The sequence below is a fragment of the Neobacillus pocheonensis genome, assembly GCF_050477905.1.
Classification (GTDB): domain Bacteria; phylum Bacillota; class Bacilli; order Bacillales; family Cytobacillaceae; genus Neobacillus; species Neobacillus pocheonensis_A.
Map to the genome: position 1 here is coordinate 286994 of NZ_JBCNAD010000020.1, position 115343 is coordinate 402336.

General features: G+C 38.4%; 109 protein-coding genes and 1 riboswitch (2 of these 110 running past the window's edge). Of the genes, 90 read left to right on the top strand and 19 right to left on the bottom strand.

Annotation, left to right across the window (positions count from 1 at the left end):
- On the bottom strand, window positions 1-913 hold the 5' portion of the coding sequence (locus ABES02_RS11535; protein ID WP_430134462.1) for an NAD(P)/FAD-dependent oxidoreductase. The gene continues 86 nt to the left of window position 1, outside the view; 913 of the gene's 999 nt are visible here — the first part of the coding sequence; it begins with the start codon at window positions 911-913; its stop codon lies off the left edge, out of view.
- Between the two features lie 454 nt (window positions 914-1367).
- Between ABES02_RS11535 and ABES02_RS11540 the strand changes: the two genes are divergently transcribed.
- The 9 genes from ABES02_RS11540 (at window position 1368) to kapD (ending at window position 7865) form a co-directional block, all read left to right on the top strand.
- Complete coding sequence (locus ABES02_RS11540) at window positions 1368-2585, top strand: NAD(P)/FAD-dependent oxidoreductase (protein WP_430134465.1); 1218 nt, start codon at window positions 1368-1370, stop codon at window positions 2583-2585.
- 63 nt (window positions 2586-2648) lie between these two features.
- On the top strand, window positions 2649-3140 hold the full coding sequence (locus tag ABES02_RS11545) for an NUDIX domain-containing protein (RefSeq protein WP_430134467.1): 492 nt from the start codon (window positions 2649-2651) through the stop codon (window positions 3138-3140).
- A 158-nt stretch (window positions 3141-3298) separates the two neighbouring features.
- Window positions 3299-3427 (top strand): YuiA family protein, encoded by a 129-nt coding sequence (locus tag ABES02_RS11550; RefSeq protein ID WP_430134470.1) that lies wholly within the window; start codon window positions 3299-3301, stop codon window positions 3425-3427.
- Between the two features lie 135 nt (window positions 3428-3562).
- The gene (locus ABES02_RS11555; protein WP_430134472.1) at window positions 3563-3886 is read left to right on the top strand and encodes a YuiB family protein; all 324 of its coding nucleotides are present in this window, start codon (window positions 3563-3565) and stop codon (window positions 3884-3886) included.
- A gap of 109 nt (window positions 3887-3995) precedes the next feature.
- Window positions 3996-4604 (top strand): 3D domain-containing protein, encoded by a 609-nt coding sequence (locus ABES02_RS11560; protein WP_430134473.1) that lies wholly within the window; start codon window positions 3996-3998, stop codon window positions 4602-4604.
- A 73-nt stretch (window positions 4605-4677) separates the two neighbouring features.
- Window positions 4678-6186, top strand: a complete 1509-nt coding sequence (locus ABES02_RS11565) for a leucyl aminopeptidase (protein ID WP_430134476.1) — start codon at window positions 4678-4680, stop codon at window positions 6184-6186.
- A 119-nt stretch (window positions 6187-6305) separates the two neighbouring features.
- Window positions 6306-6572, top strand: a complete 267-nt coding sequence (locus ABES02_RS11570; protein WP_430134478.1) for a hypothetical protein — start codon at window positions 6306-6308, stop codon at window positions 6570-6572.
- Window positions 6573-6691: 119 nt separating this feature from the next.
- A complete protein-coding gene (locus ABES02_RS11575) occupies window positions 6692-7075 on the top strand; it encodes a hotdog fold thioesterase (RefSeq protein ID WP_430134480.1) in 384 nt (127 codons plus the stop codon).
- Between the two features lie 166 nt (window positions 7076-7241).
- On the top strand, window positions 7242-7865 hold the full coding sequence (gene kapD / locus ABES02_RS11580; RefSeq protein WP_430134482.1) for a 3'-5' exonuclease KapD: 624 nt from the start codon (window positions 7242-7244) through the stop codon (window positions 7863-7865).
- A 38-nt stretch (window positions 7866-7903) separates the two neighbouring features.
- Here kapD and ABES02_RS11585 read toward each other — a convergent pair whose 3' ends face one another.
- Entirely contained in the window at window positions 7904-8287 is a 384-nt protein-coding gene (locus ABES02_RS11585) for a kinase-associated lipoprotein B (protein WP_430134483.1), read from the bottom strand.
- A gap of 121 nt (window positions 8288-8408) precedes the next feature.
- Here ABES02_RS11585 and ABES02_RS11590 point away from each other — a divergent pair, with 121 nt between their 5' ends.
- From ABES02_RS11590 to ABES02_RS11620, 7 genes are all read left to right on the top strand, one after another.
- Complete coding sequence (locus ABES02_RS11590) at window positions 8409-9149, top strand: peptidylprolyl isomerase (RefSeq protein WP_430134486.1); 741 nt, start codon at window positions 8409-8411, stop codon at window positions 9147-9149.
- A 76-nt stretch (window positions 9150-9225) separates the two neighbouring features.
- Entirely contained in the window at window positions 9226-9435 is a 210-nt protein-coding gene (locus ABES02_RS11595) for a hypothetical protein (RefSeq protein WP_430134489.1), read from the top strand.
- Window positions 9436-9531: 96 nt separating this feature from the next.
- Complete coding sequence (locus ABES02_RS11600; protein ID WP_430134491.1) at window positions 9532-10086, top strand: superoxide dismutase family protein; 555 nt, start codon at window positions 9532-9534, stop codon at window positions 10084-10086.
- Between the two features lie 129 nt (window positions 10087-10215).
- Window positions 10216-10593, top strand: a complete 378-nt coding sequence (locus ABES02_RS11605) for a hypothetical protein (RefSeq protein ID WP_430134494.1) — start codon at window positions 10216-10218, stop codon at window positions 10591-10593.
- A 113-nt stretch (window positions 10594-10706) separates the two neighbouring features.
- On the top strand, window positions 10707-11888 hold the full coding sequence (locus ABES02_RS11610) for an alanyl-tRNA editing protein (protein ID WP_430134497.1): 1182 nt from the start codon (window positions 10707-10709) through the stop codon (window positions 11886-11888).
- A gap of 157 nt (window positions 11889-12045) precedes the next feature.
- Window positions 12046-13458, top strand: a complete 1413-nt coding sequence (gene gndA, locus ABES02_RS11615) for an NADP-dependent phosphogluconate dehydrogenase (protein WP_430134499.1) — start codon at window positions 12046-12048, stop codon at window positions 13456-13458.
- A gap of 238 nt (window positions 13459-13696) precedes the next feature.
- On the top strand, window positions 13697-14074 hold the full coding sequence (locus tag ABES02_RS11620; protein ID WP_430134501.1) for a PH domain-containing protein: 378 nt from the start codon (window positions 13697-13699) through the stop codon (window positions 14072-14074).
- Window positions 14075-14110: 36 nt separating this feature from the next.
- On the opposite strand, the gene ABES02_RS11625 is transcribed toward ABES02_RS11620, so the two are convergent.
- Window positions 14111-15274 carry a MalY/PatB family protein gene (locus ABES02_RS11625; protein WP_430134503.1) on the bottom strand — a complete coding sequence of 388 codons (1164 nt, stop codon included), beginning with the start codon at window positions 15272-15274 and terminating at the stop codon, window positions 14111-14113.
- A gap of 91 nt (window positions 15275-15365) precedes the next feature.
- Between ABES02_RS11625 and ABES02_RS11630 the strand changes: the two genes are divergently transcribed.
- Entirely contained in the window at window positions 15366-15629 is a 264-nt protein-coding gene (locus ABES02_RS11630) for a DUF1871 family protein (protein ID WP_430134505.1), read from the top strand.
- Between the two features lie 118 nt (window positions 15630-15747).
- Here the strand turns inward: ABES02_RS11630 and ABES02_RS11635 are convergent, their stop codons facing one another.
- Window positions 15748-15978 (bottom strand): helix-turn-helix domain-containing protein, encoded by a 231-nt coding sequence (locus ABES02_RS11635; protein WP_430134508.1) that lies wholly within the window; start codon window positions 15976-15978, stop codon window positions 15748-15750.
- Window positions 15979-16197: 219 nt separating this feature from the next.
- Between ABES02_RS11635 and yugI the strand changes: the two genes are divergently transcribed.
- The 6 genes from yugI to ABES02_RS11665 all read left to right on the top strand — a co-directional run bounded on the left by yugI (window position 16198) and on the right by ABES02_RS11665 (window position 22497).
- Window positions 16198-16599 (top strand): S1 domain-containing post-transcriptional regulator GSP13, encoded by a 402-nt coding sequence (gene yugI, locus ABES02_RS11640; protein ID WP_430134511.1) that lies wholly within the window; start codon window positions 16198-16200, stop codon window positions 16597-16599.
- A gap of 138 nt (window positions 16600-16737) precedes the next feature.
- Window positions 16738-17937, top strand: coding sequence for an ornithine--oxo-acid transaminase (locus tag ABES02_RS11645; RefSeq protein WP_430134514.1), 1200 nt, complete (start codon window positions 16738-16740; stop codon window positions 17935-17937).
- A 24-nt stretch (window positions 17938-17961) separates the two neighbouring features.
- Window positions 17962-19239 (top strand): Glu/Leu/Phe/Val family dehydrogenase, encoded by a 1278-nt coding sequence (locus ABES02_RS11650; protein WP_430134517.1) that lies wholly within the window; start codon window positions 17962-17964, stop codon window positions 19237-19239.
- Window positions 19240-19332: 93 nt separating this feature from the next.
- Window positions 19333-20496, top strand: a complete 1164-nt coding sequence (locus tag ABES02_RS11655) for an iron-containing alcohol dehydrogenase (RefSeq protein ID WP_430134519.1) — start codon at window positions 19333-19335, stop codon at window positions 20494-20496.
- Between the two features lie 157 nt (window positions 20497-20653).
- A complete protein-coding gene (locus tag ABES02_RS11660; protein ID WP_430134521.1) occupies window positions 20654-22003 on the top strand; it encodes a glucose-6-phosphate isomerase in 1350 nt (449 codons plus the stop codon).
- 92 nt (window positions 22004-22095) lie between these two features.
- Window positions 22096-22497 (top strand): YugN-like family protein, encoded by a 402-nt coding sequence (locus ABES02_RS11665; protein WP_430134524.1) that lies wholly within the window; start codon window positions 22096-22098, stop codon window positions 22495-22497.
- A gap of 2 nt (window positions 22498-22499) precedes the next feature.
- Here the strand turns inward: ABES02_RS11665 and ABES02_RS11670 are convergent, their stop codons facing one another.
- Complete coding sequence (locus ABES02_RS11670) at window positions 22500-23486, bottom strand: potassium channel family protein (RefSeq protein ID WP_430134526.1); 987 nt, start codon at window positions 23484-23486, stop codon at window positions 22500-22502.
- Between the two features lie 199 nt (window positions 23487-23685).
- On the opposite strand from ABES02_RS11670, the gene ABES02_RS11675 reads away from it, so the two are divergent.
- From ABES02_RS11675 to ABES02_RS11690, 4 genes are all read left to right on the top strand, one after another.
- On the top strand, window positions 23686-23850 hold the full coding sequence (locus ABES02_RS11675; RefSeq protein WP_430134529.1) for an aspartyl-phosphate phosphatase Spo0E family protein: 165 nt from the start codon (window positions 23686-23688) through the stop codon (window positions 23848-23850).
- A 108-nt stretch (window positions 23851-23958) separates the two neighbouring features.
- On the top strand, window positions 23959-25650 hold the full coding sequence (locus tag ABES02_RS11680) for a DUF6044 family protein (RefSeq protein WP_430134532.1): 1692 nt from the start codon (window positions 23959-23961) through the stop codon (window positions 25648-25650).
- A 21-nt stretch (window positions 25651-25671) separates the two neighbouring features.
- The gene (locus tag ABES02_RS11685; protein ID WP_430134534.1) at window positions 25672-26700 is read left to right on the top strand and encodes a glycosyltransferase family 2 protein; all 1029 of its coding nucleotides are present in this window, start codon (window positions 25672-25674) and stop codon (window positions 26698-26700) included.
- Between the two features lie 96 nt (window positions 26701-26796).
- Entirely contained in the window at window positions 26797-27423 is a 627-nt protein-coding gene (locus tag ABES02_RS11690) for a LysE family translocator (RefSeq protein ID WP_430134537.1), read from the top strand.
- Window positions 27424-27450: 27 nt separating this feature from the next.
- Here ABES02_RS11690 and ABES02_RS11695 read toward each other — a convergent pair whose 3' ends face one another.
- Together ABES02_RS11695 and ABES02_RS11700 are read right to left on the bottom strand one after the other, a co-directional pair.
- Complete coding sequence (locus tag ABES02_RS11695; RefSeq protein ID WP_430134540.1) at window positions 27451-28806, bottom strand: amino acid permease; 1356 nt, start codon at window positions 28804-28806, stop codon at window positions 27451-27453.
- 14 nt (window positions 28807-28820) lie between these two features.
- Entirely contained in the window at window positions 28821-28982 is a 162-nt protein-coding gene (locus ABES02_RS11700) for a hypothetical protein (protein WP_430134543.1), read from the bottom strand.
- A 189-nt stretch (window positions 28983-29171) separates the two neighbouring features.
- Between ABES02_RS11700 and ABES02_RS11705 the strand changes: the two genes are divergently transcribed.
- The gene (locus ABES02_RS11705; RefSeq protein ID WP_430134545.1) at window positions 29172-29927 is read left to right on the top strand and encodes a yteA family sporulation protein; all 756 of its coding nucleotides are present in this window, start codon (window positions 29172-29174) and stop codon (window positions 29925-29927) included.
- Window positions 29928-30160: 233 nt separating this feature from the next.
- Here the strand turns inward: ABES02_RS11705 and ABES02_RS11710 are convergent, their stop codons facing one another.
- Complete coding sequence (locus ABES02_RS11710) at window positions 30161-30334, bottom strand: YozQ family protein (RefSeq protein WP_430134548.1); 174 nt, start codon at window positions 30332-30334, stop codon at window positions 30161-30163.
- Window positions 30335-30424: 90 nt separating this feature from the next.
- On the opposite strand from ABES02_RS11710, the gene ABES02_RS11715 reads away from it, so the two are divergent.
- The 8 genes from ABES02_RS11715 (at window position 30425) to ABES02_RS11750 (ending at window position 36726) form a co-directional block, all read left to right on the top strand.
- Window positions 30425-30562: a hypothetical protein gene (locus ABES02_RS11715; RefSeq protein ID WP_430134551.1), complete on the top strand. Its 138-nt coding sequence runs from the start codon at window positions 30425-30427 to the stop codon at window positions 30560-30562.
- Window positions 30563-30673: 111 nt separating this feature from the next.
- Window positions 30674-31570, top strand: a complete 897-nt coding sequence (locus tag ABES02_RS11720) for a cation diffusion facilitator family transporter (protein ID WP_430134553.1) — start codon at window positions 30674-30676, stop codon at window positions 31568-31570.
- 226 nt (window positions 31571-31796) lie between these two features.
- Window positions 31797-32735, top strand: coding sequence for a magnesium transporter CorA family protein (locus ABES02_RS11725; RefSeq protein ID WP_430134556.1), 939 nt, complete (start codon window positions 31797-31799; stop codon window positions 32733-32735).
- 224 nt (window positions 32736-32959) lie between these two features.
- A complete protein-coding gene (locus ABES02_RS11730; RefSeq protein WP_430134559.1) occupies window positions 32960-34207 on the top strand; it encodes a S8 family peptidase in 1248 nt (415 codons plus the stop codon).
- Window positions 34208-34375: 168 nt separating this feature from the next.
- The gene (locus tag ABES02_RS11735; RefSeq protein ID WP_430134562.1) at window positions 34376-35596 is read left to right on the top strand and encodes a helix-turn-helix domain-containing protein; all 1221 of its coding nucleotides are present in this window, start codon (window positions 34376-34378) and stop codon (window positions 35594-35596) included.
- A gap of 9 nt (window positions 35597-35605) precedes the next feature.
- Window positions 35606-35749: a hypothetical protein gene (locus ABES02_RS11740; protein ID WP_430134564.1), complete on the top strand. Its 144-nt coding sequence runs from the start codon at window positions 35606-35608 to the stop codon at window positions 35747-35749.
- Window positions 35750-35861: 112 nt separating this feature from the next.
- Window positions 35862-36251, top strand: a complete 390-nt coding sequence (locus ABES02_RS11745; protein WP_430134567.1) for a DUF6944 family repetitive protein — start codon at window positions 35862-35864, stop codon at window positions 36249-36251.
- A 79-nt stretch (window positions 36252-36330) separates the two neighbouring features.
- Complete coding sequence (locus ABES02_RS11750; RefSeq protein ID WP_430134571.1) at window positions 36331-36726, top strand: cytosolic protein; 396 nt, start codon at window positions 36331-36333, stop codon at window positions 36724-36726.
- A 42-nt stretch (window positions 36727-36768) separates the two neighbouring features.
- On the opposite strand, the gene ABES02_RS11755 is transcribed toward ABES02_RS11750, so the two are convergent.
- Both ABES02_RS11755 and ABES02_RS11760 read right to left on the bottom strand, forming a co-directional pair.
- Window positions 36769-38289 carry an MDR family MFS transporter gene (locus ABES02_RS11755; RefSeq protein ID WP_430134573.1) on the bottom strand — a complete coding sequence of 507 codons (1521 nt, stop codon included), beginning with the start codon at window positions 38287-38289 and terminating at the stop codon, window positions 36769-36771.
- A 166-nt stretch (window positions 38290-38455) separates the two neighbouring features.
- Complete coding sequence (locus tag ABES02_RS11760) at window positions 38456-39016, bottom strand: NAD(P)/FAD-dependent oxidoreductase (protein ID WP_430134576.1); 561 nt, start codon at window positions 39014-39016, stop codon at window positions 38456-38458.
- Window positions 39017-39183: 167 nt separating this feature from the next.
- Between ABES02_RS11760 and pxpB the strand changes: the two genes are divergently transcribed.
- From pxpB to ABES02_RS11805, 9 genes are all read left to right on the top strand, one after another.
- Window positions 39184-39912 carry a 5-oxoprolinase subunit PxpB gene (pxpB, locus tag ABES02_RS11765; protein WP_430134579.1) on the top strand — a complete coding sequence of 243 codons (729 nt, stop codon included), beginning with the start codon at window positions 39184-39186 and terminating at the stop codon, window positions 39910-39912.
- A complete protein-coding gene (locus ABES02_RS11770; protein ID WP_430134581.1) occupies window positions 39899-40666 on the top strand; it encodes a LamB/YcsF family protein in 768 nt (255 codons plus the stop codon). The genes pxpB and ABES02_RS11770 overlap by 14 nt, the downstream gene beginning before the upstream one ends.
- Complete coding sequence (locus tag ABES02_RS11775) at window positions 40663-41607, top strand: biotin-dependent carboxyltransferase family protein (protein WP_430134584.1); 945 nt, start codon at window positions 40663-40665, stop codon at window positions 41605-41607. Before ABES02_RS11770 ends, ABES02_RS11775 begins: the two co-directional genes overlap by 4 nt.
- Before the next feature lie 188 nt (window positions 41608-41795).
- Entirely contained in the window at window positions 41796-43382 is a 1587-nt protein-coding gene (locus tag ABES02_RS11780; RefSeq protein WP_430134587.1) for an ABC transporter substrate-binding protein, read from the top strand.
- A gap of 152 nt (window positions 43383-43534) precedes the next feature.
- Window positions 43535-44491, top strand: coding sequence for an ABC transporter permease (locus tag ABES02_RS11785; protein ID WP_430134589.1), 957 nt, complete (start codon window positions 43535-43537; stop codon window positions 44489-44491).
- Window positions 44492-44494: 3 nt separating this feature from the next.
- Window positions 44495-45349: an ABC transporter permease gene (locus ABES02_RS11790; RefSeq protein ID WP_430134591.1), complete on the top strand. Its 855-nt coding sequence runs from the start codon at window positions 44495-44497 to the stop codon at window positions 45347-45349.
- A gap of 18 nt (window positions 45350-45367) precedes the next feature.
- On the top strand, window positions 45368-46372 hold the full coding sequence (locus tag ABES02_RS11795; RefSeq protein WP_430134594.1) for an ABC transporter ATP-binding protein: 1005 nt from the start codon (window positions 45368-45370) through the stop codon (window positions 46370-46372).
- A complete protein-coding gene (locus ABES02_RS11800) occupies window positions 46365-47345 on the top strand; it encodes an ABC transporter ATP-binding protein (RefSeq protein ID WP_430134597.1) in 981 nt (326 codons plus the stop codon). Before ABES02_RS11795 ends, ABES02_RS11800 begins: the two co-directional genes overlap by 8 nt.
- A 16-nt stretch (window positions 47346-47361) precedes the next feature.
- Window positions 47362-47826: a hypothetical protein gene (locus ABES02_RS11805; RefSeq protein WP_430134600.1), complete on the top strand. Its 465-nt coding sequence runs from the start codon at window positions 47362-47364 to the stop codon at window positions 47824-47826.
- On the opposite strand, the gene ABES02_RS11810 is transcribed toward ABES02_RS11805, so the two are convergent.
- Window positions 47813-48025 carry a hypothetical protein gene (locus tag ABES02_RS11810; RefSeq protein WP_430134603.1) on the bottom strand — a complete coding sequence of 71 codons (213 nt, stop codon included), beginning with the start codon at window positions 48023-48025 and terminating at the stop codon, window positions 47813-47815. The genes ABES02_RS11805 and ABES02_RS11810 overlap by 14 nt on opposite strands.
- Window positions 48026-48178: 153 nt before the next feature.
- Between ABES02_RS11810 and ABES02_RS11815 the strand changes: the two genes are divergently transcribed.
- The 4 genes from ABES02_RS11815 to ABES02_RS11830 all read left to right on the top strand — a co-directional run bounded on the left by ABES02_RS11815 (window position 48179) and on the right by ABES02_RS11830 (window position 52111).
- On the top strand, window positions 48179-49630 hold the full coding sequence (locus ABES02_RS11815) for a sensor histidine kinase (protein ID WP_430134606.1): 1452 nt from the start codon (window positions 48179-48181) through the stop codon (window positions 49628-49630).
- The gene (locus tag ABES02_RS11820; RefSeq protein WP_430134608.1) at window positions 49614-50309 is read left to right on the top strand and encodes a response regulator; all 696 of its coding nucleotides are present in this window, start codon (window positions 49614-49616) and stop codon (window positions 50307-50309) included. Before ABES02_RS11815 ends, ABES02_RS11820 begins: the two co-directional genes overlap by 17 nt.
- Before the next feature lie 99 nt (window positions 50310-50408).
- Window positions 50409-51413: a DUF3231 family protein gene (locus ABES02_RS11825; RefSeq protein ID WP_430134610.1), complete on the top strand. Its 1005-nt coding sequence runs from the start codon at window positions 50409-50411 to the stop codon at window positions 51411-51413.
- Between the two features lie 212 nt (window positions 51414-51625).
- Window positions 51626-52111 (top strand): hypothetical protein, encoded by a 486-nt coding sequence (locus tag ABES02_RS11830; RefSeq protein WP_430134613.1) that lies wholly within the window; start codon window positions 51626-51628, stop codon window positions 52109-52111.
- Between the two features lie 286 nt (window positions 52112-52397).
- Here ABES02_RS11830 and ABES02_RS11835 read toward each other — a convergent pair whose 3' ends face one another.
- The 7 genes from ABES02_RS11835 to ABES02_RS11865 form a co-directional block, all read right to left on the bottom strand.
- Complete coding sequence (locus tag ABES02_RS11835) at window positions 52398-53594, bottom strand: MFS transporter (RefSeq protein ID WP_430134616.1); 1197 nt, start codon at window positions 53592-53594, stop codon at window positions 52398-52400.
- 12 nt (window positions 53595-53606) lie between these two features.
- Window positions 53607-54020, bottom strand: coding sequence for a MarR family winged helix-turn-helix transcriptional regulator (locus tag ABES02_RS11840; RefSeq protein WP_430134619.1), 414 nt, complete (start codon window positions 54018-54020; stop codon window positions 53607-53609).
- A 161-nt stretch (window positions 54021-54181) separates the two neighbouring features.
- The gene (gene metH, locus ABES02_RS11845; RefSeq protein WP_430134622.1) at window positions 54182-57631 is read right to left on the bottom strand and encodes a methionine synthase; all 3450 of its coding nucleotides are present in this window, start codon (window positions 57629-57631) and stop codon (window positions 54182-54184) included.
- Window positions 57609-59474, bottom strand: a complete 1866-nt coding sequence (locus ABES02_RS11850) for a bifunctional homocysteine S-methyltransferase/methylenetetrahydrofolate reductase (protein WP_430134625.1) — start codon at window positions 59472-59474, stop codon at window positions 57609-57611. The genes metH and ABES02_RS11850 overlap by 23 nt, the downstream gene beginning before the upstream one ends.
- A 14-nt stretch (window positions 59475-59488) precedes the next feature.
- Window positions 59489-60664, bottom strand: a complete 1176-nt coding sequence (gene metC, locus ABES02_RS11855) for a cystathionine beta-lyase (RefSeq protein WP_430134628.1) — start codon at window positions 60662-60664, stop codon at window positions 59489-59491.
- The gene (locus tag ABES02_RS11860) at window positions 60664-61776 is read right to left on the bottom strand and encodes a methionine biosynthesis PLP-dependent protein (protein ID WP_430134631.1); all 1113 of its coding nucleotides are present in this window, start codon (window positions 61774-61776) and stop codon (window positions 60664-60666) included. Before ABES02_RS11860 ends, metC begins: the two co-directional genes overlap by 1 nt.
- An 81-nt stretch (window positions 61777-61857) precedes the next feature.
- A riboswitch (SAM riboswitch) is annotated at window positions 61858-61974 on the bottom strand.
- Between the two features lie 88 nt (window positions 61975-62062).
- The gene (locus ABES02_RS11865) at window positions 62063-62419 is read right to left on the bottom strand and encodes a helix-turn-helix domain-containing protein (protein WP_430134634.1); all 357 of its coding nucleotides are present in this window, start codon (window positions 62417-62419) and stop codon (window positions 62063-62065) included.
- Between the two features lie 384 nt (window positions 62420-62803).
- Between ABES02_RS11865 and ABES02_RS11870 the strand changes: the two genes are divergently transcribed.
- The 18 genes from ABES02_RS11870 to ABES02_RS11955 all read left to right on the top strand — a co-directional run bounded on the left by ABES02_RS11870 (window position 62804) and on the right by ABES02_RS11955 (window position 82337).
- Window positions 62804-63742 (top strand): NAD-dependent epimerase/dehydratase family protein, encoded by a 939-nt coding sequence (locus ABES02_RS11870; RefSeq protein WP_430134636.1) that lies wholly within the window; start codon window positions 62804-62806, stop codon window positions 63740-63742.
- 75 nt (window positions 63743-63817) lie between these two features.
- On the top strand, window positions 63818-64831 hold the full coding sequence (locus tag ABES02_RS11875; protein ID WP_430134639.1) for a glycosyl hydrolase family 28-related protein: 1014 nt from the start codon (window positions 63818-63820) through the stop codon (window positions 64829-64831).
- 94 nt (window positions 64832-64925) lie between these two features.
- Window positions 64926-65672 (top strand): YveK family protein, encoded by a 747-nt coding sequence (locus ABES02_RS11880; protein WP_430134641.1) that lies wholly within the window; start codon window positions 64926-64928, stop codon window positions 65670-65672.
- Window positions 65665-66291, top strand: a complete 627-nt coding sequence (locus tag ABES02_RS11885; protein WP_430134643.1) for a CpsD/CapB family tyrosine-protein kinase — start codon at window positions 65665-65667, stop codon at window positions 66289-66291. Before ABES02_RS11880 ends, ABES02_RS11885 begins: the two co-directional genes overlap by 8 nt.
- A gap of 49 nt (window positions 66292-66340) precedes the next feature.
- On the top strand, window positions 66341-67798 hold the full coding sequence (locus ABES02_RS11890) for an oligosaccharide flippase family protein (RefSeq protein ID WP_430134646.1): 1458 nt from the start codon (window positions 66341-66343) through the stop codon (window positions 67796-67798).
- 1 nt (window position 67799) lies between these two features.
- The gene (locus ABES02_RS11895; RefSeq protein WP_430134648.1) at window positions 67800-69116 is read left to right on the top strand and encodes an O-antigen ligase family protein; all 1317 of its coding nucleotides are present in this window, start codon (window positions 67800-67802) and stop codon (window positions 69114-69116) included.
- Window positions 69091-70143: a glycosyltransferase family 4 protein gene (locus ABES02_RS11900; RefSeq protein ID WP_430134927.1), complete on the top strand. Its 1053-nt coding sequence runs from the start codon at window positions 69091-69093 to the stop codon at window positions 70141-70143. The genes ABES02_RS11895 and ABES02_RS11900 overlap by 26 nt, the downstream gene beginning before the upstream one ends.
- Before the next feature lie 50 nt (window positions 70144-70193).
- A complete protein-coding gene (locus ABES02_RS11905) occupies window positions 70194-71594 on the top strand; it encodes a sugar transferase (protein WP_430134651.1) in 1401 nt (466 codons plus the stop codon).
- A gap of 82 nt (window positions 71595-71676) precedes the next feature.
- Window positions 71677-72447 (top strand): glycosyltransferase family 2 protein, encoded by a 771-nt coding sequence (locus tag ABES02_RS11910; RefSeq protein ID WP_430134654.1) that lies wholly within the window; start codon window positions 71677-71679, stop codon window positions 72445-72447.
- A gap of 170 nt (window positions 72448-72617) precedes the next feature.
- Complete coding sequence (locus ABES02_RS11915) at window positions 72618-73220, top strand: sugar transferase (RefSeq protein WP_430134656.1); 603 nt, start codon at window positions 72618-72620, stop codon at window positions 73218-73220.
- A 25-nt stretch (window positions 73221-73245) separates the two neighbouring features.
- The gene (locus tag ABES02_RS11920; protein ID WP_430134659.1) at window positions 73246-74010 is read left to right on the top strand and encodes a GNAT family N-acetyltransferase; all 765 of its coding nucleotides are present in this window, start codon (window positions 73246-73248) and stop codon (window positions 74008-74010) included.
- A 48-nt stretch (window positions 74011-74058) separates the two neighbouring features.
- On the top strand, window positions 74059-75150 hold the full coding sequence (locus tag ABES02_RS11925) for a GNAT family N-acetyltransferase (RefSeq protein WP_430134662.1): 1092 nt from the start codon (window positions 74059-74061) through the stop codon (window positions 75148-75150).
- A 54-nt stretch (window positions 75151-75204) separates the two neighbouring features.
- On the top strand, window positions 75205-76383 hold the full coding sequence (locus ABES02_RS11930; RefSeq protein ID WP_430134664.1) for a DegT/DnrJ/EryC1/StrS family aminotransferase: 1179 nt from the start codon (window positions 75205-75207) through the stop codon (window positions 76381-76383).
- A gap of 85 nt (window positions 76384-76468) precedes the next feature.
- On the top strand, window positions 76469-78292 hold the full coding sequence (locus tag ABES02_RS11935; RefSeq protein WP_430134666.1) for a polysaccharide biosynthesis protein: 1824 nt from the start codon (window positions 76469-76471) through the stop codon (window positions 78290-78292).
- A gap of 38 nt (window positions 78293-78330) precedes the next feature.
- A complete protein-coding gene (locus ABES02_RS11940; protein ID WP_430134670.1) occupies window positions 78331-79560 on the top strand; it encodes a glycosyltransferase family 4 protein in 1230 nt (409 codons plus the stop codon).
- A gap of 14 nt (window positions 79561-79574) precedes the next feature.
- The gene (locus tag ABES02_RS11945) at window positions 79575-80165 is read left to right on the top strand and encodes a YdcF family protein (protein ID WP_430134672.1); all 591 of its coding nucleotides are present in this window, start codon (window positions 79575-79577) and stop codon (window positions 80163-80165) included.
- Window positions 80166-80209: 44 nt separating this feature from the next.
- Window positions 80210-81322: an acyltransferase family protein gene (locus ABES02_RS11950; RefSeq protein WP_430134675.1), complete on the top strand. Its 1113-nt coding sequence runs from the start codon at window positions 80210-80212 to the stop codon at window positions 81320-81322.
- 178 nt (window positions 81323-81500) lie between these two features.
- Window positions 81501-82337, top strand: a complete 837-nt coding sequence (locus tag ABES02_RS11955) for a hypothetical protein (RefSeq protein WP_430134677.1) — start codon at window positions 81501-81503, stop codon at window positions 82335-82337.
- A 66-nt stretch (window positions 82338-82403) separates the two neighbouring features.
- Here ABES02_RS11955 and ABES02_RS11960 read toward each other — a convergent pair whose 3' ends face one another.
- The gene (locus ABES02_RS11960) at window positions 82404-83462 is read right to left on the bottom strand and encodes a lactonase family protein (RefSeq protein WP_430134680.1); all 1059 of its coding nucleotides are present in this window, start codon (window positions 83460-83462) and stop codon (window positions 82404-82406) included.
- 211 nt (window positions 83463-83673) lie between these two features.
- Between ABES02_RS11960 and ABES02_RS11965 the strand changes: the two genes are divergently transcribed.
- From ABES02_RS11965 to ABES02_RS12075, 23 genes are all read left to right on the top strand, one after another.
- On the top strand, window positions 83674-86124 hold the full coding sequence (locus ABES02_RS11965; protein WP_430134683.1) for an alpha-mannosidase: 2451 nt from the start codon (window positions 83674-83676) through the stop codon (window positions 86122-86124).
- A complete protein-coding gene (gene xylB, locus ABES02_RS11970) occupies window positions 86121-87635 on the top strand; it encodes a xylulokinase (protein WP_430134685.1) in 1515 nt (504 codons plus the stop codon). Before ABES02_RS11965 ends, xylB begins: the two co-directional genes overlap by 4 nt.
- Before the next feature lie 81 nt (window positions 87636-87716).
- Window positions 87717-89030, top strand: a complete 1314-nt coding sequence (locus ABES02_RS11975; RefSeq protein ID WP_430134688.1) for an amylo-alpha-1,6-glucosidase — start codon at window positions 87717-87719, stop codon at window positions 89028-89030.
- 31 nt (window positions 89031-89061) lie between these two features.
- Entirely contained in the window at window positions 89062-89685 is a 624-nt protein-coding gene (locus ABES02_RS11980) for a YesL family protein (protein WP_430134690.1), read from the top strand.
- A gap of 355 nt (window positions 89686-90040) precedes the next feature.
- Window positions 90041-91060, top strand: coding sequence for a LacI family DNA-binding transcriptional regulator (locus ABES02_RS11985; protein ID WP_430134693.1), 1020 nt, complete (start codon window positions 90041-90043; stop codon window positions 91058-91060).
- A 138-nt stretch (window positions 91061-91198) separates the two neighbouring features.
- Window positions 91199-92080, top strand: a complete 882-nt coding sequence (locus tag ABES02_RS11990; RefSeq protein WP_430134696.1) for a carbohydrate ABC transporter permease — start codon at window positions 91199-91201, stop codon at window positions 92078-92080.
- Between the two features lie 60 nt (window positions 92081-92140).
- The gene (locus ABES02_RS11995) at window positions 92141-93034 is read left to right on the top strand and encodes a carbohydrate ABC transporter permease (protein ID WP_430134699.1); all 894 of its coding nucleotides are present in this window, start codon (window positions 92141-92143) and stop codon (window positions 93032-93034) included.
- A gap of 214 nt (window positions 93035-93248) precedes the next feature.
- Window positions 93249-94532, top strand: coding sequence for an ABC transporter substrate-binding protein (locus ABES02_RS12000; RefSeq protein WP_430134702.1), 1284 nt, complete (start codon window positions 93249-93251; stop codon window positions 94530-94532).
- Between the two features lie 141 nt (window positions 94533-94673).
- On the top strand, window positions 94674-95930 hold the full coding sequence (locus tag ABES02_RS12005; protein ID WP_430134705.1) for an amidohydrolase family protein: 1257 nt from the start codon (window positions 94674-94676) through the stop codon (window positions 95928-95930).
- A 5-nt stretch (window positions 95931-95935) separates the two neighbouring features.
- A complete protein-coding gene (locus ABES02_RS12010) occupies window positions 95936-97972 on the top strand; it encodes a hypothetical protein (protein ID WP_430134707.1) in 2037 nt (678 codons plus the stop codon).
- A 107-nt stretch (window positions 97973-98079) separates the two neighbouring features.
- Window positions 98080-98739, top strand: a complete 660-nt coding sequence (locus tag ABES02_RS12015) for an aspartate/glutamate racemase family protein (RefSeq protein WP_430134710.1) — start codon at window positions 98080-98082, stop codon at window positions 98737-98739.
- 21 nt (window positions 98740-98760) lie between these two features.
- Window positions 98761-99675: a class II fructose-bisphosphate aldolase gene (locus ABES02_RS12020; protein WP_430134713.1), complete on the top strand. Its 915-nt coding sequence runs from the start codon at window positions 98761-98763 to the stop codon at window positions 99673-99675.
- 34 nt (window positions 99676-99709) lie between these two features.
- A complete protein-coding gene (locus ABES02_RS12025; RefSeq protein ID WP_430134716.1) occupies window positions 99710-102136 on the top strand; it encodes an alpha-mannosidase in 2427 nt (808 codons plus the stop codon).
- Entirely contained in the window at window positions 102137-102808 is a 672-nt protein-coding gene (locus ABES02_RS12030; protein ID WP_430134718.1) for a class II aldolase/adducin family protein, read from the top strand.
- Complete coding sequence (locus tag ABES02_RS12035) at window positions 102805-104079, top strand: four-carbon acid sugar kinase family protein (RefSeq protein ID WP_430134721.1); 1275 nt, start codon at window positions 102805-102807, stop codon at window positions 104077-104079. The genes ABES02_RS12030 and ABES02_RS12035 overlap by 4 nt, the downstream gene beginning before the upstream one ends.
- Before the next feature lie 27 nt (window positions 104080-104106).
- A complete protein-coding gene (locus ABES02_RS12040) occupies window positions 104107-104736 on the top strand; it encodes a D-sedoheptulose-7-phosphate isomerase (RefSeq protein WP_430134724.1) in 630 nt (209 codons plus the stop codon).
- Window positions 104733-105704: an ROK family protein gene (locus ABES02_RS12045; RefSeq protein ID WP_430134727.1), complete on the top strand. Its 972-nt coding sequence runs from the start codon at window positions 104733-104735 to the stop codon at window positions 105702-105704. Before ABES02_RS12040 ends, ABES02_RS12045 begins: the two co-directional genes overlap by 4 nt.
- 36 nt (window positions 105705-105740) lie before the next feature.
- A complete protein-coding gene (locus ABES02_RS12050) occupies window positions 105741-107894 on the top strand; it encodes a Sip1-related alpha-galactosidase (RefSeq protein WP_430134729.1) in 2154 nt (717 codons plus the stop codon).
- 18 nt (window positions 107895-107912) lie between these two features.
- A complete protein-coding gene (locus tag ABES02_RS12055; protein WP_430134732.1) occupies window positions 107913-108035 on the top strand; it encodes a hypothetical protein in 123 nt (40 codons plus the stop codon).
- A gap of 6 nt (window positions 108036-108041) precedes the next feature.
- Window positions 108042-111056, top strand: coding sequence for an FAD-dependent oxidoreductase (locus tag ABES02_RS12060; protein ID WP_430134735.1), 3015 nt, complete (start codon window positions 108042-108044; stop codon window positions 111054-111056).
- A gap of 95 nt (window positions 111057-111151) precedes the next feature.
- Window positions 111152-112495 carry a GH1 family beta-glucosidase gene (locus tag ABES02_RS12065; protein ID WP_430134738.1) on the top strand — a complete coding sequence of 448 codons (1344 nt, stop codon included), beginning with the start codon at window positions 111152-111154 and terminating at the stop codon, window positions 112493-112495.
- Between the two features lie 7 nt (window positions 112496-112502).
- Entirely contained in the window at window positions 112503-114386 is a 1884-nt protein-coding gene (locus ABES02_RS12070) for a beta-N-acetylhexosaminidase (RefSeq protein WP_430134741.1), read from the top strand.
- 13 nt (window positions 114387-114399) lie between these two features.
- Window positions 114400-115343, top strand: partial view of an FGGY-family carbohydrate kinase gene (locus ABES02_RS12075; RefSeq protein WP_430134744.1) — the 5' portion only. Its footprint extends 541 nt past the window's final position; the window shows 944 of its 1485 coding nt (coding positions 1-944); it begins with the start codon at window positions 114400-114402; its stop codon lies beyond the right edge, outside the window.

Below are 115343 nucleotides of genomic sequence, written 5' to 3' on the forward strand. Positions count from 1 at the left end.
GTGCTTCACCGAATCCACAAGCGATAAGTTTCACTTTGCCATCATATGTACAGATATCTCCTGCTGCATAAATTCCAGGAATATTCGTTTCCATTTTTGAATTTACGACTATAGAATTCTTTGAAATTTCTAAACCCCATTCCTTTATTGGCCCAAGTGAAGATACAAAACCGTAATTACAAATAACGGCATCCACATCTATAGTTTCTTTTCCTTCGCCGTTAGCTGATTCAAGGACAACCTGTTTAATTCCATCTTCTGCCCCAATTAATTCTGCTGGTACATAAGGAGTTTTCACATCTACTTTTGAATTATATAAATTTTCCACACTATGTTCATGTGCACGGAACTTATCACGACGGTGAACAATTGTTACTTTTTCGGCAATTGGTTCTAGCATTAAAGCCCAGTCAACGGCAGAATCTCCACCACCAAATACGACTACCTTTTGACCGGCAAATTGATTTAAGTCATCAATAAAGTAGTAAAGGTTTTTCTTTTCATATTGTACAGCGCTTGCAAGCTCTAAACGACGTGGTTGGAAAGCTCCATTCCCAGCTGTGATAATAACCGTTTTAGAAAAATAGACTTCTTTATTGGTTGTTAATTTAAATGTACCATCTTCCTGCTTTTCTAATTTTTCAACAGATTGCTCAAGGGCAACTGAAGGTTCGAACTTCGCCATTTGTTCTTTTAAGTTATTAATTAATTCTTGAGCACGGACCTTTGGAAAACCTGCAACATCATAAATATATTTTTCCGGATAAAGGGCCGATAATTGACCACCAAGCTGAGGTAAGCTTTCAATGATTTTTACTGAAGTTTGTCTCATTCCCCCGTAGAAGGCAGTAAATAAACCGACAGGACCTCCTCCGATGATAGTAATATCATATACCTTTTGATTTTCTTGCACGCCGTATCCCCCTAACTAGTAGTAACAACTTCTCTCCCTATATTATCACAAATTATAGAAATTCTCACATCTTTCTGTCAATTTACCGGCTGGTCTTATAAAGGATTTTTCAAAATCAATAGTTATAAAAAGAAAAATTTTTAATATCCTTATGGTAAATAAATTAATAAATCGCTTGAAAATCGGTTGGAAGTAGCATATGATGTAATGTGGATATATTGTTAAGATTTTGTGACAAATTAAGTACATTTTTTAGATCGATTTATTATTCCGATTATATTATCAGTTTAGTCATCGGGGTGTACTTAAGATTGACTATTTTTTCTTTATCCTTATTCGTGAATTATATCACATACATTTTTCTACTTAGAAAAATAAAATGGGTTAAAGCAGTGGAAGATAAGAAAAAGAGGATTTATTCAAAAAATTACTTAAAAAGGTGGAAGTGATTACTTTGAGAAAGCCTAAAATTGTTATTCTCGGAGCTGGATACGGCGGATTAATGACAACGGTTCGCTTGCAAAAGCAAATTGGTGTAAATGAAGCCGATATTGTATTAGTAAATAAAAATGATTACCATTATGAAACGACATGGCTGCATGAGGCTTCAGCTGGTACGATGCACCACGATAAAGTTCGTTACGATATTCGTGACGTAATTGACCGCAGTAAAGTAGACTTTGTTCAAGATTCGGTCGTGGAAATAAACAAAGAAGAAAAAAAAGTCATTTTAGAAAAAGGCGAAGTTAATTATGATTACCTGGTTATTGCTCTTGGCGGTGAGCCAGAAACGTTTGGAATTAAAGGGTTAAAAGAGCATGCCTTTGGTATTACGAATGTGAATTCTTCCCGTCAGCTTCGCGAGCATATCGAGTATCAGTTTGCTACCTACAATATGGAAGATGAAAAGAACGACAATCGTTTATCGATTGTTGTAGGTGGTGCAGGCTTTACAGGAATTGAATTTCTTGGAGAATTGACAAACCGAGTTCCTGAATTATGCCATGAATATGATGTTGATTATAATAAAGTAAAAATTATCTGTGTAGAAGCAGCGCCAACTGTATTACCAGGATTTGATCCAGAATTAGTAAATTACGCTGTATCGCAATTAGAGCGTAAAGGCGTAGAATTTTTAATAGGAACCGCTATTAAAGAAGCAACTCCAGACGGTATTTTTGTTGCAAAAGGTGAAGATGAGCCACGTGAGATTAAAGCTGGTACAGTAGTTTGGGCCGCTGGTGTTCGCGGAAACTCTATCATTGAAAAATCTGGTTTCGAAGCTATGAGAGGCCGTGTAAAGGTAACACCAGAATTACGCGTTCCGGGCTTTGATGATGTCTTCATTATTGGAGACAGCTCACTTGTCATCAATGAAGAAATTAACCGTCCATATCCTCCAACCGCACAAATTGCAATGCAGCAAGGTGAACTTGTAGCTCGCAACCTAGCAGCGCTTGTACGCAACAAAACAGAGCTTGAGACCTTTACATTTGATAATAAAGGTACGGTTTGTTCACTAGGTGAAGATGATGCAATAGGTGTCGTATTTGGTAAGAAAATAACTGGCGCAAAAGCATCCTTTATGAAAAAGGTAGTCGACAATCGTTCCCTTTACATGATCGGCGGCGCTGGCCTTGTGCTTAAAAAAGGAAAATTCAACGTATTTTAATAAGTTAAAAAGGACAGTGACCCTGTCCTTTTTTGTTATGATTTATTTAGGTGGTGTGCTAGTATGAGCAATCGTGAAAAACGCGGCAAGGTGTGGTTAGCCGTTTCTGGATTGGTAACATCAAGGGATGGAAAATGGCTGGTGGTGAAGAAGCGATACGGTGGCTTAAAAGGCCAGTGGTCCTTGCCAGCGGGCTTTGTTGAGATGGGGGAAACGGCCGATGAAGCGGTTGTGCGCGAGGTAAAGGAAGAAACCGGAATTGATTGCACGGTTAGGGGGCTCATTGGGCTTAGAACAGGTGTTATTAAAGAGGAAATTAGCGATAATATGATTCTTTTTTTACTTGAACCTCTCGGCGCCGAAGAGGTTATCCACCAGGAAAATGAACTTTTTGAGGCGAGGTTTATGGCACCTGAAGAGATAATACAGGAAAAAGATGCTTCCATTATTCTTCACCAGCTCATAAAGCAAAATAAGGCCATTGTTAAGCCTGGTATTGATGGTTTAAACCCGGGGGATCAATTTGGTTATACGGCTTATAAATTATTTTTTTAATTTTTCTGAAAATTTAAGTAACACTTAGAAAATAAAAGAAAACTCCGGATGTATCCGTTTTCTTTTCGGAATTTGCACGAATTCAGCCCTTTCCTTTTTAGCCAATCCTTGATATATTATCAGAAAATTAAGTTAATAATACAAGGGAGATGAAATGGATGACAATCAAGACGCTGGATTCGCAAAAATGTGATTATTGTGCAGGGAACGGATATTTTCAATTGGTTCTTGGAGGCTCAGAAACTTGTTCTTGCTGCGGAGGAACAGGCAAGAAACAAGAGAAATAATGTCTTATGTAGGTACCAATATTAGGAGGGCTGCTTCTTCGGATTTATTCGAGGGGCTATTTTTTTTGTGTCCATATTGACTCCCTTTTATCCGTTATGTACACTTATTGTTGATGCGTAAAGGGGGAATCTCGTGTGCAAATGAGTATTGTTGTTTTAATAATATCGATATTGCTATTTTTTGTGTTATTTTTTGGAATAGGGTTTATTCTAAATATGCTATTGAGAATGTCATGGGTTATGGCGATAATATATCCTATTGTGGCCATTTTAATCGTAGATAAAGTTAGATTTATTGAGTATTTTACAAATAGTAAGGCTGCCTTCCAAGAATTAGGGCACAAATTCAGTTCACTCGCAACCGCAGATATTCTTATTTTATTAAGCGGGTTAGTCGGGGCCTTTGCCGCTGGATTTACAATAAAGCTGTTGCGGAAAAACGGCTACCAAATGTTTTAGACCTTTTGCATTTTAGCAATCGGTCTTTTTTTATAAAATTTTTTCACTTCTTTTTTGAATAATTCCTTTCAGCTTGGGAATGAATATTTTTGGAGGAGTGAAAATTTTAATGGATATATTTAAAAATTGGATAAAGCGTTTTGCCATGATAAGTCTTTTCTTTTTGGCATTATTTGCGACCTTCCAATCCATTTCAGGTGTTAATGCCGACTCGCTTATTACGAAATTTGCTTCCGTAATTTCAGCGAGTGAAAATGTTTCAGGGACTGCTGCTCATTCATTAGAGGATCTTGATTGGTCAAAGTATCCCAAACAAACTGTTACAGCTACCGGCTACACAGCGGGGTTTGAATCGACTGGAAAAAAACAAGGACATCCTGAGTATGGGATTACTTATTCAGGTGTAAAAGTGAAACGAGATTTATTTTCTACTGTAGCAGCAGATTTAAACGTGTTCCCGATTGGCACAATTCTATTTATTCCAGGTTATGGATATGGGGTTGTTGCTGATAAGGGAGGAGCTATAAAAGGAAATGAATTAGATCTTTATTATGAAACCGTTGAGGATGTTTATAAAAAATGGGGTAAAAAGAGTTTAGAAGTCTATGTGGTTCAAAAAGGTAATGGCAAGCTGACAGAGCAGCAATTACAGGCATTAAACGAAGACAAATCACTGCAGGTATTTCGTCAGCAGTATATTAGCTCAGAAAAAAGGTAAAACAGGCTGCATGCCTGTTTTTTTATTTGAGGTTCGGTATAATATTGTTGAATAACACGGAGGTGAAATGGCAATGTTTCAAGTAAATACAAAATTTGAATTAACTTCTGAGCACGAAGGCTTGGTCATCGGTCTTTTTGAAAAACCAGACAAGTTTTCAGGTTCCTTAGCCAGCCTGGATGAAAGATTTGCTGGACAACTGTCTGATCTTGTCAAATCAGGAGATATTTCCGCAAAGTTTAAAAGCATAAATAAAGTACATACTTTTAGTCAAATCGGTGCCAAACGGATTTGGTTTGTCGGCCTTGGAAAGGAAAAGGAATTAACCTTTGATAAGATTCGGGAGGCATTTGGTAAGCTTTTTAAAGACGTAAATGCATGTAAACTAGGGGAAGTTGCGGTTTATTTGGATTCCTTCCTTACAGAGAAACTAGATGGATTAGACGCTGCCCATGCGTTAAGTGAAGCTTTTGTCTTAGCAACTTATCAATTTGAGGGTTATAAGCAGAAATCGAATGAACCAGAGAAAAAACTGAAGTCCCTAACCGTTTACTGTGAAGGCTTCGATGAAGAAGAGGTTCATGCCTCGTTATCGGTCGGCTTTGCTTTTGGGAATGGAACAAACTCGGCAAGAACCCTTGTTAATATCCCAGGGAATTTGCTAACCGCGACAGATATGGCGAACTATGCTGAAAAATTGGCTGATCAATATGATTTTGAATTAGAAATTTTGGATAAAGCAGAGATTGAAAAATTAGGAATGGGCGCTTTCCTTGCTGTTAACCAAGGGTCAACAGAACCGCCAAAGATGATAGTTCTGAAATACCAAGGGAAAGACGAATGGAAGGATGTAATTGGCTTAGTCGGGAAAGGAATTACCTTTGATACCGGCGGTTATTCCATTAAAACAAAAGCAGGTATTGTTGGAATGAAAACAGACATGGGTGGAGCGGCAGCTGTGCTTGGAGCAATGGAAATCATCGGCGAAATCAGGCCCGAGCAAAATGTTGTTGCCGTCATACCTTCAACCGATAATATGATCAGCGGCCATGCCTTTAAGCCGGATGATGTCATCACTTCAATGAGTGGGAAAACTATCGAGGTCTTAAATACGGATGCGGAAGGTAGACTTGTGCTGGCAGATGCCGTAACATATGCCAAACACCACGGGGCCGAATATTTAGTCGATGTGGCTACCTTAACAGGTGGAGTCATTACGGCTCTTGGGCTGCATACAACCGGTGCAATGACCAATCATGACTCACTATATGAACAGGTATTGGGTGCAGCAGTAGAAGCAGGCGAGCAGATGTGGCTGCTGCCTTTGTTTGAAACGGAAAAGGAACGGGTAAGAAACAGCAAAGTAGCTGACTTAAACAATTCCCCTGGCAGTGAGGGGCATGCGCTCGTTGCAGGTGCGTTTATTGGTGAGTTTACCGAAGGAACTCCATGGGTTCATTTGGATATTGCCGGAACTGCCACTACTTCTAAGGGCAATGATCTTGGACCGGCCGGTGCAACCGGAGTAATGACCCGTACTCTTGCCTTATTTGTAGAACGATTCGAACCAATAGAAAAATAAACCTTTAAAACCCCAGAAATCTTTTCTGGGGTTTTTTTATATGATTGCCCATTCCATCCCTTTCCTTTTCGCATATGAAATAGTGTAGGCAAGTATAGCGAAAAAGGAGGTATGGAATTATGTACCCTTATCGAAGTCCCTACCCGGTACAGGATCAAAGATTTATAGGATTTGGATTACCCTTGGCGATTGGAGGGCTTAGTTTTTTAGGCGGTTTAATCGGAGGCGGACTAGGTGCATCGTTTGGAGCCCGTCCATTTTACGGCGGATTTGGTTATCCAGGTTTAGGTTATCCAGGTTCAGGTTTTGGTTTTGCTCCAGGGCTTGGCTTTGGCGCTCCTGGCATTGGCTACCCTGGAATGGGAGTGCCCCCATATTATTATTAATCCGAGAAAAGACAGCTCTAGGGCTGTTTTTTCTTAAAAGAAAATTTATTAAAAGGAAAATGATAAAAAAGAGAGAATTAGATATATACATACTTAATTATGGGACAAGGAGATTGAGAATGATTAAAGACACACTAATTGAAGCCTTAGGAATAGAAATCACGCATATGGAAGAAGGAAAAATAATCGCGACCATGCCGGTTGATGAGCGGACACGCCAGCCTTTTGGTATCCTGCATGGCGGCGCATCTGTGGCATTGGCAGAAACTGTTGCAAGTGTAGGCGCTTACGAGTTAGTGAATAAAGAAGAGGAAGTAGTAGCCGGTCTTGAAATTAATGCCAACCATGTTCGTTCTAAACGTGATGGCGTGGTTACGGCGGTCGGGACAGTCCTGCACAAGGGCAAAACCACACAGGTTTGGGAAATTAAAATTACCGATGAACAAGATCAGCTTATTTGTGTTTCAAGATGTACCATGGCAGTTATAAAAATCAGAAAATAAAGAGAATGGGATTTTTACCCATTCCTTTTTTGTTGAAAAATTTAAAAAATTTAGGTGAAATCGTGTTATAATTGAAGAACAAAAATAGAACAATAGCACAGTTTTTTGTACAGGTTTCTTTATATAATGTAGTATAACTGATTTCTAAAATGGGGGTGAAAAAAATATGAAACATAAGCGGCAGTATTTATTTATTGATTTTGAATTCACAATGCCCGAACGTAATGGCCGCATGAAGGACTTTTTCGCGGAAATTATCGAGGTGGGAATCGTATCGGTGATTGATGACCAGATCGACGGTCAGTTCTCTTCCTTTGTTACTCCATTAAAGTTCCCAAAGTTATCTGAACGCTGTAAATCATTCTTACATATTTCACAGCAGCAGGTCAATACGGGGCTATCCTTTTATGATTTTATCCGAAAACTGGAGGAATTCAACAAAAGTAATTTGGAAACCACGATTGTTACTTGGGGAAATATGGATATGAAGGTGCTTCGTCATAATTGTTTAGAGGCCGGAGTCGCTTTTCCATTTCAAGCAAAAGAATTGGATTTATCAATGGAGTATAAACGCTTCTTCGGGGACCAAAATCAAACTGGTCTTTGGAAGGCTGTTCAGGAATATGGCAAAGAAGGGACAGGCAGGCACCACCGGGCGTTGGACGATGCTATGACTACCTACAATATATTCAAACTTGTTGAAAAGGATAAACGATATTTAGAAAAACCAAAACCAACTACCATTGGTGATCGGATAGATTTTTCAAAGCTATTAAATGAGTTCGCATAAAAGGCCAAATCACTCAAACTGATTTGGCCTTTTATGATTTATGCTTTAAAATAATCCTTTTCAAGAGAATCAACCATTTTTAAACTCATTTCAGACCATTTTGAAGGAGTATCCGTCAATTCAGTCTTCATTTTTTCAACTGCTACTTTTAATGACTCTCTGTAGTCAGGTATCTCATCCACAAAAGGTTTGACCATTTGCTTCGGAATATTGGCCTGCTCCCTGAAGGATAGTGCACGTCTTTCATGAAAAATTAGCACATCCGCTTCTTTTGGATTGTGGAGATCACCTTGCATTGGATGCTTAAGGACCCCTAGAACTCTCACTAAATAGTGCTGAGGACGAATATCCGTTATTTCCCCGATATACTTACCGGTTTTATAGATTGCTGTTACAGTAGAACCAATTTGCAATTCTGTCATAAAAAAAACCCCCTAACTGCCAAATCTTTATCTTGATTCTTCCCTTTCATTATGACTAAATTGAAATCAGAGTGCAAAAAAATTTATTTTCGGTTAAAGTGAAAAAATGGAGGGATGATAATTGAAGAAGTTACATATGATTTTTGCTCTATTCACGATTGTTTTGGTAATGGCAGCTTGTGGGACAAGCACGTCAAAGAAGGAAGAAGCAAAACCAAAAAGTTCTGCGCCAAAAACAGAACAGAAGGAAGGGGATCAACAAGTGTCAAAGGAAGTCTATCCTCAGCTTTCAACAGAGGTATCTGAAAACGAAAAGCTAGTAGAAATGGAAACAACATTGGGAACGATTAAAATAAAATTATTTCCTGAATATGCGCCAAAAGCTGTTGAAAACTTTGTGAAGCATAGTGAAGAAGGATATTACGACGGCTTAATTTTCCACAGGGTTATCAAAGATTTCATGATTCAAGGCGGCGACCCTAACGGCAATGGAACGGGCGGTGAAAGTATTTGGGGTAAACCGTTTGAAGATGAATTCTCTAAAAATCTTTACAATCTTCGCGGTGCCTTGTCGATGGCAAATTCCGGGTCTAATACGAACGGCAGCCAATTTTTTATTGTTCAAAAAACATCACTTGATCCGCAAATGAAGTCGGAAATGGAAAAGGCAGGCTACCCGAAGGAAATGATTGATGCCTATGACCATAACGGAGGGACTCCTTGGCTAGATCATCGTCATACTGTGTTTGGCCAAGTTATTGAGGGAATGGATGTTGTTGATAAAATTGCTGACACCCCGGTTGGTGCACAAGATAAGCCGGAAAAAGACGTGATTATTAAAAAGGTAAAAGTATTAAAATAGCATTAATGGTAGGAAACGTTTTTTCTTGCTATAATAGAACATTAGAGCAAGTCCTTTAAAGAAAGGAAGTAAGAAAATGTTTCAATCATTAGTAATGTCCTTGTTTTTATACTTTCCTGAAGATAAATCAGAATATATTCCTGCGGCGATTACGTTTTTTATTTTTTTCATAGGTGCTTTGGTGACGATGAGACTAATCATTGTTCACTCCAAGCGGGAGGCCCAAAAAACAAAAGATTTAGAGGATCGCATTAACAATCAGCATACGAATCAAAGGAACAGTTAACTGCAGCTGTTCCTTTTTCTATCCCGCAAATATTGAATAGGCAAAAGTCAGTTAGTCTATACTAAGTGCAAATTGTCTATTGTGGGGGGAATACATATGAAGAAAAGTTGGATCATTATACCGCTTCTCGTTCTAGCCGGGTGCACCGAAAAGAACGTCACAAAAATTGATGTAGAAATGTATAATGCAGCTGGAGATTCACTGGGAACTGTAAAATTGCAGGAGCAGGCGAGCGGTGTGAAAATGTCTGTGGATTTAAAGGGCCTGCCGCCAGGAAAACATGCGATACATTTTCATGAAAAAGGGACGTGTGAGGCCCCCGATTTCAAATCCGCGGGAAATCATTTTAATCCCGAGAAAAAAGAACATGGACTCCTCCATCCAAAGGGCGCTCATGCTGGTGACCTGCCTAATTTAATTGTCGAAGATGATGGGTCTGTGAAGGCGGATCTCATGGCACCAAATGTAACCTTAAAGGATGGGAAGAAATCTTTATTTACAAAAGAGGGGACATCGATTGTTGTTCATGAAGGTAAAGATGACGGCATGACGCAGCCAGCAGGGAATTCCGGAAACCGAATTGCTTGCGGCGAAATTTCAAAGGACAAAAATAAAGAGGGTCAAAAAAAGGCTCAGGATGAAAAACAATAAATCTTTAGCGGCTATCTCAATTTGAGGTGGCTATTTTTATATTAAAATTTCTTAATTCTGGGTAAGAATCTAAGCTTATCCAACAAGTGGACATACACTAGCAGGGAGACTGTTAGGAGGCGATAATTGATGGAAAAAAGACAATTTGGAGGTTTTCCCGGACAACAAGGTTATCCACAAATGGGAGGATACCAGCAAGGATATCCGCAAATGATGGGCGGATACCCGCAAATGATGGGAGGTTATCCTCATCATGGCTATCCACAAATGGGAGGTTATCATCACGGCTATCCACAAATGGGAGGATATCAGCATGGCTATCCACATATGATGGGTGGTTTTCAGCAGCCTGGCGGATTCCCGCAAATGATGGGCGGACAGCAAACAGGCTTTCCGCAGGGAATGCCAGGACAGCAAGCGGGGTTCCAACAAGGAATGGGCGGTTTTCAACAAGGCCAGCAACCAACAACCAAACCACCTACATTTGGCCAACGTAAAAACAAGTAGTGGCAATTAATTATGCAAACCTGCTCTAAGAAATTTTGAGGGCAGGTTTTTTCTTGCTTTCTACTCCTTTTTTCTAGACAATGAGTTTATAAAAAATATAGGAGTACATCACAATGGAAAATAAACTGTATTATCAAGATCCATACATACAATCATTTTCAGCTCAGGTTTTAAAACAAGAGAAGGATGAAGCGGGTCAATGGTACGTTGTCTTAAATCAAACGGCTTATTATCCAACTGGAGGCGGACAGCCGCATGACATCGGCATGATTGACCAAATCAAGGTCATAAATGTGGAAGAAATAGCGGGAGAGATACGCCACTATCTTGAGGAACCACTGCTCATTATTGATAAAGCGGTACTCGGTGTCATCGATTGGAAGCGGCGATTCGATCATATGCAGCAGCATTCAGGTCAGCATATTTTATCTGCCGCATTTGAACAATTATTTCATTATCAGACGGTTGGCTTTCATTTAGGAAATGATATAGTCACGATTGATTTAGAGACTGAAAATATAACTGAACAAGAGGTAAAGAAAGCGGAGGAGTTTGCAAACCAAATAATCCTAGAGAATCGGCCTATAGAAGTGAAATGGGTAACAGAAGAAGAGCTATCACAATATCCATTAAGAAAAGAGACCAAGGTGAAAGAGGATATCAGGCTCGTTATTATTCCAGACTTTGACTATAATGGCTGCGGCGGGACACATCCAAAATCTACCTCAGAGGTTAGTGCGATTAAGATATTAGATTGGGAACGTCAAAGAAAAAATATTCGCCTTCAATTCGTGTGTGGTCATCGAGTCCTTCAACAGCTTGACGAAAAACAAAGGGTGATTCTCCAATTAACCCAACTATTAAACGCTCCTGAAGTTGATATGGTGAAAGCCGTAAATCGTCTACTTGAAAGTGGGAAATCGCAAGAAAAACTTTTAGAACAAACCAAAGAAACTTTATTGCAATATGAAGCAAAGGAATTAATCCATAAAAATAACACAGACCAATTGGTGACGGAAATCTTCCATCAACGCAGCATACAAGAGCTTCAGAAAATAGCTCGCTTGATTACGGCTGAAAATGATAATGCACTGGTTATGTTTATATCTAAAAATGAAGATAAACTACAGTTAGTAGGTGCAAGAGGGGGAAAAAGAGATGAAAATATGAAAAACATCATCGGAAAAGCACTTCCTCACATTAATGGAAAGGGGGGAGGAAATGCTGCCTTTGCACAGGGGGGAGGGGAAGCACTAATTCCAGCGGATGAATTACTTCAGTTATTATTGGAATGAACCAAATATCCTATTGATGCACTTTTTTTAATAAAAAAGTGTATTTTTTTTAACACTATAGTTATAAAATTTGTTTTAAGGTGTTGTGCGAAAAAATATTTCTTTTATAATATAAATAAATGAAAATTTTTTTAAAACCTTGAAGGGATGATTCAGATTGGAAAAACAACAAGTAGGGGTTGTCGGAGTAGGGGTAATGGGAAGAAGTCTTGCACTTAATTTTGAGAGCAAAGGGTTCTCTGTTTCCGTATACGACCTCTCCACTGAGAAAGTGAACGAGATCTTAGAACATAATAAAGAGAAAAATATAATTGGGACAACGAATATTGAAAAATTTGTTCAATCATTGGAGCTTCCACGAAAAATCTTAATAATGGTGAATGCCGGTGAGATTACGGATAAAGCGATTGAATCATTAGTACCGTATTTAGATAAAGGTGATATCCTAATTGATGGCGGAAATAGTTTTTATAAAGATACAATCCGTCGAAATGCTCACCTCGCTGAAAAAGGGCTTCTTTTCATTGGCGCTGGTGTTTCTGGCGGTGAAGAGGGGGCGCTGACCGGTCCCGCCATTATGCCGAGTGGACAAATAGAAGCTTATGATGCTGTTGGCCCTCTTTTAACAGCTATTTCAGCAAAGGTAAATGGAGAGCCATGCTGTACATATATTGGTCCCAATGGTGCTGGACACTATGTAAAAATGGTACATAACGGAATCGAATATAGTGATATGCAGTTAATCTGTGAATCCTACCATTTAATGAAAGTTCTGCTGGGGTTGTCAGTGAACGAACTTCATGAAGTATTTAGCGAATGGAACCAAGGCGAACTTGACAGCTATCTAATTGAAATCACTGCAGATATTTTTACAAAAATAGATCCGGAATCGGGCAAGCCATTAGTGGACGTCATTCTTGATACTGCCGGGCAAAAGGGAACTGGAAAATGGACGAGTCAAAGTGCTCTTGATCTAGGTGTTCCGCTATCAATTATTACGGAATCTGTTTTTTCTCGTTACCTATCCGCCATGAAGAATGAGCGCGTGAGAGCAAGCAAGATTCTAAAAGGACCTAGTGAAAATAAATTTTTGGGTAATAAAAAGGATGTAATCGAATTAATTCGGAAAACTTTGTATTTTAGTAAAATTATTTCTTATGCACAAGGATTTGCCCAATACAAGGTAGCTTCCAAAGAGTACCAGTGGGACTTAAAACCAGGAGAAATCGCAAAGATTTTCCGGGGAGGATGTATTATAAGAGCGGCATTCCTGCAGAATATAATGGATGCTTACGATCGTAATCCTAATTTGGATAACTTATTGCTGGATTCTTATTTTCAATCGATTGCTGCTGATTATCAGGATGCGGCAAGAGAAGTTGTATCTATTGCTGTTAAAGCGGGTATCCCTGTTCCGGGATTATCGACCGCCCTTTCCTATTATGATAGCTATCGCTCAGAAATTCTCCCAGCGAACCTGCTTCAGGCTCAGCGGGATTATTTTGGGGCGCATACGTATCAGCGGGTGGACAGAGAAGGAACTTTCCATACAGAGTGGCTAGAAAAATAAGGTGAAACTTCAATCAGTGGGGGGGTCTCCCCCATTGATTGTTAGTTGAACCAATCGGGCTTTTACGGGCAGTTGATCCCCACTTATCCTTTTTTAGTTCCTTAAAGTCTCAATGTGGGGATCTTACTGCCCGTTAATGCGGGATAAATGGTTAACCAGACGTGAAATCTGCGTCTGGCTTTTTATTATATGGTAATTTTTTGTATACTTAAGTGAGTGATATGAGAGGGTGATATTAATGGGTTTTTTAGATGGTTTAATGGGCAATGCTTCGGAAGTGAATGCACAAGAAGTACAAAAAGAATTTGAACGAGTTCTGGCTCCGAGTGAACGGATCGAGAAAGCGTACCGGCTTATTCGGGATATGTTTATTTTTACAAATAAACGCTTAATTTTAGTCGATAAGCAAGGGTTAACCGGAAAAAAGGTCGAGTATCATTCCATTCCTTATAAAAATATAACCCATTTTAGTATTGAAACTGCAGGGAGCTTTGATTTGGATGCGGAATTAAAAATTTGGATCTCTGGAAATGCCCTTCCGTTGCAAAAGCAATTTAATAAAAACTTAAACATTTATGAGCTTCAGAGTGTGTTAGCTGAATATGTGTTGAAATAACAACAAAAGACGAGCTATATTTTAGCCCGTCTTTCTTTAGGTTAATGCATTCTTAAATCGATTCAGACCTTCGATTAAATCGTCCATCGGGCAGGCAATATTAATGCGAACAAAGCCCTCCCCGCCATGGCCAAATTTTGGACCAGGCTCTAAAGCCAATTTCCCCTTTTGAATCAGCAGGTTACGTAAATCTTTATCACTTAAACCAAGCCCCCTGCAGTCTAGCCAAAGCAGGTAGGTTCCTTCAGAATCGATACAGGTAATTTGCGGGAAATGTTCCGTTAAGTATTGGATCGTATACTCTTTGTTATCCTGTAAGTAATCAATCAGCTCATCAAGCCAATTCTCGCCTTCACGATAGGCCGCTTCCATTCCTATGATCCCGAATGTATTTAAGGTGAATACACCTTGGCGTTTTAACTGCTCTTGAAATTGGGTTCTCATTGCCTTATTTTTGATGATGACAGCAGACGCCTGTAACCCTGCCAAATTAAAGGTTTTGCTAGGAGCAATCAGGGTGATCACTTTTTCAGACAGTTGGTCGCTTAATGAGGCAATCGGAATATGATGGTACTGTTTATAAACGATATCAGAGTGAATTTCATCTGCAAGAATAAGGCAATTGTACTCAAGGCATAATTCTCCTATTTTCAATAGCTCATCCTTTGTCCAAACTCTGCCGCCAGGATTGTGTGGGCTGCATAGTAAGAATAATTTACAGCCTTGTTGTAAAGTTTTTTCAAATTGAGCAAAATCTATCTGATATCTATTTTCGTCCAGCACAAGCGGCGAATTTACGACCACCCGATTATTTTTTTCAATCATGTCAAAAAAGGGTGTATATACGGGGGATTGAAGCAGTACCTTGTCACCCTCATTGGTAAACGCATTGATAGCAGTACTAATGGCCTGAACAACACCACTGCAATATAACAGCCACGGAGATTGAATGTCCCATTGGTGCCGTTTAAGCAACCAGGCAGAAATAGCCTCGGAGACAGAGGGGGGGACAAATGTATAGCCAAAGACGCCATGATCGACGCGTTTTTTTATCGCATCAATGACGGCTTGTGGTGGTTTAAAATCCATATCCGCTACCCACATCGGCCACAAATCCATTTCTCCAAAAATATCCTTGGTTAATTCCCATTTAACTGATGACGTTTTTAAACGATCGATTCTCTCATTAAATATCGACATTTGCACCACACCACCTGTAATATTTTCTTACCTTCTGCTTCTTATGATAAAATAAATCAATCAAATGTAAATATAATAGGAGCAAAAAAAGATGAGAAAAGAGATTGAGACGAATTTAAAGTTTGTGGATCTTTTAAATGAGTGGGATCCGTTTCAATTGAAAAATAGCAATTACGAAACGGAAATAGCCGATGTGATTGCGGCGATCCATGAACTCGACCACCCTTTAACGCTTGCCAAAAGAATTCAAAGCATCTATGAATTTTCTTTTGAAAAGGTCATTCCATTGGAAAGTTGTATAGAAGTAGCTGGAGAGCTTTTAGATATTAAGGCGAATGATTCTTGTTCGATATAAAAAAAGTGGACATCCTTATAAAAGGTGTCCACTCAAAAAGGGGGGAATACTAGAAAGCTTATGGTTTAAGGTTTACCAGATTTCCCCTTTTTTATACTTCAAAGATAAAAAAATATTATTAATCGATTGGCGATGAGGTTGTATGAACTTTATGATATTCTAATAACTCAGAGGCAGGGATATCTAGGACAGTAGATAATTTTAAGATGGTCTGACTACTTGGGATTTGTTCACCGGATTCATATTTTTCAATTGTTGTTGCTCCTACCCGTACTTTTTGTGCTAGTTCATCCTGGGTCATATTACGCAATTCACGTGCGGTTTTTATTGTTTGGCCGATTTTATTCATACTGTTCACCTCTTTTTAAAATTATATTACCTCACTCTTAGTTTATCATTATGAATTACTTTTTTCTAATTTCACATGTTAAGATTTACTGACAATTTTTCATTCCACGGAGCACTCCAGTATATGGCAATAGCTTTTTTTGATTAAAGCTGTTCCTTATGGTATAATCTTATAATGCGTATATAAGGGATAAAATAATATTTACTTAGGAGTGTTTTCATGTCAGGAAAATTTGAAACAGGAAGTATTGTAACAGGTAAAGTAACAGGAATTCAACCGTATGGAGCGTTCGTTGCTTTAGACGAAAATACACAAGGACTTGTGCATATTTCGGAAATCACGCACGGATATGTGAAGGATATTAACGACCATCTAAAAGTTGGCGATGAAATCAAGGTTAAAGTATTGTCGGTAGACGAAGGTGCAGGCAAAATCGGTCTTTCCATCCGAGCTACTGAAGAAGCTCCTGTAGAGCAGGCGGCAAAGATTAAGAAGCCTCGCAAGCGCCAGGCTGCTGCCATCATTCCTGAAGTTGAGGGACAACAAGGATTTAATACGTTAAAAGATAAGCTTCAAGAGTGGATTGATCAATCACAACGCGAAGACTTAATTAAAAAATAAACAATCATAAAGCCTGGTAACAACTGTTCATTAGCAGTTTGGACCAGGCTTTATTTTTTTATATAAAAAAGTTCATTCTTTTTTCAGGCTCGGCTACAATAAAGATAGTATACATATCTTAAGTGGAGGAATTTGAAAATGCCTGCAAACGTTAATTCAAATGAACTTATTGAAAAAACCGAGAAGTACGGGGCACATAATTATCACCCCCTGCCAATCGTCATCTCACGTGCTGAGGGAGTTTGGGTAGAAGACCCTGAAGGAAACAAATATATGGACATGCTAAGTGCCTACTCGGCTGTCAATCAGGGGCACCGCCATCCAAAAATTATTCAAGCATTAAAGGATCAAGCGGACAAGGTGACGTTAACTTCAAGGGCCTTTCATAACGATCAGCTCGGACCATGGTATGAAAAAGTAAATAAATTAACCAATAAGGAAATGGTCCTTCCGATGAACACCGGGGCAGAAGCTGTTGAAACGGCTGTTAAGGCAGCTCGCCGCTGGAGCTATGATGTAAAGGGAGTAGCGGAAGACCAAGCAGAGATCATTGGATGCATTGGAAATTTTCATGGACGTACGATGACGGCAGTTTCATTATCTTCAGAAGCCGAGTACAAGCGTGGATTTGGACCGATGCTTCCAGGAATTAAGCTTGTTCCATATGGTGATTTGGAAGCGTTGAAGCAGGCAATTACGCCAAATACAGCAGCTTTCTTAATCGAACCGATTCAGGGGGAGGCTGGTATAGTCATTCCACCTGAAGGCTTTATTATAGCTGCCTATGAGCTATGTAAGGAAAACAATGTCCTATTTATTGCGGACGAAATTCAGGCAGGATTAGCACGAACAGGAAAAATGTTTGCCTGCGAGTGGGAAGGCATTGAACCTGATATGTATATTCTTGGAAAAGCCCTTGGAGGCGGTGTATTCCCGATCTCTTGTGTGGTTGCCAATAAGGAGATTTTAGGAGTATTTAATCCCGGATCCCATGGTTCGACATTTGGGGGAAATCCAATGGCATGTGCTGTTTCTATTGCTGCGCTTGATGTGCTTGTCGATGAAAAGTTGGCCGAAAAATCCCTCGAACTTGGTGAATACTTTATAAGTAAATTAAAAGAAATTAAGAATCCAAACATTAAAGAAGTTCGCGGGCGGGGATTATTTATTGGAGTAGAATTAACAGAACCTGCCCGGAAATATTGTGAACAATTAAAAGAAGAAGGCCTTTTATGTAAGGAAACACATGATACCGTTATCCGTTTCGCACCGCCGCTTGTGATCACGAAAGAAGAATTAGATTGGGCGATTGAAAGAATCACAAAGATTCTCGGTTAAATGGGGATAGCTAGGGGTGCCAAGATGGGGAAAATTGATGGAGCAGGAGAAGAAATAGAAAAAGAAACTTTTAACCTTCTTACATCAACACAGATTGTTATTCGTGATGCCATTGATGAACTAGGGCTTAATCAAGGAATGTACCATTTGTTAAAAGAACCATTAAGAACATTCGAAGTCAGGATTCCGGTTCGTATGGATGATGGCTCGACGAAAATTTTTACAGGTTTTAGAGCCCAACATAATGATGCACTTGGTCCGACCATGGGCGGTGTTCGTTTTCATCACCAGTTGAAAGAGGACGATGTAAAAGCGTTGTCAATGTGGATGAGCTTGAAGTGCGGTATCGCTGATTTACCATTTGGGGGAGGAAAGGGCGGCGTGATTTGTAATCCACGAACCATGTCTTTTGGCGAACTGGAACGCCTAAGTCGCGGGTATGTCCGCGCCATCAGCCAAATTGTTGGTCCTACAAAGGATATCCCGGCTCCAGATATGTATACCAATTCGCAGATTATGGCCTGGATGATGGATGAGTATAGCCGTCTCCGCCAATTTGACTCTCCCGGTTTTATCACGGGTAAACCTCTTGTTCTTGGTGGGTCTGAAGGCCGCGAAAAAGCAGGTGCAAAAGGGGTAACCATTTGTATTGAGGAAGCAGCAAAAAAACGTGGGGTTAACTTAAAGGGAGCGCGAGTAATTGTTCAGGGGTTTGGCAATGCCGGCAGCTTCATCGCTAAGTTCATGCATGAAGCAGGGGCGATTGTCGTTGGGATTTCAGATGTTTATGGAGCTCTCTATGACCCAGATGGTTTACATATCGATTATCTCCTCCATCGTCGCGATAGCTTTGGTACGGTAACTACTCTTTTCGAAGGTGCGATATCAAACCAGGAACTTCTTGAGCAAGACTGTGATATTTTAGTACCTGCAGCAATATCAAATCAAATTACAGTTGAAAATGCAGGGAGTATAAAAGCAAAAATTGTAGTGGAAGCTGCGAATGGTCCCACTACGCTTGAAGCGACTAGGATTCTCGCAGAAAGAGGAATATTACTCGTTCCAGATGTGCTGGCTGGCGCTGGAGGTGTAACGGTTTCCTATTTTGAATGGATCCAAAATAAACAGGGTTATTATTGGAGCGAAGAGGAAATAGAAGAGAAATTACGCTCTAGGCTCGTTAAGTCATTTAATGAAATATACGAACTCGCACAAGACCGACAAGTTCATATGCGTTTAGCTGCCTACATCGTTGGTGTTAGGAAAATGGCAGAAGCCTCATCCTATCGAGGCTGGATATAAAATTTTCCTTGCATCTTTCGGGATGTAGGGGATTTTTTTTGCAAAATACTTTTTAATCCATAATAATGTAGAGTGAAAAGGAAGGTGTTTAGATTGGAAAATTTCACATTTTGGAATCCAACCGTATTAATTTTTGGTAAAGACCAGCTTGAACAATTAAAAACACAGGTTCCACGATTTGGGAAAAAGGTATTGCTTGTTTATGGCGGCGGAAGCATCAAGCGCAGCGGACTTTACGAAAAGGTGACTACACTTTTACAAGAAATTGGAACTGAGGTTTTTGAACTTCCAGGTGTAGAACCCAATCCCCGAATTAGCACCGCTAGAAAAGGAATTGAAATTTGTAAAACCAATGGCATTGAGTTCCTATTAGCGGTTGGCGGCGGCAGCGTCATCGACTGTACCAAATTAATCGCAGCGGGAGCTAAGTATGAAGGCGATGCTTGGGACCTAGTTACAAGAAAAGCGGTTGCCAAGGATGCTCTTCCATTTGGAACAGTGTTGACACTGGCGGCAACAGGTTCAGAAATGAATGCGGGTTCTGTTATTACAAATTGGGAAACAAACGAAAAATATGGCTGGGGAAGCCCTGTTACGTTCCCGAAATTCTCGATTTTAGATCCAGTTAATACTTTTACGGTACCACGCGATCAAACGATTTATGGAATGGTTGATATGATGTCTCACGTATTGGAGCATTATTTTCATCTCGAGGAGAATACTGATTTTCAAGACCGCATGTGTGAAGGCTTGCTTACGACCGTCATGGAAACAGCACCGAAATTGCTCGCTGATTTAGAAAATTATGAACACCGGGCAACGATTCTTTACTGCGGTACCATGGCTCTAAATGGTATGGTAAATATGGGCTACCGCGGCGATTGGGCAACACATAATCTTGAACATGCTGTATCGGCCGTTTACGATATCCCTCATGGTGGCGGACTGGCAATTTTGTTTCCGCACTGGATGGAGCACAATCTTTCTGTAAAACCAGAACGTTTTAAGAAACTGGCGGTCAGAGTATTTGGAGTGGATCCTGGTGGGAAAAGCGCCGAAGAAACCGGTCTTGAAGGAATTCGAAAGTTACGTGAATTCTGGAGCAGCATAGGTGCCCCAGCACGTTTAGTTGATTATGATATCGATGACAGCAAATTAGAGGTAATGGCAGATAAGGCAATAGTGTATGGAGAGTTCGGTAATTTCAAAAAGCTAAACCGGGAAGATACACTAGCCATTTATCGGGCTTCATTATAAGCAAAAAAACTCGGGCACAGCGTGTCCGAGTTTTTTCGACATATAAAGTAAGAAATTTATCGAAAATGGGTACGCTTACATGAAGGGGCCGTCCTTGATATCCCGCCCATCATTCGATAAAGTGGTAATTGTAAATAAAATAATGGAGGATCACGGCATGACACACGTACGTTTTGATTACTCAAAAGCTTTAACTTTTTTTGGAGAGCATGAACTTACATATCTACGCGATGCTGTTAAGGTTGCCCATCATTCATTGCATGAGCAAACAGGAGCGGGGAATGACTTTTTAGGGTGGATTGAACTGCCAACTAATTATGATAAAGAAGAATTTTCTCGAATTCAAAAATCGGCTGAAAAAATTAAATCTGATTCTGATGTTCTTCTTGTCATCGGAATCGGCGGTTCTTACCTAGGAGCAAGAGCGGCAATCGAAATGCTGCAGCATAGTTTCTATAATGCGCTTCCAAAGGAAAAACGTAGCACTCCGCAAGTTATTTTTGTCGGAAACAATATCAGTTCTTCCTATATGACTGATGTGATGGATCTTCTTGAAGGAAAGGACTTCTCTATTAATGTCATTTCTAAGTCAGGAACGACAACGGAGCCCGCAATCGCTTTCCGTATCTTCCGCAAACTGCTTGAAGAAAAATATGGCCAGGATGAAGCGCGTAAAAGAATTTATGCGACTACCGACAAAGCAAGAGGCGCATTAAAAACTTTATCGAACGAAGAAGGTTACGAAACATTTGTCATTCCAGATGATGTCGGCGGCCGTTACTCTGTTTTAACAGCAGTCGGGTTACTTCCTATCGCTGTTAGTGGTGCCAATATTGAAAAAATGATGGAAGGCGCTGCCAAAGCTCAGGAGGACTTTGGTCATTCCGAACTTGAAGAAAATGCAGCCTACCAATATGCGGCAGTTAGGAATGCTCTTTATAATAAAGGTAAAACCATTGAAATGCTGATTAACTACGAGCCAGGGCTGCAGTATTTCTCAGAATGGTGGAAACAGCTGTTTGGCGAAAGTGAAGGCAAAGACCAAAAAGGAATTTTCCCTTCCTCAGCTAACTTCTCAACCGATCTTCATTCGCTGGGACAATATGTTCAAGAAGGACGTCGTGATATATTTGAAACGATTATCAAGGTTGAAAGACCACGTCATGAGCTGACAATTGAAGCAATGGAAAATGATCTAGATGGGCTCAATTATCTAGCAGGCCAAACGGTTGATTTTGTTAACAACAAAGCGTTCGAAGGCACGATGCTTGCTCACACAGATGGCGGAGTTCCAAACTTAATTGTGAACATTCCTGCATTAGATGAATATACCTTTGGCTATCTTGTTTATTTCTTTGAAAAAGCCTGTGCAATGAGCGGCTACCTGCTTGGTGTCAATCCATTCGACCAGCCAGGTGTTGAAGCCTACAAAGTTAATATGTTTGCTTTACTAGGCAAGCCAGGATTTGAAGAGAAGAAAGCTGAACTCGAAAAACGATTAAAATAATAAAAAGTGCTGATTGGATTTTAACTCAATCAGCACTTTTTTTATTGAAATTGGAGAAACTAATGTTAACGTTGCTAAGGGGGTAAATGTTCATGATTGAATTACCATCAAAGGTAGAAGGAAAGCAATTTGATTTATATAAGCTTGAACAGAAATTAAAACCAATCGGGTATTCGATTGGCGGAAATTGGGATTACGACCACGGCGCATTTGATTATAAAATCAATGAGGATGATAGTTATGAGTTTCTGCGCTTGCCATTTAAAGCCGTGGACGGCCAGCTTGATGCCAGAAATTGTACGGTTCAATTAGAAAGACCATTTCTACTCTCACATGTATTCGAATCAGATCTGGATGAACTCGGTTCTTCAGGTGGAGGTACATTTAATCAATTTCAAGGGCCTGTTGATAAGGATGCCAGCTTTCCTGAGCAGTATATTGATACGGGCAAAGCGCTGGTGGCCGAACTGGAGTCCTTGCTGTTAAACGACTAGGATTATTTAAACGTCAAAAGTTGATCATTTGCTTCAATTTTGAAAGAGTGGGCAGGGTTAAGAATGGTATCCTCCCCTCTTTTAATTCCGATTAGGAGAAAACCTTTTATTAGCAGTTCTTGACAAAGGTCTATGAAGGTTTTTCCAATATCAGCTTCATTTACCGACGAAGACGTTAATCGGCTTTCCTGCAGCTGATGAACAACATTTGATAAAAGTCCATCCCCATTTGAGTGAAGGCTGTTCACCATAAAAACACTTGTCAGTTTATTAGATTGAATGACTTCGTCTGCGCCTGCCCTAATAGCATTAATCACCTGTTCAGCGGTTAATATTTCAACAATGCACTTGACCTTGGAGCATAGTCCTTTAATCGTCAGCAAGGTTAAAATACTATTCATATCGGCCTGGAGTTCGTCATTTCCTCTGTCTGCTGTAATTAAAACCTTTTCTGCCTTTTCGATATCACTTTTGAGGATGGTTTCATCTACATGTCCTTTTCCTTGAATGAAATGGACAAATTTTGATTTCACAGGATTGGCTTCAAGAGTTTCATCGATTAAGACAATCATTTGAGAATAATTAGCATTTGTCAATTTACTAATTAATTCTTTGGAACGTTCATTCCAGCCAATGATAATGATGTGCCCTTCACCTTTAAAAGGAATTCTCCCCTCAGATAAAGCATCTTGTTTAGTAACGGCCGCTGCTGCCAGTGTTCCAAAATAGGAGGAGACAAAACCAACACCCAGCAAGATTAATAATAATGCGGTAAGTCTGCCAAAGAGAGAATGGGGTACATAATCACCATACCCCACTGTAGTGGCAGTAATGATGGCCCACCAAATTCCGTCAAAAAAAGTAGGAAAGGTTTCGGGCTCTAATAAATGAATAGCTATACCAAATATAAGAAAAACAAGCAATGCAATTATTAAAATCCGTACTAGAAGCGGCATTCGTAAAAAGCTGATATAAACTCTATTTGGCATAAGCTTCCCTCCTTTCTACTGATTCCTATTATGGACGAAAATGAAAAATCTAATAATCCTAACTGGTATTTTCCTAATGGGTCTTTGTTCACAAAAGGTTCTTATATTTTTTGTGAAAGGGATTGTTTTCACTATAAAAAACTAATAAATTATGATTAATAGCATGATAACAGTCATAAAGAAGAAAGAAGGTCGGCGCATGACAACGGGAATGAAATCTCTATTATCATCGATTGAAAAAACAAGACTAGAAATGATTTATTTAGCCCATAAATACGGATATTCGAATCCTTCTGTCGTTAAGTGCAGCCAAAAACTTGATCTCCTTTTAAATACCTATAACAATACAATGGTTAAACAATAAAACCTTCCAAGCATTTGGAAGGTTTTTTATTATGGTTAGCCAACTTCAGGAATAATTTTCATCTAAAATGTAAAATTTAAACCAAAGTGACTATTTAAATCAAGATTTATGAGGTGTAGAAGAGTGCAGTTTGAAACAAATAATGAGCGAAGATATCTTTTCTGTGCTCTGATTGTTATCGCAATCTATCTTTCCCCGCTATTTATTCTTCAAGAAAATGCTCATATACGAGTTCATGATAATTTGGACTCTAATTTGGCCTGGTATAAAGTGCTTGCAAGTAGCGGCGAATTGTTTGGGGCCGTTAAAGCGCCAATTCCCCAAATCATTAATGGGCTTCTGTCAAGAAACGCTTTTGGGACAGAATATAGCATTATCGTCTGGTTATATGCCCTTCTTCCAACGATGATAGCCTATGGATTAAGTCAAGCTCTTACAAGAATTGTTGCATTCTTTGGAATGTATGTTTTGCTGAAAAAGCATCTACTTCCGGGGGAAAGATGGCTTCCAATTCAAATAGTTGTCGCACTTGCCTTTGCTTTAACTCCTTTTTGGCCATCAGGGATGCTAAGTACCTTAGGGATGCCGCTCGCACTATGGGCATTTCTTAATTTTCGAAACCGAGAGGACACATGGAAGGACTATTTAGTGCTTACCTTATTGCCTTTATACGCAAGTATTGTCTTAGGTTTTTTCTTTTTCTTAAGCGCAATGGGAGTTTTTTGGCTGACAGATGTAGTAAGAAAAAAAGGCTGGAACCTTCGCTTTTTGTTTTCGATTGTTTATATGACTTTTATTTTTACTCTGGTAGAATATCGACTTGTCTATTCGTTTCTGTTTACGGCTGAGCCTAATAGCCGAGATGAGTATTTCCATGCACACCTGCCTTTCTGGGGTGCTGTACGGCTCTTTTTTAAAAATTACTTGTTGGGACATACACATGTGCTCACCATACATACTTTATTTATTTTACCTGCTACATTTATAGCTATTTATTTTGTAATTTCTAAGCGACTCTGGAAGCAAGAGAAAATTTTTGTTTTTTTATTTGTGTTCAACATTTTATTGTCGGTCTGGTATGCGTTTTGGTTTTATGAGGGCTGGCTTCCTTTAACGAAAAGATTTCATTTTATGAATACCTTTAATTTTGCCCGCTATCATTTCTTAAGGCCCTTAGTCATTTATGCTAGTTTTGCACTTGCCTTAAAGATTCTTTCACTCCAAGGATACAGCTGGATGAAAACGGCGAAGTGGGTTGCTATTATGCAAATAATCATTTTGGGACTATGCAATGATGAATTTATTTATCAGCAAAAACCGACTGTAAAGGAGTTTTATGCAGAGGACTTGTTCAAGGAAATTAAAGAGCATATTGCCCTGCCACAGGAGAAATATCGAGTCGCAAGTATCGGAATCCATCCAGCTATTTCTCAATACAATGGCTTTTACACACTTGATACCTATAATAATTTTTATCCATTAGCCTATAAGCATCAATTTAGGAAAATAATTGAAAAGGAATTAGAAAAAAATAAAACGATTCGTACCTATTTCGATAAATGGGGGGGAAGATGTTATTTGTATACAGCTCAGCTTGGAAAAAGATCTATGATCAAAAAGGACACCAAGCGACATTTGAAAAAACTGGAGCTTAATACAGGAATATTAAAGGAAATGGGTGGTCGTTATATATTTTCTGCTCTTCCCATCGATAATGCTAAGCAAAATCAGTTAGTTCTAGATAAAGTGTTCAAATCGAAAAAATCTGCCTGGAAAATTTACTTATATAAGATATTGTAGACATCGGGGGTATTAAAACAGATGATGGAACCAGTTCTAACTATTGTGGTGCCTTGCTATAACGAAGAAGAAGTATTGCCTGATACAATTCATAAGCTTAGGCAGCTGCTGCTGGAATTAATGGCCGATGAGCTTGTTTCGAAGCAAAGCAAAATTTTGTTTGTTGATGACGGCAGCAAGGACCGGACTTGGGATATGATTTATAAAGAAGGTTTAAAAAGCGAGTATATTCGAGGCTTAAAATTATCCCGCAATGTCGGACACCAAAATGCATTATTAGCTGGCTTATTTACCGCAAAAGACCTTTCTGATTGTATCGTGTCCATTGATGCCGACCTGCAGGATGATATTCAGGTTATCCGCGAGTTTATCCTGAAATTTCATGAAGGCTGTGAAATCGTTTATGGTGTTCGCAAAGGACGCGAAACCGATACCTTATTTAAACGAAGTACGGCACAAGGATTTTATAAAATGATGAAAATACTAGGTGTTGATCTCGTCTATAACCATGCAGATTTTCGGCTAATGAGCAGAAGGGCTCTTCAAGCACTGGAACGATTTAATGAGGTCAATCTTTTTCTAAGAGGAATTGTGCCACTGCTTGGATTTCGAACAGACGTGGTCTATTATGACCGTTTAGAAAGGCAGGCGGGTGAAACTAAGTATCCATTAAAAAAAATGCTTGCCTTTGCCTTTGACGGAATAACCTCCTTTTCTATCTCCCCAATCCGTTTCGTGTTAATGCTTGGATTGGTCTCTTTCTTTATGAGCCTTGTTTTTGGGGGATACTTTTTAACGTTAAAATTTTTTGGGGATACCGAAACAGGCTGGACTTCACTGATCACTTCGATATGGTTAATTGGCGGCCTGCAGTTAATCGCCATCGGCTTAATTGGCGAGTATGTCGGAAAAATTTATAAAGAAGCGAAGCAGCGTCCTAAGTATATTGTTGATATCGATTCTTTTAATTTGCCGTTCTCTAGGCATCGTTTGTTGCAGCAAACAGATGACAGCCTTGATTTTAGAAAAATTTCAGATTCCAATAAATAAAAGAGTTTCTTCGGAGGCTCTTTTTTGTCGTACAACCCCTCCAACCTGAATAAAAATAAGGAGACAGGCTTTATTTGGGTTGGGGGAGAGATGAAAATGAATGTATTTTTAAGCTATATATTGTTAGGGTTGTCGCTAGCTGCTCCAATTGGGCCCATCAATGCAGCGCAAATTGACCGGGGAATTCGAAATGGGTTCATGCATTCATGGCTGATTGGCGTAGGTGCAGTGGTTGCGGATGGGATTTATATGCTGGTGGTTTACATAGGAGTGGTCAACTTTCTTGAAACGTCATTTATGCAAACTTTTCTCTGGCTTTTTGGAGCCTTTGTGCTTATCTACACTGGGGTTGAAACGATCATAAAGGCTGGACATATTCATTTACAAGACTCAAGAGGAAGGGAACCGCTAATAAAATCATTTTTTTCAGGCTTCTTCATGTCGATTTCGAATCCATTAACGATTCTTTTTTGGTTAGGGATTTACGGATCCGTCCTTGCCAAAACGGCTTCCGCTTATGATACAAGTCAATTAGTTTTTTATAGCAGCGCAATTTTTATTGGGCTTTTATTATGGGATATCACCATGGCGGGCATTGCCAGCAGTTTCCGAAATTTTGTAACTTCCAGGTTACTCGTTATTATTTCCCTTTTGTCAGGAGTATCACTTGTTGGATTCGGATTATATTTTGGGATACAGGCGTACAGAGTGTTATCTGTATAAAAAAAGCTGGCAATAAGGATGCCAGCTTTATGCAGTGGGCCATGGCTTAAGCACTTTTTTCTTATGCTTATTCCATTTAAAATGCATAATGAGAGTTAAGATGGCGATAACGCCAACAAAGGCTAAACTAATAAAGAAGCCGGGGCGACTTGTATCGTGAAAAAGTGTTCCGGTGACAGCAATTAGTATAAGGAGTGTTCCAATGGAATATTTGATTTTGTCCCATGCCTTCAATCCCAAAACTTTTCTTGATGAGGCTAGAATAAATACCCAATTATAAAGAAGCATTAACCCAGCGGCCGTTGTAATATACTCATAAATACGATTGGGCATCAACAAGGCAGACACCACTGAAGCAGTAATGCCAAGCATGGTAAGGATGAGTGTTGGTAGTGGTACCTTTAATTTCCCTTTTTTCGAAAAACTTACTGGCGCATCTCCTTCTTCACCAAGGGTAACAAGAACGCTTGTCACTCCATAAAGAGAAGCAACCATCGTCGAAAATCCGGCTATGATTAAAGCGCCATTGAAAAGATGTGGGACAAATGTAAGATGATAGGCATCTAAAGCAATGACAAAAGGACTCTCTTTTGCATTAAATTTGCCCCAAGGTACCATCATGACAGCAAGTCCAATGGATAAAATATAAATGAACATAAGAGTAAACAGCATCACTTTTCCTGCTTTTGGAGCTTCCTTTGGATCTTTCAATTTAGTCGCCATTAAGCCTAAAATCTCAATACCGCCAAACGCATAAAAGGCAAAAATAACGGATGACCACAATCCTTTTACTCCGCTTGGAAAAATGTCATTTTTGTTATTCGGATATTGAATAGGACGATCTCCATCAATGACCCCAAAAATGGCCAAAAAGGCAATGATGATAAACATTATGATGGCAGATATTTTTAAAAGAGCAAGAATGTTTTCTAATTTGTTCAAAACGCCAACTCCAATTAATACAATCGCAAGTCCAAGGATGGCGTAGCCTGCAGCAAAGAGCCACAAAGGTACTTTGGGAAACCAAAATCGTGAAAAAATCGAAAGGGCCGTCATTTGACTTCCCATAATCAACACTTCGGAGCACCAATAGACCCAGCCGCTGCTAAAGCCTGCCCATCTCCCATAAGCCTTCTTAGCATAGGAACGAAAACCACCTTTTAGAGGCTCTTTTGAGGTCATTTTTGAAAGAGCATCAAATACAAAATAGGTGCTAATAGCAGCAATAATAAAGGCAATAAGTATGGATGGCCCTGTCATCTTAATAGCTAAGCTTGAGCCAAGGAAAAACCCTGTACCAATTGTACAGCCCACTCCAAATAAAGAGAGCTGCCACCATTTCATATCGTTTTTCTCCTCGGCCCCCGCTTTTGATTTGACCATAAACCTTCTCCTTTTTACAATGTGCGGCCTGTGGCACCTGGTGATTTATCTGTATCCTTTTGATTGTTATATTCCTCATCGTTAAGTCCAGGCTTTTGAGGTTGACCGCTGCCTATATACTGTGCCCTATGCTCGCGCTGGGTTTGCCTAAATTTATAAAAATTTTCATTTACCATTTAATCTCTCCTCATTTCTTATCAACTTTCCTTCTTAAGATTTACCCTTGGTTCGTTCTTATTCAGATTGTTTCGTCGAACTTCAATAGGTTTTTGATGGAATTAAATATTTATTACATAATCAACCGCCTAACAATTGAAAATATAAGATATAGACCATCGCGCTTTTCGATGAAAGGGGTTTATCTTATGCTATCGACACAGCAATTAGCTGAGTTACGTCTACAACTATTACAAGAAAAGAGTGAAGTGGAGGAACATTTACAACAGAATGACCACTTTGGTTTAGAAAGAGGCCATGCTCATGAATCGGTAGGGGAGTTGTCGAGCTATGATAACCATCCAGCAGATGAAGGGACAGAGCTGTATGAAAGGGAAAAAGATATTGCCCTAAATGAGCATTATGAACTTCTGCTTCAAAACATCCATCATGCTTTGGAAGCAATGGAAAAAGGAACATATGGAAAATGTGAGGTGTGCGGCAAAGACATTCCTTTAGAACGTCTGCAAGCCTTACCTAATACTACCTATTGTATTGAACACAGCCCAGACCAAATTGTCTCACATAACCGCCCTGTTGAAGAAGGCGTTTTAATGCCGCCTTGGGGGAAATTCGATATGGATGAAAAGAATGAAAATGTGGCCTTCGATGCCGAAGATTCCTGGCAAACCGTGGCCCAGTGGGGCACGAGCGAAACTCCTTCCGATTTAGCTTTTTCCGAGGATAATTACCAAGATATCTATGAGGAATCGGATGAAAATATTGGTTATGTCGAGGATTATGAGAATTTTGTGGGAAATGATATATACGGGAACAATGTTACCGTTTACCCGAATGCCCAGCATGAACAATATGAGGATGCCCTTGATGAGGAAGGAATCATGACAAGCTTTGGTGATTTACCTGCGTTTGAACATGACCCTTATGTTGACGACGATAAGTAGAAAAGCGGAAGCGCCCGGTTAGCGACGTATGGCCAGGGGCCCGATCCGACTGAGATAAAGGAAACACGGAGAGCGCCAGCGATCCGATGTTGACTTATCGTAGGGAGGAGTGGGTTGGCCACTAGTCGCTGGGCGCTGGAGCTGGACAATTCTCAAAGTAAATATTAATTACTTACTTAAAAAAGAAAACAGCTTTCATAAAGAGAGCTGTTTTCTCTGGTTATTGCTTTGCTTTATTTTGCTTCATTTTCGCCACCTGTAGTGACATCACCTTCAGCGTACACATCACTTACTTGTTCATGTGTAGTGGAAAGCCCTGATGAAATCTGATCTTTTTCTTGGTAATAACTTGGATGAAAAAAGCTTCCAGCAACTTCCTTATTCGGATTTACTTTCTGTTTGTCCATTTTGTATTCCTCCTTTTTATTTTCAATACAAAGGTATTTTTTTCTTTTTTTAATTGAATTACTCCTAAAAAAATGAAGGAAGTGATTAATATGCAGAAAAATAAAGAGTTTCCATCTCAAGAAGACTTGGACCAAGCCTTTCATTATCTTCATGATCAGATAAATAGGATTTCCGTGATTGAGGAAGTTGAGATGGTAAAAATGGAAAAAGAGGGTCAGGAAGAATAAGAAAATGTTGCCTCCAGGCAATGAATGTTGAACGGGGGCAAGAATTTTTCTCTAGACCCATCAAGGGTGTGTTTGCTATGATTTTTAGAGGTATTTTAAAGGTGGTTTAATATGGTAATAAGAGAAACGCTGGCAAAAAAAGTCGCTTGGATTAGTGTTATTAGTAATATAGTTCTAACTTTAGGGAAAATCATTATTGGATGGTATGGACATAGTGATGCCGTATTTGCTGATGGGATTCACTCAGCTGCTGATGTGTTTGCATCCGTCATTGTTTTATTGGTCATTAAAATCGCCAATAAACCTGCTGACCAGGAACACCCATACGGGCATGGAAAGGCAGAAGTCATTGTCTCAGGGATTGTGGGAATCTTACTTTTCCTTGTAGCTATTTATGTTGTGTATGAAGGAATCAGCGGATTTTTCCATCAAGTGGAATCACCGAGTCTTTTGGCAATGTGGGTCGCACTTTTTTCATATATTATGAAGATTATTTTATACCGCAGTTCATTAAAAGTAGCTCAGCAGCATAACAGTAAGGCCATTGAGGCCATTGCATTTGACCATAAAGCTGATATCGTCGCTTCAATCGCTGCTGCAATCGGAGTTCTTATCTCCATTTTAGGAGAACGGTTCGATATTCACCTTCTTCTTTATGGTGATAAAGCTGCCAGTATATTTGTTGCTTATTTAATTTTTAAAATAGCCAAGGAAATGCTGACAGAGGCGTTTGATATATTATTGGAGCGAAACATTAACACGGAGACTATTCAGGAATATACTAAAATAATAAATGAATTCTCTGACGTAAAGCGAATTGACCGAATCCGTGCAAGAGAACATGGTCATTACGTGCTCGTGGATTTACGGATATCAATCGATCATTATAAAACAATCAAGGAAGGGCATGATCTCGCCAAATCCATCAAACAGAAGCTCATGGATAAATATGATAACATTGATGAAGTTTTAATTCATTTAAATCCGTATTTCCCCGAAACCAAGTAAATTCCAAAAAAACTCCTTTGTACTTTCATACATTTGGGTTTATGATAGGATAGGATATAAAAAAGTTAAAAGGAGTTGATATTTTTGAGTTATTCCGTTGACCCGGACCCAAGTAGGCGCGGGGAAGTCAATGTACTCTTTGATTTGATTGAATTGAATATCAAGAATATCATCTCTAGAAAAGGATGTTGGCTTCCTCAAACAAAGTGAGTGAGGAGGTTTTGGCATGCTGGAAATGTTTAAAAGCACAGATTCGCGGGTGTTAGAACAAGTCGATACAATTTCAAAGGGCTGCTGGATCAATATTTATGCTCCAACACCCGAAGAAATCGCTAAAGTATCAAACGATGCCCAAGTAGATATTGATATTATAAAAGACGCGCTGGACGATGAAGAGCGTCCGAGGATTGAACGGGACGATGGCCGAGTTTATATCATCGTTGACTTTCCTTATATTATTCATGATGAAACGGGTCTTGCAGTTTATGAAACGATTCCGATTGGCATCATTTTAACAGAGGACAATATCATTACCGTTTCCTTAAAAGATTCTCCAATAATTGAAGAATTTCGGAAAAATCGCGTCAAAGAATTTTTTACTTTTAAAAAGACGCGCTTCGCTCTGCAAATTCTATTTGTGATATCATCCTATTATCTTCGTTATTTAAAGCAAATCAGTAAGAAAACAAATGAAATTGAACGTGAAGTACACCAATCTTTGAAGAATAAAGAACTATATGCCTTTTTAGCCTTAGAAAAAAGCTTAGTTTACTTTACAACTTCATTAAAATCGAATAAAGTCGTCCTCGATAAAATCCTGCGGTTTAACTATTTAAAAATGTATGAAGAAGATAAGGATTTATTGGAAGACGTAATGATTGAAAAAACCCAGGCAATTGAAATGGCGGAAACTTACCGTTCGATTTTGAGCGGGATGATGAATGCTTTTGCCTCCATCATTTCCAATAACCTGAATATTGTGATGAAGTTTTTAACTTCGATTACGATCATTTTGTCTTTCCCAACGATGGTAGCAAGCTTTTACGGAATGAATGTCGATATTCCATTCCAGCATGCGACCCATTCCTATGCAATACCGCTAATCATCTCTGCCTTTTTAACTAGTTTAACAGCGTTTATTTTTTGGAAAAAGAAATATTTCTAGATTACCAGCCATTCATTTGGCTGGTTTTTTTATTTTCAATGATAAAATTTCCCTATTTTTAATTGAATCGAAAAATAAAATTATTAATCCCTAAGGGTTTTTGATAGAAAATTAAAAATTTTCCCAACATTGAAAGCTGATAGATTGTTATTTTATAAGAAAATTAACAATAGGCTAGAACATCAGCAAATCGGCTGTCAATCAATTTTGAGGGGAGTTTTTTAATGAAAAAAGGGAAAATACTAGGGGCTGCAGTTATGAGTGCAGTGCTGGGAATCTCAATGTTTGCAACAGCCGCATTTGGTCAGCAATCAGCCAGTCAGGAAACGTATCGCGTCTTAATCCAAGGCCCATCTGGAGAGAGGGCAAAAGCTAAGGCAAACTATGGAGCACGTTGGGAGTTTGAGGGGCAAGGCTTCACAACGACGGTTAACGGACAGCAATATCAAGCACTCTTGAAAAATAAAAACCTAAAGATTGAGAGGCTTCCAGAACTACAACTGGGTGTAAATCAAGATGCAGTGACGAAAGCGACAGCCGTTCTTAGTGATTCAACACCTTGGGGAATTCAAGCAATCTATAATGATCCTAACATAACGGCTACTTCCGGTGGAAGTGGGATAAAGGTTGCTGTGCTTGACACTGGGGTTTTAAAAACTCATGTAGATTTGGCGGCGAATGTAGAGCAATGTAAGGATTTTTCCCAAAATAAATCTCCGTTAGTAGAAAACAGTTGTGCTGATGGGAATGGGCATGGAACACATGTCTCTGGCACCATTCTGGCAAATGGCAACAAAGGAAAGGGAATATACGGGGTGGCGCCTGAAGCAAATTTATGGTCCTATAAGGTCCTAAATAATCGTGGTTCTGGTTACTCAGATGATATTGCGGCAGCAATCCGCAAGGCTGCTGATGAGTCAGTTCGGCTTGGGGTCCACGTGATTATCTCGATGTCGCTTGGATCTAGTACAAAGGATTCCTTGATTTCCAGTGCGGTTGATTATGCGTATGGCAAAGGTGTTCTTGTTGTAGCAGCCGCCGGTAACGATGGTCCTGGAACAAACACAATTGGCTATCCCGGAGGATTAGCAAACGTTGTGGCCGTAGCAGCTTTGGAAAATGTTCAGCAAAATGGCACCTACCGTGTTGCTGATTTCTCATCAAGAGGAAATCCGGCTACTGACGCCGATTATGTTATTGGAGAGCGAGATGTAGAGGTTTCGGCCCCAGGTAGAGCAATTGAATCTACTTGGAATGACGGAGGCTACAATACGATTAGCGGAACATCGATGGCTACCCCGCACGTATCAGGTCTTGCTGCGAAAATCTGGGCTGCAAATCTAAATTGGTCAAATACCCAGTTACGGACAGAATTACAAAATCGTGCGAAAGTAAATGATATTAAAGGAGGCACGGGAGCGGCTGCAGGGGATGACTATGCATCAGGCTTCGGCTTCCCTCGGGTAAAGTAGAATGATAAAAAAGCCATTTGGCGCATTCCTGCCAAATGGCTTTTTTAGAATAGGTCTATATTCACTTTGATTAAAATTCTATATCTTAAAAATAATCTGAAAAAATATGTAAAAGGGGCTCCTTTTGTTGTAAAATAAGGAAAAAAGAAAGGCAAGCTAGGTGGATATATGGAATTTGGAGCCCTTATTAAATTCTATCGGACGCAAAGAGGAATGACGCAAGCAGAGCTTGCAAAGGGAATCTGTTCTGTCCCGCATTTAAGCAAGATTGAGAATAACTCAAAAGAAGCTAACGAGGAAACGGTCTCACTTTTGCTTGAAAGACTTAATATTAGTTTAGAAGAGATGGAAGAAAAAGAAGACCGAGTTAAGGTTTTACTAAGAGAGCTGGCTAACGGGATTAATTTCTATCTAAAGGATGAAATCGAAGAGACCTATCAGAAACTAAAAGAAATAGAGCATCTTATTCCATTTTCAAAGTATATATATATCTGGGAATTTTATAAATTTAGATACTTAATTTTTAAAGGATTGGTTGCTGAGGCCGAGAGTCAAAGAGACCTTTTATATAAGCATAAGAAAAATTTTTCCCAACATGAAGATTATTTATTTCGCTACTATAATGCGGTATTTTTAATGTGGAAGGGTCAAAATAAAAATGCAGATGATATACTCGATGCTCTTCATGCAGAGAATAGTATCGAAACCATTGACGGAGAATTCCTTTACCATCGAGCCCTCGTGAAGAGCTCACTTGAGCAATCAGGACATGCCATTCATTTTGGGAAAATGGCACTGCAAATGTTTATGAATCAACATAATTTCATCCGAATTCTTCACACACTTATGCTGCTGGGAATTAATTATACTCACTCCAATATTTATGAGGTTGCTCATGGATGTTTTCAGCACCTAATTCGAAATGCAGAATTAATAAAAGAGGAAAAATTACTTCCACAAATCTATCATAATATGGGGCATCTGCAGAATAAAATGAAGAATTTTAAAGAAGCGCTATACTATTACGAGAAAAGCTTGGCCCTACAGCCCAATTTCAATCAGCACTATCTAGTGACCTTGTATACTATCGGAGAACTATATTATTCTTTAAATTCATTCGATAAGGCAAGGGCGTGCTTTCAGGAAGTGAATTCTTTGGCTAAGGATTTAGGTGTAAAAAAATATAGACTTTTAGCTGATTTTTATCTATTCCTGATGACCTCACCAGTAAAAGGGTTCAAATTTTTAGAACTAAAGGTTATCCCATATTTTGAAGAAGCAAATGAACATCTTGATGACCTTACCCGTTTTTATAAAATGCTTGCCGATTATTACAATGAAAAAGGAATGGTCATTGAAACAGTTCATTATTTAAATAAAATTACGTAGGGGGTCAATATGAAAAAGGTTGTTGTTCTTTTATTTTCACTTGCTTTACTTGTTCCTGTTGTATCAGCCAAGGGTGTTGAAGTTCAAAGGTCTTCTAATAATGTAGCAATTGAACTGCCAAGTGAACATCCAATTCAGCCGCCAATTGGATAATAATGAAATGTCCCTGAATTTTTTCAGGGATTTTTTTATGAAAAAAGTGATATCCCTTTCGAACAAAATTGAATAAAGATACTAATAAGTATTTCATTGAAAGGGTATCGCAATGGGTAAAAATAATGAAAATGAGCAAGTTTTTTCTGAAAAGGAAGAAGCAATCATTAAGCTTGAAAAACAGGTTGCTATGGGTGTTTGGATCCAAGCGGTCGGACAATTAATTGAATTAGTAAGCTTATACAGGCTATATCTTATTAGTGATGAAGAGGAACCCATTGTTGAAAAACAAATTCTTACAGGTGCATCCTTGCAAACGCTCGGAACATTTTTAGAAGCAATTGGTGTCACTGAAGAAATCGGTATTGATAGCGCCGAAGTTAGTATTGGTGCCCAAAAATTAGCAGTAACGGGTGATTGGATTCAGGCACTAGGAGCAATATTGGAAGCTGCAGGCGGAAGTGAAATCATTAAAGAAAATGCTAATTTATTTGTCCCTTAAAAGGAATGAAACTGACACAAATAAGGGTATCCTAATCATATGTGTTGATAAATTATGGAAGAGGATTGAGGAGGATATAATGAAATCATTTGTTGTTGGTTTTCATCAAGAAGACAATGTAGATGCGATGCAAATACAAAAACTAAGCAAAGAGGATTTTGATAAAGCATCCGAAGGCGGGACGCGGCATTTATTTGAGCTGGATACAAACATTGGCTTTTTTGTCTTTTTTGATGCGGAGGATGCGGATGGACTGGTTTCATACATGGTTTTGCAATATGAAGAAGATAATGAAGAACCGGTTGCTTGTTATTCGTTCCAGCTGAAGGATTTTTACGAGTTTATGGCCCTTTACCTAAGTGACCTTGGATATAATGACGAAATGGAAGAAGAGGACGAAGAATACGGACCAATCCATCACCTCGCCCACCTTCTGTTTCATATTGTTGAGGAAGGTCAGAGTCTCGAAGTATAAGAAAAAACAAGCACCGGACCAAAATGGACCGGTGCTTGTTTTTTACCCTTTCGCCTCATCTTTTTTCTGCACTACAACACGGGCATTGCCCATGAAAAAGATGGTAATGGCAGCAAGAGCTATTGGGATTAACGTAAGCATAAAGGTTTGTGTAATCGAATCCGACATCGCGTGAACAATTTTATCCAAAATAAAGCTAGGGATTTTCGAACGCTCACTTGCTTGGAAAATTTGTCTTGGATCGCCCATTTGGAAACCTTGACTTCCCGCACCCTGCATACCTTTAAACGCCTCTTTAAGTTTGTCCGTAAAGAAATTGTTTTGAAGAGAGCCAAAGATTGTTACACCCAGCGTCATGCCAAAAGAACGAAGGAATGAGTTGGTTGAATTGGCAGTCCCGCGGTATTGCGGCTCCAAATTGTGCATCGATGCCGTTGGCAATAACGAGAATGAAAAGCCAACGCCGAAACCGACAAGGATCATATAAATGGTTAATAACCAGCGGGCGGTATCGACCGTTAACGTACCAAGAAGATACATCCCAACAACGTATGAAACAATTGAAAGAAACATCAAATTTCGATAAGAGGTTCTCGTTAAGAAAATACCACCGATTGAACTGCCAGCAACAGACCCCAGCATCATCGGTGTCAAAATAAGTCCTGCATTCTTAGCTGTGCCCCCATAAACTGCTTGGACAAAGATCGGGATAAATACTGTTAAAATAATAAACGTACCACCATATAAGAAGGCGAGGATTTGCGAGGTAGCAAACAAGCGTCGTTTAAACAGCCATAACGGTAAGATTGGTTCGGCAGCTTTTAATTCGGCTATGAAAAAAACAACAAAAAAGACAACAAAGCTTGTAAATAAGCCGATGATTTGAATGGAATCCCAGTCGTATTCCTTACCGCCTAGTTCAAGGGCAAACATTAAGCTTACCACCGAAATTATCAGCGTGATCGCACCAGCCCAGTCAATTTTTTGCTTAGAGTGCTGCAATGATTCATGGTAATAACGAACAATCAAAATAATCGAAACGATACCTATTGGAACATTCACATAAAAAACCCAATGCCAGCTAATATAATCCGTGATATAGGCACCTAAAAGCGGTCCTAACACACTAGATGCTCCAAATACGGCACCAAGCAGGCCAGTCATTTTTCCACGATTTTCAGGTGGGAATATATCAAAAACAATCGTAAAGGCAATCGGCATAAGAGCTCCGCCGCCAATCCCCTGAATAGCGCGGTAAACACTCAATTGTACGATACTTTGGGCAATCCCGCATAAGGCCGACCCGAGGAGAAAGACGACTAATCCGAAAATAAAAAAGCGTTTTCGGCCGTACATATCGGATAACTTACCGAATATCGGCATCCCAGCCATAACGGCAACCATGTAAGCTGACGTTACCCAAATAAATTTATCGAGGCCGCCAAGATCGGATACGATGGTTCCCATGGCCGTTGCGACAATCGTGTTGTCCATGGCTGCCATCAAAATAGCTAATAGTAAGCCTGTCACAACAAGTTTAATATTTTGGTCTTTTTTAATCATAAAAATCTCCTTAATATGGTCTAAAAGTAAAAAGTATTGGCAATTCTTGCCAAGGATTCCTCCTCCTGAAGATTATTTTAACTGATGGCTGGCATAAAATAAATTTTTGAATCAAAATTATAGCGATAAAAAAAATCCCCTACTTTTAAGGGGATTAAACCATCCATTATTTTAAAACATCATGATCAACATAACGCTCGCCGTTCATTTCACTAATAACATTAATAGCGACCTTTGCACCGTCTCCGGCAGTTATGATGGTATGCATGCTGACTCCGGCAATGGTTCCAGCAGCCCAAATTCCTTCAATATTTGTTTTACCTTGAGCATCCACGTCAATAATGGTTTTAATTCTCGGCTCTGTTCCTGGCTTGGTTGTTACTCCAACTTTCTCTGCTAAGTCAGCCATCATTCCTGTTGCCACAATGACATGCTTTGCTTCATATGTAGATTGGTCGGTTTCAACTGTTAAGCCGCTATCTGATTTGCTAATATTAGTAACAGTGGCTGTAACCAGTTCAGCACCAAATTTGCTTGCTTGTTTTTTACCAGTCTCAACAAGATTTGGACCAGAGATTTCTAAAATACCGTAATGATTTTCAATCCATGCTCTCTTGGTAACGCTTTTATCATTATCTACCAATAGTGTCTTTTTTCCAGCTTTCGCCGTAAATAAGGCAGCACTTGCCCCAGTAGGTCCAGCACCGATAATCACAACATCAAACATCTACAAAACCTCCATTAATAAAATTATTAACAGTATTATCCTAGCGTAACAAAAAATGAAAGTAAAATAAAATGCATGTTTTGAGATATTGGGAAATCGAAGTATTAAAAAAGACTCTTGTGTTATTTTTCTCATACATATACTGTAAAACTAAAAAGGAGATTGACATGTTGGAGATTGTCCCGCTCGGTGATCTGGCCTTACGAGTATCTTTTGGCAATGAAATAAACGAAGCTATTCATTGGGAAATACAAGGATTTATTGCCAAGCTGAAAGCTGCAAAGGTGCAGGGGATTGTTGAATGGGTTCCTACCTATAATGCAGTTGCCATTTACTATCGACCAGAAATCATCAGTTTTGCCAACTTGGCAGTAAAAGTAAAGGAAATTTATATTCATAAAAATAATGTAAAAGCCATTCATCCAATCGTCTTTGAGATTCCAGTTTATTATGGAGGTCCAGATCTATCCTTTATAGCAGATTATCATCAACTAAGTGTAGATGAAGTAATTGCGATGCACAGCAATAAGGAATACCTCATCTATATGATGGGTTTTGTGCCTGGGTTTCCATATCTTGGCGGACTTTCACCGAAACTTGCAGTACCAAGGCTAGAACATCCGAGGCCGAGAGTGCCAGCAGGCTCGGTGGGAATAGGCGGCAATCAAACGGGAATTTATCCATCTGAAGTTCCCTCAGGCTGGAGGATATTGGGTATTACCCCTGTAAAGCTTTTTGATTTAAATAATTCTTCGCCGATTCTTTTTTCGGCAGGCGATTATATTAAGTTTTATCCGATTGATGAACAAGAATATGCTAGAATCAATCAATTGGTAGAGGAAAATAAATTTCATGTCCGTTTTTACAAAAGGGGGGAAAATGATGCAAGTAATTGATTTAAACTGCGATCTGGGTGAGAGCTTCGGTCCATTTAAGATTGGAAATGATCAAGAGGTATTAAACTATATTTCAAGTGCCAATATTGCCTGCGGTTACCATGCTGGTGACCACAATGTCATGTTTGAAACTGTTAGGCTCGCGAAAAAATCTGGCGTCCTTATTGGCGCACACCCTGGTCTGCCAGATCTCGCTGGATTTGGCAGACGAGAAATGATTATTTCTCCGCAAGAGGTTTATCATCTAGTTGTTTATCAAATTGGGGCTTTGGCTGCTGTTTGTAAAGCGAATGGTATAGCACTGGCACATGTGAAGCCACATGGTGCATTGTATAATATGTCAGCTAAAAATCGGAAAATGGCGGCTGCCATTGCCGCTGCAATTGCTGATGTCGATCCAGCTCAAGTTTTATTTGGTCTTGCCGGCAGCGAACTAGTGAAGGCTGGGAAAGAAAAAGGCCTTCATGTAGCGGAGGAAGTGTTTGCCGATCGCACCTACCAGGCCGATGGTACTCTGACTTCCCGTCAGGAGAAAAACGCCATTATCCATGATTCAGATTCTGCAATCAAAAGAGTGATTCGCATGATAAAAGAGGGAAAAGTAGAGACGGTTGATGGAACAGATATCAATATAAAGGCTGATACCATATGTGTTCACGGAGACGAGCCACTAGCGTTAGAATTCGTCACCCAATTAAAGCAAGCACTTGTTCAAGAAAATATCTCCCTTCGAAAAAGCTGGGGAAATCCATGAAAACGGCCATTTTTAAAGTGTTAAAGCCTGGTCTGCAAACAACGGTTCAGGATTTAGGTAGATATGGGTATCAGCAATTCGGCATCAGTCCCTCAGGTGCAATGGACACTTACTCGATGCAAGTATCCAACATCCTTGTAGGGAATCTTGCAAGTGAAGCAGTCCTTGAAGCTTCCATTATTGGACCAGTTTTAGAAGCATTAAGTGATATAACCTTAGCAATCTGCGGCGGGGATTTTACTCCAAAAGTGGACGAAAGAGAAGCTCCTATATGGAAGAGTTTTCTGATTAAGAAGGGACAAATTCTATCAGCAGGCTCTGGTAAATATGGTGCAAGAGCTTATATTGCCATTTCAGGGGGGATCGATGTCCCTGATGTTTTAGGCAGTAAATCCACCTTTATGCATGGAAGATTTGGCGGGTATGACGGACGTGCCTTACAAAGAGGCGATATATTATGGGGGCAACCGTTGATAAAGAAGCCTTTTAAATCATTAATTCCTGAACTTATTCCTAGGTATAAAAAGCAAATCAAAGTCAGGTTTATTCCTGGACCCCATCAAGATCGGTTTACAAAAGAGAGTCTCAAGAAATTTTGCACAGCAGAATATGTGATAACACCACAGTCTAATCGAATGGGTTATCAGCTTAAGGGCCCCCAATTAAAACATATAAATGGTCCGGATATTATTTCTGATCCAATTCCATTAGGTGGAATCCAAGTACCAGCAAGCGGGCAGCCGATTATCTTAATGGCTGAAAGGCAGACCACTGGCGGCTACACCAGAATTGGCACCGTAATTTCTGTAGATATACCACTACTTGCGCAGGCGGTGCCTGACACTGTGGTACAGTTCTCCATAGTGTCAATAGAGGAAGCGCAGCGATTATATTTACAAAACCAGATTTTATTAAAGCATTTGTCACTGGCCGCAAAATAAACAGTACAATTTTGTGAAAGTTTGTGCAACCTCTTGCATAATGGAAATCAATTCTAATCATTTGTTATTTACTAATGGAACACTATCAGGTAAAATAATTTTGTATAATACATATCGAAATAGTAGGAATTAAAAAATTCTACTATTCTCTTTTTATTATTATAAATTCATCATAGGGGGAAGAAGAATTGGTTCGTAAAAATGTAAATATTCTTGTAGCCATTTTACTAAGTATCTTATTAGTACTTGCAGGATGTTCTTCGAAAACGAAGGATAATGCGGGCACGAAAGATAAAGGTGAAACTGCAAATAAACCAGATACCTTTATTTATGGAATTGACGGGGATCCAGGTAACGCAGTAAACGTCATCTCAACAGGTGACCGTTACGGGTTAATGGAAATCAAAACACTTTACTCTCCATTGTATATGTATAATGGAAAGGATAATGTTAAGTACTTCTTGGCTGAAAGCATGACTCCTTCAGCGGATTTCTTAACGTATACTGCAAAATTAAGAAAAGACGTAAAATGGCATGATGGACAGCCATTTACTGCTGATGATGTTGTCTTCACATATGAACAAATGTTAAAAGAAGAAAATGGCGGCTGGGCAAGAAGCCAGCTAATCTTTAATAACCAGCCTGTAAAAGTTGAAAAAGTAGATGACTACACAGTTAAGTTCACACTTCCAACAGTCAGCATGGGTGCGATGGAAGCTTTAGGAAACATCTTCATCATGCCTAAACATGTTTACGAAGGTGAAGCAAATATTGCGAACAGCGCAAAAAATGCCACTCCAGTTGGTACTGGCCCATATAAATTAAAAGAATATAAAGCCGGTGAAAGTGTCACGTTTGAAAAGAATGATGATTATTTCCTAGGCGCGCCTAAAATCGCAAAAGTTGTTTACCGTATTATCATGGATCCAAATACAGCGACATTAGCTCTGCAAAAAGGGGAAATTAATGCCCTGGCGATTCAGCCATCAGATACAAGTAAATTTAAAGGTAACGCCAATGTTTCAATTAAGCCATATGATGAAGGTCGAATTGGTTACCTAGCATTTAACTTAAGCTCAAAAGCAGTGCAGTCAAAGGACGTAAGGACAGCAATTGCTTACGGATTGAATCGTGAGGAAATCAATACAGCAAGCTACGTTTCTACTGATTTTTCAAAGCCAGCTTATTCTTTCTTGCCTAAAAAAGCAACCTACTTTACTGATAAGGTAGAAAAACATAAATTTGATACGAAAAAGTCAAAAGACTTGCTGGCAAAAGCCGGAGTATCCGATTTAAAATTAAAACTTGCGTTTATCGCCAATAATCCAATCCAGCAAAAGCAAGCAGCTGTCATTCAACAAAACTTAAAAGAGGCAGGCGTTTCTGTTGAGTTAGTCGGAATGGATGCAACAGCTTTAAGCAAGAAGCTTCAAAGCGTCCAAACGGACTTTGATATGTATCTAAGTGGATATATCATGGGAATTGACCCAGATACCTTTAATTCCTTGTTTGTTACCAATGGTGAGGCAAACTACATGCATTATAGCAATCCAAAAGTGGATGAGTTATTTAATCAAGGCCGTGTAGAAAAAGATGATACGAAGCGTAAAGCGATTTATGAGGAAATTCAAAAACTCATTATCGAAGATGCGGCCTTCTATCCTTTAACAGAAAACAAACGGATTCTTTCAATTGATTCTAGAATCAAAGGAATCGAAGAAGCAGCGTTAGTTCCAGTTTATACCTTTGAAGATATGTCAAAACTATCTTATTAAAAAAATACGTGCTTAGTAGATAAAGATAAACAGTTCGCTGTTTATCTTTATTTATTAAGAATAAAAGTAATAAAATAATAGAGTAAAATAATGCAAGTACTGTCTTCAACTAGGCTATGAGCATTCAAGGGACGTAAGGAGTGGGATTATTTTTGCTAAAGTATATATTTAAACGGATTTTACAGGCTATACCTTTGCTTTTTATTATTTCGATTATTTGCTTTACACTCATCCAATTGGCTCCATATGATGCAGTCGATGCGATGACAACACCAAACATGACGAAGAAAACAATCGACCTCATAAAAGCAAGATATGGATTGGACCAACCAGCCTATATGCAATATTTTTATTGGATAAAAGGGATATTGTCCGGTGAGTGGGGTTACTCAATCGTCACGCATGAAAGTATTACCAATGATCTTTCAGTAAGGATCCCAAATACGATTCTACTTGTTCTTCCGGCTTACATCCTTGCCTTACTATTATCTATCATTCTTGGATTAGTGGCTGGAGCGAATAAAGGGAAAGCAGCGGATAAAATCATTGATGGGCTAAGTTCATTCGGGATTGCGATCCCAAGCTTTTGGATGGCGATGATTCTTGTGTTTATTTTCGGCTATCTTTTAAATATTTTTCCAATCCTTGGGATGCACACGATTGGAAATGAAGAGTCATTCTCCGACCTGCTAAGTCATATGGTATTGCCGTGTACGGTGTTAACGCTCTCTTTCATGCCAGAGCTTGTTCGTTATGTCCGCTCATCAACCATAGGGCAGCTTTCAGAAGATTATGTTATGGTCCAACAGGCATATGGGGCCGCTTCTAGTTGGATCTTATTTAAGCATGTACTTAGAAATGTGCTGCTTCCCATTATTACGATTGTTGGGATGAGTCTTCCGATGCTTGTCACCGGAGCGGTCGTAACAGAAACAGTTTTTGGCTGGCCGGGAATTGGTACGTATTTTGTAAAAGCCATCCAAGGATTTGATTACCCAGTTGTCATGGCCATCATGCTGCTTTCTTCAAGCCTTGTGATTATCGGTAATCTAGTGTCCGACCTTTTATATTGCATCGTAGATCCGAGAATCAAGGGAATGGGGGAATAGAACATGGCCGGAAAGAAAAATCGAAGAGTAAAACAATTTAAAGATGAGCTGAAACGTAATAAAACGGCGGCTATTGCTCTAATTTTCCTTATTCTCATCCTGCTGATTTCCATTTTTGCCTTTTTATCACCTTATCCTCCTGATAAGGTCGATGTCACGAGTGTGCTTCAAGGACCTAGCGCCGACCATTGGTTTGGTACAGACGAGCTAGGCAGAGACTATTTTACAAGAGCATTATTTGGCGGGAGAATCTCTCTTACAGTTGGTATTTTAGCGATGCTTATTTCGACTAGTATTGGAGTATTAGTGGGAACGATAAGCGGCTATTTTGGCGGCAGGGTCGACAACTTTTTAATGAGATCAGTTGATGTGATTTCTTCAATCCCATGGATGATTCTTGTTACGGTTGTAAGTATCTATCTTACACCAGGGCTAAAAGCGATTATTCTTGTCATTGGACTTTTTACATGGATGAGCACCGCGAGACTAGTCCGAGCGGAGACACTTTCGATAAAAGAAAGAGAGTATGTTTTATACGCAAAATCATCGGGGCAGTCATTGCCAAGAGTCATTATCAAGCATATAATCCCAGCAGTGTTTCCAACGTTTATCGTTGCATCCACCGTTAGTATTGCCAATGCAATCTTAATGGAATCGGCTTTAAGTTTCCTAGGGCTCGGAATTCAACAGCCCTTATCTTCATGGGGAAGCATGCTCCAAAATGCACAAGGAAATCTAGGAAATGCTCCATATATGGCGATATTACCTGGGCTTCTCATTGTACTGACTGTTTATTCGTTTAATAGACTAGGTGATATTCTTCGTGCTGTTGTCGAGCCGAAGACGAGTGGGAAATAACAAGGAGGTATGGATGAAATGGGTAACATTACCGAAGATAATAATCATTTACTAGACGTCAAAAACCTCCGTACCAACTTTTACAATGGCAATGTGAAAATGGAAGTGATTAGAGGAATTGACTTTAATGTAAAAAAGGGTGAAATACTTGGGATTGTTGGTGAATCAGGTAGCGGAAAAAGCGTTATGGTTAAATCCATTCTCGGCATAATCCCCAGTAATGCGAAAGTGGATGCGGGAGAAATTGTTTTAGATGGCAAGCATCTAGAGAATCAATCAAAAAAAGAAAAGAGGGCGATTAGAGGCCGAGATATTGCGATGATATTTCAAGACCCAATGACTGCCCTAAATCCATTAAAAAAAGCTGGAGATCATCTTATTGAATTGTTAATAAGGGTTCGAGGCTTGAACAAGAAGGAAGCCAGGCTTGAGGCTGTTGAACTGCTGAGAATGGTTGGCATCCCTTCTCCTGAAACGAGAGTGAATCAATACCCGCATGAATTTAGCGGTGGAATGAGGCAAAGGGTACTAATCGCCATGGCATTGGCGTGCAATCCCAAGCTTTTAATTGCAGATGAACCAACAACTGCCCTCGATGTCACCATTCAAGCACAAATACTTGAACTCTTAAAAAAACTGCAGCAAGAAAATGATATGTCGGTCGTGTTCATCACCCATGACCTTGGAGTGGTAGCGACCATTTGCAGCCGAATTTTGGTCATGTATGCGGGAATGGTGATGGAAGAAGGGCTTGTTAATGAAATCTTTTATTCACCGAAGCATCCCTATACAAAGGCGCTGCTGAATTCTATTCCTAGAGTGGACGGGGAGAAAACGAGATTAAAGCCGATTAAAGGGGCGGCCCCATCACTTCAAAATATAAAGAACGGATGCCCATTCGCCGAACGATGCGAGTTTGCAATGGATAAATGTTTTAATGAAGTACCAGAATACAAGCGCTTTTCATCAACGCAAAAAAGCATGTGCTTTTTAACAGGGGAAGGTGACAACCTGGATGATTGAGACAAAGGAAAAACTTATTGAAGTAAACAATCTAAAAAAATACTTCCCATTAAAAACTTCACTTTTTAGTAAAAATAAACAAGTTGTGAAAGCAGTCGATGATGTCTCGTTTCATATTTTCAAAGGGGAGACTTTCGGACTTGTTGGGGAATCTGGGTGCGGCAAATCCACTTTGGGCAGAACGCTTAATCGTTTATACGACCCAACATCTGGAGAAATTCATTTTGATGGCAAGGATATTGCCAATCTAAATAATAAAGAACTGCAACCCTATCGAAAAAGAATGCAAATGATCTTTCAGGATCCATACTCATCATTAAACCCATATATGAATGTGGAAGAAATCATTGATGAACCATTGGAGATTCACACCACTCTCTTAAAAAATGAAAGAAAAGAAGTTATTACCGATATTTTAGAAAAAGTAGGCCTAAAAAAAGAAGATATGGAAAAATTCCCGCATGAATTCAGTGGCGGACAGCGTCAAAGAATTGGAATTGCGAGGGCATTGGCGATAAATCCGGAGTTCATTATTTGTGATGAGGCCATATCCGCTTTGGATGTTTCCATTCAGGCTCAAGTGATTAATATGTTAGAAGATTTACAGAGTGAGATGAAGCTTACTTATTTATTTGTTGCACATGACCTATCCATGGTCCGCCATATCTCCGATCGTATTGGGGTTATGTATCTAGGGAAAATTGTTGAGATTTCGAAGAGCGATGAGTTGTACCATAAACCGTTGCATCCCTATACTCAAGCATTATTGTCAGCTATTCCAATCCCGGATCCGATTAAAGCACAGAATAGCAAGCGCGAAATAATCACAGGCGAGCTTCCAAGCCCGATTGAAATGGAAACAGGCTGTCGTTTCCGTTCTCGCTGCCCATTTGCAAAGCCAATCTGTGCAGAAAAAGATCCTCAATTAAAGGAAGTAGATGGAGAACATCTTGTAGCATGCCATTTATATTAAAAAGGTGGATGGAAGTATGGAAAAGGTAAAGTTAGCATTAAATTATGCCCTTATGCTAGAAATGATGAAAGCAAAAGGATACAATAATCCCACCATCGCTGCGCTCTTAAGTGAGGGGAAAGAAGAACTTCTGGAAAGCATAGGAGAGGGGATTCCTTCTTGGAAAGCGATGGTCGACTATTATCGTTTGAATAAAGATAAATGCCACCAAGCCCTTCACGAAGGATATGAGTTTTCTTTTTTGACAAAGGGAGCACTCAAGTCGTTGTTGACAATCAAGTTTGCGATGAAGGAAGGTGAAGATTTCGTTGATACTGGAGAGTTTTTAGATGCTGTTAAAATGACCGCTAACAATCTTTATGTTCTTAAAGAAATGATTGCTAAAAACTGGACCATCATTTTACAGGAAGAGAACATTGGCGAGGACCTTCATCTGCTTAAAATCGAGCTGACTCATAAACCAAATTTTAATATAAAATAACGGCATAATAAAAAGAACCATCATTTCCGTCCTGGGATTGATGGTTCTTATGTTTAAATTGAAATAAATGGTCTTTCTTCGTCTTCGTTACCCTTAATCTCATGTCTGCGAAAACAAATGAACTGCGTTTTACTTCAGGATTCATTTTTCCTTCACGCGCAAGCTTTTCGCGTAATTTTTTGGCTTTGGATTTGGCCAAATTAATCACTCCTTAAATTTTGATTCATTCCATTATATAACATTTATCTTTAAAGCGAATAGTTAATTTATAAAAATTTAAGAAATTGATTATGAGTTCTTTAGAATTTAGGTTTATTCTAAGGTATTAGTAAAATTTTAAAGGTGGATTTTCATGTCAATCCGAAAAAGTCTCTTTCTTTCGAATGCTGCAATGGTCATAATGCCCATTATTATCTTCATTCTTTATTTTACCTTACTTAATATCATCTTCAGTGGTGATTTTAAACTTCTAAGCAACAACTATCACCGTGGGTGGCAAACAGGGGCAGGCGGTCAGAATATCGAATTATTTAATCAGTTGAAGAAAACTGCAGCCTTAGAAACAGAAAAATTAACCGATCCTTCATTCATGGATACTTTAGTCAAAGAGAAAAAAGTCGATATTATTATCCGGAAAAACAATCAAGTTTTATATTTATCAGATGCCATAAAGGATTTGAAAGATGATAGGCTTCCAGCTTTTGGTGATGAGGGGTATCAGCCAGTTGCTTGGCTAGATAAGAGGCCTTATTCCATCAGGCAGCATGACTTTTACTTTAGGGATGGAACAGAAGGTACTATTTTTCTACTCGACAAAGGAGTGCCATTTATCCAGTTTGCGAGAAAGTTCTTTCCATTGATTTTCATTGGCTTTGTACTGATTTTGGTGTTAACGAATACGATACTCTCCTATTTTATGTCTAGACGAATTCTCAAGCCGATTCAGCAAATGTCGGTAGCTGCTGCCAAAATTAGTGCAGGGAATCTTGATTTTCATATGGAACCAATCCGTAAAGATGAATTAGGGAAACTAGTAAAATCATTCGATGAAATGAGAGTGAAATTAAAGAAATCAGCCGAACTAAGAGAACAATATGAAAATAATCGGCGCGAGCTGATCGCCAATATTTCACATGATTTAAAAACTCCAATTACCTCAATTCGGGGCTATGTTGAAGGAATTAAGGATGGGGTTGCCAATACAGAAGAAAAGCTCCAACGGTACCTTAATACGATTCATGCGAAAGCCACACATATGGATTGTTTAATCAATGAGCTTTTTCTATTTTCAAAATTAGATGTAAAAAGTGTACCTTTTCATTTTGAAAAGGTTGAGTTGAAAGCCTTTTTAGAGGATTTTCTTGAGGAAATTAGACTTGATTTGGCTGATAAGGCTACTCTGATTTCCATGGAGGCGAATTCGTGCTCACCTATTATGATTGACCGTGATAAAATCATACGGGTGATGAACAATATTATTTTTAATAGTGTAAAGTATCGGGACAAAGGTCTGTGTCTTATTCAAATTAATTTGCAGGAACATGAAGATTTGTTAAAGGTAACAGTCATTGACAATGGGCCAGGCGTGCCAGCTAAAGAAGTAGCTAGCATATTTAACCGCTTTTACCGCGGCGACCCTTCACGGAGTTCAGAAACAGGTGGAAGCGGGCTGGGACTAGCGATAGCTGCGCAAATAATCAAAGCGCATGGCGGTAAAATTTGGGCTGAAAACTCTCCGGAGGGCGGCTTAGGGATTCATTTTACTCTGCCAAAATCAAAGGATAAAGGTGGAACCTATGAGTGACATTCTCATTATAGAAGATGAACAAAGTATTGCGGAATTAGAACGTGATTATTTAGAAATTGAAGGTTTTGAGATCGAAATTGCCACTGATGGAAAAACTGGACTTGAAGCAGCTCTTCGTCAAAACTATAGATTAATATTGCTGGATTTAATGCTTCCAACCATGAATGGATTTGAGATTTGTAAGCAAATACGAAAAGAAAAAGATATCCCAATCCTTATGGTTACAGCAAAGAATGAGGACATAGAAAAAGTCCGTGGCCTTGGTCTTGGAGCAGATGATTATATCGTCAAACCATTCAGTCCAAGCGAGTTGGTTGCAAGGGTCAAGGCGCATTTGGCCAGGTATGAGAGGCTGATCCGGAAAAGTGCGCCGGTCGACGAAATTCAAATTCGTGGCCTGCAAATTAATAAATCATCAAGACAGGTTTTTATTAATGAAAAAGAAGTCATTTTAACAACCAAGGAATTTGATTTATTGACCTTTTTAGCCCTTCATCCTAATCAGGTTTTTACGAAAGAGCACTTGTTTGAACGAATTTGGGGCCTGGACTCGATGGGCGACACGGCCACGATAACTGTTCATGTGCGAAAAATACGCGAGAAAATCGAATCAGACCCAGCTAATCCTCAATTTATTGAAACAGTCTGGGGAGCAGGCTACCGATTTAAAGGATAAAAGAACGGGTTAGTTTTATAAGTCTAAAGAACTACATTGCAATGAATATTAACTATTGCTCCGTGCAAAATATGAAAAAAATAAAGGAGCAAAAGCAAAATGGAACATAACGCAAAACTGGTGTCTTCAGAGGTGGCCGCTTTATGGAGTGCCTATATGCAAAATTCAATGGCTTCATGTATTCTTCAACATTTTGAAAGTGTCAATGAGGACCAGGATTGTACGGAAATTATTCAATCGGCTTTAACGAACTGCAATTATGTTGTGAAGGAGGTCAAACAATTCTTTGAAAAGGAAAATCATGCAATACCAATTGGCTTTACTCAAGAGGATGTAAACTTGAAAGCCAAGAGAGTTTATTCCGATCTTTTTACATTAAGATACATAAAATACATGGCTGCGGCTGGGACTGCTGCGGCCGCTGCGCTGCTTGAGGTATTGGCTAGGAATGATGTGAGAGAATTATTTTCGAAAACTTCCCAGATGTTTATGCAGCTTTACAACGATGCTTGCGACATTCTTCTAAAGAAGGGGGCATTTATTCGCTCACCTACCATTCCTCCGATGGAAAAACCTGAATATCTGCAAGATGAATCATTTTTATCAGGATTAATTGGTAAACATCGACCTTTAACGGTCATAGAATTAGCTCATATTTCCAAAAATTGTGAGACGAATTCGATAGGCAGAACATTTATAACAGGATTTTCCCAAACAGCTCAAGTACCCGAGGTAAGAAAATTTATGGAGAGAGGTACAGAAATCGCTGCCAAACATGAAACCGTTTTTCGAGAAATATTAATAGAGGATGGTGTGCCACTGCCAAGTTCATGGGATTCAACCATATCCCAATCCATTGATGCACCCTTTTCAGATAAGTTAATGATGTTTCAAGTTCTCAGCCTAACTGAACTTAGTGTTACTGGATATGGAACGGCTATAGGAACAAGCTTAAGAAAGGATTTAGGTGGGCATTACACAAGATTAGTGTCAGAAGTCATGCAATATGCTGATGATGGCATTAAGTTGATGATTAAAAACAGATGGTTGGAACAACCGCCTCAGAATGTTGATCGCGAGGCATTAAGAAATAGAAGTAGTTGACAGGTTGTTACATGTTAGTGGATTGTTTGGCAGGTATCAAGATTAGTTTTAAATGTGTTTTTACGATTGGAACCCGTAATGTATGTTTACGGGTTCTATTTTTTTCTTACCCATACTTAAAACCAATTAAGTTTAGAAATATTTAAGAATTGCTTAAGAGGGAGTTTAGATATTCCGTTTACACTAATCCTTGTAGAACAACAAAGGAGGTGATGGGGCTGAAGCTTTCACATACATCGAAAAGGTGGCTGCTGATTTTTCACATTATATTTGCTGCAATCATGCTTGGGAATATGACGGCTTTTCTAATTTTTAATATTACAGCAGCCGCTGCCAGTGATAAAAGCATCGTTCAAACATGTTTTCAGGCAATGCATATTCTTTCTAAAACATCAGTGAGAGCATCAACAATCGGAACGACAGTAACAGGTATCCTTCTTTCCGTCTGGACAAAATGGGGATTGTTCAAATATTACTGGATCATCGCTAAAGAAGGGCTAACGGTACTTTGTATAGGTCTTAACTTTTGGGGAATGTATTCTTGGACATTGCGGGCTTTAAGCAAAAACAATGATCTTTTTTACGTTAAGACTGAGCTTTGGACAGGAGTTATTATTCAAATCATTTCACTCGTATTAATGTACATTATTTCAGTCATTAAACCATGGGGAAAAAGAGTAGGTTCGACCGCATTATAGAAAAATATATAGGAGATGATTTTAATGCATCATTGGGGATTTTTTCCTCCATTTTTTTTTATTTTTCCTTTAATTTTCATGGGATTGTTAGTTGCTAATCTGATCATGTGGCGTCGCAGGGGCAGAATGTGCTTCCGAGGTAACGGAGATGCACAGTTTATCCTTGCAAAAAGATTGGCATCTGGAGAAATTGATGTCGAAGAATATGAGAAAATAAATGAGATTCTAAAAAAATAATTTCAATATGAAGCCCCCCTTGAAGCTCAAGGAGGGCTAATAAAATTTATTAATTTATACGCTCTTTATATTCCTTTCCAGGCTCTTGCTTCCGCGAATGAAGGAAGTAATAAAGGACAATCCCGACAAGGATATAAAATGAACTTAAGAAGTAAAACGAACCAAAGCCCATTTTTGCAACCAACAAGCCAACAACGAAGGAACCTAGACCAATACCTGTATCAAAAATCGATAAGAAGGTAGCGGTCGCAAGCCCGCGTTTTTTAGGAGGGGCATCTTGAAGGGCGATGGTTTGAAACGTCGGAAAAAGTGTTCCCCATCCTAAGCCAATTAGAGCTGCTGAGAAAAGGAAAGTTCCGGCTGTACCGCTATTACTTAAGAAAAACATTCCGATTGCAAATAATACAATGGAAGGAAACACAATCACATTTGGCCCGCGAAGGTCAAATAATTTACCTGTAAAAGGTCTAGAAATCAAAAGGACAACTGCATAAACTACAAAGAAAAGACTTGATACGGCTGATAAGTGAACTTCGTTTGCATAGACATTGACGAAGGAAAGAATCGATGAATAAACAAGTGCAAAGAAAGCACCAATTATTGAAATTGGAACGGCGGAAGCCTCAAAGAAGTTACGAAATGAAAAAGTAGAATATGCAACCTTCTGTTGATTTTGAAATTTATTTCCTACTTTTACAAATAGACCTGCGATGAAGGATGCTAATGCACCGATTACACTAAGTGTAAATAACACTTTTGGTCCCCATTGATTCATAGCAGTAATGCCGATAAATGGACCGATGACCATTGCAAGATTGGCAGACATGATAAAGTACCCCATGCCTTCTCCCCGGCGTGAATTGGGAATAATATCAGCGACAATTGTACCGGCAGCAGTTGTTGCCATTCCAAAACCAATCCCATGTAAAAAACGAATCATTAGCATACTAGAAATTGTTTTTGGGAAAAAGTAAAATAGCGATGCTCCAAAGAAAATAATAAGAGCTGTTAAAAGAATCTTTTGATGTCCTGCCCTCTCCAGCCATTGCCCGGTAATGGGACGGGCAATAATTGCCGAGACTAAGAATACAGTAGTCATCAAACCAGCCTCAGATGCACTACTGTGAAATTCTTGCAGGGCTAAATTTGGCAGGGTAACAAGTAGAAAATAAAAGGTTAGGAAAAGAAAGAAGTTACTAAGCGAGATACTTATAAAATCTTTCGTCCATAATTTTGTGCTATTCATTTGATGCACTCCTTATTTAAGCTGATGCAGCCAGCTTTTTTGCAATGTTAAAAGATCTTGCTGGGAAGATACAGGAAAATTTTTCAATAAAGAATCATTCGATTCAAATACAGCTTTTTCCCATTCTGGATACTCTGTTAATGCTGAATCGGTTAACTGAATGATTTTCTCGCGTTTGTCTTTTCCGGGAACCTGCCTGACGTATCCTTGTTTAACTAGTCGTTGAATTGTACGTGTCATTGGCGGTGCTTCGACAAATAGGTAATCACACAATTCTCTCTGAGTTAATGAACCTTTGGTTTTTAGAACGAAGATTACCGACCATTGTGAGCCATATATGCCTAATGGTTTCAATGCCTCATTAAGGGTATTTGTAAGATGCCGTGAAAGTTGATGTAGTGTATGAAATAATTCGTGGGTATTCAATGTGGATTCACTCCAAAGTCCAATTAGTTACCTAGGTAACTATATTCCTTTTTATAATAATTGTCAAGGAATGATCACAAATAGGAGCGGGGACTAGTTTAGCGGAAATAAAATAAAAAATCCGCGGAAAAACCACTGATTTCCGCGGAATAAATAATAACTTATCTTAACACATTAAAGTATCTTGCCTCTGGGTGTGCAAATACCATTGCTGAAACTGACGCTTCTGGTTCCATCATACAGCCTTCTGTCAGCTGAATTCCGATTTCTTCCGGCTGAATCAGTTTGAATAATTTTTTCTGGTCCTCTAAGTCAGGACATGCAGGATAACCGAACGAGAAGCGCTGTCCTTGATATTTAGCAGTAAAGCGATCTTGCATTGAGAAATCTAGTGGATCCGGGAATCCCCAGCGATCGCGCATCTGACGGTGAATCAATTCGGCGAAGCCCTCTGCGGTCTCAAGTGCTAAAGCTTGAAGAGTATGACTTTCAAGAAAACGTCCATCATTTTTAAACTGATCTGCTTTTTCACGAATTCCTCTTCCAGCAGTTACAGTGAAAAATCCAACATAATCTTTTACTCCACTGTCAACTGATTTGATAAAATCTGCTAAACAAAGGAACGGTGCAGAATCCTGACGAGGGAAGTCAAACGTTTCAATGACCTCATCTGGTTTTTCAGGATTAAAAATAATTACTTTGTTACCATCAGATTGAGCAGGGAAAAATTGATATACTGCTTGAGGCGTAATCCAATGGTTTGCACTTGCATCTGCCAGCAATTGATCAACCACTTCTTTTACTTTTAATGCTTTTTCATCCTTTTCAGCTAGTAATTTTGCAATTTTTCCTTTAACCCCAAGATGGTGTCCTATAAGCATCTGCATATTAATATAAGGCTCGATATGTGACAAAGAATAAGTCCTTAAAATATGTTTTTTAGTGTCCATTGGAGTAAAAACCGGGACCGTTGTAGATACAGAAGGTTTTGGTTTTACAGCAACAGATACCGCAGAACGGGTTGGAATATCTCTTGGAATATCAGCGGCAGCCAATTTTTCTTGTTTTTCTGCAAAGAGTTTCTCGTGTTCTTCAGGTGTTTGCAGCTGATTGGCAAGTGATAAACCGGTCATCGCATCTTTAGCGTAAAGAACAAGCCCATCGTACTCTTTAGCAATTCTGGTATCAGTAAACTTTCGGGAAAGTGCAGCTCCGCCTACTAAAATCGGCAAGGAAATACCAGCTTCCTTCATATCTTGGGCCGTTAACACCATCTGCTGAGCAGATTTTACGAGCAACCCAGAAAGCCCGACCATATCTGGTTTTTCTTTTTGGATGGCTTGAACCAATTCTGTCGGAGTCACTTTGATACCTAGATCATGAACATCATAGCCGTTATTGCTAAGAATGATATCAACAAGGTTTTTGCCAATATCATGGACATCCCCTTTAACTGTTGCTAATAAAACTTTTCCTTTGGTGGAGGAAACATCGCCTTTTTCCATATGTGGCTCTAAATGAGCTACGGATGCCTTCATGACTTCAGCACTTTGTAGAACCTCGGCAACAATTAATTGGTTATCGTTAAAAAGCCGGCCAACTTCCTTCATCCCGTCCATTAATGGTCCATTAATGATATCAAGCGGGGCAGGATAGCGTTCTAGCGCTAAATCTAAATCCGGAAGTAAGCCTTCCTTTGTGCCCTCGACGACATAATAGGAGAGACGCTCTTCTAAAGTCATATCTGGTAGGGTACTCTTAGCCTCTTTCTTTTTACCACGATAAAATTCTGTAAAAGTGGCTAATGTTGCATCTGTGGTATTAAAAAGAAGATCATCTGCTAAAGCAACTTCATCTTTGGATATAGAAGCAAATCGTTCAAGTTTCTCCGTATTAACAATTGCATAATCCAATCCTGCCTGTGTACAGTGAAACAAAAACACAGAATTAAGGATTTCTCTTCCAACAGGAGGAAGACCGAAACTCACGTTACTAATCCCTAAAATTGTTTGAACCCCCGGTAGTTGTTCTTTTATTAACCGAATTCCTTCAACAGTCGCTTTGGCCGAGCCAATATATTGTTCATCACCGGTACCGACTGGAAAAACTAATGGATCAAAAATCAAATCTTGGGATTTAAGACCGTATTTATTTACTAAAAGATCATGGGAACGCTTAGCGATTTCTAGCTTTTTCTCAGCCGTAACCCCCATGCCTTTCTCATCAATGGTTCCAACGACAACAGCTGCTCCATATTTGTGAATTAAAGGTACAACCGCTTCAAAACGCTCCTCACCGTCTTCAAGGTTAATCGAATTGATAATCGCTTTTCCTTGCGAATATTTAAGAGCTTTTTCAATAACTTTTTCATCAGTTGAGTCGATAACAAGTGGAACTTTAACCTTCTTCACTACCTCTTTAATAAAATTCTCCATATCGACAATTTCATCACGATCAGGATCAGCTAAGCAAATATCAATAACATGTGCTCCACCCTTAACCTGCGCACGAGCAACTTCAGAAGCTTCCTCGAATTTTCCTTCAGTAATCAGTCGTTTAAATTTACGAGACCCAATAACATTTGTTCGTTCACCAACCATGATTGGTCTTAGTGTAGGATCATCGTATACAAACGGCTCAATACCAGAAACCATGTGAACATTCGACTGATTCGTTTCTCTTGGTTTATAGTTTTTCATGGCATCCGAAATTGCTTTAATATGTTCAGGAGTTGTTCCACAACAGCCCCCAACAATATTTAGCCAACCATGGGCCGCAAAATCGGATAATTTTTTCGCTAGAATTTCCGGTGTTTCATGGTAGTGTCCATCCTCATCAGGCAAGCCAGCATTTGGATAACAGCTAACAGCCGTTGTAGCAAGATTGGAAAGGGAACGAATATGATCCTGCATAAACTCAGGACCAGTAGCACAATTAAGTCCAACAGCAATGGGATTCATGTGCTCAACCGAAATATAGAATGCTTCAATAGCTTGACCGGCAAGGGTAGTGCCCATTGGTTCAATTGTTCCAGATATTACAATCGGAAGTGTTGTACCAGTTTTTGCAAAAGCACTTTGAATGCCTGCAAACCCAGCTTTAACATTCAACATATCTTGGCTTGTTTCTAGCAAAAGAAGGTCTACGCCGCCATCAATTAAACCAAGCGCTTGTTCCTCATAGCTGGCTGCAAGTTCATCAAAGGTTGTTCCCCCGGTCACACTTAGCGTTTTCGTTGTCGGCCCCATGGAACCCGCAACAAAGCGAGGCCATTCCTCGGAATAAACTTTTTGTACCTCACCAATCGCAATCATCGCAGCGATTTTATTGATTTCATAGGCTTTGTAGCCGAGACCATATTCATCGAGGACAATGCTGGTTGCCCCAAATGTGTTAGTCTCGATAATATCTGCTCCTGCTTGTAAATACTCTCGGTGAATATTAGCAATAACCGATGGAGCGGTTAAGTTTAGATTTTCATTGCAGCCATCGTATTCCTCGCCGCCAAAATCATCTGCGGTAAGATTGGCACGCTGGAGCATGGTTCCCATGGCACCGTCCATAACGAGGATTCGTTTCTTTAATTGATCAGAGAATGATGTTTTCGGCAATGTTGTTCCTCCTCACTTGACTTGCACGCTGATTGGCGTATTGGGCCAGTTCAGCGGTTAGTTCATAACGTAAAAATGGTGTAATTAAATAAATTCCGTTAAATAAATCTAATGCCGTGTCAATTAATGACTTTGTAATTTCAATGCCAAGGCGGGTTGCTTGTTGCGGATGGTCATTCAGAATTGCCATCCTTTCACGTATGGAATCAGCTATTTTGATTCCAGGTACTTCATTATGAAGGAACTCCGCATTTTTACTGCCAGTCAAAGGCATTAAGCCAATATAAATAGGTGCTTCCAAATGCTTAGTATTTTCATAGACTTCAATTAATTTTTCTTCAGAGAATACAGGCTGTGTAATAAAATAATCGGCTCCAAATTCAACTTTTTTCTCCATTCTTTTAACTGCTTTCTCGAGAGAGCGGACATTTGGGTTAAAGGCTGCTGCGATGCTAAAAGCAGTTTTTTGTCCCAAATCCTTTCCGGAGTATGACAACCCATCATTCATTGCCTTTATCATTTTGATAAGCTCAAACGATGAGACATCATATACAGATGAAGCACCCGGGAAATCTCCAACCCTAGCAGGATCACCTGTTATAACGAGAACATCATTCATCCCTAGCGTGTGAAGCCCCATTAAATGAGATTGCAAGCCAATAATATTACGGTCGCGGCAAGCAATATGAATGAGAGGACGCATTCCTAAATCTTGTTTTACTAAATAACCCAATGATTCATTGGAAATGCGAACCGTTGCTAACGAATTATCTGCAAGTGTAATCGCATCAATTCCCGCTTCCTTTAATGCTTTAGCCCCTTCGAAAAATTTAGTAGTATCTAGCTTTCTAGGAGGATCTAATTCTACAATTACAGATGGTCTTTCTTTCACAATTTGTTGTAGAGGAGCAAGATCCCTTTTCGCTGCCAAGGACTCAACGATTATTTTCTTTTGTTTCAATTTTACTACTTTTTCGACAATAGGGACACTATTCTTTAGTTCAGTAGCAAAGGCTTTAATGTGTGCCGGTGTGGTACCACAACAGCCTCCTAGTAAACGGACGCCTTCATTTCTAAAGCTTTGAGCCGATTTTCGGAAGTAATCTGCATCTCCTTCATAATGGAATTTTCCGTCGGTATACGCAGGTAGACTGGCATTAGGGTAGGCCGATAAAAAAGCATATGATGGCAATTCAATCTGTTCTAGCGCTAACAGCATATGGTGAGGACCAAGACGGCAATTAAGGCCGACGACATCGGCACCAAGTGCTTCAAGTCGTGTTAAGGCATCATTGACAGGAGTTCGATCCTGCAAAAATCCTGGCTCCTGATGGGAGACCTGAGCAATAATTGGCAGTTTGGTTTCCTTTCTGGCAATCGTCAGAATGGTTTCAAGTTCTTCGAGGTCGTAAAAGGTTTCTAGTAGTAATCCATCCACTCCCTCAAGAAGCAGGCAATATAACTGTTCACGAAAGCTTCGCTTTAATTCTTCTATAGAAATGGAATCCGGCTTAACTCCTCGATTTCCACCAATCGTTCCAAGGATGTACGAATTGTTATGGGTTGCAGCCTTTTTAGCTATTGTAACTGCAGCACTGTTAATTTCCTTTACAGAATCCTCCAAGCCATATCTTTGCAGTTTCAAATAGTTTGCCGCATATGTGTTGGTTTGGATAACGTCAGCACCTGCATCAATATAGGATTTATGGATCGTTTGGATGTGGTCTGGCTGGGAAAGATTTAATTCTTCCAAACAACTGTCTTTCCCATACGAATAAAGAAGCGTACCCATGGCTCCGTCGGCTATTAAGATTTGATTTTTTAATTTTTCTAAAAAGCTCATAAACATTCTCCTCGTTAATAGACCAAATCGTTTTGGTACTGCATTGCCAACGCCTGTGAAAAATCCTTAATCAGATCATCAGGATTCTCAAGACCAACAGATAACCGCAGCAAACTATTCTTGATTCCGCGCTTTTCTCTCTCCGCTTGCGGCATGGCTGCATGGGACATTTTGGCCGGGTAAGATAAAATCGATTCCACTGCTCCAAGGCTTACCGCAAAAACAGGAATTTTTACGTTTGAAACAAACGATCGGACGGCATCTTCATCAGCCAATTCAAATGATAATACAGCGCCAGCGCCGATAGCTTGGGCTTTCTGCAATTCAAACTCTGGGTGATTTTCAAGTCCTGGATAATAAACTTTTTTAACAAGCGGATTTGCCTGTAAAAATTGAGCAACCTTATTGGCTGATTTTTGTGATTGTTCGAGACGGACATGTAGAGTTTTCAGTCCTCTTAGTACTAACCATGCATCCTGAACCCCAAGAACTGCTCCAAACGAATTTTGTAGGAAATAAAGCCGCTTCGCCAAATTTTCGTCCTTTACAACAGCAAGACCGGCCACAACATCACTATGTCCGGATAAAAACTTAGTCGCACTATGGAGCACAACATCTGCGCCTAGCTCTAAAGGCTTTTGTAAGGCAGGAGTAAGAAAAGTATTATCCACAAAGGTTAAAGCATTAATTTCCTTCGCAAGCACACTAATCGCCTGAATATCCGTTACCTTCAATAAAGGATTTGATGGTGTTTCTACATAAAATGCCTTTGTATTAGGTTTAATAGCTTGTTTAACTTGATCCAAATCGGTCATATCGACAAAAGTATGCTCAATTCCAAATCGAGTCAGAACTTCCGTTACCATGCGAAACGTTCCGCCGTACACATCCTCAGTGATAACAACATGGTCCCCAGAAGATAACAGAAGAAATGCTGTGGATATAGCAGCCATTCCGGAAGAAAAGGCAAATCCTTTTATTCCGCCCTCAAGCTCCGCAATCACATCCTCAAGTGCTTCACGAGTAGGGTTTGCACTGCGTGCGTAATCAAATTTACCAAACTGATCGATATCAAACTGATGAAAAGTAGAGGCATGCTGAATCGGCACACTTACCGCACCAGTAACAGGATCAACTTTGTGTTTATTATGAAGAAGCTTCGTTTCAAAACAATATTCTTCCGACTCCATTACACAATCACTCCTTCACTTACTTTGGCAAATGCCTGCTTAAGGTCAAAAAGGATATCCTCTGAATCTTCAATTCCGACTGAAAAACGCAATAATCTGTTGCAGACACCAGATTGAATCCTAATTTCTTCCGGAATATCCGCATGAGTTTGTGTTGCTGGATAAGTAATAAAGCTCTCCGTACCGCCTAAACTTTCGGCAAAACTAATCAGCTTTAAGTTCTGTAAAAAAGGATTAACCCATGATTCGTCTTTAACTCGGAAAGAAACCATGCCGCCTCGACCTGGATAAAGGACATCTGTAACCCCTTCATGTTTGCCAAGATATTCTACGACAGCCTTAGCATTTTTTTCGTGCTGTTTCATCCGAAGGGATAAAGTCTTCATACCGCGCATTAATAGCCAGGAATCGAATGGACTCAATACGGCACCTGCGCCATTATGATGGAAGGCTAATGCTTCACAAAGTTCCTTCCCTTTGGCTACAACAAGCCCAGCAAGAACATCATTATGGCCACCTAAATATTTTGTTGCGCTGTGGATCACAATATCTGCGCCAAGTGCAATGGGCTGCTGTAGGAGTGGAGTATAGAAAGTATTGTCAACAATCAGCAGTATGTCATGTTGTTTGGCAATCTTGGAGATTGCTGCAATATCTGCTTCCTGCATCAGTGGATTGGTAGGAGTCTCTAGGAAAATGGCCTTTGTTTGCGATGTGATTTTCTTTTCGACCTCTTCCGGACAACAGGTGTTAACATATTGACTCTTTAAGCCCCATTTTTTATAACCTTTTTCTAATAAACGGTAAGTTCCTCCATATAAATCCTCGCTAACAAGCCATTCATCACCTGATTCAAATAAAGCTAGGATCGTTAAAATAGCTGCCATTCCCGAGCTGCAAGCATAGCCTTGATCGCCGCCCTCTAAGTCGGCAATCGTTTTTTCAAGGAGCTGGCGTGTTGGATTCCCTGTTCGAGTATAATCAAACCCAGTAGATTGCCCAATTCCCTCGTGGCGGAAGGCTGTTGAAAAATAAACAGGCGGGTTCACGGTTCCAGTAGTTGTTTCACTGCGATTTCCAATTTGGGCAAGTTTCGTATCAATTTTGTACATAACGCACACTCCTTGTTTTTATAAATAAAAAAAGCCTTCTTATAAGAAGAAGACTTTTGTTAGCCGAACACATTGTCATTCTTCTTATCTCGCAAATTAGCAAATAATTTGCAGGACTTAGCACCTTTTCAATGAAAAAAACCATTGAAGGTTGCTGAGGTGTCTTCGGGCCATTCCCTCAACCTCTCTTGATAAGAAAATAAATATTTAGATTATTTATAAAATTTACTACATGGAGGACGTTGTGTCAATTGGTTTTTTAACCATTTAATTGGATAAAGCGCTTTCACCGACTTTTTTCCCAGTTTTTAAATTTAATAAAGTTAATGTATTCCTTGAAATCATCTTTATTCATTCCTTCTTTAATAGCTGTTTCGATAATAATTTGCCACTCCTTATCCAAAAAGTCCTTTCCATTTGAATTCATAGTATGATCATCTGTCTGATTCATTCCAGTTAGTAAATACTCCATGGAAACATCTAAAGTCTTCGCTAGCTTCATTAAAAAATGAATAGAGGGGTTTTTATTAAGATTCCGTTCGATGTAGCTTAAATAGGATTTAGAAATATTAGCCAACTCTGCAAGTTCAGTAATGGAATACCCTTTTTCGTCTCTTAATTTTTTTATTCGCTCTCCAATCATAAGTTTCTCCTCATTACCATAATTATTTAATATAAACCTATCAAGTGTTTCATAAAAAGAAAGCTTTTGGAATCAATGTTCAATATATATATATCAAAATATCATGTATCTTTTAATATTTTACAACATAATTAGTTCATTTTAAAGAACAAAAAATATAGAAAATTCGATTTTTTAAGAGAAAATTGCCATTAATTACGAAAAAACAAGCGAAAATCGGTTTTTTTGAGGTTGCTTTTTTGATTTGAGGGTTTATAATGTTCTTATTAACGAATTTAATTTTAGATAGGGAGCAACGATATTTTTTTACCTCATCTGTTCTATATTACAAACAAAATAGATATGCCCAATAAATCAATTATTTTAGGATACAGAGGTGAAATCATGAAAGTACTAGTAACAGGTGGGTATGGATTTATTGGTTCTTTTGTTGCTGAAAAATTTTTTTTAGAAGGTCACGAAATTTCCATAATTGATAATCTCTCAACAGGAAATCCGGAAAATGTAAAATTCAAACATAAATTTTATCAATTAAGTGTGGAAGATCCAATGTGTAAGGAAGTATTTCAATCTAATAGATTCGATGTCGTCATACACCTGGCAGCACAAGTGAATGTAACAAAATCAATGGATAACCCTTACCTGGATGCTCAATCAAATGTCCTTGGTTTAGCCAACATTCTGCAGTTATCAGAGCAATACGGTGTTAAAAAAGTAGTTTTTGCCTCCTCGGCAGCGGTTTATGGGCTTAATGAAGAAATTCCATTAAAGGAAGATGCATTGTGCAACCCTCTATCCCCTTATGGAATCAATAAATGGGTTGGCGAAGTTTACTGTAAAAAATGGAAGGAAGTATTTGGTATCGAAACCCTCAGCTACCGTTTTTCAAATGTTTATGGTCCAAAACAAGGAACAGTGGGCGAAGGCGGGGTTATTTCAATATTTATTAATAGTGTTTTAGCGGGGCATCCTCTTCAAGTTTATGGTGACGGGGAGCAAACAAGGGACTTTATATATGTAGAAGATGTTGCTGATGCTATCTATCGCGGTGTCCAATTTGAATTAAAAGGGGTCTATAATCTATCCACCAATACTGAGACAAGTGTTAATGATTTAATCTATATCCTGGAGAATTTGGCCAATATAAAGAAAGTAATCTATCAAGAGCCTAAAAAAGGTGATATCAAATTTTCAAGGTTGGATAATTCAAAGATGAAAAGGGATCTAGATTGGGAACCACTTCATAACTTTCAACAGGGTTTAATTAAAACTTATCAATGGTTCGAAACAGAATCGAAGAAAAAGTACTTATTGGTGGAATAAATAAAATTCTTCGTTCGTTTTAATGGATACTTACAATCTATATAAAGTGTAAATTATGAACTGTTAGGAGCAATTATGAACAAAAGGAGTACAATTCTATATTTTTCAGCGATTATTTTATCAGCAGTCATTATTGCTTTCTATATCATTGACAAGGATAACATGACCAAGGGAAAACTGGAGGTAACAAGGGCAGGTAGTGTGCAAAACGATTATGTTAATGTCGATGAATTTGGAGCCAATGGTGAAGATTCAAAAGACGATTATAAAGCCATACAGGACGCCATAAATTATAGCCATGATTCGAAACTTGGAAAAGTAAGGCTGCAAGGGAATAAGCGTTATATTATCACGAAAGGGCTAGTATTAAAAGAGGGTGTTGAATTAGAGTTTGATCAAAATACTAGATTAAGTATAGAAGGCAACTTCCAGGCAATTGTCCTGAAAAAAAATGCGTCCATCACAAATGGGATTATCGAAATAAATCATTCTAACTTTGATTTAGATGTTATTTATTTAGACGGTAATCAAAAAATTTGGTCAGCGGATAGAACCCAAATCAAAAATGTAACCATCTTAAACAATAGCGGATCACATAAGGGGACAGCCCTTCATCTTTACGCAGGTGGACCTGGTCATTTCATTTGCTTTGTTAATTTTTCTGACTTGAAAATTGCAGGCTTCCATACCGGAGTTAAATTGGAAGCTGTAAAACCAAAGGATGATAAATATAGCTTCATTAACGGAAATCGCTTTATTAATCTTACGTTGGATGATTGTATAACAGGCATTGACATTAAAAGTTCGATGAGTGTTCCAAATGAAAGTTCTGGTAATGATTTTAGCGGACTTCAAATTCAAGTTTCCAAAATTACAAAAGATGCAATAAAGGTAAGTGGTTCAGATAATAAATTCGAAGGAATCATTTGGGATGTTCATATTTTAAAGTCGAAAAAGGAAATAATAGAATTTTCAAAAGCCTCAACCAGGAATAGTTTATATTCGAATATTGAGTCAACCTATATTAAAGATAAAGGGTTGCATAATTATTATTCTTCACCGGAGGAGAACGCAAAAAGTTCGAAGTAGTATATATCCTCAAATTAAAAAGACTATTAACCATTTAAACCAGTCTCTATAAAATTACCAGAATAATAAAAATTTTTGAATTTTGGAGGTCAATATGGACGAAAGAATTGATCTGAAAAAGTTTTTTCGCATTATTAGAAAGAGAATTGTCACCATCATTGTAACCGTAATATGTGTTTCGCTTATTACTGTGGGCATATCCTTGTTTATATTAAAGCCAACTTATGATGCAACTGCGGGTATTATAATTGGCAAGCTCACAAAGGATGATGGTAATTATAGTGATACACAAGCACTTAGTACCCTGTTGGCCACAACCATGGATTTAATCAAAAGTCCGATTGTGCTGAATTCAGTTCAAAAAGAGCTGGATATGAATGATAAAGACTTGGAGAAATTAGAGGAACAGATAGTCGTTCAAAACAATAGAAATTCACAAATAGTCAATGTAGTGGTAAGAGATCACGATGAGAATGAAGCTAAAAAGCGCGCCGATATCATTGCTAATACATCTGTAAATAAAATGCGTGAACAGTTAAATGTTCAAGATATAGCACTTGTAAATGGTGATCCCTCTATTAAGCGCGTTGGGAGTTTAACATTAAATGTAGCAATCGGAATCGTAATCGGAATTTTTCTTGGAGTTGCCCTTGCGATGTTTAGGGAGTATTGGGACGATTCGATTAAGGATGTTAAAGAGATTGAAGGTATCGGAGGATTACCAATATTAGGGGAAGTAAAATTAAAAAGTATTAAACGAAAATCTATTAATAAAAGTAAGGGAAGAAAGCAACAGGCGGCCATCTTAACTGAAAATAAAAGGGGGCAAATTAGTGTTTAAGAAAAAAGATCAAACCAAAAAAATAATGCAAGATCCTATAAGTAATGAACAAATTCGGATAATAAGAACTAATTTAGAATCTATTTCCGAAGGTAAGTCTGCGATATTAATGGTAACCTCTACCAGTGAAGATGGTGAAAAGTCAATCATTTCATCTAAATTGGCCATTTCCTTTGTAGAACAGGGAAAATCAGTACTATTAGTTGATGCCAATACCCGTAACCCATCTCTCCACCATTGGTTTCAGATGCAAAATCAGAGTGGGTTCACGAATGTGATTGTAAATGAGGACGAGATCAAACTTCATATTAGAGAAACGTATGTTCCAGGCTTGTTTATTCTGCCAACTGGTCCTATTCCTCTAAATCCTTCAGAAATTTGGGTAACAAATAAAGTAATAGAATTGGTTAGGAATTGTGAATCAGAATTTGATGTCGTAATTTTTGAAGCTGCTCCTTATTTAACGGCAGCAGATTCACAAGTTCTAGCAAGTCAATGTGATGGAGTTATTCTGGTGATTAAAGAAAATAAAACAAAGAAAGAAGAGGTTCTTAAAACAAAGGAAAATTTAGAAAGAACGAATAATAAAATTTTCGGAGTCATTTATCAAACAGGCTGAGCAGGAATTGGATGACAGAATCAAGGTGTTGAAATAAGGTGGCTATCTCATGGAAAAATCAAAGAAAAATTCGATCGTAAAGAATATCTTACATTTGTTTTATAGCACAGCATTATCCAATGGCTTAAATGCAATCGCACTAATCGTTTTAGCTCATTATTTAGATAAAAACGCTTATGGTATGTTTAGCGTCGTGTTAGCCTTTGCCATGATTATGGGCTATTTTTCAGATGCAGGACTAAGTGTCATCGTCTTAAGAGAGGGTTCAAAGAAACAGGTTGATATATCCAACCTTATTTCCTCCTATGTAAAAATGAGAATGGGTTTGCTTTTTGCATCATTTCTATGTGGATTTATTATTTTTCATATAATTCACCCGGGACAGCCAGAACTAATACAAACAGCCTATATTTTAATGATTCCAATGGTTTCAGGCATTGCTTTACAAAGTATTGGGACTACTTATTTTCAACTGATTGAGAAAATGCAATATAACGGATTAATCCGGATTATTTCTTCCTTTTGTTTAGTAGTGACTCTTTTATTAGGAATGTTCCTTCATTTTGATCCACTGATTATGTGCACATTATATGGCCTTTCTTATTTAACGGCTGGTATTATTGGGGTTTACCTAGTGAGTAAAAATGTGAAGATCCGTTTAAAAAGTCGATTTCATAAAGGACTATTACAAAATTTAGGGTCTTTTACGTTAGGTGGATTACTATTTGTATTGCTTCCGCAATTAGGACCACTAGTATTGGAAAACACTATAAGCCTTAAAGAAGTTGGGGTTTTTGCTGTGGCTTATCGAATTCCCCAAGCATTGCAGCAAATTCCATTTATAGTTGCCGGGGCTTATTACCCAGTGATGTTTAGAGCCTTTAATAATAATCGTTTTGATGATCATTTAAGACACAATATTGCGCTGCTAAAAATCATTTCCTTAGTCGGGATGGCCATGACCATACCATTTTATTACATGTCAGATTTTGTTATTCACTTGTTGTTCAGTGATAAGTGGATTCAAGCCGCTCTTCCACTGAAAATATTGTCTGTACTCCTCACAATACAGGCGATAAATATTGCACTAGCTGATGGATTAACGACACGAGCATTACAAACATATCGGACTTTTGTTCAATTAATTTCGGTCATTTCTGGCGTCTTTCTTTATATCCTATTTAGTAAATTTTTTGGCGTTGTTGGTGCAGCTTTTGCCGGTGTCGTGATAGAAGCAATTGCCTTCTGCGGCTTTTGGATATGTATCCCTAATCGCTGGATTATTGCCAAAAGGGTAATCGTACCTTACGTATCCTTTTTTATTGCTAGCTTATGCAGCATCGACTATTTTCTAGGAGCATTCCCTCTTTTAGCAATGGCGGTCCATTTTGTTTTATTGTCATTGTTGGTTTTAGTCGATAAAGAGAATAGAGAAAAGATCCATAGGTATGTAAAAACATTAGGAATCAATCAAAGATGGAAAACGAAGAAACCTGAGGGGGTTTAAGGTGAATAATCAATTAACTCCAAAATCTTATTACTACAGCTTTTCAATCTTCCTTCTTTTTCTATTAGTAACATTGGCAAACTATTACATTTATGTAGGTTTTGCAATAAAGCCGTATATGATTTTCTTGATCTTGTTTTTAACAGTTCATATCGGTTCATTTTACTTCCAAAGACTTCATTTGTTTGAAATGGCAATGTTGTTATTTTACACGATGTATAGCTTATCTGGGTCCTTTGCCTTATATCCTGCCTCAAGTATCAGAATCATTTGTGGAATCATCCTTTATATTTTTTGTTATTTTATTATGAAATCTGTTATTGGAAACGCAAGAGATTTAGTGATTGAAAGAGCTATTGCAGATGCTGGAATCCTGTTTAATGTTGCAAGTTTGACTCTTTATTTTGTTGGATTAAAAAGTCTTGGTTTTGTGTTTGAAGGAGATAGAGTTTACCAATTCGGAGTTTTGTTAGATAGAGATTACCCCCGATTAATTGGACTGCTGCAGGATCCTAATTTCTTTGTGTTTTATAATACACTCTTCTTTTCTTATTTTCTTTGTAACTCTAAGTCGTTAAAAAATAAGCTTGGATTGCTGCTCTGCATTATTGCAAATCTATTAACCTTTTCCAGAGGCGGAATATTAATCATGGCATTTCTCGTACTGATTTATATAGTAATCAATAACCCAATGAAGCAATTAAAATTAATAGTAGGATTAACTGTCTCACTATTGGTATCTGTGTATATTACAATCGTCTATCTGCATTTTGATATATTCGGAATTTTACAATCGAGAGTTGGAGACCTATCACAGGATGGTGGAAGTGGTCGGCTAGAATTATGGGGGAGAGCATGGGATTACTTTACTTCACATATGGTTTTTGGAATTGGAGCCTTTAATTTTTCTGACTACAACTTTTTCCAATATGGAACTAACTTGCTAGTTCATAACACATTTTTGGAAATATTGTCGGAGTCGGGGTTATTAGGAATAACATGCTTTTGTCTATTTATCTTATTAGTGTTTGTTGAAATTTACCAAATTAAATTAATTAAAAAGAAACCGTACCTATTCTTAACATTTGTAGGGTTCATTCTTCAAATGGCATTCCTTTCGGTCATTATTAACGACATGTTTTTTATGTATCTGTCTATTTTGGCTACTTATTTAAATAAAGAAAAATACTCTCTAAAAAATGAAAAGAAAAAGGCATCTTTTTTTTCTGCCATAACTTCCTCTAAACCAAAAATAAAATTGAATGTTAATTATGGACGGAGCGATGGAAACAATGAATATTCTAGTCATAACCGATAAGTTAATTTTAGGCGGGGCAGAAATGTATTTTTGTAAATTAGAGAATCAATTACAGCACCCTAGTATTTCTTTTCACTATGCCGCTGGTTCTGGAGAGTTGTACGAGAAAATCAAACATAAGAACAACTTTATTGAAATGAGTAGAACAAAGCATCTGCACAATTTAAAAAAACTGCGGAATTTGATTAGTTACAAACAAATAGACGTTATCCATGCGAATAGCTTGAGAATGGTCCTTTACTGTATTGCAGTTCAGAAGTTAACAAAAAAGAAATTCAAGATTGTTTATACAAAACATAATATTACGGTTCTTGAGGAAAAATATCCGTCTATTTTTAAACATATATTAAATAACTATGTTGAAAGAATCATCACTGTCAGTGAGTTTGAAAAGGAAAATCTCGCCAAGGCTGGAATAACCCCGAGTAAAATTACCACCGTTTATAATGGTGTTGATTTAAAGCAGTTCGCTTTTCACAACAAAGATAAGGGTGAGTCGTTCAAGGTTGGGATATTAGCGAGGTTATCAGAAGAAAAGAATCATGCGTTATTTATCAAAATTGCCCATCAGCTTCGCGATATACCTAATATCATGTTTTATATCGCAGGTGATGGGCCTGAAAAAGAAAAGATAAAAGATATGATCCAATCACAAAATCTTGTTCACAAGATCAAGATGGTCGGCCCCGTTTACCATCCGGAGGAGTTCATTAAAAAGATGGATCTCTTATTACTTACATCCTACCGAGAAGTATTCCCAATGGTTATTTTAGAGGCGATGGCGGTTGGAACACCAATCATTTCCATAAATAAAGGCGGGATTGGTGAAGCGATAATTGGAAATAAGACTGGTTTCCTTATTAATGAGCATTCAGTAGAAGACTTCTGCTCAAAGATTTTAGATATTAAAGCAAATGAAGTGATTAGGAAGCAATTGATTGAAAATGCTTTAAGCAAAGTCCAGACTGATTTTTCGTTAGAGCAAATGGTAAGTAATACGTTAAAAGAGTACTTGAACTGTAGTTGAAGTTTCATGAATTTTAATTTATAGGCAGCTTGATAGAAAGGAGAATCGTAATGTATGAAGACTATAAAGGAAAATTTTTAAAAATCATCCTTGCACTTGTCGATATTACGTTAATGTATGGTGGATTTTTTGTTGCGAATTGGGTATTACATCATTTATCGATTGAGAACATGGAATCTTTCAGTACTTATTCATCGTTAATGCTCCTAGCCGCTACCTCAGTTTTTGTCTTTTATCTTTATGACCTCTATGCAGATTGGCGCCGAAAAAGTATTCAGCATTTAGTATATTCAATTGTATTATCGATGGCTGCCTTCACAGGAATAGAAGTAATAATTTCAATATGGGCACTCAATCTAGCTTTCAAGCCAAGCTTTATTTTTGTAGCATTTCTTATTCAGACGGTCTTATTAACCTGTACGCGTGTATGTATTTGGTATATTAACAAGAAATTACACGGTAAGAAGAAAGTCTATATTATCGGTGATGATTCAAACACAGGGCTGTATATCGCTAGTAAATTTCTAAATCATCAAAAGAAGGGGTGGTTTGAAATATTAGGATTTATCCCTATAGCCAAAAAGAGTCTTATCAATGATTATGTGACGAAGTGTGATCTATTCCTTATTAGTCCTACGATTAGAATGGAGGATAAAGAGGAAATTGTACGCTATTGTAACAAACATGGAAAAGAAATATTGCTGGTTCCGCAGTATTTTGAATTGTCAGTTCTTGGTGGTAATACACAGCAAATTGATGATATGCTGGTAATTTCGATAACTCCTCCCCGTTTAAGCGTAGGTCAACAGATTTATAAACGGATGTTTGACCTGGTTATTTCGTTAATTGTATTGGTTATTACTAGTCCTTTTTTATTGGTTTTATTTTTATTAATTCCGCTCACCTCAAAAGGACCTGCTGTTTATAAACAAGAGCGTATAGGACTTAATGGGAATCCATATTGGGTTTATAAGTTTAGAAGTATGATTCAAGATGCAGAAAAAAAGACAGGTCCAGTACTTGCTTCAGTTAAAGATCCAAGAATTACATTAATTGGTCGGTTAATTAGGGCTGTTCGTTTAGATGAACTTCCACAATTATTTAATGTTCTAAAAGGTGATATGAGCTTAGTTGGACCTAGACCAGAACGTAAACATTTTATTAATCTATTTAAACAAAAACTCCCTGAATACTCCTATCGATTAACGGTTAAGCCAGGTATAACAGGGTTAGCGCAAGTGCTGGCTAACTATACGACTCCTGTAGAAGATAAATTGCGCTTTGACTTATTGTATGTTCGTAATAGTTCCCTTTTGTTGGATTTGAAAATTCTACTTCAAACAATTAGAGTTGTTCTCCAGCCTGAACAAGCTCAAGGAGTAAAAGAAGCTAATGTTCACAACCAGAAGTTGCTAAATAAACTTGAACAAAACAAAGTGATTAATCATTAGAATACTTCTTTTTAGAGGTTAACACAGTGGGGGCGCGGCATACAAATACCTAAATTTACTAGGAGAGGGTGGAAAAACGAAAATGGAATCCTCAAGCGAAGCGGTTGTATCAATTATCACTCCATCATATAATTCTGCAAAATTTATTACTGAAACCATTCGTTCTGTCAAAGAACAAACTTTTACAAATTGGGAAATGATTATCGTAGATGATTGCTCATTAGATAACACTGTTAATATTGTCAAGAAGGCAATGATGGATGATTTTAGAATTAAGTTGATTGAATTAAAAAAAAATAGTGGACCTGCCATTGCAAGAAATAGGGCGATAGCTTATGCAAAGGGAAATTATCTTGCCTTTCTAGATAGTGATGATCTTTGGCTTCCCCGGAAATTAGAGCGGCAATTAATGTTTATGGAAAAAAATAATTTTGCATTTACTTATTCTGATTACAGGATTATGAGCGAAGAAGGGGAAAGAACGGACGTAGTATTGCGAGTACCAGTCAAGATGGATTATAAATCCCTATTAAAAAATACAATGATTGGGACATTAACAGTGATGCTGGATAAAAGAAAGGTAGGGAGGGTACAAATGCCATTACATCGGGATTGCTCCGAGGATTATGGACTCTGGCTTACTATCCTTTCAAGAGGAATCTCAGCATATGGCTTGAATGAGGAGTTAGCAGTATACAGAAAGTGTGAAGTTTCACTATCGAGCAACAAATTAAAATCTGCTCGGAAAACATGGAATACGTATAGGAAGATTGAAAACATCAATATCCCTTCTGCATTATGGTATTTTGCAAATTATTCACTTCACGCTTTTTTGAAACATTCAAAAACATAGAAAAAGACCCCTGAATATCTCTAAAATATTTGATTAGAATTTACCAATAATATTGTTTTTGTAGAACAGTCATTTTAAATTGCAAAATAGAGGCAGCAAAAAAATTTTCGATGAACAGTTCTTTTTTTAGAACATCTATAAGCTTTATATCGTGTTTTTGTGGAGGGACTATGAAAAGATTATTTGATTTGTTTACGGGTTTATTTCTCCTGTGCCTCTTCTGGCCAATCATGCTTCTAGTCGCCATTGTGGTCAGGGTGAAATTAGGCTCTCCGATTCTTTTTAAACAAAAACGAGTGGGATATAATGAGCAAATTTTTACACTATTTAAGTTTAGGACAATGACAAATGAAAAGGATGAAGCTGGGACCGATTTACCGGATTCCATTCGATTAACCAAAGTCGGACTTTTGCTAAGACGATTAAGTGTAGATGAGTTACCACAATTATTTAATGTGATAAAAGGAGACATGAGTTTGGTTGGGCCGCGTCCCCTGCTAGTTCGATATTTACCTTACTATACAGTGGAAGAAAGAAAAAGGCATTCCGTTAGGCCAGGAATTACCGGATATGCCCAAGTGGAAGGAAGGAATCTGTTAGATTGGAACAGCAGATTGACGTTAGATGTTAAATATGTGGAAAGCCTCTCTTTCCTTTTAGACTTGAAAATTATTCTTAAGACAATCAGTAAAACAGTAATACGGGATGGGATTGCTGATGTACCTGATCAGCAAATGTTAGATTTTGACGTGGAACGACGGATGAAAGCTTAGTTTTCTAGAGGTGGAATATATCACAATGAAAATACGTATTGAACCGTTAGGAATGAACAATGCCCATTTAATTCCAATACTGATTGAGTCAGGAATGAATAAGGATATTTATTCACTAACTATTTTTAGTGCAAAGGGTTACGGGGAATATATAAAGAATTTGCTTACAATTCCTGAAGAAAATCGAAGAGTGAAGATGTATGGAGCATTTGTTGATGACCATATGGCCGGATATACAGAATGGCGAATATTTGAAAATAATCTTTTTTTAAATAATATTTATGTTTTCCCTGAATATCAGGGAATGGGTATAGGGAAATCGCTTTTAGTAACACACGGATATAAGTTATTAGATAAATACGGAAAATCTATGATGTCACTTGATGTTTTTGAAAACAACTCAGAAGCAGTTAATTGGTATGAAAAAATTGGCTTTGTAAAAAAGGATTCTACTTACTGGTATGTTAAGGAGCAGCTCCCTTTAACGTCTGGAATCGATACTTATGAATCTTATATAGAGAATTATCCCAATGCTGAAGCAGAGCAAAAGGCCTATGATTTTTCAATGTTTACTTGCACAACTAGAAAGGGAGTTTACCAAATAGGCAGGATTAAAAATCAATTCTATCGATTAACGAATCCTAAATTCCTCCAAGATCTGGATTTGCTTCAATTTCTTTATCAGATAGACCCAAAAAGAAAACTGCTTCTATTGACAAACGAAGTATTCACTGACGACAACACCTTCACATTGGCTTGTATAAGCAACAGGATGAATTTAGAAATTTGAGTTGGGTCGAAATGAACCTTTTAAATTTAATTATGTGGGGGCCTTTTAGTGGTTTATAAAACATTTGACTTATGTGAAAAAGAAAACTGGCATAAATATTTAGACCAGTCCATAAGAAAGGATATATATTTTACTCCTGAATATTTAGAAGTTTATGAGAGAAATGGGGACGGGAAGGCGCAGCTCTTCATATACGAAGATGGTCAGGATTTCGTTTATTACCCGTTTTTATTGAGAGGACTTAATGACTTAAAATTTGCAGAGGATGTAAAAAGAAAATATGGGGATTTGTATGATATTACAACTCCATACGGTTATGGCGGGCCTATTACAAATACAAAGGATGAGATTAGGAAACAACAGTTATTTCGCCAATTTGAGGCTTCATTTCGATCGTACTGTTATCAAAAAAACATAATAACCGAGTTTGTACGATTTCACCCCTTAATTCGAAATGATCAGGATTATAAAGATATTGAATCCACTTTAAATCGTCATACTGTTTATGTTGATTTATCCTTAGACTTGGAAGACATATGGGCAAATTACGATAATAAAAACAGAAATAGATTACGGAAGGCAAAAACAAATGAATATTTTAGTATGGTCCATCGATCGCCAAGTGAATTAGAAAACTTTATGAATCTATATTATAAAACAATGGATAAGAAAAACGCTTATGAGTATTACTATTTTCAGAGAAGCTTTTTTGAAAATAATGTTGAACTTTTACAGAATCACTTGGAATTAATCGAGGTGGTGATGGGGGATAAAGTAATCATGTCGTGCTTTTTTATGCATTATGGTGAATTCATCCATTATCAATTATTAGGTTCCGATGAAGAATATCTAAAATACGCACCTAATAATTTTTTAATTCATTACGTTGTGGAATGGGCAAAGTCAAAAGGAAAGAAAATTTTACATTTAGGCGGAGGATATGCAGGAGATAGCGACACCTTGTATCGCTTTAAAAAACGGTTTAATAAATATGGAGATTTGCCTTTTTACATTGGAAAAAGAATTCGTAATGAGGAAATTTATCATGAGCTAATAAAGAACCTTCCAGTCGCTGGTGATTATTTTCCTATGTATAGACATCCAGATTTGGCCCTGCAAAATCTTCTAAGTAATCAATAATCTAAACTTTTTAAGACTAGTAGAAAGTATGCCTTTAAGGATGGATGTGATTGGATGGGAAGTAATAATAAGAGAATATTTCTCTCATCACCGCATATGACCGGTCATGAACAGAAATTCATCAATTTATCATTCGAAACTAATTGGATTGCTCCATTAGGTCCAAATGTAGATAGGTTTGAGAAGGATATCTCTCAATATGTTGGTGCAGCCGGTGCTCTTGCAGTCAGTTCGGGTACAGCCGCCATCCACCTGGCATTAAGATTACTGAATGTGAAGGCAGGAGATAAAGTTTTCTGCTCCACACTTACATTTGTAGCTAGTGCGAATCCTATTCTTTATCAACAAGCTGAGCCTGTGTTTATCGATTCAGAGTTTGATACATGGAATATGTCACCAATAGCTTTGAAAAAGGCATTTATGGACGCTGAACAAGAAGGAAACCTGCCCAAAGCTGTAATTGTCGTTCATCTATATGGCCAGAATGCCAAAATGGACGAAATCATAGAAATTTGCAACTACTATCAGGTTCCGATTATTGAAGATGCGGCTGAGTCACTTGGTTCCACTTACATGGGGAGAAAAAGTGGGACTATAGGTAAATTTGGGGTGTATTCCTTCAATGGTAATAAAATAATTACTACCTCAGGCGGGGGAATGCTTGTTTCGGATGATCGAGAGGCATTAGTTAGAGGGAAGTTTCTGGCTACGCAAGCACGTGATAATACACCATATTATCAGCATAGGGAACTTGGCTATAATTATCGGATGAGTAATATTTTGGCGGGAATAGGAATCGCCCAGCTTGCAGTGATTGAAGAAAGAGTAAAACAAAAACAGGCAATTTTTCAGAGATATGTCCGTGAACTAAGTCATATGAAAGAAATTGTTTTTATGCCGGAATACCGGGGAACACGTCATAATCGCTGGTTAACGACTTTATTTATCGATACGGAACACCCATTTTTCACACCATTTGAGTTAATACAGGAACTTGAGAAAGAAAACATTGAAGCGAGACAAGTATGGAAACCCATGCATTTACAACCATTATTCAGTGGATACAGGTTTTATTCGCATTCCAGTCATTTTAGCGTTGCTGATCGTTTATTTGAAAAAGGAGTTTGTTTACCTTCAGGGACGAACATGACAGAAGAGGAGCAATCACGGGTCATCCAAACAATCCAATCTTTTATAAGTCGTAAAAGAAAGCAGCATTTTATTGCTACGTAGGTAAGGGCGATATTTGTCCGTGTGTTCTTTAATAAGAACGATACGAAGTTTTTTTGAAAATGAAAAAAGAAAGGAGTGGTCAATAATGAGTTTTCTGAAACGGTTTCTTTCTTTAGTAGTGGTGGATTCTTTAATCGTGTTCACATCCGCATATATATGCAGTTTCCTATTGTTCTCAGGCTGTGTTGTTCCTAAGGTCCATTTGATACTTGTATCAACAACCTTGCTGTTAAGCCATCATTTCTTTGCTTATAAATATAAGCTGTATAAAAGTGCATGGGAGTATGCTAGTGTCGGTGAGTTGATAACCGTTCTAAAGGCCGTCACGTTATCAATCATAACGGCAGCGATTATTCAATTTATTATTGGCCAGCAAATATATTTTCGAATATTGACTACAACATGGATGATGCATTTGTTCTTTATTGGTGGTTCACGGTTTTCGTGGCGTCTTTATAAAGATAACTATTTTTCAGGAAACAAAGCAGTTAAGAAACGAACGCTTATTATTGGTGCAGGGTCAGCGGGAATGTTAGTTGCAAGGCAATTAAAGCATAGTGACGGGGAACTTATTCCTGTCGCATTTATTGATGACAATAAACAAAAGCAGCACCTAGAAATTTTGGGGCTGCCAGTACTTGGCGGCTTAAACACCCTCAAAGATACAGTCAATAATCTAATGATTGAAAATATTATCATTGCTATCCCATCCCTAAATAAAAAAGAATTGCACAGTATTTATCAGGAATGCACCAAAACAAAGATTAATACACAAATGATGCCATTGTTTGAAGATTTAGTAACAGGTAAGGTTTCTGTTAATGAAATTCGCAATGTAGAACCTTGTGATCTATTAGGGAGGGAGCCAGTTGAATTAGATACAAATTCGATTTCAAAATATATTTCCAATAGCGTGGTACTTGTAACCGGTGCCGGTGGATCGATTGGCTCTGAAATTTGCCGGCAAATTTCTCAGTTTTCACCATCAAAACTTATCCTACTTGGTCATGGGGAGAATAGTATTTATACAATTGAAATGGAATTGAAATCCTCATTGGGTAATAACATTCAAATTGTAACTGAAATTGCGGATATTACGGACCGGGATAAAATTTCTGCAATTATGAATGAATATAGACCAAAGGTGGTATTTCATGCAGCGGCACATAAGCATGTTCCTTTAATGGAGAGAAATCCAGAAGAAGCCATTAAGAACAATGTGATTGGAACAAAAAATGTTGCCGAAGCAGCAGGAGAAAATAGTGTTGAAACCTTTGTAATGATTTCTACTGATAAGGCAGTAAACCCAACAAGTGTAATGGGAGCTACGAAGAGAATTGCTGAGATGATTGTGCAGGAGCTAAATCAAAAAAGCAACACAAGGTTCGTTGCAGTCCGCTTTGGCAATGTGTTGGGAAGCAGGGGAAGTGTCATCCCGCTGTTCAAGGAACAAATCTCGAAAGGCGGCCCTGTAACGGTTACACACCCTGAAATGACAAGGTATTTTATGACAATCCCCGAAGCTTCTAGACTTGTTTTACAGGCTGGAGCACGTGCGCAAGGCGGGGAAATTTTTGTTCTTGATATGGGAGAGCCAGTAAAAATCGTGGATTTGGCTAAAAATTTAATCCGCTTATCCGGCTATTCGGAGAATGAGATAGAAATTACTTACTCTGGAATAAGACCAGGTGAAAAACTTTTTGAAGAAATTCTAAACCAAAATGAAGTACAGGATTATCAGATCCATCCAAAAATATTCGTAGGTAAACCAGTGAATGTAGACCTAACGAAAATTACAGACTTACTTGAAAATTTTATCCATAAAGATAGAGAAACACTTAAGGAAGTACTGCTGTTTATGACCAATCAACCCAGACAAACTAAAGAAACCATGAAAGTAGTTGTCTAGTAGTAATGCTAACTTAAGGTCGGATGGAGAGTGGAAGGATGGTAACAAATAGTAGAGAAATTCTTTTAGTCGCTCCCTTTACAATACTCCCAGGTGAAAAAGGATTTAATAGATTCACTTATATTGCAGACAAATTAAGCAGCAAGGGTCATAAGGTAACATTACTTACAAGTAATTTTAAACATAGTGATAAAAACTTTCGCGATAAAAATATAATAGAAAAAATCAATAGAAGCGTGAAATATAAAATCATCATGCTGGATGAACTAGGATACAAAAAGAATATTGGTATTGATCGGATCCAAAGCCATAGACACTTTTCCAAACAACTGCAGCTATATTTAAAAAATATTAAGCAAAAGCCTGACGTGATATATTGTGCCTATCCGATGATGGATGCTGCTTTTATTGCTGGACGGTATGCGAAGAAGCTTCGGATACCATTTATTATGGATATTCAGGACGTATGGCCTGAGGCAATTAAAAATGCCATTCCTCTTCCGGAGGTATTGGTGGATGTCATCTTATATCCACTTTCAGTCTATGCAAATAAAATCTACAGCTTAGCAGACTACGTTGTTGGTGTTTCAAAAAGTTATGTACAGCGTGTAAATAAAGTCAATTTAAATGCCAGAAGTTATTTACCTATTTTTATCGGAACAGATCTAGGCGTTTTTGATAACTATAAAAAAAATCATGTAAAGAAAGAACCAAATGAATTTTGGATTACCTATATTGGTACCATTAGCTATAGTTATGATCTGGAAACAGTGATTCGTGCAGTCTCTATGCTAAAAGACAAAGGGAAATCCAATATTGTGTTTAAAGTATTCGGGTCAGGACCCTTACAGCCAAAATTTGAAAAGTTGGCCCAACAATTGGATGCACCTGTCGATTTTATGGGACATTTTAAATACGAGGAGATGATTCCATATTTAGTACGTTCTGATATAGCAGCCAATGCAATCAGTAAGGGTGCGCAACAAAGTATTACAAATAAAATTGGAGACTTTTTATCAGCTAGTTTACCTATATTAAATAGCAGCCTTAATAAGGAGTTTATGGATATGGTGAATGCTGAGAAAATTGGATATAACTATGATCCTGGTGATTCTGTAAAATTAGCTGCATTAATTGAGCGGCTTTATAATAATGAAGGTTTACGTTCAGCACATGGTGAAAACGCCAGAAGATTAGCAGAAGAAAAATTTGATAGAAGACATTCATACGGTGAAATTTATAGCCTTATTGAACAAGCAACTGTTTAAGGATGATCCGCATTTTGCGAAAAAGAGTTTTTTTACCAATAATTATATTAATTATCCTTGTTCTATTCTTTGCAGGGAGATTTCTAGTTATAAATGAAGAACCAAAAAAAGTGGATGCCATCGTTGTATTAAGTGGAGGGGAAGGGCGTCTAGAAAAAGGAATGGAACTCTATAAGTCGGGGTATGCAAGTACAATTATTGTATCAAATGGATTGGCGGACAATCTATGGAAACAGGCTATTACCCAATTACCAAGGAAATCGGTAATATTAGAAGATAAGGCTGATAGTACATATGAAAGTGCAGCCAATGTGAAGAAAATAATGGAAAATAATAATTACCACTCTGCAATCGTAGTCTCATCTGATTATCATATGAGGAGAGTTAAGTACAATTTCATCAGGGTAAATAAGGGGAGCCATATGGAGCTAATTTATGTATCTAGTGCTTCTTCATATGATCCAAAGCTATGGTGGATGAGTAAGCGCAGCCTTGGTACCACAATTAGTGAATATATAAAAATAATTGGCAACACCTTTGGGGTTTATGGAAACGATGCAAAAAGAAAATTATACCAATATATAGGAGTATACTTTGATGAATAATACTAACGGTACTATTTTATTTTCATAGGAAGGGAGCGAGAATTTTGCCGAAAAAATTAATAAATGAAATATTCCTAATGAGAAGTATTTCTTGTTTAAGTATTTTACTTCTCCATTCACTGGCTAGAGCTTATGGTGATGAAAATCATACAGTCAACATGCTAAGAGTCTTATTAACCTTTGGTACACCTACCTTTATTTTTATTTCGGAATTTATCTTGTCACGTTCTTACCCACAAGATCTTCCGTCCAATTTTTGGTCTAAACGGCTAAAATATATTATGATACCTTATATTTTGTTTGGTACATTTTATGCCCTCTTAAAAGCCTTCGAACAGTCAATAAGTTCGGGAAATAATTTGCTTAGTTCATTTGGGGATTTTTTATGGCGGCATCTATTATTGGGGGATTACCATGGGTATTTTATCTTAGTTATTTTTCAATTTTACCTGCTGCATTATTTCTTCCATAAATATTTGAAAAAGTGGAAACCTTCCTTGGTAATGGGCATTGCCCTACTGATCAACTTAGCTTATTTAGGATTTTTTAATTTTGTCAAACCGTATCCAACTGTAATAGGTGTATATATCTGGGAAAAATTCTATTGGATACCCTTTTTTGGCTGGTTGTTCTATTTTACGCTTGCCTATTACTGTGGGAGAAACTTTTCACTTTTTATTAACTTTTTAAGTAAAAATGCAAAATGGATCATTAGTAGTCCTTTGCTAATCGGAACCATTTGTTTATTGTTATTTGACTCACAGATAATCTCTAGTATTTCATCCAAAAGAGTGGATATGGTTTTTTTTACCACAAGTATGATTTTGTTGATTTATTATATTGCTACAAAAATTCCTAAAGTACCTAAAATCTTCGTTTGGATTAGTCAATATTCATTCGGTATTTATTTAATCCATCCTGTGTTTCTAGCTTTGATGTATGCAGCTTTCACTCGATTCTCCTTAGAAATTCATCCATTTGTCCTTACTGTATTCTATTTCATTGGAAGTGTGTTACTGTCAATCGCCTCTACATTTGTTCTGAACAAAATTCCATATGGAATCTATTTTGCAGGGAAAATATCGATAGGAATGAATGATAAAAAAATAGTAACCAAACAGTTCTGGATAGAAAAACGATACATGGATAAGCCTTAATAGAAACAACCCCTAAATAATGTTCTTTCATTACTTAGGGGTTGTTTCTATTAATGTATTAAAAATAAATTAGATACCTATGTACGATTTAATTATATTTTATTTTTTTGAATTCATATACTACCTTGTAAACTATTAAATTAGAAAGGGGAAATAAAAAATAGCGGAACCTCCATATGTGTTTGTTGAGGATTTTACAGGTAGTACACCACAGGCGAAGATTCAGGCAGCTATTGATTTTGCTTTCCAAAATTCTAGGAAAACAGTGATTGCTTCTGATAAAGATTATTATATGACTGGAACGGTTATTATTAAACAGGGCGTTAAGCTGCAAGGGAGTTATGGGACAAGATTTGTACTTGGTGCTAATGTAAGAGGGTTCGAATTACAAAAGGATTCTTCCTTGTGGGATGCTAGTATTATGGTTGATTATACCGGTTACAACAAAGAAGTTATTTATTTGGATGGAAAATATAAATATTATAATACATGGAATAATACGTCGCTTCAAAATCTTGTACTAGTGAATTGGACAGGCACAGTATCAGGGACTGGAATCCGGTTGTACTCTGGCGGAAGTGGACATGAGATTTCATTTTTAAACTTTACGGATATAAAAATTGTATCATTTGAGAAAGGCATTTATTTAAATGCTGTTAAACCTGCTAGTGGATTTGCCTATGTAAATGCGAATCGCTTTGATAAGATTTCATTGGAAGAGTGTATTGAAAATATTGTATTAGAAGGCAGTGAAACGATTCCAAATGAATGTAGTGGTAACTACTTTACAAATTTACAGGTCCAGCCTTCGAGCAATACCAATCATATCCTGACGATCCAAGGACAATACAATAAGGTAGACGGTATGTGTTGGGATTTGCACCTAATACAACATACCAACCCAGTTGTTATATTTAAGCCAGAGAGTAATTATAATGACTTGGTGATGAGATCCATCCCTGCAAATCGAATTTTAAATAGTGGAAAAACAAAAAATCGATTTGATACTTTTTAAATTAACATTGCTGAATTGAGAAGATAAGATAAAAACAGGATGCTTAAAAAACATCCTGTTTTTATCTTAAATTTTTAAAAACTTAATACAAACTGGGTGTGGAACCGTTATATCCGATTGCAGGAGAGTTAGCCTTCCAGAGGCTGCATCCCTGGCAAACAAAACAAGATTGCTCGATTCCTGATTCGAAGCCACAATGAACTTCTCGGTCGGGTCTAAAGTAAAATCTCTTGGCCAATCCCCTTCAGTAGAAGTATGTTCAATAAAGCTCAACTCTCCGGATAATATATCTGCTCTAAATACAGCAATGCTGTTATGTCCCCGGTTACCGGCATAAACAAAACGACCGTCACGAGAAATATGAATCGCACTGCCTTGGTTATTTTCTTTAAAATCCTCTGGCAGAGTCGAAATATATTGTTTTTCAGTGAAATGTCCATTTTCAGGGTGATAAGTTAACACAATAACCTCTGAACTAAACTCCGTCATAATATAGGCAATCGTCCCATTCGGATGAAAAGCTAAATGTCTCGGTCCACTCCCCGCTTTTAATGGTAACCGGCTAACCTCAGTTAGCTCTCCTTCAGCACCTATTTCATAGGTAATTAGGGCATCGATTCCTAATTCAACAACGGCGAGATATTTTTCATCAGGAGTTAGTCCTGCATAATGAGTATGGGGCTTTTCCTGTCTTGGATCTGGTCCCCTGCCTTCATGCTTTATAACGGAAACAGATGGCCTGACAGAGCCATTATCCTGATTGATAGGCTGAGATTCTACTGATCCTTTATGATAATTTGTGCTGAACACAAAGCGATTTTGACTGTCAACACTTACATGGCACGGAGGAGATCCCTCTGAACCCTCACTATTAATTGCTGTTAGTTCGCCCGTTCCACTAATAGAAAATGCGGCAACTCCACCGGAATTCCCATCCTTGGCAACAGAATAAAGATATTGGTTGTCATTACTGATAGTTACATATGTAGGATTTTCTAATTCTGCTGCAACATGAATATCCTCTATTTTCCCTTTATTAGTATCCAAGGTAAAGGAGTAGATCCCTTTGCTTTCCCCTTTAGTATATGTTCCAATAAAACCAATGAATTTCTGAGTGTTTATCATCATCAATCTCCTTCGACAAAGTTAATCATTTTATTTTAACAAACTATCTAATAATTATTAAATAAATAGTGTGGTTAATTATTTCAATAACTTAGTTTATCGGATACACAAACTAAGTTTTAGGTGTTATAATGAAGCATAAATCTGAAATGAAGACGATTACATTTTGTGGATAATATAAAATAAATTCTGTAATTGGAGGAGTTCTCTTATGAAAAACATGTTTATGATCGGAAATGCCCATCTTGATCCCGTTTGGCTTTGGCGCTGGCAAGAAGGCTTTCAAGAAGTGAAAGCCACATTTCGTTCAGCATTGGATCGATTGAAGGAGTACGAGAATTTTATTTTTACATCCAGCTCTGCCGCCTATTACGAATGGATTGAAAAAAATGATCCCACAATGTTTCAAGAAATAAAAGAAAGAATTCAAGAAGGTCGATGGGTGATCTGTGGCGGCTGGTGGATTCAACCTGATTGCAATATTCCAAGCGGAGAATCATTTGTCCGCCAAGGACTGATAGGTCAAAATTATTTTAAAGAAAAGTTTGGCGTAACTGCCAGTGTTGGCTACAATGTCGATAGCTTTGGGCATAATGGAATGCTTCCGCAAATATTAAAAAAATCAGGAATGGACTCATATGTATTCATGAGGCCAGGTCCGGATGAAAAAGGACTCCCAAGCCGGTTATTTTTATGGGAATCCAAAGATGGTTCCCGAGTAAAAGCATTTCGTATCCCTTTTGAATATTGTACTTTCGATCATTTGGAAAATCATATTATGCACTGTAAATCAGAGCTTAAACATTCATTTAATAATTTAATGTGCTTTTATGGTGTCGGCAATCACGGCGGCGGACCAACAAAAGAAAATATTAAGATTATTGAAAAGTTGAATGGAACATTGGGAGATACAAACCTAATCTTTAGTTCTCCAAATGAATTTTTTGACCATGTGGAGAGTTTTAAGGAGCAGCTTCCAGTTGTCCATGATGACCTCCACCAGCATGCAGTGGGCTGCTATTCTGTTCACTCCGAAGTAAAAAAACTAAATCGATACTCTGAAAATCTGACGTTGATGGCTGAGAAGTTTTCCTCCATTGCGGACTGGACAACAGAACAGTCATATCCGGAAGATATGAATCAGGCTTGGAAGGGAATTTTATTTAACCAATTCCATGATATTTTAGCAGGGACAAGTATTGAAGCAGCGTATACAGATGCTAGAGATTTATTTGGTGAATCCATCAGCATTTCTTCGCGGAATTTGAATTACGCTTTGCAATCGTTAAGCTGGAATATTGATATTGAAGAAGAAAAAGATATGAAACCAATGGTTATCTTTAACCCACACTCATGGCCTGTAAAAGTGAATGTTGAAATTGAATATGGGCTGTTCGTTAATTATTTGTTACCAGAGGAATTCATTATTGAAGATGTAAAAGGGAATGAAGTACCATATCAAATCATTGACTCTGTTGCCAAAATTCCCAATCGAAAAAGAGTTGCATTTATTGCTGACCTGCCGCCATTAGGATACAGTACGTATAAACTTCGTGCTGCTAAGCCGGCAAAAAAATTTGAATCAGTAAAAGTATCCGATTTTGAAATGGAAAATGATCGTTTCAGACTTGTCATTGATAAAGAATCTGGCGGGATTAGCAGTTTATATGACAAAGAGAAGCAAATTGAAGTGTTCAAAAGCGATGCAGCAATTCCAATGGTCATGAATGACAAATCTGATTCATGGGGTCACGGAAAACTTCGCTTCGATGAAGTTGAAGGAGTATTTAAGCCAATTCGCATAAAAAAGCTTGAAGAAGGACCAGTTAAGGGAGTTATTCGTGTAACTTCTAAATATCAATCTTCAACGATTGTCCAGGATTTTATTATGTACAAACAGTTGAACAAGATTGAAGTAAAAGTGAAGGTGAACTGGCAGGAAAGCTATCAAACATTAAAAATCAAGTTTCCTGTAAGCTTTAATCAGAGAAATGCAACTTTTGAAATTCCATTTGGCCATGTTTCGCGGGAGACGAATGGGGACGAAAAACCAATGCAAAATTGGGTTGATATTACGGGGACGATTAATAAGCAGAGGAAAGATATTTACGGTCTAAGCCTTCTAAACGACAGTAAATATGGGATTGACGTAAATGGAAATTCTATCAATCTTACGGTGTTACGCAGCCCAATCTATGCACACCATGCTCCATTTGTGCCTGATCCCGATGAGGATTACCCAATTATTGATCAAGGAATTCAAACGTTTACCTATGAATTGCTGCCACATGAAAATAGCTGGGAAGAAGCTGGAACGGTTAAGCATGCATTAGAACTTAATCAAAAACCGCAGCTGATTGTGGAAACATACCATAAGGGAGCATTGCCGCAGGAGAATTCATTTATTTCCATTGATCATCCAAACATTATCCTCTCTGCTTTAAAGAAGGCAGAAAATCATGATGATTTAATTATTCGCCTTTATGAAACCAATCACCAGGAGACGGTTGCAAAAGTGGAATTGAAAAACTGGGGAAGATCATTTGAATTACAATTTGGACCTTCGGAAATTAAAACATTATGCATTCCGAAAAATCCTGAAGAACCAATATATGAAACGAATTTAATTGAAAATCTTGAACATGCTTTGATAACAGTATGAAACACTACTTGGGAATTGACTTAGGGACTTCATCAATCAAAGTGGTCATAGTGAATCAAAATGGTGAAATTGTAATCAGTTCAACCAAGTCTTATGACGTGTTAACTTCCAACGATGGATGGATGGAACAAAATCCAGACCATTGGTTAAAATCCATGAGGGAAGCATTGGCCGATGTGATCAAATTAAATTCATCAATAGTAACAGAAATCGCTGCCATTTCTGTTACTGGTCAAATGCATGGTATCGTTCCCGTTGATAGCAGTGGGACTCCACTGCATCATGCCATTATTTGGTCTGACCGCAGAAATGAAGAAGAACTTGGCAATCTGCAATCTTTATTGACCTTGGAAGAATGGGTTTCCATTACTGGGAATCGTCCCAATATAAGTTTTACACTGGGAAAAATCCTGTGGTTTAAGAAACACAAGCCTGAACTGTATGAAAAAACAGATAAGTTTTTACTTCCAAAGGATTTTATTCGGAGTCAGTTAACGGATACGTTCGAAACGGATTATTCTGATGCATCGGCTACACTTATGATGGATTTGCATTCAATGCAATGGTCTGAGAAAATCGTTGAACTTTCCCAAATTGATAACAGTAAGCTGCCTGAAATAAAACCATCTACTGCTTGTGTTGGTTTTATTACAAAAAAATCATCGGCTGCATTTGGACTTAAGGAAGGAACACCAGTTACTTGCGGCTGTGGAGATGCCCAAGCCCAAGCATTAGGAAATGGCATCCTTCACTCAAGGGATTGGCTTTGCACGGTAGGGACAAGCGGTCAGCTATTTGTGAGTATGGACCAACTGGCCATTGAAAGGAGTGGAATGCTGCATTCACTAACACATGCAGATCCAGGTAAATGGGTACTTATGGGGGCAACATTGTCTGCAGGTATGTCGTTTAAATGGTTAACAGAATCAATATTTGGCAATCAACCAGAAATAAATGACTTGCTGGACATGGCGAGTATGGCGAATCCTGGAGCAAAGAAGTTATTGTTCTTGCCTTATCTTTTTGGAGAGCGTTCGCCTTACATGGATGAAAAAGCAAAGGGTACGTTTATTGGTTTAACGAACGAGCATACCAAGTCGGAAATAGCAAGGGCTGTAGTTGAAGGCGTACTCTTTTCTTTATACCAATCTTTTAAACTAGTTGAAAAAACTACCGCTCAAAAGTGTGAACACCTGATATTAACAGGAGGGGCGGCACAACATGACATATGGGCTGCAACGGCTGCAAATATTTTTAATGTTCCAGTGGTAAGGAGTAAGGGGCGTGGCGGTGGAGCGTATGGAGCAGCTATGCTCGCTGCAGCAGGGTCTGGTGAATTCATCAATCTGGATGAAGTTTCAAAGTGCTGGGGACTAAATGAGCATAAAAACATTTATCAACCAAGCAAAGGATTGCATTCTAAATATGAAAAGCTTTATCATGTTTATTCAAAAGCCTATGATTCATTAAAAGAGGTATTCCATAGTTTACATGATTTAGATTTTAGTTGAATCAAAATCCACAAATTTTAGGGAAATGAAAAGAGCGGATTAATCAATTCTTTTTATTTCGTTTGAGGGGAGAAATGAAAATTGAAAGAGAAAATAGTTGAAATAGGCAGGGAAAAGGCTGAAAAAATATTATTGCAAAATGGCGGAGAACTTGGTCTATTAGGGTCAAGTACTGCCTACCAACAAGTCTGGGCAAGAGATAGTATGATTTGTGGACTTGGTCTTTTAGTTTGTGGGAGTGACATGGGTCCGAAAATACATCGAAGGTCATTAGAAACATTAGGGCGCTTTCAAAGTGACTTAGGGAAGATTCCCCATAATGTCGGGTTTCCCAACGTCGCGGATCCTGCGTTAATTGCACATGGCGGTATGCTTGACGGCGAAGGGGAAACCGGGCAAGCTGTTGAAGATTCCATTCATGCTGGATGTATAGATGGGAATATTTGGTATATAATCGGCCATTATGCATATTTTATGGAAACAAAAGACGTAGAATTTTTACAAAAATGGTGGGGGAATTTAGAGAAGGCACTGCTTTGGCTGCGGTATCAAGATTCCAATGAGTGCGGCTTATTGGAAGTTCATGAGGCCATGGATTGGGCGGATTTGTTTGCCAACCGCTATAATGTTCTGTTCGATAATGTTTTATTTGCAGCAGCCTGGAAGTGTATGGGTCATATGGCAGAAGCATTACATCTCCCTTCAACCCACTATTATGAAAATGCTAAAGATGTGAAGAAAAAAATTAATATCCTTTTGTGGATTACTCCAGAAAATAAGGAGAAAATGGAGTGGATTAAAAAAGAGCGAAAAGAATGGATTTATCCTGTGAAAAGAGTGGAAACAGAATTAGTGGAGAGACCATTCTATTTACCTTATATGGGATTTCGTGATTATGCGGACCGTTTTGACACGCTCGCTAATTTAATGGCGATTATATTTGGGATTGCTGATGAAGAGAAGGCAAATAAAATCTTGGATTATATCCATGGCTGCGGAATGAACGAGCCTTTCCCGGTTCAGGCCCTTTACCCTCCTATACGCGAAGGTGAAAAGGATTGGCGAGACTATTACCGAGTTCGAAATCTTAATTTGCCTCATCATTATCATAACGGAGGAGCATGGCCATTTATTGGGGGATTCTATGTTGTTGCACTAATTCAAGCGAAAAGGTATGATGAAGCAAACTATCAATTAGAAAAATTGGCCGATATGAATAAAGCTGGAAAGAAAAATGAGTGGGAATTTAACGAATGGTTCCATGGCCTGTCCGGAAGACCGATGGGGTATGCGGGACAATCATGGTCAGCAGCGATGTATTTGTTTGCACAAAATGCAGTAAAAAACGAAAAGGTACATATTTTCAATCACGAGCATCAATGGGATTGTTATTAAATATTACCAATTGTTTAAAGGATGATTATGAATGAAAATAAAAGGACTAAGTGGTTTAATCTATCGGATAACGGAGTTAATCATGAATTTTGCTTTTCTCCAATTGTTATGGCTTGCCTTTACGATCGTTGGATTGGGGGTTTTCGGGATATTTCCCTCAACAGCAGCGATGTTTTCTGTTGTTCGTAAGTGGATTATGGGTGTCGATGATACACCTATTTTTAAAACCTTCTGGCAAACATATAAAACTGAATTTATTAAAGTTAATGGTTTAGGATTCATTTTTGTATTAATCGGCTGGTTATTATATGTGGATTTCCACTACTTTGCCTTAGGGGAAACGATTGGCAGTTCTGTTTTAAAAATAGTGACAATTTTTATCGCCTATTTTTTTATCACAACCTGCATTTATTTTTTTCCGGTTTACGTTCATTTTCAATTCCGTTTTTTCAATTATATTAAATATAGTTTTTTATATAGTGTTTCTTCACCGCTAAAAACAGCTGGTATATTTATTATCACGTATGCCCTTTATTTTTTGTTAATGAAAGTCCCTGCGCTTTTTCTGTTTTTTAGCGGAAGTATTATTAGCTATATCTGGATGTGGTATATATACCGAACGATCGCGAAATCTCATCAAATTGAAAAGGAATAATTTATAGTAATCTCTTATACTATTTTTTTTTACAATATTCTAAAATAGTTTGACAAAAGCAAGACAGGGCCTTAAACTTGAAATAGATAGAATTTTTCGGATACCAAAATGGGAACGTTCCTATTTTGGTAGCGTTTAAGAATTGTTAGTTAGTGGAACTAATAATTTTAACTAACTAAATAAATATAACCTTCAAATTCTAGAAATAGTTTTTAGTAATGAATGTAAACGGTTTCTATTATTTGAAAAATTTGTTTACTTGCAAGTGGGAGCGGTTTCGGTATTATTGATTTTTTTTCCTTAAAAATGGGAACGTTCCTATTTTAAAGTGATATTCTCGGAGGGAGGTAAAAAAGTGAGTGCAACAATAAAAGATGTTGCCAAGCTGGCAAATACATCAAAAAGTACAGTATCCCGTTATTTAAACGGGTTACCAATAAAAAAACAGACTGAGGAAGCATTAAAAATAGCAATTAAAGAGTTGAATTATCATCGTAATGAAAATGCAAGAAGACTAGTAGTAAATAAAACACAAACCATTGGTATTGTTGTTGATAGTATGACGAACCTTTTTTATCCAATGATTTTTAGAGGAATTGAAGAAATAGCGAGTGAAAAAGGTTTTAACTGTGTGTTCTACAGTATGGCCTCCAACAAATACAATGAATCTTATTTTCAAAATTTATATTTTGAAGGCCATGTAGATGGGATCATCATGATTAGTTTTAGGAAGAGGAACCAGCAAGATCTCTTGGATATCGCGGATGCAGATATTCCGGTTGTTGTTTTTGGTGATTCGGCTGGTGTGGATAATTTAGTATCTGTCGATGTAGATAATAACTTCGGTATTTCTGAGCTTGTAAGGTATCTAAATAGAATTGGCCATCGAAAAATTGCTTATATTTCTGGTCCTTCTGCAGCTGCTGCAACACAATACAGATTAGCCGGCTATCTTGAAACAATGAGCCAATTGGGTTTAGAAGTTAAACCTGAATGGATTATTCCAACAAACTGGTCAAATGAGGAAGGGTACAACGCCATGAATCGATTATTAGCGATTGGCGATTTCACTGCAGTGGTTGCTTCCAATGATGAAACAGCAATAGGAGCTTTAAGAGCCGTTCAGGAAAGAGGGTTTAATGTTCCTTCTGACCTATCGATCACAGGTTTTGACGATATTACGCTTTCAAGTTGGACTTATCCAACACTAACAACCGCGAAACAGCCATTTTTTGAAATGGGGAAAAAAGCAGCGAATGAATTATTTAAGAGAATGGATGAGGGAGAGGAATACACTCCTAAGCGTCACCTTTTAAAACCGGAACTAATAATTCGGGATTCCTGTAGAAAAGTATCTGAGCTGATATCTAAATAATACATGTTACTTAGTGATTAATTCAACGATCTGGTAATTATGCTAGATTACTAGATTTAATATGAGATGAGAAATGTTCTTGCATCATGACTTTGTGGTTAATATTGAAACAAATAAGTAAAAAAAGGCTGTGACAATATGAGAAATTCTATTAACAAATCACAATATGGTTTCTATTTTGTGGTCCCTTTTTTCGTTTCATTTCTTGTTTTTGGTTTGACACCTATCATTTATTCGCTTTATTTAAGCTTCACAAAATGGGATGGTTTCTCTGACCCCGTATTCGTCGGATTTGCAAATTATACACGGCTGCTCCATGATACATTCTTTTTTAAATCGATCGGAAACACTTTAATTATCTGGATACTATCAATCGTTCCGCAATTAGTTCTTGCACTGGCATTAGCGATGATTCTTAATGAAAAGTTTATTCGTGGAAAGCATTTCTTTCGGGCCGTTTATTATTTTCCGCATATCGTAACACCGGTTACGCTTGGGGTTTTGTTTAGTTTAATGTTCGATTGGCAAACGGGAAGTGTAAATAAGATGTTAATGAGCATCGGGCTTATCGATGACCCGGTAAACTGGTTAAATAGTCCATGGCTGTCGAGGCTCATTGTGGCAGCAGTTATTATGTGGCAATATTTCGGATTTAACATGCTGGTTTTTATCGCGGGCCTTCAGTCAATCTCGGAGGAATTGTATGAAGCTGCTGCGATTGATGGTGCTTCCCGCTGGAAAATAGCTACAAAAATTACATTGCCTCTTTTGAAACCGGTCTTGTTATTTACCTTTATTACATCGATTATCGGTGGTCTTCAATTATTTGATGCACCATTAATGCTTGGAAATGGTCCGGATAATTCAACATTGACAATGGTTATGTATTTATACCAAACAGCCTTCAAAAACTTTGATTATAGTTATGGTGCAGCAATCGCCTACGCAATCTTTATCATAATTTTAGTCTTCTCATTGATTTCTATGAAGTTTTCGAAGATGAACAAAGTCGAACAGTAAAACAGCTTTTTGCCTTATTGTAGCAGGAGACTTTCGGGTTCAAATGAAAGGAGATCCGTTATGGAAACAAATAATGGTATTACGGCAAGTGACATTTCCTTAAGTATTAGCAAGCCAAGGAAAGAGAGAAATATGAAGAAAGTTTTAGGGAAATTCGCAATATATTTTTTCCTACTGATAGTTGCATTTACCTGTCTTCTTCCGTTTTACAGCATGATGGTCACTTCATCTCACACAAATTCAGAGATTGCCAGGAAGTTATTGCTGCTTCCAGGGACAGAATTCATGAATAACTATCATCGATTAATTGATACAGTGCCAATTTGGAGAGGCTTTGTTAACAGCTTATTTATTACCATTACGTCAACAATCCTAAGTTTATACTTCTCTGCTTTGGCGGGTTACGGGTTTTCAAAATATAACTACAAAGGAAAAAACATTCTGTTCCTTGCAGTATTAGGGACAATGATGATCCCAGGTCAATTGGGAATTATCGGATTTTTTAAGCTCATGGATACATTCAATATGTTAAATACGTATTGGCCGATTATTCTTCCTTCTATTTCAAATGCATTTGGTATTTTCTTTATGAAACAAATGTGTGATACAAGTATTCCTAATGAAATCCTGGAATCAGGGAGGATTGATGGTTGTGGCGAGCTTAAAATTTTCCATCGTTTAGTTCTCCCATTGTTAATGCCGGCAGTAGCTACACTAGGAATCTTTTCTTTTATTGGAAAGTGGAATGACTTTTTAACACCGATGATTATTCTTTTTGACAATGATTTGCAACCGCTGCCAGTTATGATTGCCAGTGTGAAGTCTCAGTTCTCAACTGACTTCGGGGCAATGTATGTTGGGATAGTCATTTCGGTTATTCCAGTCTTAATTTTCTTTTCTATCGTATCCAAGAAGATTATCAGTGGTGTAACTGCAGGTGCTTTAAAAGGATAAAAATCAACAATTGCTTGGTGGGGGTGATGTACAGGAACATCATTTCATAAAAAATTCCTTCAGCGGAGAATGGAACTAATCCTCCACTGAAGAAAAGCTTCACTTATCTATCACCAATAAGTGTGAAAGAATTGACGGTCTTAGCCACTTAAAGGGATCGATAAGAAAAAACAATAGACTTTCATTATACCAAAAAAAGGGGCTGTAAATCTATATGAAAAAATGGCTTTCAATCCTATTTGCATCAGTTCTTATTTTGTCTCTATTTGCGGGATGTTCGAAAAACGATGAAACTGCTTCAAGTACACCTAAAAAAAATAATGATAATAAAGTTGAAGGTAAATTAACCATCTGGACATTTTTCGGTCAAGTAAAAGATATGGCTGCAGAATTCGAGAAAAAATATCCGGATGCACAAGTTGATGTAAAAATATTCCCTGGTGATCAATATCAAACAAAGTTGCTAAATGTACTTCAAACAGGTAAAGGTGTTCCAGATATTTTTGACTTAGAAAGAGGCTACATGGCCAAGTTTATCAATTCTAATTATGCAGTAAACCTTTCTGATTTGGGTGCAGAAGACCTTGTGAAGGATTATGTACCATATGTACAAGCATTAGGAAGAGATGCAAAGGGTGATATTAAAGCGATTTCAGATCACTCATCACCAGGCGGTTTCTGGTATATCAAAGAAAATGCAAAAAAATACTTAGGAACAGATGACCCTGAAAAGATCAGTGAAATGGTCGATTCTTATGACAAGATTATTGCATTAGGTGAAAAAGTCAATAAAGATAGCAATGGTACAGTGCACTTAATTTCCCATTATGGCGATATCTACAACATGGAAGCCTACAATACAAAGCCATGGGTGAAAGATGGAAAATTAACAATTGATCCTGCTTGGAAGAAAAACTATGAAATTCAAAAAGAAATTTTCAATAACAACGTTGACGCAAAACTGGAATTCTTCTCAGCTGGCTGGGGAAATGCCATTAATGATGGAAGTGTTATTTTAACAGCAATGCCGGCCTGGGCAGGCTTCATGGTTGATAACAAAGATAATAAGGCAAATAACAAGTTTGGCGTTGCAAGAACTCCAAAAGGATTCTATATGGGTGGTACGTATCGTTCAATTTATGAAAAATCACCTAATAAAAATTTAGCTTATAAATTTATCGAGTTTATTGCCAGCAAAGAATGGCAGCAACATAACTTAGAAGCTACTGGAAATATGCCTGGTTTATTAACAGTTTATAAAGACAATCTAGATACGTTTAAAGCTCCAATGTTTGGTGACCAAAATGTATTAAAACCATATTACGAAACAGTTAAGGACATTCCTGCCTATAAACCAGATAAATATGGTGAAGAAGTTTTAAGTAAGTGGAGAAAAGTTGCAGGCGAAGGTGTAAAAAATAATGCCGATATCAATGAAGTCATCAAGAACTTCAAAAAAGAAGTTAAAAACACATTCCCTGAACTTAAAGTGGATTAATTAGTCAGTTGTTTGAAATAGGATGACTTGAAAATGAAATGGCAGCCCCGTCCCTCCGGATTGACTACAAAATGATCCGGAGTGGATGTGGAGGGGACGAATTCTTTTGAGTCATCCTTTATTTTTGGAAGGGGCATTACGATGAGCAGCATACATGAAGAAATTAACAAAATTCGCATCATTGATGGTCATGAACACATCGACCCTATGGAAATTAGAAAAAAAAATAAAGTGGATTTTTTTGGTCTTCTTCATTATTTAGATTCAGACTTAATCACGGCAGGGATGAAACGTGGAATTCTAAGCCGGGATTCAAAAATAAGTGTCGAAGAGAAAGCAGAGCAATTTTTAACTTTTTATCAAAAGACGAAAAATACAACCTATGCACGATCGTTAAAAACAGCGGTACATGATTTATATGGAATGGATGACTGGAGCGTTAATGGAATCTTGTCGCTAAATGAAAAAGTATTAGCAGCAACGAATGATGACGAGTGGTATTCGAAAGTATTGAGGGAAAAGTCGGGAATTGATTTAGCCTTTACGCTTGCGTATACAACGAAGGTTGATTTCTCACTCTTTCGTCCCATCATGTTTTTAGATTATGCCTTTAAATTAAGAACACGGAAGGATATACAGGTCATTGAAAGAGATTCAGGGGAGAAAGTTCATACTTTCAAAAATTATCTTTCTGCTGTAGATGCCTTATTAAATAAATTTGTCAATGAAGGAATGATTGCTACAAAGCTTGGTCATGCCTATTGGAGAACGCTTAAGTCAACGAAACCCACCTTTGCAGAGGCTGAACGCTTGTTTAATCGCTTGCAATCGTCTGTCATTGATGAACCAATGTCACAACAAGAATCGGTTATTTTACAGGATTACTTAATCCATCACATAATTCAATGTTCGATTAAATATAACTTACCTATTCAGATTCATACAGGACATCATGAAACAAGTGTTTCAGGAAATGGCAATATCATTACTAACTCAAAGGTGTCAGATTTAATTCCATTACTAGCTGCTTATCCTGAAGCGAATTTTGTTTTATTGCATTGTGGTATTCCATATCATCAAGAATATTTGAGTATCGTAAAAAATTACCCAAATGTATATGCAGATTTTACATGGGTATATCTGATTTCTCCCACAATCTCGAAGCAAATTTTGCACCAAATGATCGAAATGGTTCCTCAAAATAAAATTTTTGGTTTTGGCGGGGATTACAATTTTGTTGAGGGAACGTATGCCCATTTAAAACTGGCTCGTAAAATCGTTGGTGATGTACTAGTAGAAAAAGTGCAAGACCATATGTTGACAGAAAAAGAAGCGGTTGAGTTTGCAAACAGAATTTTTAGAGATAATCTGATTGAACTTTACAGAATAAAGGTGTGATTTCATTGACTTCATGTTTAGACATAATGAAGGATGAGGAGAACCAAAGTGGTATTCAAGTCTATTCTTCCGAACGAAAGAGCGGCAATGCCTTTCTTCAATTCCTCTCACTACTAGATATTTATAACTCCGAAACTGTTGTAGAGAAAATACAAATTGAAAACGTCAATGAAGTAGAAAGCAGCTTCCTCGTATCGGGAAAGGGAGATTTGTTTTCTGTTCGGTCAGTATGGAAACAGGTTCAAGACGGCTGCGGGTTTATCGAAGTAGATTTACATGTTTGCTACAACAAAGAGGTTTCTGGGGCTTACGGATTTCAATTTAATGCTGATTTGATAGGAAACGGAAAACCAACCTGGATGATTCCTGGGGCTTTTTATAAAGAAAATCGCTTTGAACATAATGCCCGGAAGTACCCTAGATATGATTATCGGGATGGCAATCATGATGAAATGGTTTCGGATCATTGGTCCTTTCGGTCGGATCGAGCTGCCCTTCCAGCTGTTTTTGCCTGGAATGATGAAATGTGCGGCGCTCTTTGTGTCGAGGAAATGTCCCCGCTCGGTCTCACTGGCGTAGGGTTTCGTGGAAATGAATCATCTACTTCCATATGGGTGAACTTCCCTTATAAAGAAGAGCCGGTCACATTTGTAGGTGAGCCGATTCCAGAACCAAAGGATATTTCATTATATACATTTAAACCAGGTGAAACGGTTCAATTGCACTTGAAAATCTACACAGCCTCACCTGATTTACATTCCTATAATCCATTCGTCCGTGAAATGTATAAGCTACATCAACAAGAGTATCCATTGAATCCTTGGATGGGCCTTGAAGAGGCTTCTGAACTAACGGCCCACGGCTTATATCGCTGGCATTATATGCCTGAACATAGCATTCTATCAGAAACTGCCGCCTTTGACCGCGAGTTTAATAACAATGTAAAAGGAATGGGAGATCGCCCGCATATGCATGTTGGCTGGGTCAGCGGTGTTCCCTATGCGTATGCCTTATTGACTTACGGAAGAAATAAGGGGATCCAGCAATATGTTGATGCGGCGATCGATGTCATTAATAATGTTGCATCAGCACTAGCCCCAAGTGGAACATTTTGGGCGTCATGGGTGCTGGGAAAAGGCTGGGGCACTGGTTGGAATCCTAAGAACACATGGCTGCAAGCAAGAACGATTTCTGAAGCAACCCTGTTTTTGGTTCGTGCCCTAAACTACGAAATACAAGCCGGGTTTACTCACCCTGACTGGGAAAAAGCAGTCCTTTCTAATTTGAATTTTGCAGTCGCTCATCAGCGTGCCGATGGTAATTTTGGATCCTATTACCACTGTGAAACGGGTGAAGTTGAAGAGTGGGATGGTGCAGGCGGGATTTTATGGATTGCTTCTTTATTAGAAGGGAGTCAACACTTCCATAATGAAGAGTATCGACTTGCTGCTGAAAAAGCGGGTCATTATTATGAGCGTTTTGTGTTAGATGAGTATATTTACGGGGCGCCAGAGGATGTCCATTTAACCCCGACATCTGAAGATGCTTACAATGCTGTTGTGGCTTATGTTTTACTCTATGAAAATGACAAAAATGAAAAATGGCTAAATCTTGCAAAACATGCAGCCGATTGGTTAATGACCTTCCGTTGGACCTACAATCTTGCATTCCCGGAGCATACATTCCTGCATCAATATGACTTTCGTTCTCGTGGCGCAGATCAAGCTTCACCATCTAATCAGCATTTGCATAATTATGGATTATTTTGTGTACCGGAAATGCTGCGTCTTTGGAAATATACCGAGGATACCTATTATCTTGACAGAACCCGAGATCATATTGCCTGCTTCCTGCAGTTTATTGCCAGGAAAGATGGCGATTTTAATGCCTATAAAGGAATGGTAACGGAGCGTTTTTATAATACGAATTGTTTCCAGCCAAAAGGAATGATGTTAACGTTATCACATTCCTGGTGTGTAGGGCTTGTGTTATACGCATCACAAGAAGCTTTAGCTTTTAATAGTTCATTGCAATTGTCTTAATTGAAAACTCAATTAACCATCTTGGCTGACCATGATGGTTAGTTGCATTTACTAGAGTAGGACTAGCTAGAAATGATGGAAAAAAGATAGAGATGGAGGAAATAGGGATGAAGAAGAAGCTGGCGATTATACATACGACTCCGGTTACTATTGAGCCGTTAAAGGATTTAGCTGCAAGAATGATTGGGGATTGCGAAATTATCAACTTAGTAGACGATTCCATCCTCCCGCAATTAGGCCAAAATGGCGGGAATATTCAAGAAATAGCTGACCGCTGGGAGAGCTACGCCAAAGTTGCAGAACAGCTTGGAGCAGATTGCATTTTAAATGCATGCTCATCCATTGGAGAACTAGTTACATATACACAACCAAAGGTGTCAACTCCGATTGTCCGGATTGATGAGGCAATGGCAGAATATGCGGTTAACAAGGCTGAAAAAATTGGCGTAGCAGCGACATTAGAAACCACATTAAAACCAACATTAAAGCTCCTTAAACAAAAAGCAGCACAGAAAAACAAGAACATTGAGTTTGAACCGATCCTTGTGGCATCTGCCTATCAAAAATTAATCGCAAACGATAAAGAAGGACATGATTTGGATTTAGCAACTGCTTTAATGGATCTGGCTGAAAAAGTGGAAATCGTAGTGTTGGCACAGGCATCAATGGCAAGGGTTGTTGCATCCTTTACGACCGAGGAACAAAAACGCTTTGTAACAAGCCCAGAATTGGGTATGGAATCAGTTAAACGGACATTACAGAAATAATAATAGAAGGAATGATTGAGGATGAATCAAGTTAAACCGAAAAATGTGATCACCCTAACGGAAGCACTTACAATGGCTGAGAAATTTCAATATGCAACTGGTTCTTTTTCACCGCGTTATACGGCCATGATTACCCCTGTTTTAAAAGCAGGCCAAAAAACAGCATCACCATTAATTGTCCAAATTTCACAAAAAGAATTAGAACGCTACGGGATTACCCCATTCGAATTCGCAAACGAGTTTTATTCCCAGGTAGAAAAATTGGCCATTACCGTGCCGGTAGTTTTACATCTTGATCATACCAAAGAGCTTAAAGTGATTAAGGATGCCATCGAAGCAGGTTTCACTTCCGTTATGATTGATGCTTCAGAAAAACCATTTGCAGAAAATGTGAGAATTACAAAAGAAGTTGTGGAATATGCCCATGCAAAAGGAGTTTCTGTTGAAGCAGAACTAGGAATGATTGGAACAACTGATTTTATTGAAACAGATAAAGATGAAGAGTTATATACAGATCCTGTTGAAGCGGCTGAATTTGTCAAGCAGACAGGTGTTGATGCATTAGCGGTATCGTGCGGCACAGCCCATGGTGTTTATATGGTACGTGAACCAAAGGTGGATTACGACCGATTAATAGCTATTCGTGAGTTAACTCCAGTGCATCTTGTACTTCACGGCGGATCAGGCGTGCCAAGTGAAATGATTCAAAAGGCATTCCAATTGCCAAAAGGCGGGGTAAGCAAAGTAAATATTGCAACAGACCTTGAACTTTCTTTCCTAAAAGCAATCGATCGAGAAGAGAGAATGACTAATGATGAGTGTAACCAATTAACAGAAGAGCGTTTAGTTATAGGTCAAGAGGCTGTCGAGGAAACGGTAAAGGAAAAAATCTCTCAATTTTTATTAAGCGACAATAAAGCTAGTCATTTCAACTAATAAAAACAACGAGAATTTGACAGGGGTTGAGGAAATGAAGGATAAAACTTTCCATATGATCGGAAATGCCCATTTAGATCCAGTTTGGCTTTGGCAATGGCAGGAAGGTTTTCAAGAAACAAAAGCAACCTTTAGGTCCGCATTGGACCGGATGAAGGAATATGAGGATTTCATTTTTACCTCTAGTTCAGCGGCCATGTATGAATGGGTAGAAGAAAATGATCCGGAAATGTTCGCGGAAATCAGGGAGCGGGTAAAAGAAGGCCGTTGGAAAATTGTAGGTGGATGGTGGATCCAGCCTGATTGCAATATCCCAAATGGAGAATCATTTGTAAGACAAGGACTATACGGTCAACGATATTTCCATGAAAAATTCGGGGTAACTGCCAAGGTGGGCTACAATGTCGATAGTTTCGGGCATCATGGCATGCTTCCACAAATATTAAAGAAAAGCGGAATGGACTCTTATGTTTTCATGCGGCCAGCGCCAAATGAAAAAGGGCTGCCAAGTAACCTTTTCTGGTGGGAATCGGATGACGGTTCACGTGTTTTGGCCTTCCGAATCATGTTTGAATACAATTCATGGGGAAAAGCATTAGATCGAATTGTAAAGCGGTGTAAAGGCGAGTTTAAAGGGAACGTTAATGACCTAATGATTTTTTATGGTGTTGGAAACCATGGCGGCGGTCCCACGAAGGAAAATATTGAGAGTATTTATCGGTTAAATCAGGATGATAATCTTCCTGCACTGGAGTTCTCAACACCTGAAGATTATTTTGAAAAAATGAAACATACAACCGATTTACCTGTCGTTCATGATGATCTCCAGCACCATGCCAGTGGCTGCTATGCCGCACATTCTGGTGTAAAGCAATACAATCGAAAAGCCGAAAATATGCTAATGACAGCCGAAAAATATTCAGCTCTTGCTTTTTGGTTAACTGGACAGCCATATCCAGATGAATTCAACCGAGCCTGGAAGGATGTTTTATTTAATCAATTCCATGATATTTTAGCTGGAACGAGTATTGAGTCAGCTTATGAAGACGCACGGAATTTATACGGAGAAGCATTGGCCATTGCTGACCGTGCTTTGAATAATGCAGTCCAGTCTATTTCTTGGAAAATAGATATTGAGCAGGATGAGCGAATGAAACCAATCGTTGTCTTTAATCCGCATGCATGGGAAAGTAAAGTGAATGTAGAAATTGAAATTGGCGGCTTAAAACCAACTTCTGTATTAGTAGATGATCTTGGAAGTGCAGTGGCCTATCAAACAGTACAGTCACAAGCAACGGCAGGAGGCCGTTACCGCTTAAACTTCTTAGCTGATCTCCCTGCGATGGGCTATCGTGTATATAAACTTTATACGGAAAATAACAGTGTGGAAGCGTCATTCGATACGATAGAAGCGGGTCAGCATTCGATGGAAAATGACCGCTTTAAGATTGAATTTGATGCGGAGACTGGCTGGATTACTAGTCTTTATGATAAACGAGTGGAGCACGAAGTATTTTCAGGTCCGGCGGCAAAACCGGTTGTAATAGAAGACAAAACGGATACATGGAGCCATGATACCCTTCACTTTAATAAAATTGCCGGAGATTTCAAAGCAACTAAAGTCTACCTTGCCGAGCATGGTCCAGTTAAATCAGTTATTCGCGTGAAAAGTGAATACGGCCGCTCCATTTTGATACAGGACTTCACGATGTATCAGGAAAAAGATCAAATTGATGTGAAGGTAACAGTTGATTGGCGGGAACAGTTTAAGATGTTAAAATTCGTATTTCCGATTAATGCCATCTTTAGAAAACAAACCTATGAAATTCCTTATGGGACGATTGAGCGGGAGCATAATGGGGAAGAAGAGCCTGGTCAGAGCTGGGTTGATGTAACGGGGGTTAGACCAAACCACGAAGGTGTGTATGGATTAAGTTTAATCAATGACGCGAAAAATAGCTACAGTATTCATAACAAAGACCTTTCTTTAACGGTTTTACGGAGCCCAATCTATGCACATCATGATCCGCTTGTTCCTGAAGAGGACGGAGAATATACCTTCATTGATCAAGGAATGCAGCGATTTGAATACTCCTTACTGCCTCATGAAGGAAGCTGGGAAGAAGCCGAAACACCAAAAAGGGCAGCTGAACTGAATTGTAAACCAATCTCCATTATCGAGACGTTCCATAAAGGTTCCCTGCCACAAACCGATTCTTATGTGAAAGTAAATGAGGACAATGTGCTTGTTAGTGCAATCAAAAAAGCAGAAGATAATGATGATTTAATCATTCGCTTGTTTGAAACGAATAAACGAGCAACTGAGACAGAGGTTAACTTACCGAAATTTAATCGCACTTTTAAGGTATTCTTTAAGCCTTCTGAAATTAAAACTTTCCGTATTCCAAAAGATCCTGATAAACAGGTTAGGGAAACGAATTTGATTGAGTGGGATGAGTAGATGGTTACTATCAATATGAAACAGACAATAAAAAAGCAGCTGCAAGAAACAGGACAATATATGATGCAGTATGATCTTGCCTGGGGAAATTCAGGAAATATCAGTGCCAGGACTGAGGATAACTCCTTTCTCATTACCGCAAGCGGGACATACTTAGGTGATTTGGATTTGGAGGATTTTGTTGAATATTCGTTAGAAACAAACAAGTGTATGACCAGCGGAAGAAAACCGTCAAAAGAAATACCCATGCATCAAGCAATCTATGAAACTCGACCTGAAATTGGTGCTGTTCTACATTCATCACCTTTATATAGTACACTTGTCGCTTCTTCGAATCTAGATATCCCTTCCGCTTTGTTTGTTGAAGGTATGTATTATCTAGAACGGATCGAAAGAGTAGCCTATGCTCATCCTGGTTCAATAAACCTCGGGGAACTTGTAAGAGATAAAGCGAAAAAGGCAAATATTTTATTGCTAGAGAACCATGGCGTTCTGGTTTACGATACCTCCATAAAAGAGGCAAAAATGGCGCTGCAAACATTAGAAATGGCTTGTAAAATGCTATTAATCTCTAGAAAAGCAAATGTTACTCTTCAAGAGCTTCCAGATAATGTAGTTCAAGGTTTTCTTCATGAATCGGGATATAAACCTCGGAGGAGGTGGGAAAGTTGATTGGTATAATCGCAGATGATATTACGGGTGCAAATGATATTGGCATTATGTATGCAAAATCAGGCTGGCAATCGGATGTCTATCCATACCCATTTTTTCAAAACAAAATGGGAACGTTCCCGCCAGATGTATTGATTGTTGATACGAACTCTAGGCTCGATCTATATGAGCATGCCTATGACAAAGTATTTGAGAGTACCAAAACATTACAGTCACTCGGATGTAAACAATTTTTCAATAAAACCTGTTCCGTCTTTAGAGGAAATATTGGTGCGGAATTTGATGCGATGCTTGATGCGCTTGGAAGTGAATTTGCCGTCGTTGTCCTGGGCTTTCCTAAAAACGGAAGAACGACGAAACATGGGAAGCACTATGTTCATGGGAAAAAATTGGCTGATTCTGAGTTTCGCCATGACCCAGTGCACCCGATGCTTCAATCGGATTTAATTGAAATTCTGCAAGCACAAACAAACAGAAAAGTTGCCCTCGTGGACCATGAAATTGTTGAACAGGGCAGCGATAGGCTTAAAGAAGAAATAAATCAAAAGCGTTCCCAATGCCAGTACTTGATTGTTGATGTGAAAGACCAGAGCTCCTTACAAGTCATTGCCGAAGCGATTAAGGAAGAACAAATTATTTGTGGTGCTTCAGGGATTGCAGAGGAATTAGCCATCGTCATGAAAAAAGGGCAAAATGACACACGGTCAGTTTCCATTCCACCATTAGATAAAGGAGTATTATGTGCAGCCGGAAGTTTAATGCCACAAACCTTTAATCAGGTAGAAGAAATGAAAAGACGCGGGCTTCCTGTTTTCGAAATGAATTCACCATTTCTTTTTTCATTGCAAAGAGAAGCACACTTAGAGGATCTTATTAGCAAGCTCGTTAGCTTGTTAAATGCAGGCAAGGATGCTCTTGTTCACTCTTCAAACACCTCAGATGTTGTCAAGGAAACAAAAGAACTCGGTGCTTCGTTAGGGTTTTCGAATACAGAAGTTTCAAAAATCGTCTCTCAGTCATTGGCTTTTGTAGTGGATGAAACGTTAAAAAGAACAACTGTAAACCGGTTGTTATTAGCGGGCGGTGAAACATCTGCTTCTGTTTGCAGCAGGCTTGGAATCGAAGGGCTGACTGTTTGGAAAGAAATTGAACCAGGTCTTCCATCCTGTATTAGTTTAAATGATCCAACGAGGATGCTAGTTTTGAAGTCAGGTAGCTTTGGCAGTACCGATTTCTTTGCGAAAGCGATTGATCACCTAAAAGAAAATTAATCGATAGATTTAATAGGGGATGTAGTCATGAATGCTAAATTAGTAAAACTATTTAATAAATATCCGGAATTAGTAGAATGTCAATCAAGTATTGAAAATTCGTTTAATGCGATTAGGCTGGCCTATGAATCTGGCAGAAAGGTTCTTTTAGCAGGAAATGGCGGCAGTGCTGCTGACTGTGAGCATGTTGTGGGCGAATTAATGAAAGGGTTTATGTCAAAACGCCCTTTACCGCATGAAATGAAAGACAAACTAGCCTCCGTTTCTGATGGAGATGACTATCTAGGTAATCATTTGCAAGGTGCGCTGCCAGCCATCTCACTTGTCAGTCATTCTGCGCTCATGACAGCATTTGCCAATGATGTAGCCCCGGATATGGTGTTTGCTCAACAAGTGTACGGTTACGGTAAAGCAGGAGATGTGTTTATCGGCTTTAGCACATCAGGTAATTCAAAAAATATTAATCATGCAGTAAAAGTGGCAAAAGCCTTGGGGCTGGTAACCATCGGGTTTACAGGTAAAAATGGCGGGGCTTTAAAAGAGCTATGCGATGTAACCATCTCTGTTCCTTTTGAATCGACTCCAGACATCCAAGAAAGACATCTTCCAATCTATCATACGCTTTGCTTACTTTTAGAGGAGGCATTTTTTGAATGATTCCAGTGCTGGCAGGATTAGATATTGGTGGAACAAAGTGTGCGGTTGTATTAGGAGTCGAGGTTGATAATGGAATTGAGCTAATTGCCAAAAGAAGTTTTCCAACACCTGGTACACCAGATAAAGCACTATTACTTATGATGAATGAATTAGAAAAATTATTGTTCGAACAGGAAGAACTTGAATTAAAAGCTATTGGAATCAGCTGCGGCGGTCCGCTTGACAGTAAAAGGGGACTAATCTTATCTCCACCTAATTTGCCGAATTGGGACCGTTTCGATGTCTTAACTCCTTTAATAAAACGTTTCGAAGTTCCTGTTTCCGTTCAAAACGATGCAAATGCCTGTGCTTTGGCGGAGTGGAAATGGGGAGCAGGAAAAGGGACGAGCAATATGATTTTTCTTACGTTCGGAACGGGAATGGGTGCAGGTTTTATTTTCAACGGGCGGTTATATACGGGAACAAATGATATGGGAGGCGAAGTCGGCCATATTCGTTTAGATCATGATGGTCCAATCGGCTATGGAAAAGCAGGTTCATTTGAAGGATTTTGCAGTGGCGGCGGAATCGCCCGCTTAGGACAAATGAAGGCTCTTGAGTGGATCAATCAAGGGAAAACGTCCTCTATTTGTTCTTCTCAGGAAGAAATTGCTGAGATCACAGCAAAATCAGTAGGGGAAGCCGCACAGGCTGGTGACGAGTTAGCAAATGAAATTTATCAAATTGTTGGGCGAAAATTAGGACGTGGTCTAGCGTTATTAGTGGATATGCTCAATCCAGAAAAAATTGTCATCGGGAGCATTTATTTGCGTCAAGAGGAAATACTGAAGCCATTTGTTATGGAGGAGCTTCAAAAAGAAGCCCTTACTTACTCACTTGAGGTATGCACTATCGTTCCTTCAGGATTAGAAGAAAGTGTTGGAGATTTAGCTTCTCTATCTGTTGCTAAGTACGCTTTGGACATCTAAGGAGGCGATAACCAATAAAACTAAAGGAGTACTCAAATGTTCCAATTCAAGCAAAAACAAGACGAGCAGACATGTCTTTTCAATCATCAGAGGATTTTTTCAGATATTCAAGTTTCTATTAATCATGATGGCAAAACCAATCAATCATTAGAACTTAAAAAGGTGGAAGAGGGTACTGGTGCAGACAATCTCGGTGAGTTTAGGAAGTATCTTTTTAACTTTTGTGATCATACTGAAACCGTTGCTGCGACGTTAACTTTCAATTGCTATGAATCATTTATCACAACGTTTGTTGATGCAGTAATCAAAAATGAAGAATTATTTAAGAAGCAGGTCTTTTTTTCAGCGAAGCATGCCATCAATATTACCATTAACAATGTAATGGAAGATTATGAGATTATGGCGAACTACCAGCATAAAGATTGGTGGACGCGTCCGTTTTTTACGAAAGACATTCAAGAACTACCAGAACGAACCCAATCATTACTAGTAAAAAATGAGGAAACTTATTATCATTTACTGCCGGTTTGCGATGAAATATCGCGGACTGATTTATCCGGGACGGAAAAGGGCTTACAAATTTCCATTTCTCCATTCCATGGCGGCTACGATCATTTATCTACATTTGCATTCATTTTAGGAGCGTCAATGAATCCATTTGATTTAGTGAATGAAAATGTAAAAGCGGCCTTAACGGTCACTGGTCGGAGCACTCTTCCAAGAGAGGATAAAACCTACCCGCAAATTTTGGATTACTTAGGCTGGTGCAGCTGGGATGCCTTTTATCATGCCGTGAATGAGGAAGGAATTCTGACAAAAGCCGAAGAACTGCAACAAAAAAAGTTACCTGTTAAATGGATGATGATTGATGATGGCTGGTCTGAGCTAGATGGAAAAAAACTTCAATCATTTCATGCAGACAAAGAGAAATTTCCAAATGGATTGTCTAATACCGTTTCATCATTAAAGCAAAATTATGGTGTTAACTGGGTGGGCGTTTGGCATACCCTTGCAGGATACTGGGAAGGAATCGCACCTGAGAGTCCATTAGCTAAATCGTTGGACAAGCATTTATATAAAACAAAGAATGGCAGCCTTATTCCATCGCCAAAAGCAGAAGAGGGATTTGGTTTTTGGCATGCATGGCACTCAAAATTGAAGAAAGATGGAATTGATTTTGTAAAGGTAGACAGTCAAAGTGCCATCTCCAATTTTATGGGAAATCACCAATCGGTTGGCGAGGCAGCAAGCGGGGCCCATACAGCACTTGAAGCTTCCTGCTCGTTACATTTTGATAACACCGTCATTAATTGTATGGGAATGGCAGAAGAAAATATTTGGCACCGTCCGTACTCCGCTGTTTCACGCAATAGTGATGACTTTGTTCCACAGGAAAACAACGGCTTTAAAGAGCATGCGTTACAAAATGCCTATAACTCTCTATACCACGGCGCGTTTTATTGGGGTGATTGGGATATGTATTGGACACAGAATCATGATGATCTCCAAAATATGGTCTTGCGAGTCATCAGTGGTGGTCCGATTTATTTTAGTGATGTTGTTGACCGAACCAATCCTGATAATATTTGGCCTTTAATTTATAAGGATGGAAGAATTATTCGGTGTGATCAGCCTGGTGTTCCAACGGAAGATTGTCTATTTATTAATCCTATTAAAACAAGGTCGCCGTTAAAAATCTGGAACACATGTAAAGGTGCGGGGGTTGTTGCGGCCTTTCATATTTGTGAGGGAAATGAATCGGTTCTTGGATCGATTGGAGCAAACGATATTCCAAATCTTAACGGTGAAACGTTCGTTATTTTTGACGTCATGACGAAAAAACATTGGAAAGTAAATAAAGAGGAACGAATTAGCATCGAATTAGCAGAGAATGGTGTCACCTTGTATGTCATTATCCCAATACAAGATTCCATTACACCAATTGGTCTGCTAAATAAGCTGATTTGTAATGATGGGATAGTAAACGTAAGGAACACTGAAAGAGAAGTAAGGGTAACATTAAAGGAAGGCGGCGTTTTTGCTTTACTGTCTGAGTGTCAATTATTGAAAGCATCCGTTAATGGTATAGAAGTACAAGTACAGCAAGACTCAGCAAATAAGGAGCTTTTTACGATTGATTGTAATCACCTTCATGGCGAAGTGTTGGTTGAGATTAAAAAAGCAGACTAACAGAAGGGAGCTGTGATTGTGATGCATCTGCAATTGCCTGCTCAAGACATTCCCATTTTGGCAGAGATTGATTTTGCCATAATTGGAGGATCCTTCGCTGGTTTAGCGAGTGCCATAGAATATACCAATCAAGGCAAATGAGTGATCATGGTTGAATCCAGGACGTATTTAGGAAGTGACATGACCGCAACACTCCGGCCTTGGATGGTTCCATCTGAGCATCAAGGTTCTAAACTAATGGAATCTTGTATTGGGGCCTGTGGAAAAACTTTGCAAAATGGAAGTTCGCAATCAATCGTTTTCCATCTCGATAAATTAAAAATAAAGCTGGAAGATGAATTATTGGCTGCCGGCGTGGAATTATTGTATGCATCCATTCCAATAGCTCTTACACGTACTGAGGATAATTGGAATGGTTTAGTCATTGCAAATAAATCCGGAAGACAATTAATTCGTTGTCAAGCGATTGTCGATGCATCTGAAACGGCTATTACTACCTTTTTGGCTCGTCAGGAATTGAAAACTTCTTTTAATGGAGAAATGGCCTGCTATAAACGTGTTTTAGAGTTTACGAATGTGAAAGAGACGGGACAACAAGTAATATCCGTTCCATCAGATTTAGGAATAAAAGATAATAAAGTGCAACTCTACCCAGGTTTCCATGGGAATGGTCATTACTATGTTGAATACCAAATATCATTACAATCAGAAAACAGCGTTGAAGGAAATCGTCATCGTGAGTCTGAATCTCAAAAATTAGGAATTACTCTTACAGAATTTCTCGTTCACAATGTTCCATCGTTTCAAAAAGCAATGCTATGTACCAGCTCCAATGAATTAAAAGGTCCATATCCGATGGAGGAAGAGGACAGTCGAATTCAAGAAAATGTCCAAATCGAAAATTTGAGCATAAACCATCCTAACACATGGTGTTTGTATCGAGATTTTTACGAACATAACAATGCTGGTTGGCTTGACCCTGTAAAAGCAGCAAGCTATGGTGAACAGTTTGCAAGATTAGTTGAAATTTTTATCCTAAAGGATAAGGATATTCAAGAGAAAAATCAAGATACAAACATGGATTCTCCCTATGAAATAAGGATTCCTGTTGACTTTTTAGAACGGGACCACAATTTCGTGAACGTTCCCAATCATGAAGTTTTCCTTTCTAAAACGGCCGATGTGCTTGTTTCAGGCGGCGGTTCTAGCGGAGGTTCAGCAGCCATTGTTTCTGCAGAGGAAGGAATGAAAACCATCCTAGTCGACCTTAACCCAGGTCTCGGTGGCACAGGTACTTTTGGCGGTGTTGACAGTTATTGGTTTGGACATCGTCATGGGTATGCTGAAAGGATCACAAAGCTAGTTAAGGATGTTCAGAAGAGAATAAAATACAAAGGACATAAATGGAATATCGAAGCGAAAAAATATGCGCTTTTAGAAACAGCTGATCGTCTAGGAATCGAGATGTTGTTCAACGCCATTACCTTTGGGGCCATCACAAAAGGAACTCGTGTGTGCGGCAGCCTTGTAGCCACACGGTGGGGAGCATGCTCCATTATGGCAGATTGTGTGATTGATGCCACTGGTGATGGTGATCTTGCCGCATTTGCGGGAGCAAAATCTGTCTATGGTGCTGTTCGGGACCATGTAGTGATGTGGTACTCGCTAGCTCAATATAATTCACCTGGTAAATTGCAAAATAATTTCACCAGTATGGTGAATGTTTCAGATGTGAAGGACTACACCAGGGCAATTCTGGCTGGGAGAAGAAGATGGAGCATGAATGTGGATGGATGTCATGATCATGGAATATATGTAGCCCCGCGTGAAAGCCGACATATAATTGGTGACGTAGTCATGAATATGAGTGATCAATTACTGCAGCGAAGCTGGCAGGATTGTATCAATATTCATTTAAGCAACCATGATATGAAAGGAATCAGTGAGGCGAACTGGTTACATGCCGGATTGATTCCACCGAATCTAGAAATAGAAATCCCTTACCGAATGCTTTTGCCAAAAGGGATTGATGGGATCCTAGTGGTAGGAAAAGCGATATCAGCCACCCATGATGCTCTGCCTGCTATCCGAATGCAATCAGATTTAGAAAATCTAGGCGGGATTGCTGCCCTTGCTGCTGCAATGGCCGTCAAAGAAAATAAGTATCCTAGACAGATAGACTACGGTCTTTTACAAGAAAGAATTGTGAAGGAAGGCTTAATACCTGAAAGTATCTTGACGAGGAAATTAGATCCAATTCACTATACAGATGAGCAGCTGGTGTCCTTAATTGATTCCATTGAGGTGAATGAGCCTCTATATGAATACTCTAATATGCGGATGAATGAAATCTATCAAAAGCGGATACCATTTGTTGAAATTTGTACTGTTGGGAAACGGATCATACCCTTTCTTGAAAAAGCATATGAAGATTCCGCTGGGATTCGAAAGGTTCGGATCGCCCAAGCGTTGGCCATGTACGAGTTAAAAGTAGGTGTCCCAACATTAATTTCAGAAATAATGACCATGCTTGAGGGAGAACAATTGCCCAAAAGGACTGCGGATATTTTGTATGTAACAATGCCTCCTGATCATGGTGCGATGCCAGATGTCTGTTATTTGCTATACTCACTGGGCCTTACTAGGGATAAGCGAAGCATTGCGGTTTGGCGGCGTGTTGCTAATCTATTGAATCCAATCGATAAAGATTTCGAAGATAAAATGTGGGGGCTTTTTTATTATATCCATGCTGTTAGCGTGGGTGCTGAAAGATTAGGAGATAGTGAAGCAATTCCAGTCTTAATGAAATTATGGGGAATTCCTTCTGTAAATATGCAGTATTGTTATTCTAGCTATCAGGCCGACTTTTTTCTTGAAAGACGCTCCCTTCTTGAATTGGCCATCGGTCGTTCATTGGCACGGTGCGGAAGCCCACAAGGGTATGAAATTTTAATCAATTATTTAGACGATGTTCGTTCCCTGCTTAGCAAGCAGGCGCATACAGAACTAAGACTTTTAAGCGGCCTCAATCTTAATAAGGATATATTGGAATGGACTGACTGGTTGGAAACAGAAAAAGCTTTGCTTAAACCTCAGCCATATCTCGAGCAAACGGATCTCGCTCACGATAACGAAACAATTACAAGAAAAATAACATCATAGTCTACGAGGAGGGTCAAGATCGTTTTCTAATCATTTAGAAGCGGATACATGCCCTCCTTAATCGTAAATTACCATATCGAAAGGGGTTCATAATTATGGCAATTATTACTTTTCCTAAAGATTTTAGCTTTGGAGTGTCAACTGCCTCTTATCAAATCGAAGGTGCCTATAACGAAGATGGCCGAGGCATGTCTATCTGGGATACATTTAGCCGGATTCCTGGGAAAGTCAAAAACGGAGACAACGGAGATAACGCCTGTGACAGCTATCATCGTATGGATGAAGATATTGCGTTATTAAAAGAATTGGGGGTGAACACCTATCGGTTCTCGATTGCCTGGCCAAGAATTTTTCCAACTGGAAGAGGAGAAGTCAATCAAAAAGGTCTTGATCATTACCATCAATTTGTTGATAAGCTGTTGGAAAACGGTATTGAACCTCTTTGCACCATCTATCATTGGGATCTTCCTCAAGCACTTCAAGACGAAGGCGGCTGGAAGAATCGCCAAACCATTGAGGCATTTGTAGAGTATTCAGATTTATTGTTCCGTGAGTTTTCTGGAAAAATCAAATCATGGCTAACCATTAATGAACCTTGGTGTGTTTCGTTTTTAGGCTATTTCGTTGGCGAACAGGCTCCTGGTGAAACAGATCTTCAGACTTCTCTTGATGTGGCACATCACCTGTTGCTTGCTCATGGACGAGCTGTTAAACGATTTAAAGAACTTGGAATTCCTGGTGAAATTGGATTTGCCCCAAATGTTACTTGGTATGAACCATTTAGTAATCGTCAGGAAGATATCGAGGCTTGTAAGCGGATATCAGCCTGGTTTATGGAATGGTTTTTTGATCCTGTATTTAAGGGCAGCTACCCACAAATATTAGTAGATTGGTTTGCAAAAAAGGGTGCAAAAGTAAACATTCAGGAAGGCGATATGGAAATTATTTCGCAGCCTATCGATATATTGGGAATCAACTTTTACACTGGAACGGTATCAAGATATAAAGAGGGCCAGGGAACGTTTGATTGTGAACACATTGAAGGTCTATTTGATAAAACAGACATTGGATTTACCATCTATGCGGATGCTTTTTATAAGGTATTGATGGATATAAAAAACAAATATGGTGATGTTCCTATCTACATTACTGAAAATGGAGCGACCTACAATCAAGACCCGGTAGATGGCCGAGTCCGCGACGATAAACGTATTAAATATCTGAAGCAGCACTTAACGCAGATTAGCCGTGCGCTGGAGTCAGGTGTGAATTTAAAAGGGTATTGTATTTGGTCACTGATGGATAATTATGAATGGTCTTATGGGTATAGTATGCGTTTCGGACTTGTTCATGTCGACTATCAAACCTTAAAAAGAACGAAAAAAGACAGCTACTTTTGGTATAGCAAATTGAATCAAAATTATTGGTTCGAGGTGTAGTTTTTCTATGAAAATTCACTTTTACGGCGACATTAAAGGTCTTGAAAAAGGGTTAGAAGAAATCTGCAACGATTTAAATATTGAACGCAGTGAAATAGGATTTCCGATTTGTGTGACACAAGTAGAAGGGCCATTGACTGTAAGTTGCTCAAAGTCGAGCGGTCAAATTACCTTTCAAGAAAAAATTCATTTCTTCCGTGCATTAGGATTGTGGTTACAAGAGTTTAACGAGCGTAATGAGTTTCGAGTAAGTGAACAGCCGCAATTTAAAACAAACGGGGTCATGGTGGATGTATCCCGAAATGCTGTTATGACTGTAGACGGGATTCAAACCCTTCTAAGGAAAATGGCTTTGATGGGATTGAATGTCGTTATGATGTATACAGAGGACACATTCACAGTCGAAAAATATCCATATTTCGGATACATGCGCGGAAGATACAGTGAGAGGGAATTACAAGAATGTGATGATTATGCCAATCATTTTGGAATTGAAATGATCCCTTGTATCCAAACTCTTGCCCATTTAACAGAGGCATTAAAATGGAATTACGCTGCAAAAATCAAAGATACATCCGATATCTTATTAGCCGGAAATGATGAAACCTATGAATTTATCGAAGAACTATTGAAAGCCGCATCAAAACCATTCCGCAGCAACCGGATTCATATTGGAATGGATGAAGCACACCAGCTTGGTTTAGGAAAATACTTAGAACAGCATGGATACCAAAAACGATTTAATATTATGAATGAGCATTTACATAAAGTCGTCGCACTTGCTAAAAAGCATTCTTTAAAACCGATGATTTGGAGCGATATGTATTTTCGGCTTGGTTCCGAAACAGGAAATTATTACGACCAGAATGGCCATATACCTGAAGATGTCATTGAATCGATGCCAAAGGATGTTCAATTCGTTTATTGGGATTATTATCATACAGATGAAGATTTTTATCGGACCTTTTTGCAAAAACATAAAGAGTTTGGCTCGGAGCCGATTTTTGCCGGGGGCGTATGGACCTGGAATGGGATAGCCCCTAACTATGGAAAGACAATTGCAACTACGAATGCAGCATTAGAGGCCTGTAAAAAAGAAGGAATTAAAGAAGTATTCGCGACGATGTGGGGAGATAACGGAGCCGAAACTCATCCCTTCACCGGATTAGCCGGGCTTCAGCTCTTTGCTGAACATGGATATGGAAATGATGTCAGCCAAGAGCAATTAGCAAAAAGGTTTTCATTCTGTACAGGGGGAAATTGGGAAGACTTCCTTGTTTTAAATGAATTTGATGAAACACCAGGTGTTTCAAAAGATAATCTGCATGAATCGCATCCATCAAAATTTTTGTTATGGCAGGATGTATTAATCGGTTTATATGACGAGAATATACGCTCATTGCCTTTGAATGAACATTATGCGGTCCTTGCCGAGCGCTTAGAAAAAGCAAAAGAACGCAATACAAGCTGGTTGGAAATCTTTAATTTTTATTCACAGCTTGCCCATGTTTTGAGTGTAAAAGCAGAGTTAGGCCTCAAATTGAAAGCTGCTTATGATCAAAAGAATTCACAGGAATTAGGGGTATTAAAAGCTGAACTTCCGTCATTACGAACCATGGTAGACGATTTGCGAAAGCTGCACCGTTCTTTATGGTTTTCGACGATGAAGCCTTTTGGCTGGGAAATCATAGATATTCGCTACGGTGGAGTATTGTCTCGATTAGAATCGGCGGAGTATCGTATTCAGCAGTGGCTTGATGGAAGTATTCCTAGTATAGATGAATTGCAGTCAGAAAGACTTTATTTTGATGCACCATGGAAAATGCCTGAAGGTGCTTTAGGAAGAAATACGTACCATCGGATTGTAACGGCTGGAGGCTTTTCTAGTTAGGGAGTGTACAAAGATGATAATAGCGATCGATATAGGGACCACAAACCTTAAAGCAGGCTTATTTGAAGAAGATGGGACATGTATCACCATCTCCAGCAGGCAAACCCAATATGCGACCCATAGCAAAGGCTTTACGTATATTCATACTGGGAGCCTTTGGGACAATGTGGCACAACTAATAAAAGAGGTAAACGAACGATCCGTCTCTAAAGGAGTAAGGGCTGTAAGTATTACAAGCATGGCTGAAAGCGGACTGCTGCTTAACCGGTATACAGGGATGCCAGTAACAGAAATTATTCCATGGTTTGAGTCTTCCTCCATAAAACAGGCAGAATTTATTTGCCAAGAAATTGATCCTTTTGAACAATTTATCCATACTGGCCTTCATTTGTCATACAAATATGGATTACCGAAATTACTCTGGCTCCGTGATCTGGACCCTTCAGTCTTTCATGATCAAGTTGTCTGGTTATCTGTTTCTTCCTATATTGCTTATTGTTTGACAGGTAAAATCGCTGAGGAACAAACCCTGGCCGCCCGTACATTTGCCTATCAAATTAATCAGAATGAATGGGATGAGGCACTCATTCATCATTTTGGGTTTCGCACCGATCTATTTCCAGATGTGGCTCATTGCTTGAAGCCAACAGGGGAAGTAAAGCAAGAATTATCTGGGCTTGGATTAAATTCAAAGACAAATGTTTATATAGCTGGACACGATCACGTGAGTTCTTCGTTAGCAGCTGGGATTGTTTCACCTGGAAGTGTTTATAATTCGATGGGCACTGCAGAGACATTAGTAGGGACTTTTACTAAGCGTGAGCTTACAAAGACCGATTACGATTCTGGATTATCTTTTGGCCTGCATCCCCACGATAATTTGTATTTTTGGATGGGAGGGCATTCCTCATCTGGCGGTTCAGTGGAATGGATGCGCGATATTCTCGGAGATGACCA

What these genes read in the sequence shown, in the direction of transcription:
- ABES02_RS11545 (WP_430134467.1), top strand. Translation starts at nt 2,649, where the DNA reads ATGAGCAATCGTGAAAAACGCGGCAAGGTGTGGTTAGCCGTTTCTGGA.
- ABES02_RS11550 (WP_430134470.1), top strand. Translation starts at nt 3,299, where the DNA reads ATGACAATCAAGACGCTGGATTCGCAAAAATGTGATTATTGTGCAGGG.
- ABES02_RS11560 (WP_430134473.1), top strand. Translation starts at nt 3,996, where the DNA reads ATGGATATATTTAAAAATTGGATAAAGCGTTTTGCCATGATAAGTCTT.
- ABES02_RS11565 (WP_430134476.1), top strand. Translation starts at nt 4,678, where the DNA reads ATGTTTCAAGTAAATACAAAATTTGAATTAACTTCTGAGCACGAAGGC.
- ABES02_RS11570 (WP_430134478.1), top strand. Translation starts at nt 6,306, where the DNA reads ATGTACCCTTATCGAAGTCCCTACCCGGTACAGGATCAAAGATTTATA.
- ABES02_RS11575 (WP_430134480.1), top strand. Translation starts at nt 6,692, where the DNA reads ATGATTAAAGACACACTAATTGAAGCCTTAGGAATAGAAATCACGCAT.
- kapD (WP_430134482.1), top strand. Translation starts at nt 7,242, where the DNA reads ATGAAACATAAGCGGCAGTATTTATTTATTGATTTTGAATTCACAATG.
- ABES02_RS11585 (WP_430134483.1), bottom strand. Translation starts at nt 8,287, where the DNA reads ATGACAGAATTGCAAATTGGTTCTACTGTAACAGCAATCTATAAAACC.
- ABES02_RS11595 (WP_430134489.1), top strand. Translation starts at nt 9,226, where the DNA reads ATGTTTCAATCATTAGTAATGTCCTTGTTTTTATACTTTCCTGAAGAT.
- ABES02_RS11600 (WP_430134491.1), top strand. Translation starts at nt 9,532, where the DNA reads ATGAAGAAAAGTTGGATCATTATACCGCTTCTCGTTCTAGCCGGGTGC.
- ABES02_RS11605 (WP_430134494.1), top strand. Translation starts at nt 10,216, where the DNA reads ATGGAAAAAAGACAATTTGGAGGTTTTCCCGGACAACAAGGTTATCCA.
- ABES02_RS11610 (WP_430134497.1), top strand. Translation starts at nt 10,707, where the DNA reads ATGGAAAATAAACTGTATTATCAAGATCCATACATACAATCATTTTCA.
- ABES02_RS11620 (WP_430134501.1), top strand. Translation starts at nt 13,697, where the DNA reads ATGGGTTTTTTAGATGGTTTAATGGGCAATGCTTCGGAAGTGAATGCA.
- ABES02_RS11625 (WP_430134503.1), bottom strand. Translation starts at nt 15,274, where the DNA reads ATGTCGATATTTAATGAGAGAATCGATCGTTTAAAAACGTCATCAGTT.
- ABES02_RS11630 (WP_430134505.1), top strand. Translation starts at nt 15,366, where the DNA reads ATGAGAAAAGAGATTGAGACGAATTTAAAGTTTGTGGATCTTTTAAAT.
- ABES02_RS11635 (WP_430134508.1), bottom strand. Translation starts at nt 15,978, where the DNA reads ATGAATAAAATCGGCCAAACAATAAAAACCGCACGTGAATTGCGTAAT.
- yugI (WP_430134511.1), top strand. Translation starts at nt 16,198, where the DNA reads ATGTCAGGAAAATTTGAAACAGGAAGTATTGTAACAGGTAAAGTAACA.
- ABES02_RS11645 (WP_430134514.1), top strand. Translation starts at nt 16,738, where the DNA reads ATGCCTGCAAACGTTAATTCAAATGAACTTATTGAAAAAACCGAGAAG.
- ABES02_RS11650 (WP_430134517.1), top strand. Translation starts at nt 17,962, where the DNA reads ATGGGGAAAATTGATGGAGCAGGAGAAGAAATAGAAAAAGAAACTTTT.
- ABES02_RS11660 (WP_430134521.1), top strand. Translation starts at nt 20,654, where the DNA reads ATGACACACGTACGTTTTGATTACTCAAAAGCTTTAACTTTTTTTGGA.
- ABES02_RS11665 (WP_430134524.1), top strand. Translation starts at nt 22,096, where the DNA reads ATGATTGAATTACCATCAAAGGTAGAAGGAAAGCAATTTGATTTATAT.
- ABES02_RS11670 (WP_430134526.1), bottom strand. Translation starts at nt 23,486, where the DNA reads ATGCCAAATAGAGTTTATATCAGCTTTTTACGAATGCCGCTTCTAGTA.
- ABES02_RS11675 (WP_430134529.1), top strand. Translation starts at nt 23,686, where the DNA reads ATGACAACGGGAATGAAATCTCTATTATCATCGATTGAAAAAACAAGA.
- ABES02_RS11680 (WP_430134532.1), top strand. Translation starts at nt 23,959, where the DNA reads ATGAGGTGTAGAAGAGTGCAGTTTGAAACAAATAATGAGCGAAGATAT.
- ABES02_RS11685 (WP_430134534.1), top strand. Translation starts at nt 25,672, where the DNA reads ATGATGGAACCAGTTCTAACTATTGTGGTGCCTTGCTATAACGAAGAA.
- ABES02_RS11690 (WP_430134537.1), top strand. Translation starts at nt 26,797, where the DNA reads ATGAATGTATTTTTAAGCTATATATTGTTAGGGTTGTCGCTAGCTGCT.
- ABES02_RS11695 (WP_430134540.1), bottom strand. Translation starts at nt 28,806, where the DNA reads ATGGTCAAATCAAAAGCGGGGGCCGAGGAGAAAAACGATATGAAATGG.
- ABES02_RS11700 (WP_430134543.1), bottom strand. Translation starts at nt 28,982, where the DNA reads ATGGTAAATGAAAATTTTTATAAATTTAGGCAAACCCAGCGCGAGCAT.
- ABES02_RS11705 (WP_430134545.1), top strand. Translation starts at nt 29,172, where the DNA reads ATGCTATCGACACAGCAATTAGCTGAGTTACGTCTACAACTATTACAA.
- ABES02_RS11710 (WP_430134548.1), bottom strand. Translation starts at nt 30,334, where the DNA reads ATGGACAAACAGAAAGTAAATCCGAATAAGGAAGTTGCTGGAAGCTTT.
- ABES02_RS11715 (WP_430134551.1), top strand. Translation starts at nt 30,425, where the DNA reads ATGCAGAAAAATAAAGAGTTTCCATCTCAAGAAGACTTGGACCAAGCC.
- ABES02_RS11720 (WP_430134553.1), top strand. Translation starts at nt 30,674, where the DNA reads ATGGTAATAAGAGAAACGCTGGCAAAAAAAGTCGCTTGGATTAGTGTT.
- ABES02_RS11725 (WP_430134556.1), top strand. Translation starts at nt 31,797, where the DNA reads ATGCTGGAAATGTTTAAAAGCACAGATTCGCGGGTGTTAGAACAAGTC.
- ABES02_RS11730 (WP_430134559.1), top strand. Translation starts at nt 32,960, where the DNA reads ATGAAAAAAGGGAAAATACTAGGGGCTGCAGTTATGAGTGCAGTGCTG.
- ABES02_RS11735 (WP_430134562.1), top strand. Translation starts at nt 34,376, where the DNA reads ATGGAATTTGGAGCCCTTATTAAATTCTATCGGACGCAAAGAGGAATG.
- ABES02_RS11740 (WP_430134564.1), top strand. Translation starts at nt 35,606, where the DNA reads ATGAAAAAGGTTGTTGTTCTTTTATTTTCACTTGCTTTACTTGTTCCT.
- ABES02_RS11745 (WP_430134567.1), top strand. Translation starts at nt 35,862, where the DNA reads ATGGGTAAAAATAATGAAAATGAGCAAGTTTTTTCTGAAAAGGAAGAA.
- ABES02_RS11750 (WP_430134571.1), top strand. Translation starts at nt 36,331, where the DNA reads ATGAAATCATTTGTTGTTGGTTTTCATCAAGAAGACAATGTAGATGCG.
- ABES02_RS11755 (WP_430134573.1), bottom strand. Translation starts at nt 38,289, where the DNA reads ATGATTAAAAAAGACCAAAATATTAAACTTGTTGTGACAGGCTTACTA.
- ABES02_RS11760 (WP_430134576.1), bottom strand. Translation starts at nt 39,016, where the DNA reads ATGTTTGATGTTGTGATTATCGGTGCTGGACCTACTGGGGCAAGTGCT.
- pxpB (WP_430134579.1), top strand. Translation starts at nt 39,184, where the DNA reads ATGTTGGAGATTGTCCCGCTCGGTGATCTGGCCTTACGAGTATCTTTT.
- ABES02_RS11770 (WP_430134581.1), top strand. Translation starts at nt 39,899, where the DNA reads ATGCAAGTAATTGATTTAAACTGCGATCTGGGTGAGAGCTTCGGTCCA.
- ABES02_RS11775 (WP_430134584.1), top strand. Translation starts at nt 40,663, where the DNA reads ATGAAAACGGCCATTTTTAAAGTGTTAAAGCCTGGTCTGCAAACAACG.
- ABES02_RS11790 (WP_430134591.1), top strand. Translation starts at nt 44,495, where the DNA reads ATGGCCGGAAAGAAAAATCGAAGAGTAAAACAATTTAAAGATGAGCTG.
- ABES02_RS11795 (WP_430134594.1), top strand. Translation starts at nt 45,368, where the DNA reads ATGGGTAACATTACCGAAGATAATAATCATTTACTAGACGTCAAAAAC.
- ABES02_RS11800 (WP_430134597.1), top strand. Translation starts at nt 46,365, where the DNA reads ATGATTGAGACAAAGGAAAAACTTATTGAAGTAAACAATCTAAAAAAA.
- ABES02_RS11805 (WP_430134600.1), top strand. Translation starts at nt 47,362, where the DNA reads ATGGAAAAGGTAAAGTTAGCATTAAATTATGCCCTTATGCTAGAAATG.
- ABES02_RS11815 (WP_430134606.1), top strand. Translation starts at nt 48,179, where the DNA reads ATGTCAATCCGAAAAAGTCTCTTTCTTTCGAATGCTGCAATGGTCATA.
- ABES02_RS11825 (WP_430134610.1), top strand. Translation starts at nt 50,409, where the DNA reads ATGGAACATAACGCAAAACTGGTGTCTTCAGAGGTGGCCGCTTTATGG.
- ABES02_RS11830 (WP_430134613.1), top strand. Translation starts at nt 51,626, where the DNA reads ATGGGGCTGAAGCTTTCACATACATCGAAAAGGTGGCTGCTGATTTTT.
- ABES02_RS11835 (WP_430134616.1), bottom strand. Translation starts at nt 53,594, where the DNA reads ATGAATAGCACAAAATTATGGACGAAAGATTTTATAAGTATCTCGCTT.
- ABES02_RS11850 (WP_430134625.1), bottom strand. Translation starts at nt 59,474, where the DNA reads ATGAGCTTTTTAGAAAAATTAAAAAATCAAATCTTAATAGCCGACGGA.
- metC (WP_430134628.1), bottom strand. Translation starts at nt 60,664, where the DNA reads ATGGAGTCGGAAGAATATTGTTTTGAAACGAAGCTTCTTCATAATAAA.
- ABES02_RS11860 (WP_430134631.1), bottom strand. Translation starts at nt 61,776, where the DNA reads ATGTACAAAATTGATACGAAACTTGCCCAAATTGGAAATCGCAGTGAA.
- ABES02_RS11865 (WP_430134634.1), bottom strand. Translation starts at nt 62,419, where the DNA reads ATGATTGGAGAGCGAATAAAAAAATTAAGAGACGAAAAAGGGTATTCC.
- ABES02_RS11870 (WP_430134636.1), top strand. Translation starts at nt 62,804, where the DNA reads ATGAAAGTACTAGTAACAGGTGGGTATGGATTTATTGGTTCTTTTGTT.
- ABES02_RS11875 (WP_430134639.1), top strand. Translation starts at nt 63,818, where the DNA reads ATGAACAAAAGGAGTACAATTCTATATTTTTCAGCGATTATTTTATCA.
- ABES02_RS11880 (WP_430134641.1), top strand. Translation starts at nt 64,926, where the DNA reads ATGGACGAAAGAATTGATCTGAAAAAGTTTTTTCGCATTATTAGAAAG.
- ABES02_RS11890 (WP_430134646.1), top strand. Translation starts at nt 66,341, where the DNA reads ATGGAAAAATCAAAGAAAAATTCGATCGTAAAGAATATCTTACATTTG.
- ABES02_RS11900 (WP_430134927.1), top strand. Translation starts at nt 69,091, where the DNA reads ATGAATATTCTAGTCATAACCGATAAGTTAATTTTAGGCGGGGCAGAA.
- ABES02_RS11905 (WP_430134651.1), top strand. Translation starts at nt 70,194, where the DNA reads ATGTATGAAGACTATAAAGGAAAATTTTTAAAAATCATCCTTGCACTT.
- ABES02_RS11910 (WP_430134654.1), top strand. Translation starts at nt 71,677, where the DNA reads ATGGAATCCTCAAGCGAAGCGGTTGTATCAATTATCACTCCATCATAT.
- ABES02_RS11915 (WP_430134656.1), top strand. Translation starts at nt 72,618, where the DNA reads ATGAAAAGATTATTTGATTTGTTTACGGGTTTATTTCTCCTGTGCCTC.
- ABES02_RS11920 (WP_430134659.1), top strand. Translation starts at nt 73,246, where the DNA reads ATGAAAATACGTATTGAACCGTTAGGAATGAACAATGCCCATTTAATT.
- ABES02_RS11930 (WP_430134664.1), top strand. Translation starts at nt 75,205, where the DNA reads ATGGGAAGTAATAATAAGAGAATATTTCTCTCATCACCGCATATGACC.
- ABES02_RS11935 (WP_430134666.1), top strand. Translation starts at nt 76,469, where the DNA reads ATGAGTTTTCTGAAACGGTTTCTTTCTTTAGTAGTGGTGGATTCTTTA.
- ABES02_RS11940 (WP_430134670.1), top strand. Translation starts at nt 78,331, where the DNA reads ATGGTAACAAATAGTAGAGAAATTCTTTTAGTCGCTCCCTTTACAATA.
- ABES02_RS11960 (WP_430134680.1), bottom strand. Translation starts at nt 83,462, where the DNA reads ATGATAAACACTCAGAAATTCATTGGTTTTATTGGAACATATACTAAA.
- ABES02_RS11965 (WP_430134683.1), top strand. Translation starts at nt 83,674, where the DNA reads ATGAAAAACATGTTTATGATCGGAAATGCCCATCTTGATCCCGTTTGG.
- xylB (WP_430134685.1), top strand. Translation starts at nt 86,121, where the DNA reads ATGAAACACTACTTGGGAATTGACTTAGGGACTTCATCAATCAAAGTG.
- ABES02_RS11980 (WP_430134690.1), top strand. Translation starts at nt 89,062, where the DNA reads ATGAAAATAAAAGGACTAAGTGGTTTAATCTATCGGATAACGGAGTTA.
- ABES02_RS11990 (WP_430134696.1), top strand. Translation starts at nt 91,199, where the DNA reads ATGAGAAATTCTATTAACAAATCACAATATGGTTTCTATTTTGTGGTC.
- ABES02_RS11995 (WP_430134699.1), top strand. Translation starts at nt 92,141, where the DNA reads ATGGAAACAAATAATGGTATTACGGCAAGTGACATTTCCTTAAGTATT.
- ABES02_RS12000 (WP_430134702.1), top strand. Translation starts at nt 93,249, where the DNA reads ATGAAAAAATGGCTTTCAATCCTATTTGCATCAGTTCTTATTTTGTCT.
- ABES02_RS12005 (WP_430134705.1), top strand. Translation starts at nt 94,674, where the DNA reads ATGAGCAGCATACATGAAGAAATTAACAAAATTCGCATCATTGATGGT.
- ABES02_RS12015 (WP_430134710.1), top strand. Translation starts at nt 98,080, where the DNA reads ATGAAGAAGAAGCTGGCGATTATACATACGACTCCGGTTACTATTGAG.
- ABES02_RS12020 (WP_430134713.1), top strand. Translation starts at nt 98,761, where the DNA reads ATGAATCAAGTTAAACCGAAAAATGTGATCACCCTAACGGAAGCACTT.
- ABES02_RS12025 (WP_430134716.1), top strand. Translation starts at nt 99,710, where the DNA reads ATGAAGGATAAAACTTTCCATATGATCGGAAATGCCCATTTAGATCCA.
- ABES02_RS12030 (WP_430134718.1), top strand. Translation starts at nt 102,137, where the DNA reads ATGGTTACTATCAATATGAAACAGACAATAAAAAAGCAGCTGCAAGAA.
- ABES02_RS12040 (WP_430134724.1), top strand. Translation starts at nt 104,107, where the DNA reads ATGAATGCTAAATTAGTAAAACTATTTAATAAATATCCGGAATTAGTA.
- ABES02_RS12045 (WP_430134727.1), top strand. Translation starts at nt 104,733, where the DNA reads ATGATTCCAGTGCTGGCAGGATTAGATATTGGTGGAACAAAGTGTGCG.
- ABES02_RS12050 (WP_430134729.1), top strand. Translation starts at nt 105,741, where the DNA reads ATGTTCCAATTCAAGCAAAAACAAGACGAGCAGACATGTCTTTTCAAT.
- ABES02_RS12060 (WP_430134735.1), top strand. Translation starts at nt 108,042, where the DNA reads ATGGTTGAATCCAGGACGTATTTAGGAAGTGACATGACCGCAACACTC.
- ABES02_RS12065 (WP_430134738.1), top strand. Translation starts at nt 111,152, where the DNA reads ATGGCAATTATTACTTTTCCTAAAGATTTTAGCTTTGGAGTGTCAACT.
- ABES02_RS12070 (WP_430134741.1), top strand. Translation starts at nt 112,503, where the DNA reads ATGAAAATTCACTTTTACGGCGACATTAAAGGTCTTGAAAAAGGGTTA.